The organism is Nocardia anaemiae NBRC 100462 (assembly GCF_001612725.1).
In the GTDB taxonomy this organism is placed as follows: Bacteria; Actinomycetota; Actinomycetes; order Mycobacteriales; family Mycobacteriaceae; genus Nocardia; species Nocardia anaemiae.
This window is the reverse complement of record NZ_BDAZ01000068.1, coordinates 1-86,524: the sequence shown is the minus strand read 5'-3', so window position 1 is coordinate 86,524 and position 86,524 is coordinate 1. Positions and strand designations below refer to the sequence as shown.

Genomic DNA, 86,524 nt, shown 5'->3' with positions numbered 1-86,524 from the left:
CACCGCATCCCACAACCGCGCCAGTTCCGGGAAACGGTCGCGGACCTGCACCAGATCCGGCGCGGCAGCCGGGCTCAGCACAGACATCAGCGGCGTCGATTCGGATAGATTGCGCACCAACATCATTCGAATGCAGCATTTTTCGATCCGCCAGATCGCCTGCCAGCCGTCCACCTCGGTGCGATGCTCGCTCATCCGGGGCCGACTACCCGTGGCCACCGCCGTCCGCGCCAGGGATCGTTAGTTCGTTGAGTTTGTCCAGCACCTCACGCAGGGTTCGCAACGTCGGCCCACCGCCCACATGCACCTGGCTGTCGAGCGGTGGGAACTCGAGCCTCCTCGCGGCGGCACGCTCACGCGGCGTCAACGACTGTGGCGCAAGTCGACCCGCATCGACCAGCGTGTAATACGCCGCCGCCTTCCACACGCACCGCCCGATCCGGCAGGCGCGATGCGTGCGCATCTGCTCGTGCGCCAACTCGATATCGGCCTGTCCGCAAACCCTCGGCGGCGTGACGATCGTGTCCTCGCGCATCAGGCCGCCCCCGTCTCAATCGCTGGGTGCGCGGCCCGCGCCCAGGTCGTTGCGGGACAGACGGTTTCGAGATCGAAGTCCTCACAGACCCGCGCCGGTTGATCATCGACCTGCGCCAGGTCGTAGACCACGATCGCGGCCACACCGAGCCCGGCCGCGATGCCGAGGGCGTACCCGATCGGATCGGCAGTGTCCTGCGGCGGCCGAATCGTATACACGTACTGATAGCCCAGTAGCCCGGCGTGCTGCATCACTGCGCTCGCATGCCGTGGTGCGGCGAGCCCGGACACGTCACCGCGCACGAATCCGACAGCTTTCGGCGTGTCGAATCGCCCGGTATCTCGTTCTGCCACTTGCTTGTTCATCATCGCTCCGCCCCTTCGGTCGATGGATTATGGTGGGTGGCGGCCGAGCAGGTCTCGTGCCTCATCAGTTCTCATCTCGAGCGCCGCCCACAGCACAGCACCAGCAACTGCTCGCGGCCAGCCGAAACGAGAACTCGAATGCGATTGCTCCAAAGCGCCAGAACGGAACTCGGTTCCGTGATGAAGACAGGCCCAGTTTCCGATCCGATATGACTCGATTCCAGGAGACCCCCGTGACCAGCACCGAAGAGGATGGCCCATCGTCAACCCTGCCGCGCCGCCAGCTCGGACGGTTCCTTCGTGATCGACGCGAAGCAACCGGATTCACCATCGCCGAGGCCGCCAAATTGGTCGACCTATCGCGAGCCGTGCTGCAGCGCATCGAGACCGGACAGATCCAGAAGGTCCAGCGGCAGGATGTGCAGGCGCTGTGCGAGGTGTACGACGTCGGACGCGAAGATACCCGCGCCGCAGTCGATCTCGCGACCCAAGCCCGAGCCAAGAGCTGGTATCACGTTTACGGCGGTCTTTTCAGCACCGCGTTCAGCATGTATGTCGGGCTCGAAGCGGCAGCACGGCGACTCACCACCTACCATGAGCAAACGATTCCCGGCCTGCTCCAGACCAGCGACTATGCACGAGCGATCATCGCCGCGTTCCCCGGATTCACCAGCCCCGATGACGTCGACCGGCGCGTCGAACATCGAATGAAACGACAAGCCCTCGTCACTCGTAGAACGAATCCAGTCCACCTGAACGTTCTGCTACACGTTTCGGTGCTGTACCGGGTGATCGGCAGCCCGAGAATCATGGCCGCTCAGCTGAGGCACCTCGCCGAGATGTCGAAGCGGCCCAACATCACCTTGCGAATACAGCCGTACAGCGCAGGGCTGACGTGGGGAATACCTCGTGGCTCGTTCATCATCCTCGAGTTCGACCGAACCGCGACAGGGGAACCCGTCGAACCCACCGTGGTATTCATAGAAGGCGGAGCTGCTCAGGACGTGTACCTCGAAAAGCCCGACGAAGTTCGGCACTATGTCGAGCTTGCTACAGCCATCGAGGACACCTGTCTAGGCGAGGTAGAAAGCAGAAGCCTGCTGCGGCAGGTGGCGAAGGAGCACGAGCGTGGTGAACGTTGACCTATCCAGGGTGACCTGGTTCAAGAGCAGCTACAGCGAAAGCGCCGCGCAATGCGTCGAGGTGGCCTGGCTCGCCGAAGGCAGAGTCGGCGTCCGCGACTCGAAAAACCCAACCGGCCCAGCACTGGTATTCGCCCCCGGCGAGTGGGATGCCTTCGCAGCGGACGTACGGTGCGGTGAATTCACCCACCCCACCCCGTAACAGCCCCCCGACCACAGCCAACGGCCTCAGTCCACCCGTAATGGACTGAGGCCGTTGCAATTTCATGACGGCACATCCAAATACCCAGGTCCACCCCGGAGCGACTGCCGCTCCGCCGCAACACAAAGCCCATCCCACGCGAATGCACTGGTGGCGGGGCCTTCTCGCTTGGGTTCACCCTTGTCCGCGATCACTTGCTCCCACCAGGGGCGATTGGAGGTCGCTCTCAACGGAATCACGACCTCGTCGAACCCGGAGCACCACTGCCGACGCGCTCGCTGTCCTCCGATGGAATATCAAGTGCCGCCAACAGTCCGCGCTTCTTGTACTTGGATCGAAGCATCCGTCCGATCATGTCGGCCGGTGACAACCAGGAAATGACGGCCCCGTGTTCCTGGTTTTCGAGTAGCCGTGGAACGAGATCTGCCGCAATGGTTTCGGGTAGGTCGGCGAAGGCTGAGTAGAGTTCGCGTCTGCGGGGGGAGGCCGCGCGGTATTGGTCGGCCAGCATGTCGCTGACGACGATGCCGGGAATGATGGTGCCTACGCAAATCGGACCGCCTGCGACCTCGTTGATCATCGAGCGGGTGAAATAGCGGATGGCCTGCTTGGTGGCGCCGTAGACCGCCATGCCGTTGCGCTTCATGCCGTTACTTCCGAAGCCTTCGGTGTTGAAGATCTGGCCGGGTGTCTGCTGCTTTCGCATTCCGGCTAGCGCGACGACGCAGCCGTTCATGGTGCCGGTGAGATTCGCCGCTACGACGTCGGCTATCTCCGTCGCTGTCAGTTCGGCCAGAGGTGCGGGGTGTCGGCCGAGTCCGGCATTGTTGATCCACAGGTCGACGCGGCCGAAAGCGGCTGTGGCGGTAGCGAATAGGCACTCGACGTCCTCGATTCGGCTGACATCGGCCGCAAAACCCGCGACGCTTGCGTTCGGGTGTGTCGAGCGCAGCGTCTCGATGCATTCGCCGACCGCGGTTTCGGTTCGCCCCGACACCACGACCGCGCAGCCCGCCGCGAGAAACGCATCGGCCAAAGCGAATCCGAGACCGCGGGTACTTCCGGTGACAACGACGCAATGCTTGTCCATGCGCGTTCCTCTCGCGTTGGTTGTGTTCCGGGAGCGCTGGATCGAAATAGTGGTGGTCTACCACTACTTTATGCACAGCGAGATATGGTGGTCAACCACCACCAAGTCTTGGGACGCGGCTACGGTGAGAAACATGAGTCAGCAACCGACCGGCTCCGACGAGAACCCCAGCAACGCCGAGCTGGTCCAAGCCCTCCAGCAGGCGGTGGGGCTGGTGCGCACCCACTTCGCCGCAGCCACAGCCCAGGCGGGCGTGACGCCGGTGCAAGCGAAGGTGCTGCGCGAACTCGCCGACCCCCTCACCCTCAAGGAGCTGTCGGCACGATTGGGCGCGGACCTGTCCAACACTTCGGGAACCGTCGACCGTCTGGAGTCTCAGGGCCTACTTCGCAAGCAGCCGCACCAAACCGATCGGCGAGCACGTCTGCTCACCTTGACCGCCACCGGCAAGCACATCCGGCAAACACTGGAAGACCTCGCCTTCAGCACCGTGCCCCCACTCGACGTACTCAGCCCACGCCAGCGTCACGACCTGAACACGCTGCTGCGACTGATCACCTCGACACCGACCACACCCGCAGATACCGAATCACCGTAGCGAACAACGATCACCCGCCCATCGACTCACGCTGCGTGGTCAAACCAAACCCCCTGTGGCGGAGGCAAAGTGGAATGCGGCTTCCGCTGTGGAACAATCGCGGCGGCTCTGCCCGCCACAGCGCTCCCACCCGGCATCACTCCCGCACTAGGCACCAAAATTGGTCGATACCAACATCTTCCGCGCGAATTGGTGTCCAATTCCATTGACCAACGGTGTTGCAGATGACCGGTGTAACCAGTCAGGAGTGCCCTCGTGCCAAGTGAAATCGATTCGGCTGTCTTCCCATATCTGGATGCGGACTTGGACCGCGTCCGTGACGTTCTCGGACCCGTACGGTTCCAGGGCAGGCCGGAACTGACCGCCCTCACCGACGAAGGGCCTGACACCTCTCGCCGCCTGGTCCGGCCCACGTTGACGTTGCTGTCGTACTACCTGCTCACCGATCCCGCGGCTCCGGCCGACAACCGGGCGGTGCGCGCGGCGGCTGCGGTGGAGTTGCTGCACCTGGGCTCGCTCTACCACGACGACATCGTCGATCACGCCTATGAGCGTCGCCGCCGCCCCAGTGCCAACGCGGTGTGGGGGTCGCATCTCGCGGTGCTTGGTGGAGACTCCGCGCTATTCGCGGGCATGCGCATGCTGGCCGAACTCGGCGGGCGGGAAGCGCTCGCGGGGGCGAGCACAGGTGAGCAGATGTGCGCGGGCATGGTCATCGAGGCCGCCGACCAGTATGTGGCCTCCCGCAGTGAGCAGTCCTACCTGGACGCGAGCGACGGCAAGACCGCGGCGCTGCTCTCGCTGGCCTGCCGGGTAGGCGCGATTGCGGTCGGCCGACCCGACGATCAAGTAGAGGCACTGGCCCGATTCGGCCGATATCTCGGACTGGCCTACCAGCTGCGTGATGACATCCTCGATTTGACCTCGACCGCCGAAGAGATGGGCAAACCCGTCAACACGGATCTGCCCGAGGGCATCTACACCCTGCCCGTGATCCGCGCGGCGGCCCGTGACCGAGGCCTCGCCCGACTGCTGCGTGCCGGAATGACGGGGGAGGAAGCCGCCCGTGCCCGTGAGCTCGTCATCGCCTCCGGCGCCGTGGAGGAAGCACAAGCGGTGGCCGACGAATTCATCGATCAGGCCGCCGGACAGCTCGACGGGTTGGCCGTCGACCCACGCGCGGCCCACGCGATGACCGCCTATGCCCGGTCCGTACTCGACCGGCGAACTCCGCTGCCCGCAGTTTCCGTACCCGCGACGCAGGGACCCCGGGGCCGCCGGAAGGAGTTCCCGCCGCACGTTATGTCATGGGTGCGGAATTGGTTGGTGGACACCGGACTTGCCGCCTCCGAGGCCGAGTTGAACCACCGCCGGTGGGCAGGAGCATTCGGGCTCCTGGCAGCCGTGACACCAGCCGTCGCTCCAACGGACGCGGCCCGTGAACAGACCGCGGTCGGCTTGGGCATGCTCTGTCTTCTGTGGGACGACCTGTTCGAGGATCCGCAGCTGAGGGAGCCGGAAGCCATCACCGCCCTGAGGCGCGGCTTGGTGGCAACACTGCGCCAGGACCCGGAGAAGCCGTGGCGGCCCGGCGCGCTCCCGACGGCCTGGGCGAGTTTGTGGCCGCGCCTGCGTGCGGGCCGCAGCGCCCGCTGGCAAGAACAGTTCCTCGACAACCTCCAGGAATGGTTCGAAGCCGCCGAACGCGAAACGCACCATCGCCTCAGCGGCTACATCCCCCCGACAGCCGACTATCTGCCGCTGCGGAGATCGACCAGTGGGTTCGACGTCGCGATCGCCTTATTGGAGGTGTACCACGACCTCGAACTGCCGCCGACACTGCGCAGCCATCCCGTGTTCCGCCGTCTTGAGGAACTCGCCTTCTTTGTGGCGTTCGTGGAGAACGACCTGGTGGGAGTCGATCAGGACGAGGCCGACCAAGTCCCGTACAACCTGGTCCGGGCCATCCGTCACGAGACCGGCTGCAGCCGCAGTGAAGCCGTCGAGCAGGTGCAGCGTCAGCTGACGGAGCACCGCGCGCAGCTCGACGCGGTGATCCGCTACATCCCCGTGCTGCTGCGCATCCTTCCCGGCCTGTCCGGTCTGAGGAAGAAGTACGCGGGGATCTACGAAAGCGTGACGAACATGGCGCTGTCGGTGCCGCAAAGCGATCGGCATACGCAAACCTCCGCTTCCGCAGGGCCGGAGCCGGACTTGGAACGCTTGCGTCGTGAGGTCTACTACCCGGCTGCCGACCCGGTTCGCACCGCCTCCTGAGCCCTGCGCCGCCGCGGTTCCCGCGCGACCCACCGTGAGGTGCCCGCGCGGGAACACCGGTCAGTGCTCGGCTGGCTGCCCGGGGGTCCTGATCAGCATCGTGGGTCCCAGAGCCGAGCGGGTGCGCAGATGGAATGCGACCAGCCCGACGAGGGCACTCGCGGCGAACCAGGCCAGTTGCACGCCGAACCCGAGCAATGGCGTGGTATCGGAGAAACCGGCCGCGGTCGAAGCCTGCATTGCCCCGTAGGAGGGCAGCCAGCGCACCAGATCGCTGTCCGCCCCGGCGCTGGCGATCGGGTTCTGCAGGGCCATATCGACGCAGCTGATCATCGCGATGGCGAACATGCCCTCCACCTCGCGGCGCAGCAGCGCGCCGAGCGCGACACCCAACGCACCGTAGGTCATCGCCGCGCCGAAAAGCGCCGCGGCGAACAGGACAGGCTGCCTAGGCGACCAGTAGCAGCAGATGATCGCGGTGGCATACGCGCAGACAACCACGGACGCCACCACCAGGCAGGCAATCTTCGCCAGTCCCAGCGCGACCCGGGGAAACCCGGCCATCGACAGTCGCCGATCGAATGCGCCACTGCTGAAGGTCGCCGCGAACATCATGAACCCGACGATCAGTGAGACCGCCATCAGGGCAACGCTGATCTGGGCGAGCTCATTGCCGTTGGCGCGCAATACGAGACCGGTATCCCGGAGCCGGAACGGTATTTCGACGCCGGTGACGGCCACGCCCACAAGAGTGATCAATATGGGGACGAAGGCGGCCACCAACACCATGGCGAACCGGTTACGTGCGTGCTCGATGAGGCCGTAGCGCGTGGCGATCAGAAACAGTCGAAAACCGTTGCTCATCAAGCCTTCTCCTGTCTGTCCTGTAGGACCCCGTCGTGCAACCGCCACACCTGATCCAGCTTGTCGGTGTCGTGGGCCAGATGCGAGACGACCAGAACCGACCGACCGCTGTCACGGAACTCCGTGACCAGATCCCAGAAACGCAGATACGTTTCCCAATCGAATCCCTGATATGGCTCGTCGAGCAGGAGAACCTGCGGGTCGTGCATCACCGCCAACGTCAGGTTGAGCTTCTGCCGGGTGCCGCCGCTCAGCGTCGCGACCCGCTCATCGATGTACTCGGAGAACCGGAGGATCTCCATGGTCTGCTCGGCTCGCCGCAGATCGGGAACGGCATAAGCCGCGGCGAAGAAGTCGAGGTGCTGGCGAACAGTGAAGGCGTCGTTCAGCACTACCTGTTGCGGGCAGTACCCGAACCGCCCGTGGTGCCGGATCGTTCCCCGGTCCGGTCGCAGCCCTCCGGAAAGGACCTGCAACAGCGTCGACTTCCCCACCCCGTTCTCACCGACGATGCCCACCAACGTCCCCGCGGGCAGCACGAAGTCGATCCCACGCAGCACCGACCGCCTGCCGTATGAGTGGTGGACGTTCTCCACTTCCATCATCGCCCCTTGGTTGCCGCGGACGCAGTGGCCGAAGCCGAATCGGCGGCTGGGTAGCGATAGACCTCGCGGCGCAGGCGTTCCAACTCCGACGCTGTGGAGGGCGAGGGTTTGGTGTAGCGATCGGCGGTAGGCACCGCGTACGCCACGTTCGTTGCGTTCTCGAAGAGAGACAGGTACTCCTTCCTTCGCCCGGAGAGGCCAGGAAGTACGCGGAACAGCGCGGGCAGGTAGCGGCTCACCGCGTCGATCCGGGCGCGTTTCTCGTTCACCTCGCGCCGCACCTGCTCGATGGCTTCACCGCGGGTGCAGCCGGTCTCGTGACGGATGATCCGGACCAGGTTGTAGGGGATATGGTCGGCTTCGTCCCGATCCAGCGACACCAGATCGTTCTCCGCCATGGCCACCCACCAGACAAGTTCCTCGAGTCGACGGATCACTGGGTGGTTCCGCAGTCTCGGCGGCACTTCCCAGTCCTGGTGCACCTCGATCAAGGCGACAGCGATGGCGAACCCACCGGTCGAGTTCCGCAGCGGTAGCCAGTCGGCAGTGGCAGGGATGTAGCGGTTGATGCGATGGTGCGCTTCCCGTTCGCAGGCGTCGAACCACTCCTCGACGCTGTCGAGGAACCGCTGCTGCCACTCGACAGTGCGGCCCTCGCGCAGACGCGGCCACACACTCGACCACGCCGTCGCGATCGCGCCCGGGCTCCCTGCCTGCTGCCGATCCTGGCGCAGCACAGCCACCAACCCATCCCGCAGTGCGGTGACCGCTTCAGGGTCCTGCAGCTGCGGATCATCGAACAAGTCATCCCACACCACCATCAGCGCGGTCATGCCAACGAAGACCTGTTCCCGAGCCGCGTCCGCCGGGGCCACGAGCTGCGCCGGGAACCGGACCGCCCCTGACCACCGGTGGTGGTGATCGAACTCGGCCGGGGATCCGACCAGGCCGGTGTCGACCATCCAGTTCCTCAGCCATGACATGGCCTGCGGAGAGACCACCGCACCCTCGTTGTGGGGTGGCTGCGTCGAGGACTCGGACACCGTCGGGCGCGAGGTTCGCCGATCCAATACCGACCGGGCATAACCGGTCAGCGCGTGCCGAGCACGAGGACCGACGGACAGCCCGGCAAGCTGATCCTCAGCCCGGTCCAGGAAATCCTCGGCGACCGCCCGCGCCTCGTCGACGGCACCCGATGCGAGCACGAGCTCACGAGCACGGGCGGCGTCCTCGCGCGTCATTGCCCTGCCCAGCAGACGGGCAAGATCCCGGTCGCGGGCAGCCGCGCGGATCACGGGCAAGGTGTAGATGCCCTCGAACAGATCCTGATTGACCGGCTTGCCCATCTCCTCGGCGGTCGAGGTCACATCGAGGACGTCGTCCCACAACTGGTAAGCCAGCCCGAAATATCGACCGAACTCGGCCAACGCTTCCACTTGCTCGTCCGAACAGCCTGCCTGCATCGCGCCCAACTGGCACGCCAACGACAACAACGCCGCCGTCTTGCCGCCGATCGACTCCAGGTAGGACTGCTCGGTGCGGGAGGCCACACGCTGGTCGGCGGCCTCGATCACCATGCCCGCACACATCTGCTCACTCGCGATCGTCGCCGCGCGAACTTCGCGCTGGCCGAGTTCGAGCAGCATGCGCGTGCCCGAGGTCGTCACGCAGTCCCCGGCCAGTACGGCCATGTGCGAACCCCACACCGCGTTGGTGCTGGGGCGGCCGCGGCGCTGGTCGGCGTGATCGATGACATCGTCGTGATACAGCGACCCCAGATGCACCAACTCCACCCCGGCAGCGGCGCGCACCGCCCGATCGTCGGCGGGGTTCGCGGGGTCGGTGAGCAGGTAGTACGACAGCAATGTCAACGTCGGACGCACCATCCGACGAGACGTGTCCGGCCCCTCGTCAGTGAGTGCGGTCAGCTCGGGGCGGCCGCGAAACTGTATGGGCCCGAGAACGTCACGGACACGGTCCAGGTCCGCATCCAGGTGCGGGAAGACAGCGGAATCGATCTCACGGGGCATGCGCGCTCTCCTGACTGGCGGTATCGGCCATCTACACCATTGCTGCAGTTGAAATTTGACACCATAGCGCGCGAAAATTGTTGCTATCAGCCCAGTTTGACGCCACATTTAATGGTCCCTTAGCGGTCCGTCTCGGCATCAGGGGCTTCGCATTTCGGTCGCGAGACACGATCAGGATGTCCAAGGGACGACGTGGTCGGCATCTCGATCCCTGCCCCGTGCTGCGCCTGGTTCCAGTCGATGAAGCGAAACTCGTTCCAATGCAGATCGTTACAGCCTTCGGAGGTGTCCGTGTGCTTCCGCACGCGGCGGACGGTTTCCCCGCTGGCAACGCTGGCACGGCCTATTCGCGATATATCCGTTCGCTGATTCCGTCGATCTCGTTCAGGATCTGTCGCAGGAAAGGCCGGGGCGGCTGCTCGGGTGTCTCGGGGGCGGCGAGCATGGCTTCCACGATCGGGGCAATGGCGGGGGCGCTGTCCACGGCCAGTCGGACCAGACCGAGTTCGGCGCACCGGGAAAGCGCCGGAGTCAGGCAGGCGGTCGCTTGATCGATGCGTCCGACGACGGAAAGGCAACCGCCATAAAGCAATTGAGCCTGCAGGAGAGCACGGGGGCGGGGCTGGGTGCGGATTTCGGCGACCATCTGCTCGGCGGCAGCGGCGCAGCGCTCAGCGGCGGCCGGTGACCGTTGGGCGAGTAGGAGACGGATCGCCGACTCGTGGGTGAGTTCGGCGGTGACCGCAAGTGGGTGGTTCGGTTGCCGCTGGTACGCGGGCAGGTGCTCGAGCGTCTGCCGGTCCTCCTCGGTGATCGGCAGACCCAGTCGGACTCGCTCGTTCACGATGCGGGCGGTCAACCGTGGCAGGCTGATGTGCTCCGCGACCGTTTGCCCCTCGTCCAACCGTCTCCGTGCGGCATCGAGGTCGCCGCGCATTGCTGTCAGCCTGGCACCGGTCCCGTAGGTGGCGACCAGGAATTCCATCGCACCGGCCGCGACGCCGGGACTGGATGCCAGCAGCTCGGCGGCTTCGGCGTATTGCCCTTTCTGGTAGAGCAATTCGCCGAGCAGACCGCTGGCCATCCGGGTCGCGTGGGATTGGCTGCCGGTATTGCGGGCCTCGGTGAGCGCGGAGCGGAACAGCGCCTCGGCTTCGGCGATATCGAGTTGTTCGGCGGCGGCTTCGCCAGCGATGCAGGCGCCGTACACCACGCCGGCCGGGCCGTTGATGCGGGTCCGGTAGGGCTCGGCCCAGGCGTGCCAGCGGCGGGCACCGGCAAAGTCGAAACGATAGTAGGCGGCCGCTTCCGCGGTGGTGGCCGCGACGCTGGCGAAGAACGGTCGAACCGGCTGCTGCAGCCATGCCACGGCGGCATCCGGGAAATCCTTGAACCGGTCCGTCACAAGGTATTCCGCGGCTCGCGTCACATCGGCCTGGATGCGCAGATCCGCGGTCTCGGGATCGTCCGGTGCGGCGGTGGCCAGTGCCGCGTCCACGCGATCCAGCGCGGTCCGGGTGGCCGCGGGGCGCTGCAGCGAGATGTTGGCCCAGGCCACCGACAGTTGCAGCCGTGGATCGGCAACGGTGATCTCGGCGGGCAGCTTCTTCACCAGCCCCAGGAAGGTGGCCATGCGGGAATCTTCGATCAGCGTGTCGGCGTGTGCTTGCACCAGTTGTTTCGCCCGCTCGGCGGCACCGGCCGCGAGTGCGTGATCCACGGCTTCGGTGACCATTTCGTGCTCGGTGAACCAGGTCGACGCGGTCAGGTGGAGCTGTTCGAGCAAGCCTGGATGCTGCCGGATCAGCCTGCGGCGCAAGAAGTCCGCGAAGAGCGCGTGATAGCGGAACCACCGCAGCTCGTCATCGATGGCGCGCAGGAACAGGTCTCGGCGCCGCACCTCCTCGAGCTGTTCCTGCCCGGACCGCACTCCGGTCAACGCCTCCGCGAGATCCCCGCAGATGGTGTCGGTGACCGCGGTCCGCATGACGAAGTCGAGCATCGGCGGTTCGAGCGCGCCGACGACATTCTCCATCAGGTATTCGCCGATGGCGTAGTGCTGGCCCGTGATCTGGTCCAGGTAGGCCCCCGGATCCTCCTTGCCGCGCAGCGACAGCGAGGCGAGCTGCAGCGCCGCCACCCAGCCCTCCGTGGACTCGCGCAGCCGGTCGACGTCGGCGTTCGACAGGTGCAATCGCTTCACACCGACCAGGAAATCCGTCGTCTCCCCGGAATCGAAACGCAATGCGGTCTCGTCGATTTCCACCAGTTCGTCCTGAACGCCCATGCGCCCCAACGGAAGTCCGGTGCGAGTGCGGCTGGTGACAATCAATCGCAGGTGGTCGGATCCATTGTCGAGCAGGAACTCCATCGCGGCGAGGGTCGCCGGACTGGTCACCTGATGCCAGTCGTCGATCACGACGGCAACAGGCTCCGCACTGTCGTCGATCTCGTTGATCAGGGCCGTCATCACCTGCTGCGCCGCGCTGGCGGAACGCTCCTCGAGAATCTGCGTCAGCTCGATCGCCAGCGTCGGGCGAACCTGCCGAATCGCCTCGACCAAGTGACTCAGGAACCACACGACATTGTTGTCGTCCTCCGCGATCGCCAACCAGGCGGCCCGGACGCCGTCCACTTCGAGGGCGTGCGCCCACTGCGCGGCCAGACTGCTCTTGCCGAAACCGGCCGGGCCATGAATGAGGACCAGCCGCCTGGATTGTCCCTCCCGCAAGATCTCCAGCAACCGCGGGCGATCGACCAACCTGCGCAGCGTCGTCGGTGGACGGAACCGGGTCGTCGGGGCCGATTGCGGCCGCGACGCGGTCGCGGTGCTCGACGTGCTCGACGGGATCGGCCCACTGCCCGCGACCGATCCGGTTTCGACGGCTCCGTCGTGTTCCGGGGCAGGCATCGTGTCCACCGGCAGCCCGCAGGAGAACTGCACGGTGCGCATCCGCTCGCCGAACTCTCGGGCGGTGGCGGGCCGGTCGGCGGGGTCGGTGGCCATCGCGGCTTCCAGGACCGCGCACACCATTGCCGGTACACCGGCGGAACGCAGGTCGGGGACGGGTTCAGAGGTGATGCGCACGAACTGCGCCACCATCGACTCCCCCGCCTGGCGCTCGAACGCGGCATGGCCGGTGAGCGCCGTGAACAGCGTCGCGCCGAGCCCGTAGATATCGGAGCGAACCGACGGAGGATCGCCGCGTATCACCTCCGGAGCCGTGTAGGCCGGGGTGCCCGCGACGATGCCCGCCGCTGTCTCGAACGCGCCGCCGACGCGCGCGATACCGAAGTCCGCCAGCTGCGGTTCACCGTAGTCACTGATCAGCACGTTGGCGGGATTCACGTCGCGATGGATGACGCCACAAGCGTGCGCGGTCGCCAGTGCGCCCGCCAGCTTCACGCCAACGGCCAGCACCTCCTGCCACGACAACGGTCCGTCCGTGCGAATCCGTGCGTCGAGTGAACCCCTGGGATGGAAGGGCATCACGATGAACGGCCGTCCGGTCGCGGTGACGTCGGTCGTCAGTACCTGGACGATATTGGGATGGGTCGAGAACTTCCCCAGCGCACGTTGTTCGCGCAGGAAGCGGGTGCGGTCTTCATCCTCGACCGTGGAGCCGAGCACCTTGACTGCCACGTCCCGATCGAGTGCGGAGTCGGTGCACCGGTACACGATGCCGAATGCGCCGCGGCCGATCTCTTGGGCGTCGGCAAACCCGGCCGCAGCCAGTTCCGCTGCGAGGCCGAAAGTCAGGTCGCGTTGCGTCCCCTCGGCACTACCTTCGGACACCGACCGCTCAGCCGATCATCGGCGCAGACTTCCCGGAAATCCGCGCGTTCACGGCGGGCTGCCACCCTGACCGCTCCACGAGCGACTCATGTACTCACCTCTCGAGGCGAAAACCAGCTGGTCCCGACAGGTCGATCATAAGCGGCCGGATAGCCGCGGCGCGACGAGGTAGCCCGAGTCCGTCCCGAAGCGGGCGGGGGCGGATTATCTTGGGATTCATGCCTACTATGCCGGATCGGATACCGGCCGAGGGTGCCCATGACGCGTTGATCGGGCACCTCGAGGCCCATATGGTCGCCATGACGTTTGTCGATAATGCCGGGATAACCAGGGTGAAGGCGGTGCCGAAGGGGCGGTTGGCCCAGGCCGCGAGATTCGGGATCGGGGTTTCGCCCTGTTTCGAGACGTTCACCTTCGATGATCTGATGTCGGTCGGGAGGTATCTCGGCGGGCCCGATGGTGATCTGCGGCTGATTCCCGATCTGTCGCGATTGACCGAACTCGCCTGCCAGCCGGGGTGGGCATGGGCGCCTGCCGATAAGTTCAGCCAGGACGGCAGCCGCTTCGTCGGATGTCAGCGCGCCTTCGCGACCCGGCAGGCGCAGGCGGCCGAGCATGCCGGGCTACGGCTGTCGATGGCATTCGAGACGGAGTGGTCGGTCGGGCGCGGGGATATCGAAAACGATTTCGTCCCAGTGGTATACGGGCCCGCCTACAGCATGATCCGGTTGAGCCAGGTGGGTGAGTACGCCAGTGATCTCGTCGCGGCCTTGGAGCGTCAGGAGGTCGCCGTCGATCAGTTCCACCCGGAATACGCACTGTCGCAACTGGAATTGTCGGTCGCGCCCAACGATCCGGTCGCGGCCGCCGATGACGCGATCCTGGTCCGGCACACCATCCGGCAGGTGAGCGCGCAATACGGTTGGCGTGCACTGCTGGCTCCCTGTATCGAGCCCGGTGGCGCGGGTTCCGGTGCGCACCTGCATTTTTCGCTGCACGACGACGAAGGGCCGCTGTTGGCCCAAGGCGAGGGCCCCTATGGCATGCGCCGCACCGGCGAGGCATTCCTGGCCGGTGTGCTGCGGGAACTGCCCGCACTGGTCGCGGTCGGCGCGGGCAATCCGGCGAGCTTCCTGCGGCTGCAACCGTCGCGATGGGCCGGGGTCTGGCAGTGCTGGGGACGGGAGACGCGGGAGGCGGCGCTGCGCTTCATCACCGGCGTGCAGGGCACCCAGGACTGGGCGGCCAATGCCGAGGTCAAATGTTTCGACGCGACCGGCAACCCGTATCTGATCGTCGGCACGGTCATTGCCGCCGGACTCGCCGGTGTCGCCGAAGAACTGCGACTGCCCGCCGACATCACCGGTGACCCAATGGGATTCGATGCCGAGCAACTCATGCTGTCGGGTGTGCGGCGGTTGCCGACCAGTTCGATGGAGGCCGCCGACGCACTCGCCGACTCCAAGGTGCTCGTCGAGGCACTCGGCGTCGAACTGCACGATGCGCTGCTCACCGTGCGCCGCGCCGAGGCCGAACGCTATCGTGACATCAGCCCGGCCAAGGTGGTCGAGATGACCCGCTGGCGGTTCTAGCGTGCTCACCGATGGTGTCGCGCTAACCGATCACCATTGTCACGGCGTTGTCGCCGGGGATCTGGACCGCCCTGGCTTCGAGCGACTGCTCGGCGAGGGGCAATGCGGCAGCTTCGATTCGGCGATCGGTCTGGCGGTAAGGCGTTGGTGCGCACCGGTTCTCGACCTGGAACCGCATGCCGAGCCGGAGCGGTATCTGGCCCGCAGGGCCGAGCTCGGCTGGCGCGCAGCGGCCACCCGACTGCTGCACGCCTCCGGCACCACCCGATGGTTTCTCGATACCGGATTGGGCGGTGACCGAGCGGAATTCGCCGCGCTCGCACCTGGCGAGGTGCGTGAGATCGTCCGGCTCGAACAGGTAGCCGAACAGGTGATCACCGAAGTCAGCACCGCGACAATGCCTTTCGAGGATATCGAAACCACCTTGCGCAGTCGGGCCCGAAATGCCGTCGGGCTCAAGACGATCGTGGCCTACCGCTATGGTCTGAACTTCCCGATCACCGATACGCTGCCGTCGACGATCATCCACGAACTGCGCCTCACCGATCCGGCGACACTCGGCTGGCTGGTCGGACTCGGCGCCCGCATCGGCGCGGAATTAGGCCTGCCGCTGCAGTTCCACACCGGATTCGGCGACACCGATCTGCGGCTGCAACAGGCCGATCCATTACTGCTCACCGACTTCCTGCACTTCACCGCGGACTCCGGCCTATCGGTCATGCTGCTGCACTGCTGGCCCTTCCACCGCAATGCCGCCTACCTCGCGCACGCCTTCCACCACGTGCACCTGGACCTCGGCCTGACGATTCCCTATGTGGGGCATCGAGCCGAGGCGGTACTGGCGGAAGCGCTCGAACTCGCGCCGTTCCGATCGATGCTCTACTCCTCCGACGGCTACGGACTCCCCGAGCTGCACTACCTCGGCGCACTGCTGTGGCGGCGCGGTCTCGGCCGACTACTGGACGAATGGATCGCCGACCACACCATTACCCTCGCTGATGCCGAAGGGCTCGTCATCGCGATCGCCCGTGGAAACGCCGTGCGCACCTACCCGCCATCGGTTCCGGCTGCTCGCCGAAGGCAGTGATACGGCGGCCGAACGCGGCGGCGGCAACGACCATTCGACTACGCTCGACGGCGCTAACGCGCAGCGGCGATGGCGGCGTCCAGGCCGTTGGACAGCTGGCTGGAGTCGAGCTTCTTGCCGTTGACGAAGACGGTCGGGGTGGCGTTGACGTCGCCGTTGAGGACCCGGTCGGTCTTGTCACGGACATAGCTGTCGTATGTGCGATCGGTAATGCACTGGGCGACCGACGGGTCGGTGTAGCCCGCGTTCTTGGCGATCTCGACCAGTTTACTGTCGGGCAGACCACTGCCGCCCTCGGCGGGCTGCTGTTCGAACATCGCGGCGAACCAGCCCTGATATTTCGAATGGTCTTGTCCGGCAACACAATACGAGGCGTTCGCGGCGCGCGAGGAGTACTGGGTGCTGGACGCGCGGTCCAAGAATGAGATCACGTCGTACTCGATGATCGCGGTGCCGTTCTTGGCGGCGTCTTCCAGAGTCTTGGCGTTGCGTTTCTCGAATTGTTTACATGCGGGGCACTGCAGGTCCGCGACCACCCGAACGACGACCTTCGCATTCGCATCGCCGACGCGCACCGCACCGGCCGCGGTCACGCCCGCCGGGGTCGCCTCGGAACTGGCGGCCATCGCGACACCCGAGACGACGTTGCTCTTCTGCACCACGACTACGCCGACCACGCCGACCACAACGAATATCAGTGCGGCGACCACCACCAGAACGACGACTGCGCTGTTGCTGGACCGCGCCGCCGACGGTGGACCCGACCATCCACCCTGAGGGATGCTCACCGCTTCACCACTCTTTCGCTCGCCGAACTTTCCGCCCCGCACGATAGCGGTTGTAGAACACAGTGCGCTCGTCCGGTGATGACCCATCGATAATCAAGTGCGCATGGACCTGCGGGTATCTAGCGTTGATGGGGAACAGACCGAAACGAGAAAGGACGCTTCCCATGTTTCCCGTCGAGCTGCGCGGCACCAGGGCGCAGACGCTCATGTGGGCCGACGAGCACGAAATCGAGCAGGCCGCGCTGCGGCAGCTGCGGAATATCGCGCAACTGCCATGGGTCCACGGCGTCCGCGTCATGCCCGACGTGCACCTCGGCAAGGGTGCGACGGTCGGCTCGGTGATCGCGATGCGCGATGCGGTCGCGCCCGCGGCTGTCGGGGTGGATATCGGCTGCGGCATGGAGAGCGTGCAGACCGACCTCACCGCCGCCGACCTGCCGGACAATCTGCATTCGATGCGCTCGCGGATCGAGGCGGCGGTGCCGGTGGGGTTCCAGGCGCACAAGGACGCGGTCGATGTCGCGAAGCTGGGCGCGCAGTTCGCCGCCTCACACGGCGAACTGGCCCGGCATGTCCGCGGCTGGGGGCGGTTCTGGTCCGAATTCGGTGCACTGCATCCGGGCGTGCAGGCGCTGGAATCGAAGGCGCACAAGCAGATCGGCTCGCTCGGCTCCGGCAACCACTTCATCGAAATCTGCCTGGACGAGCACGATTCGGTGTGGATCCTGCTGCACTCCGGTAGCCGCAATATCGGCAAGGAACTCGCCGAACGGCATATAACCGTCGCGCGCGCACTCCCACACAACCAGGACCTACCCGATCGCGATCTGGCCGTATTCCTTTCCGGCACACCGGAAATGGAAGCCTACCGGCGCGATCTCACCTGGGCGCAGGAATACGCCGCACGCAACCGCACGGTCATGCTGTCACTGGTATGCGGTGCGGTGCGCGCGGAATTCGCCGGACGCGAAGTACATTTCGACGAGCCGATCAGTTGCCACCATAATTATGTGGCGGAGGAGGAGATCGACGGCGTGCCGATGCTGGTGACCCGTAAGGGTGCCGTCCGGGCGGGCGCTGGCGATATGGCGCTGATTCCGGGTTCGATGGGTACGCGCTCATATGTAGTGCGCGGCAAGGGGAATCCGGCCTCGTTCCAGTCGGCATCGCACGGTGCGGGTCGGCGGATGAGCCGCAACGCCGCGAAGCGGCAGTTCACCGTCGCGGATCTGATCGCGCAGACCGAGGGCGTGGAATCGCGCAAGGATGCGGGTGTGGTCGACGAGATCCCGGCCGCGTACAAGGACATCGACGAGGTCATCGCGGCACAAAGCGATCTGGTCGATATCGTCGCGACGCTGCATCAGGTGCTGTGCGTGAAAGGGTGATATGACAGCCGAATTGCGGTAGGCACAACCGCAATTCGGCCCGAAAGCGCTCAGCGATATCCGGAATATGTGTTGCCGGTGAGACGCGGCCAGTAGCGGGGGCCTCGACTCGGCAGGCCGAATTGCGGTGCGCACCATCGCAATTCGGCCTGGGCGCTTCAGTTGCGCCGCAACGTCCCCGCCACGCCCGCACCGAGCAGCAGCACACCGAGGATGAAGGGGAAACCGCTGGTCACCCAGGTGATCAGTGCTTGGCGCATCTCATCGGATAACAGCGGTAGGTCGTCATGAATGATTCGCCAGGTGTCATCCGGGAACAGGAAATACACGAAGCCCGGCACCACACCCCAGACCAGTCCGGCCAGCACCGTCCCGGCCGGTGAGTACGCGGCAAGCGCGGCGACCAGCAGTAGCAACAGTGCGCCACCGACGATCTGGAACGTCGATCCGGCCCGGTTCGCCGCGGATCCGAGAATGACCCACTGCCGGGTATCCATCGCCGCGTGCGCGGCGAGTCCGATCCCGACCGGTGTCACTACCAGGCCGGTCAATATGCCGAAAACGGTCCGCCCGAATCCACCGGTACTGCGGAATTGGGCACCGGGTGGAGACCAACCCGGGGGCGGCTCGTAATTCGTCATCGCTACCTCCTGCGCGGTCCCACGGTGCGGAGCAATCGTCTCACCCGATTGCCGGTTGCCCGGCGATATTTCGCCTTTTTCGCCGAGGTGCCCGCGAGCGTGACCGGGCCGCTGTACCTCGCTGACGCTGCACTTGCCCGCGGCTATCACAGGCATTCCGTCTCGAAGTCGAACGTTTCGTCGCGAATCCGCGAGGCGCTGCGCGGTAGCGCTCGGGACCTTCCATCCGCCGAACCCTTCGGCGAACGACCCTGCACGGCCGTCGCCATCGATGTCGGTGGCATCAGGCACGATGGAGCGCATGACCACCGCGGCCGGTACTTCAGCGATCGACCTCACCGCACCCGACCTGCGGGAACGGGCCGAGGAGTTGCTGCGCGACCTCGCCGGACCGCAGGCCGCACTGCGCGAGGACCAGTGGACGGCGATCGAGGCGCTGATCGTGCAGCGACGCAGGGCACTGGTGGTGCAGCGCACCGGCTGGGGTAAGTCGGCGGTGTATTTCATCGCGGCCAAGCTGCTGCGGCGGGCGGGGCGCGGGCCGACGGTGATCGTGTCGCCACTGCTGGCGCTTATGCGCAACCAGGTGGCGGCCGCCGAACGGGCGGGCGTTATCGCGGCGACGATCAACTCCGGCAATGTCACCGAATGGGATGAGATCCACGATCGGGTGGCCGCGGGTGCGGTGGATGTGCTGCTGGTCAGCCCGGAGCGGCTGAACAATCCGGACTTCCGCGACCAGGTTTTGCCCAAACTCGCCGCCGACGCCGGACTCGTCGTTATCGACGAGGCGCACTGCGTCTCGGACTGGGGTCACGACTTCCGCCCCGATTACCGCCGCATCCGCACCCTGATCGCCGATCTCGGTTCCGATGTGCCGGTGCTGGCCACCACCGCGACCGCCAACGATCGGGTGGTCACCGATGTCGCCACCCAGATCGGCACGGACACGCTAGTGCTACGCGGCACCCTGGATCGCGAATCGCTGCACCTGTCGGTGGTGCGCTTCGACGATGCGGTCGAGCGCACCGCATGGCTCAGCGGTCACCTCGACGAGCTGACCGGCTCCGGCATCGTCTACACCCTCACCGTCGCCGCCGCGCACGATCTCGCCGACGTGCTGAATTCGCATGGACACAATGTCGCCGCCTACACCGGGCAGACCGACACCGCCGAACGCGAGGCCTTGGAGGCGGCGCTGCTGAACAACGAGGTGAAGGCGCTCATCGCGACCTCGGCGCTGGGCATGGGCTTCGACAAACCCGATCTGGGTTTCGTGGTGCACGTCGGCGCACCGTCCTCCCCCATCGCCTACTACCAGCAGGTGGGTCGTGCGGGTCGCGGTACCGATCGCGCCGAGGTGGTGCTGCTGCCCGGTCCAGAGGACACCAGGATCTGGAGTTACTTTGCCTCCGTTGCCTTTCCGCGCGAACACATCGTGCGCTCGGTACTGGACGCACTGGATTTCGACCGAGCCACCTCGACCGTCGCGCTCGAGCCCTTGGTGGAGCTGAACCGCTCGCGACTGGAAATGGTGCTCAAGGTGCTCGATGTGGACGGTGCGGTGCGGCGGGTCCGCGGCGGCTGGATCGCCACCGGACAGCCGTGGGTCTATGACACCGAGCGCTATGCCCGTCTCGCCGCGGCCCGCGAGGTGGAACAGCAGGCCATGATCGACTATCAGCGCACCAGCGGCTGCCGGATGCAATTCCTGCGCCGCCAGCTCGACGATCCCGGCTTACCCGCGCTCGATGCCGACGCACCCGGTTGCGGTCGCTGCGACAACTGCACGGGCACCCGCCTCGATACCACCATCGACGCCTCCGCCATCGCCGCGACCCGCGCTCGACTCGACCGCCCCGGCCTCGATCTCGCTCCGCGCAAGCAGTGGCCCACCGGAATGGCCAAACTCGGAATTCCGTTGTCCGGCAAGATCACCAACGGCGCGGAGACCGGACGTGCGCTCGGTCGGCTCACCGATCTCGGCTGGGGTCAGCGCCTGCGCGCACTGCTGGACGCGCCCGACGATCCGGTTCCCGATGCGGTTTTCGACGCCTGCATCGCGGTGCTGCGCGAATGGAATTGGGCGACGCGCCCCACCGCGGTGATGGCCCTCGAATCACACCGCTATCCGGTGCTCACCGCCACGCTCGCCGCCCGCCTCGCCGAGGTCGGCCGTCTGCGTGACCTCGGCACCTTGCAACTGCGTCCGGACCGGCCGCCGGTTTCCGCCGCGAACTCGGCGCACCGGGTGGCCGGTCTGTTCGATTCCTGGCTGGTCCCCGATCTCGGTTCGGTGGATGGTCCGGTCCTGCTGGTCGACGCGCTCTCCGATACCGGCTGGACGCTGACTGTGGCCGCGCACGCGCTGCGCAACGCGGGTGCACCAGCGGTTTTGCCCTTCGTACTCGCCACCCAGACCTAGCCGGACTCTCGGGAAACCTCGGTCCGCGTTTGCCGATCAGCAACTAACAAACTGGCAAATATTTGGCTAACTAATGTTTCGGACCGGGAATTGTCGGTCACGATAGGCCTATGTACTCGAACCTGCCCGCAAAACGGCTGCTCGAGGAGGTCAAAGCGCGGTACGGCTCGGCCGAGGCATTCTTCGAATCCTTGGACAACCTGCGCGTCGACCCGATGGCCGATACCACCGAGCTACCACCCATGCCGGAGCTGCGCAAGCCCGACTGAGCCTGCGCGGATGGTTACCGGACGCGCCCTACTGACGTGCGTCCGGTAGTCGAAGCGTGGGCGGGTCCGGCTCGATCCGTTTGGTATCGCTGAGCCGGTCGTCCGGCGGTATCGGCCTGCGCGGCTCGCGAACGCCCGCGGCGCCGCCACCGGCCTCGCCCGGACCACGGCCACCGCCCGCGGGCACCCCGCCCCGACCGAACAGTCGACGAATCGCTCGCATCAGTTTGGTCATCATCTGGCCAGTGTGCGCCCGTTCGCCCCGGATGGCATCGGTGTTCACAACCGGCGAAGCCACGGGTCAGCGGGTGGCGGCGAGCAGTTCGATGATCTCGGCGGTGCTGCCGGTTTCGCCGAGGCGCGGGAAGAGCGGCTTGCGGGCGGTGGACCCAGCGAGCCGTTATCGTCGGACAGGTGGCCAGTAAGTCAGCGTCGCCCGCTGTCGAACTCGACGTCGGCGACCGCACCGTCCGCATCTCCAACCCGGACCGGATCTACTTCCCGGAGTCCGGTGCGACCAAGCTCGACCTGGTGCAGTACTACCTGAGCGTCGGCGACGGCATCGTCCGCGCGCTGCGGGACCGGCCGTGCATGCTGCATCGGTTCCCCAAGGGGCTCGCGGGCGACAAGGTGCATCAGAAGCGGCTGCCCGCTGGCGCGCCGGACTGGATTCCCACGGTGCGCGTGTTCTTTCCGCGCTACAGCCGACATGCGGACGAACTCTGCGTGGCCGAGCTGGCCGAGGTCATCTGGGCGGTGCAGATGTCCACGGTCGAATTCCATCCGTGGAACTCGCGCCGCGACGACACCGAGCGACCGGACGAATGGCGCATCGACCTCGACCCGATGCCGGATTGCCCGTGGTCGCGGGTGCAGCGAGTCGCGGGCGTCGCGCGGGAAGTGCTCGACGAGTTGGGTGCGGTCGGCTGGCCGAAAACCTCTGGCGGCAAGGGCATGCACATCTATGTGCGCATCGCGCCGGAGTGGGGCTTCACCGAGGTGCGCCGGGCGGCACTGGCCTTCGCGCAGGAGGTCGAGCGCCGCGCACCCGACGATGTGACCACTACCTGGTGGCGCAAGGACCGCGATCCGAAAATGCTGTTCGTCGACTACAACCAGAACGCCCGCGACCACACCATCGCCGCCGCCTATTCGGTCCGTGGCGTCCCGGAGGCGACGGTCTCCACGCCCATCCGCTGGGATGAGATACCCGAGATCGACCCGCGCGATTTCACCATGAAAACGGTCCCCGCCCGTTTCGCCGAATTCGGCGATCTGCACGAGGGCATCGACGAAGCGGTGTTCCGCATCGACCAACTGCTGGAATGGGCCGACCGCGACAATCTGGACGTCGATCTCGACGAGGACTGACCGCCCGCACACCGCCCGCACCTGGAGTATGGGCTGTGTGCGAGTTCGGGGTGCGCGGAGCGGGCGGGCACCAGGTGTTACGGTTCGCTAAGGAGTCAGCCGCAGGCGCCGTGCCAGTGGTTTTGCCCGCGACAGGAGGTCGTTATGAGCGCCGCGGAGGTTCCGGTTCCGGTCGCGATCGGCCCGTCGACGCCCGCGCCGACACTACTGCGCAAGGCCGTCGTCGAGGGTGGTGCGACCGTCGCGGATCTGGCGCAGGCCAGGGCCTTGATCTGGGCGGGCGGGCCCGGCGAATTCCCGGACGAATTGCCAGCGTCCATCGAATGGGTGCAACTGCCAGCGGCCGGTGTCGAGGACTGGTTCACCGCGGGCATTCTCGCTCGGCATCCGAATATTCGATTCACTTCCGCCGCAGGCGCTTTCGCGGCGAGTGTGGCCGAACACGCGCTGATGCTGCTGCTCGCCGGAGTGCGTTATCTGCCGGAGCATCTGCGGGCGGGCAGTTGGCGACAGCACGATTTCTTCCCGCATGTCGGCACATTGCACGGTAAGACGGTGACCATTGTCGGTGCGGGCGGGATCGGACGCGCCCTGATTCCCATGCTCGTCCCGCTCGGCGCGCACATCATCGCCGTCAACCGCTCCGGTCGCCAGGTGACCGGTCCTGGAATCCCGGATACCGTCGAGACCCTTCCGGCCGAACATCTCGCCCGCATCTGGCCGCGCACCGATCACGTGGTGATCGCCGCGCCCGCGACGCCCGAGACCAAACACCTGGTCGGAGCCGAGGAACTGGCCCGATTGAAGCCGTCGTCCTGGGTGATCAATGTGGCGCGCGGCAGCCTCATCGATACCGACGCGCTGGTGGGCGCACTGGCCTCCGGCGCGATCGGCGGCGCCGGTCTCGATGTCACCGATCCCGAACCGCTGCCGGACGGCCACCCGCTCTGGGTGCTGCCGAATGCCATTGTCACACCGCATGATTCGAATCCCCCGCAGCTGCGCCTCGCGGCTTTCGCGGACCATGTCGGCGCGAATGTGCAGCGCTTCACCACCGGACGCGCTCTGCTCGCGCCGATCGATACCGAACGAGGTTACTGACCCACCCGGAACCGGTCCCTGATGATCGACGACCACCCGGCGCTGCTGCACCGCGGGGCAAGTTCTATGAGCACCGGCGTCTCGATCCACCGCGGAGCAGCGGCTAACCAGGCCCGCACCGTAAAAGCCTCTTTTGAATGTGCCATTGACAACTGGCACATTCATGCCTGACGCTTAGCTCATGACAAGGTCAACGAGGACCTCGGTCCCCGACGTTCCGACGGTGCCATCGGCACGGTCCAGACTCGCTGCCGCGGCGTGCGAGATCGGGCTGCGGCCGCTGAACAACGCGGTACCCCTGAACGCACCGGGAGTGTGGTTCGCACGCAAACTGATCGCGACGATCATGGCCACAGCCGGTCCGACGCCGCGTGGCATATCCGTCGTTCAGGTCAGGTCCGGAACTGTCCGCGGCGAATGGGTCCGCGCGCCGGGCGTGGATTTCGGACAGCGCGCCATCTACTACATCCACGGCAGCGGCTATGTCCTCTGCTCCGCTCGTACCCACCGCGGCCTGGCCGCACAGCTGTCGAGCAAGACCGGCCTGCCGGTCTTCCTCACCGACTACCGGCTCGCGCCGGAGCATCGGTTTCCGGCCGCCGCCGATGATGTCGAGGCCGGATACCGCTGGCTGCTCGACCGCGGTTACGCGGCGCAAGACCTGGTGATCGCCTGCGATTCGGCGGGTGGGCATCTCGCGCTGGATCTGCTGATCGAGAACAACCGCCGAGTCCGGCCGCAGCCCGCCGCCGTCGCGATGTTCTCGCCGCTGATCGATCTCACCTTCGGCTTGGCCGCCGAACAGGAACGGCGGCAACGGGATCCGGTGATCTCGGCCCGCGCGGCCAGCCGACTCCCCCACGCTTATACCCGCGACCTGCCCGCCGACGCACCGCGCCTGCGGTTGCAAATTCCACCGGGTATGGCGATACCGCCGCTGCTGATCCAGGCGGGCGGCGCGGAAATGCTCAGTGCCGATGCCCGACACCTGCACGCGATGGTGCGTGCTGCGGGCGGCGACTGCGCACTCGAAATCTGGCCGGGCCAGGTGCACGTCTTCCAGGCACTGCCGCTGCTGGTTCCGGAGGCGGACAAGGCGTTGGATCGGGCCGCCGAATTCCTGCGTGCCGCACTGATTTCCCGGACCGTCACGAAGAAGGTGAGCTGAGATGTTCGGACTGGAAATACTCATTCCGATCGGCATCCGACCGCGTCGCAGCCATGGCGCCCGCGCGGTGGTCACCGGGGCGGGCAGCGGTATTGGGCGGGCCTTCGCGGTCGAGATAGCCGAGCGCGGTGGGCAGGTGATCTGCGCCGATATCGATGAATCCCGCGCCGATGAGACCGTCGCTCTCATCGAGCGCAACCATCCCGGTGCGGCGCACGCGTTCCGCTGCGATGTTTCGCGTCGCGAGGAAGTGGAAGTCCTTGCGCGCTTTGCCGAATCGCTGTTCGAACGCCCGGTCACGCTGGTGGTCAACAACGCCGGTGTCGGCATCGGTGGAAAGCGGGTCGGCGAAATCGGTTTCGACGACTGGGAGTGGGCGCTCGGTATCAATCTGTGGGGTGTGGTGCACGGATGCGAGATCTTCGCACCGCAACTGCGCGCCGCCTCCCGTGGCGGGATCATCAATGTCGCATCGGCGGCCGCGTTCGCCGCCGCGCCATCGATGGCGGTCTACAACGCGTCCAAGGCCGCGGTGCTGTCGCTTTCGGAGACCATGGCCGCCGAGATGAGCGGCACCGGAGTCGCGGTCACCGTGCTGTGCCCGACCTTCGTCAAGACGAATGTGGCGCGCGACGGCCGCATTACCGCGCAATCGGCCCGATTGGCCGACACCCTCATGCGCCTGACCGGCTTCTCCCCCGACAGCGTCGCACGCACCACCCTCGACGCGCACGACCGCGGCCAGCTGTATGTGCTGCCGCAACTGGACGCGCACCTCATCTGGCGGCTCAAGCGCTACTTCCCCGCCCCGTACACCTATGCCCTCGGTCTCCTGGACCGACTACTGCCACAGGAGAACTCGACCACCACCGACCGCTCCTCGGTCTCCGATAAGACGGGAGTCTGATCATGGCCAACGCTATGGACTTCGACGATATGCTCCGCAAGATCAAGGATCGGCAGTGGGCGCTGGCCGATATCGACTGGGACGCCCCGGGCGCGGAAACGATTTCGCCCGAACTGCACGCCAAACTCAAACCGTTCATGGCCGATCTGATGTGGATCGAGAATGTCGGCGCGCGCGGCTTCGCCGCCATGGCGAAGAAGGCGCCGACCGAAACCCTGCGCGAGATCTACCGCTACTTCCATGCCGAGGAGCAGAAGCACGCCAATGCCGAACTCGCGCTGATGCGGCGCTGGGGCATGCTCGACGGCGACGAGATTCCGCAGCCGAATGTCAATGTCAAGCTGGTCATCGACTTCCTGGACCAATACTCCGACGATATGTCGCTGTCATTCCTCGGCACGGTGATTCCGATGCTGGAGGTGGCGCTGGACGGTGCGCTGATCAAGTTCATCATGGACGAGATCGAGGATCCGATCTGCCAGGAGGCCTTCAAGAAGATCAATGCCGACGAATCCCGGCATCTGGCAGTCGATTTCGCGGTGATGGATCTGCTCGGCCACGCGCAGATGCGCAAGCTGCTCATCGATCTGGTCGGCGGGTGGGCCAAGCCTACGTTCATCATCGGCGTGCTGAGCTATGTGCCGCTGCTGAACAAGATGCGCGACAACATCGTCGAAATGGGCGTCGACGAGGAGAAGCTGTACGCCGCGCTGAAGCGCTACGCGAATGTCGGCGAGCGCAGTGAATTCGCGCGCAGACTGCCGATGTATCAGATCGTGAAGATGCACGGCGGCTGGGTGATCAACCGCGGCCACCCCTACCACCTGCTGGCCGACGCACTGGTCAAGATCACCGCACGGGTGCCGAAGCGGCTGCTGCGCCCGCAGCCGACCTGGTCCAAAGAACTCACCTACGAGCCCGCGGCATGACGAAGGAAGCCATGCATACCCTGGATGTCGCCATTATCGGCGGCGGATTCGCCGGTATCGGCGCCGCGATTCGCCTGAAGCAAAAGGGAATCGGCGATTTCGCGATCTTCGAACGCGGCACCGCGATCGGTGGGACCTGGCGCGACAATACCTATCCCGGTGCGGCGTGCGATATCCCGTCGCGGCTGTACTCCTACAGTTTCGCGCCGAACCCGAATTGGTCGCACACCTACTCGGGCAGTAGCGAAATCCTCGGCTATATCGAGTCGATGGCCGCGAAGTTCGGACTGCACAAGCACTTCCGCTTCGGCCACAACGTCACGCGGATCGCGTTCGATGAGGACGCCGGGATCTGGAACATCAGTATCGAAGGCCGCGCGGAGGCCGTCCGCGCCAGAACGGTGGTGTTGGCCTCCGGACCGCTGGCCAATGCGAGTCTGCCGAATATCCCCGGTATCGAGGACTACCGGGGACACAAGATCCACAGTGCCCGTTGGGATCACGACTACGACTTCACCGGTAAGAAGGTCGCGGTCGTCGGCACCGGAGCCAGCGCGGTGCAGATCATTCCGGAGCTGGTGGATAAGGCGGCCTCGGTCAAGGTGTTCCAGCGGACGCCGGGATGGGTACTGCCCCGGGTCAATCGGCGCACCACGCCACTGACCAAGCAGCTCTACCGCCTGGTACCCGCGGCCGAATCGCTCTCGCGCCTGGCCTGGTTCTACGGACACGAATCCGTCGCGCTCGGCGTGGTCTGGAATACCCCGCTGACCAGGGTGGTCGAATTGGTCGGGCGGGCTCAGCTGCGCAGGCAGGTCAAGGATCCGTGGCTGCGCCGCCAGCTCACCCCAGATTTCCGGGCCGGATGCAAGCGCCTGCTGATGACCGACGATTACTATCCGGCGCTGCAGCGCGAGAATTGCAAACTGATCACCTGGCCGATCGCCCGCATCGCCGAACACGGCATTCGCACCGCGGAAGGTATTGAGCACCAAGCCGATTGCATCGTCTTCGCCACCGGATTCGATGTCTCCAAGACCGGCACGCCCATCCCGGTCGTCGGCCGTGACGGGCGGGTACTCGCCGAGGAGTGGCGCCACGGCGCCTATGCCTACAAGAGCATCGCGGTATCCGGGTACCCGAATCTGTTCTTCACCTTCGGACCGAATTCGGGACCGGGACACAATTCGGCGCTGGTGTACATGGAGGCCCAGATCGATTATCTGGTGAGCGCGATCGGCACCATCCTGGACCGGAACCTGCGCATGCTCGACGTGCGCATGGACCGCCAGGAACGCTACAACGCGGCGATCCAGCGGCGGCTCGGCGCCACCACCTGGAATTCCGGTTGCCGCAGTTGGTATCTCACCGAGGACGGGTTCAATGCGACCATGTATCCGGGTTTCGCCACCCAGTACGTGGGCCAGCTGCGGTCGGTGAACCTCGATGACTATCACGTCGTACCCGCCGCGCGCACGACGAAGTCGCGGATCACGGCGGTTTCCTAGGTGACGGTCACCGGCGGCCGGGACGTTAGACTCGCCTCGACCTATTCCGGCCGCCGATGCAGCAGGCCCTAGTCGCTATGGGAGGTGATATCGGTGCCGGAGTACCGGATCGATGATCTCGCCCGCACCGCGGGCACCACGAGCCGGAATGTGCGCGCTTACCAGGAACGCGGACTACTACCGCCCCCGGTCGGCAAGGACGGGCGCGCCAGCATCTACGACGATTCGCATCTGGAGCGACTGCGCCTCATCGACGCGCTGCTGCAGCGCGGCTTCACCACCGCCCATATCGCCGATTTCATCACCAGCTGGGAGACCGGCAAGGACCTCACCGAGGTGCTCGGCCTGCAGCACGCGGTGACGGCCAGCTGGGCCAAGGACGAAACCTTCGAGGTGCCCCGCGAACTGATCGGGACCATCCTCGGCACCGATACCGATGAACTCGTCGACCGGCTCGCGGAGATGAAGCTGGTGCGGCTCGAGGGCGATACCGTCGCCTTCACCGATACCGCACTGCTCACCTCATTCGCCGAATTGCACGAATACGGCCTGGAACTGCGCACCCTCATCGAGATCTACGCCAAGGTCGCCGACCGCATCGATGACATCACCCACATCATGATCACGGCCGCCAAACAGCACATCGTCGACGAACACGGGCCCGGCTGGCTGCCCGAAACCAGCAGCGAAATCGCCGACACCACAACGATGCTCAACAAAATGCGCGAACTGGCCGTCGCCTCGGTGCACGCCACCCTTGCCCGGTCGCTCGATGTCACGCTGCGGCGCGAGTTGGGCGATTACCTCGCCACCGCCGCGGAGCGCGAACGCGGACGTACCGGTTCATTGCCCGACGCGCCTTGACCGCCAGCGAAATTCGCTGGGGTGCGCGTTGGTTTCGGGGGTTCACGCCGCCGATTGTCCGAGCTCGGGCCGACCGAGCGTTTCGGCTCGGCAGGCTCGGTGCTCCGGGCACAGATAGGCAAATCCGGGCCGGATGAAGGCCGGGTCGAGTCGCTGTGCGAACGTCAAGTTTTCGCGACGCCAGCAGTCGCCGCATACCACTGTGTTCATGTGGCACCTCATTCCGCTCACGGGACGTGTCACCAAGAATTCCCAATTCCAGCGAAATCAACGCCATGTGCGCCCATGGCAACACAACCGTTACCTCGGCCCCGCGCCGTAGGAACTTGCGATCGCGCACGGCAGTGTCGAAACTGGATCGGTCGAAGTCTCGCGAGTGCAGGAGCCGATATGGCCGTCACAGCTGTTCGTCGTATTTCGTCCGGGGTAGCGGCTTTGGCCGCAGTGGTCGCGTGGGGAGGCGGATCGCTGCTGGCATCCGGTGCCGCCGTGGGCGCACCGGGGGATGTCACCACCACGGTGACGCTATCCGGGTCGGCGGCCACCGGATGCACGGCGCAGGTGAAGGCGACGGTGGCCGGGAGTTCGGCGCTCGGACTCGGGAATTACATTCCGCCGGTAGAGTTCTGGGATGACACCACATTCCTCGGCAGTGTCACACCAACGGTGAACAAGGCGACGCCGTCCAACGGTGTCTCGTTGACCGCCCAGGTCGATTGGAAGCCAACCACCACTGGCAATCACACGCTGCGGGCGAAGTATGTGGGCGGCAATTACACGCCGGAGTCGGAAGGCTCGGTCGGGGTGCGCGTCGGTACGGGCGTCGATCTCGGATCGGCGTGCCTGCCGACCGGCTGAAATCGGCGTCGCGCTTACGTCAGCGTGATCGCCTGCACGATCAGCACCAAGTACAGCGTCAGGATGAACAGGACCGCCGGGAGCACCGGATAGTCCGGCTTGCTGCCGCGCACGAACTTCACCGCGCCCCAGATGGGAAGCAGTAAGAGCACCAACGGAATCCAGGCGATCACGGCCCGCGCCGATGGGTACGTCCACGGTTGGACGAGGGCGATGTCGGTGGCGGCGGCGATGGCGGCGCACAGCAGTCCGAACGCGGTGCTGCCCATCGCACCGAGGGCGTTGGAGTAGAAGTGCTCGTCGGTGCGTGGTGTGCGAGAAGTCTTGCGGGCGAATTCGAATTGCAGGAACGCGCCCGCGAAGATCAGGGCGGCGACCGCGGTCTTCCAGGTGGCGCGAGCCTCGCCGGTATCGGCGGCGGACAGCACGATATAGGCGGTGACCAGGAGTTGAACCGGATATGTGACGGCCAGGTTCGCCAGGATATCGGTTCGGATGGTCGCCGATAGTCGCTCGAGACCCCATAGCGCCAGGCCGTAGCCGAGGACCGCGGCGATCATGAGCGCGGAGACCACCGAAAGCGTCAGGCTGGCGGCGATCGCACCGATGGCGATGACGGCCATGGCGGCACGCAGTTCGGCGGCGGAGATCGCACCGGTGACCAAGGGGCGGTCCGGGTTGTGCACCCGGTCGTAGTCGAGGTCCTTCTGTTCGTCGACCATGCGCAGATACAGCAGGACGAAAGCGACGACGACAATGCGCAAAACCGTGGACCCGGTCGGATGCCAGGACGAATCCGGTTGTGACACAAGCGCTGCGGTGCCCTCCAGGGCCAGCACCCACAGCACGCCATACAGGACGTAGTGCGGTTTGTACATGACCGCGGTGAAGCGCCCGATGCGGACGACGGAATCGAGGACACCCGAGGACGACGTGCCAGCGACCTCGCTCATGCCCGCGCCCTGCTCGGCTCCGGCGTGCGCGGTGACCGGATTCGCTCACTCATGCCTCGGTCCACCGATCCCACATGGTCACCTCCGCGGCAGGCGTGCGCCGAAGGCCCGGCCCCCGAGTGCCGGGCAGCAGCCGCGCGACCGGCAGCATGGCGACCTGAGTGACCTGCTCGAACGGAATCCCGAGCAGGTCGGCGATATCGCGCTCATAGGCCAGGTGCGCGGTGGTCATCGTGGAGCCGAGCCCACGTTCGTGCAGCGCGAGCATGAAGTTCCAGACCGCCGGATAGATCGAGCCGTAGAAGCTGGCGAGCAGCAGCGGGGACGCGTTCGCGGGCGGGCGACCGAGCGAGCACACGATGACCAGCGCGGGCACCTCGTGCAGATGCGCCGCGAGGTGCTGACCGGAGGCCAGGTCACCGAGTTGATCCGGCCGAGGTGTGCGCGCGGAAAGGTACGCGGCGAAACCCTTTCGGTAGTACTCGGCGATCTGCTGTTTGGTCGCCGGATCCTCGACGATCAGGAAGCGCCACGGCTGACGGTTGGTGCCGCTGGGCGCGTGCACCGCGATATCCAGACAGTCCAGCAGATCCTGTCGCGCGACCGGACGGGTCAGGTCGAGGCGGCGCCGGAAGGCGCGGGTGGTGGTCAGCAGGTCGATGCCCGAGAACTCCTCGCCCATCAGACTCCTTCGGTATCGGCCTCGGAAACCAGAGCGTCCTCGGCGAATTCGAGGTCGATCTGGGCGGCGACAGCATCGGCCTGGTGGATCTCGCAGTGGATGACGGTATTGCCCGCTCCTTCGTCGGTGATCTCCGCAGTGCATTCGGCGGGTAGGTCCAGCTCGACGAATCGGTCGAAAGTACTTGCCACACATTCGAGTTGGGGCAGATCGCGCACGACCATCGACAGTGCGGTCTGACGGCAGGCCTCGATGAGCAGACTGCCGGGCACATGGTCGAGCTGGTGATCGAACAGAAAGGGATGGCCGAGATCGGGTACGAGCCGGGCCCGTGCGATCGCGCCGTCGCGCACCGGCGGGCCGATCACCACATTGCGCCAGTTCTCCCGGCCCACCGCGGCGGGTGCGGCGCGTTCGGTGAGTGCCGAGGCGCCGCGAAAAGGGCCGAGCCCCAGGCTGTCCCGAAATCCGCTGCGCAGCGCCGACCACTGCCGTGCGGTCACCCAGGAGAAGGAGCCGTCCACCGTCAGCATCGGCTCGCCGTCGGATTCGATCTCGAGCACCATATCCAGGCCCTGCAGCACGCCAGCGCGCTGGTGCCGCTGCGGAACGCGCACGTGCATCACCAGATCGGCGGGCGCGGTGCGCACCTCCCATGCGGCGGTGTCGGATCCGGTGCCGTTGAAAGTGCGCACCACGAAGGCCATTTCGTTCGGCACTCCGTAGAACTTGTGCGTCAATGCGATGGCGGCCTGCCGGGCCGCCTCCATCACGACAAGTGGATCGTGGCGCACCGCGAGTGATCCGGCGTGATCGCCGTAATACGCGTGCATCCTGGGTAGTTGAGCTCCGGCGACGAAGGTGTGCTCGCCCAAGGCGTCCAATGAGGTGACGAACACCTCGGAAACCGCGCATCGGTGTGCGAGTTCCCGGGAGATGGTGCGGGTATGGCTTGCCGTCTGTACGGCGGCCGCTTCAGTGGTCACGTTCGACCCTCCAACCATTGTTCGGCGGACACCGGCCGCAACGTCTGCGACGCGGTGCCGTTCCGCATGGGAAGTACATAGGACCCGAGTACGATCGCCGACCACGGATCGAGCTCTCGGCCCTCGGCCCAGGCCAGATACAGCAACTGCGCGCAGTCCGCATCCGAGGCCGGATCGAAGCCGGGTGGGGCCGTCCTACCGCCCCGTGCCGAATCGTGTAGCACCCGGTCGAGCGCGTCCGCCCGATCGAAGCTGCGCGCGGGTGTGCGCGCATAGAGTTCTGCGGCGATCGCGACCGCGTCCGCCGTGCGGTCCGCACCGGTGCAGGCCTGTGCGATCACCGCCGCCCGCCGCCATTCGTCCAGGTAGATGGCGAGTTCCCGCAGTACGTCGGCGGGATCGTCGGGCGAATGCACCAGGTTCAACAGGTAATTGTGGCGGCCGAGCAGATACCGCAGCTCACCGGGGCGGCGCTTGCGTGGATCGGTCGCGCCCTTCGCCTCGGTGAGCCGCACCGGTACGGGCAGTTCACCGTCGGGTCCGTGCACAACGAGCACGAGCACATCCGAGATGCCGACCAGCAGATCGGCCAGGCGGCGGCGTTCGGTTGAGGCGATATTCCATGCGAAGTACCACAGTGCGCGGGCCAGATGCCGGTCCACCGGGATACGGAACGCGCCGACGACCCGAAAGCAGTTGTCGGCCAACCAGTTCAGTGTCGGTTCGACCGAACGCGCGACGATCGCGTCCGGCTTGAGCAGCAGTAGCGAATGCTCCCTGGCGAATTTCGCCGCATCGACGCCGAGACGGTCGAGTTGGTCCACCGATTCCTGGACATAGGTGTCGGCGACGTAGGCATCGACCTTCTGCGGTGATGGCGTCAGCGCGCTCAGCAGTTCCCGCAGCGACTCCGGCGTTATCGCACTCATGGGGCGGCTCCGTCGAAGTCGTTGCTGGCCAGGATGTCCGCTATCGAGGGCAGCGGCATGCCCAGATAGCCCGATTCCAGGCAGTAGTCCAGCAGTACCCGCAGGTACTCCTTGCCGCTCGGCGGTGACGGCTTGCCGAGCAGCACATCGGCGTGGGCGGTGTCGAATACCAGCCGCCGCCGGAAATAGCTGGTGTAGAGCGAACCGATGCGGCGGTAGTACTCGCGCTCGATCGGCTCGAGATCGTCCTCGGCGAAGGTCGCCTCCGGCACGAAGGTGGCGACCTCGAAGGACGGATATTCGGCGAGCACATCGGAGACCTCGCGCAGCGAAAGGGTGTCGCGGCCGAGCGCGTGCAACGTGCGATTCCGCGCGGAATCGAAATCCAGTACGGCCGCGGCGATTACATCGGCGACATGGTCGACCGGCGCGAGCGAGAGCGTCGCGTCGTAGCGGCCGGGCAGTGCCCGCAACTTGCCCTCGACCATGAGTTTCACCACGGTGTAGAGGTTCTTGTACTCCCGGATCGTGCCGGTGTCGCTGGCTCCGGTCACGATGCCGGGGCGCACGACCGCCCACGACAGGCCCCGCTCCCCGGCCGCCCGCACCAGCTTTTCGGCGCGAAACTTGCTGTCCTCGTAGCCATTTCCGAAGGTTTGATCGGCATCGAGTTCGTCCTCGGCGATGGTGCCGCCGCGCATACCGCACACATATGCGGTGCTGACATGCACCAGCGGCACCTCCCACTCGAGTGCTTGCGCGATGGCATTCGCGGTGCCGACCACATTGAATTCCTCGTAGTCGGCCGCCGACGCATCGAATGCCGTGGTGGCCGCGCAGTGCACGATGACACCGACCCGCTCGGCCAGATCCTCGGTATCGCGCGCCGAGAGACCCAATCCGGGCAGCCGCACGTCTCCCGCGACGGCGGTACCCGCCTCGATCAGCGTGCCGTCATTGCGCACAATGGTCGAATTACTGTGCAGCACAGCGGCAACCGGCCGACTCGCGGCCGCGAGCCTGGCCACGACCTCGGCGCCGACCAGTCCGGCCGCACCGGTCACCAGCACGGTATCGCCGGAGTTCACCGCGGCACCTCGCCGGTCGCCAGACTGCCGGACACCAGGGCGATCACCGCGTCCACCCGGCGCACACCCACCAGCTCCTCCGGGCGGTAGCGCGGCAGGTCGAACGCGCGCTCCAGGACCACGGTGAGTTCCATCAGACGCAGTGAATCGAAGCCGAGATCCTCGACGAGACGGTGCTCGTCGGACAATTCGGCGGGCGGTTCCGGCGCCATGGCCAGGACGATCCGGCGCACCTTGTCGGCAGTCGTAGTGCCAGCCACCGCCGTCATGACGACTCTCCTTCCCGCAGATGCGGTTGTTGGCCACCGGAAGTCAGCAGGTCGCGGGCCTCGTCCAGGGGCAGGTCGGTATTCAGATACCCGGCGATGCGCAGCCAGTCGTAACCGATCGCCAGCGTGCGCCGCCACTGCTCACGCGAATCGAAGGAGGCCGGGAATCCCGTTGTCGTCTCCGCCCCCGCCGCGACCCATCGGACCAGTGTGACGAAATCGTCCAGCACCGCGAGACCCGCGAGAGTATCTCCGCCCGTTCCGATTATCTCCGAGAAGCGGACCCGCCGCGCGGATTCCAGCTGCGTCAGCAGATCGTCACGACGTGGGGCATGGTTGGGCAACAGCCGACGCAAGGTTTGTGTGGGCGCGACATCGGCGGGCAGCGGGTGAATCCCGAAGGCGGACAACAGGACACGGATCGACATGGCGATGAGCCGGTGAGCGGCGATATCGGCGACCGCACCCTGGGAGTTCTTGACCGCACCCGCAAGGTCTTCCCTGGCGTTCTCCAGGACGACATTCGACCATACCAGATTCAGCGCGCATTCGGTGAATCTGATTGCGGGCAGCGGTGACAGCGTCGCGATCGCATCGTCGCGGGTGGCACCGGTCAGGCCGAGGGCGGGCGCGGCCGCGAAGGGCACCGGGGTGTACGGCTTGACCGGCTTGCACATGGCCAGCGCGGGTTCGATGAGTTCGCCTCCGCGCCATTGCAATCCGACCAGACCGAGGCCGAGGAATTCGAGCAGATCCGCGGCGATGTCATGGTCGGCGCGGCCGAGGACATCGCGCAGCGAATGCCGGAACACCACCGAACGCCAGGCACGGGCCGCGCTGTCGGAGAGTGCGAAGACATCGCGGTCGTCGCGGATGACGTGGATGCGTCCGCCGATAGTCCAGGTGGTGACCGCTGACCGGCGGGCGAACAGGATCTGGTGCGGATCATCGGCGATCTCCGGGACGCCGAGCGCCGCCGCCAGCTGCCAAACCTGGTCCCACGCGAGTGCGGTCGACTCGGTGAGGTCGTGGTAGCGATCGATGAGCGCGTCGGTTCCGATGCGGTCGAGTTGGTGCGGCAGCCACTTGGTTTCCAGGTAGCTTTCGCCCTTGCGGGCCGCCCAGCCCTTCATTGCCTGGAGCAGACCGTCGCGTGCCCAATCGGCGGACTCGACCTCGGCGTGCAGGGCCCGCAGCGCGACCGCGTATCGCAGCGCCTGCGTCGCGCGCCGGGTCCACCAGTCGGCCACCAACGCGGTGAACCGCGAATGCGGCAGCAGCGCACGCAATTCCGCGACCTTCGGCGCCCCCGGCCTGACCACGGTCGCGCGCAGAAATCGCTGACACCGATTGAGCAGATCCTCGTCGATCTGGTCCGAACCACTCGCCGCCAGCTCCAACTGATTGCGCAGCTGTGCCTCGGACCTGGTTCGCACCTCGACGCGCCGACCATCGATGAACAGCACCGTCGGCAGTGTCGGCAACTCCTCGTCACCGGGTACGACAACCAGGAAATCGATATCGGATCCGGCATTGCCGAAGCCCTCCGCCAGCGAGCCCTCGAACAACACGGTCGAATCGCGCGGCACGGCAACGCTTTCCAATGCGCGATCGAGCAACTGACGTACTCGTTCGGCAGGCAGGGCAGGCTCGGGCACATCGTCGGCGGCCGGGCGGTCGGTCCGCGCTTCCGATCCGATGGCGCCATCGACCTCGTGCACCACCGCGCCCGCCAACGCACCGTCCGCGAACAACCGCCACATATGCCGACGCCGGGGTTTACCGCTCGAGGTGCGGCGGATGATGCCGCGCGGGCCGGTCACAATGGTCACCGTCTGCGCGGGCCCGAGTTCGCCGCGAATGATCTTGCGCGCCTCGGCAATCCACTCGCCCGGCGCCGATTCGGCGAACAGCGCGACGCCCTGGGCACCGGCTTCGGTGATCGCGACGGCGGCGAGCTTACCCTTGGTGATGCCGGTTTCCTGGGCCACCCGGGATTCGATGTCCTCCATGAACACCGACCGGCCACGGACCTTGAGGCTCGAACCCATCCGGCCGAGTACGAAAACCTCACCGTTGTGCAGGAATCCGGCATCGCCGGTGAACAGCACTCGCTCGACGATCCGCGTCGACGAACCGGTGCTGGGTTCGCCGGAGTAACCCAGCGCGACCGAATCTCCGACCACGATCATCTCACCGAGGGTGTCGTCCGGCAGCTCCCGGCCGTCTTCGTCGACCACCCGCACGGTCGATTCGGGCGTCGAGTAGCCGAGTCCGGTGATCCACCCGGACCCATCGACCCGGTGGGTATCGTCGAGCGATTCCTCGGCCAGAATCGTAATCGGTTGGCCGAAGCGCAGATTCGGATTGTCCAGGCGCAGCGCGGTGATGGGCCGGTTGCGCGCCGAAGAGGTCACCATCAGCGTTGCCTCGGCCAGACCGTAGGCGAGGGTGTATGCCTCGGTCGAAAAGCCTTGTCTGCCAGCGAGTCCCGCGAAGGACTGGAGATCGGCCACCTCGACGGGTTCGGAACCGACGGCCAGCGTGCGCCAGCCCGACAGATCCAGATCCGCGATCTCCTCCGGCGCGACACGATGGGCCACATAGCCGAGCGCGAAGGACGGCGAAGGCGTGTGCTGTGCGTGCGACATGGCCCGCAGCCAGCGCACCGGATCGCGGACGAACTGATCCGGGCGCATCAGATACAAGTCGCCCTGATTGGTCACGGTGGTGAGGAATGCGCCGACCAGGCCCATATCGTGATAGAGCGGCAGCCAGGAGACCATGGTCTCGCCGTGCCGCCAGTCGATCAGCGACGAGATCATCGCGATGTTGTTGGCCAGGTTGTGCCAGCTGACCCGCACGCCGCGCGGCGTTCCGGTGGATCCGGAGGTGAATTGCAGCAGCGCGCATTCGTCGGGCTCGCCGAATTCGCGTTCCACCGGCGCGGGACCCAGATTCGCGGCGTCGATCACCAGCGGCTCATCGGCGCGTCCCGCCGCCACGGCGGCTTGGCGCACAAACTGCTCGAACTCGGTCGAGGTCACCACCAATCGCGGCCGCGCCTGCTCCAGGATGGCCGCGATATGAGCGATGATCTGGTCGAGGTCGCCGAACATCGGCGGCGCCACCGGGGTGAAGACTCCACCACAGGCCCATACCGCGTAAAACGCTGCGGCACAGGGAAATCCGGTCGGCATGATCACACAGGCGCCGTCGCCGCTGCCCATTCCGTTTTCGCGCATGCGTGCCGCGATCGACCAGGCCAGCTCGGCGAGTTCGTGGTAGCTGCGGTATTCCCAGCCGTCGGCCTCGTCGGCGAGGTGGATCCCGGCGTCGCGCGCCGGGTCGGCCAGCCAATTACGCACTGCGCCAACGTCTTTATCCGGCTTCATCGCGCAGATCTCCTCCCGACAGCACAGTCACGGTACCGTTCGTGCCGTCGACCCGTATTCCCATACCAGAACGTATCTTTTTGGTCAGGTCCTTGACTTGGACCACCGTCGGCACTCCCAACTCCCGCGCCACGATCGCGACATGGGTGAGGGGACTGCCGCGCTCGATCACCAGCGCCGATGCCGAGGGCAGCGCGGCCACCCAACCGGGATCGGTGCGGTATGCCACCAGAATGCCGCCCGCCACGTCGCGTGGCTCGTCGACGACCACCGCGGTGCCCTCGACGATCCCGGATGCCGACGGCGTGCCGGGTAGCACGGTGCCGACGGTCGCGGCCGGGGTGTCGGTGACCGGTACCCAGCCCTGACGTGCGAGTTCCGCGCGCCCGAAGGTCGGCCCCGAGGTGACGAAACGGGCGGGGGCGACCAACTCGGCGTCCCTGGCGCGCTGGGCTTTCCGTGCGGCGACCAGGTCACGCAGGCCGTCGGTATCGGCGCCCTCGTAGCAGCCGCGCAGCTCTTGGACGGTCAGGGCGAAGACATCGTCGAATTCGTCGATGACGTCGCGCGCGACCAGATCTCGGCCCATGACCCGGATCATTCGCTTGACCATGCCGAAGGCCCTGGTGCGGCAGAACCGCAGCCGCTCCCGATGCGCGGCGCACCGATTCACCTTGCCGCGCAGGCGTTCATAGATTCGCCGCCGGAAGCCGCGCAGATTAGCGTCGAGGTATTCGTCGGCCTCCGCACCGCGGCTGTGCTGTGCCGCCTCGCCGACCCGGCCGATCGCGCTGCGCAGCATGATGAACAGGCTCGCGGGATCCTCGCGCAGGTCCGGGGTTTCCAGCTTGAGCTCGTCGAGACTGCGATAGCCGTAGCGATCGATGTACTCCTCGATCCGGCCGAGGAATTCGGTGCGGTCACCGATGGCGTGGTAAATCTGTTCCGGCGCGGTCGAATTGATCAACGACGCCAGCTCGGGATCACGGCGAACGAACTGAGCGAGCTCGGTCATGGCGCGTGCCGGTTCGGCGGATTCGACATCAGCGCCGGGGCCGACGACGGCATACAGGAACCACTCCGGCGCCTTCGGCAACAGCAGTTTGGTCAGCAGATACATCAGACCGGTGCAGGTCAACAGGATCGCGTCCAGGACCATCAGCGGACCCCAGCGCTCGACCAGATCCCGGTCGACCTTGCGATAGGCCGCGTAGGCCTGTTCGCCGGTGAGCGTCGAGTAGTCGAGTGCGTCGTATTCGTCGTAGACGCGGTAGAAGTCGGTCATGAAGCGCTCGACCATCTCGTCGATGCCGAACAGCCGTCGGACATAGGTCACCGTGGTGATCCCACGCGACCGCAGCCGGGCCAGCGGCGTGCGGAAGGTGAACGGGCGCAAGGTTTTCGCGATCTCGTCGGGCAGTGGTTCATCGACGCCGAGCGCGGCCTCCAATACCTTCCGGTTCAACGGGTACCCGGGTGCGATGCCCACCATCCGGTACCAGTGCAGCAGGTTGTAGTAGACCCGGCCGTGAAAGTAGCCGAGTAGCACCGGAGTCCAGCGATCGGTCTGACGCAGTTGCGGGTCGGGCACCCGCAGCGATTTCGCGTAACCGTGGTACACGCGGCCGTAGATATCGGCGGCGGTCGTATAGGTCAGCGGGGAGGTGATACCGCTGAAACTCTCGATGATGTTGGAGTTGTCCCAGATTCGCTCCTCACCGTCGGTGAGCACCTCACCGGCGCCGCGCAGTACCGCGCCGCGGGCCGCGCCGTCGGTGACCGCCGTGGTGATCGGTCGCGACTGCAGGAACCAGAGACCGTCGGCATCGATGGCCCACTCGATGTCCTGTGGCGCACCGAAATCGGACTCCAGCTTGCGTCCCCACTCCACCAATTCGGCCAGTTCGGCATCGGTGAGCACGGCGCTCTCGCGGCGCTGCGGCTCGACCTCCAGCACCGCGCAGCCCTGTTCGCCCGCGGGCGCATAGCTGCGATCCTTGTCTCCCACAGTCGTTTCCAGCACGGTGCCGGAGGATTTGTCGACCACGACCGAATCGGCGTCCACCGCACCCGACACCAGTCCCTCGCCGAGTCCGTACACCGCACTGACGACCAATTCGTCTGCGGCACCACTGATCGGGTTCGCGGTGAACATCACCCCGCTGGCACGTGCGTCGATAAGACGTTGCAGGACAACAGCTATGGTGTCGGCGCGCCGCTGACCGTGTGCGAAGGCGTAGCGGATGGACCGCTCCGAGAAGGCCGAGGCCCAGCAGTCGCGCACCCGCGCCGCGACCGCGTCGATGCCGTTCACATTGAGGAACGAATCGAACTGGCCCGCATAGGACTGGCCGGGACCGTCCTCGACGACCGCCGACGAACGAACCGCGATCGCACCCGTGCCGAGACGGCCGTACGCGTCGGCGATCAGCTCGAGGATCGACTGCGGCAGTGGCGCATCGACGATCGCGGCGCGTAGTTCCGCACCGGCGGCCAGCGCCGAATCCAGGTTGTCCGACGATGTGACATTCAACACGATAGTCGCCAAATCGGCGTCCGTGGTGGTCTCGATAAGGAACCGGTTGAAGACGTCGGTGCCGAGCACCGCCCAGTCCGGGACACGGAAGCCACCATTGTGCAAGGTGTACAAACCACGCGCTTTACCCCCGCCTAGCGCGGCAAATGCCGCCGAATCGGTCCACGGTCCGAGTACCTGCAAAGCTTCTCTCCCATCGCCCCCTGTTCACCGCACCGGAGCAGGCGCTCCAGCACCACAAGGCAGCGCAAACCGAGGGGGTTGTCTGGATATATCCGAGATTCGCTGTCGACGTTAGCCCGCAAACCTTGGGTACTGCTTGGCAAAGACTTGGTTCGAACGCCTCGAGGCACCAGTAAGCTCGCGATGACGATCGTGGGTTGTAAGGAGTGATTCGGCGTGGGTTGGACCTTCACCCCGGACGAGTTCGCCCATATCTGGCGCGAAACCGAAGTGGATCGTCACCCCTATCCGCTGCGCATTCTCGAGACGCCGCGAACCGAGACCGAAGCCGACAAATTGCGCGCCCAGCTGGACGAGCGACTACCGCCGCGCAGCGATCCGGACCTATCGGCGTGCCTGCGGATCATGGCCGCACCGCACACCAGGATCGTGGCGATCGGCGGCGGGCACAGCCCCGGCACCGAAATCCGGCTACTGGCCTGTGCGATCTACGACCGCGCCGTGCTCGCCGTCCAGGAACCCGGCTCCGGACCGGATTTCGGTGGGCGCGTGCGACTTTCGATCGGACTCAGTACCAAGCTCGGCGCTCGGATCGCGGCGTTGCTGCCCGCGGTCCCGGCCGGACACGAACCGGCGCGAGCGGCATCCGCCGATGCGATCCGCGACAACGAGACGGTGGTCGTCGCGCAGCGAGCGGTGCCGTCGATCCGGCGGCTGCTGCTCAAGCCGCACACCGCCGAGGGGCACATCCGCATCGAGGGGCGGCTGGACCAGCCCTCGCCGCAGCCGCCGATCCACTACACCTGGATCGATGTCAAGGGCGACGGGCGCTATCTGATCAAGGCAGGCGACACCGTGCACATCGTGCCCGCCTCGGCCGAACAACTCGCGGCCCAGCTGCAGAAACGTATTCCCGCGCAGGCCCGATAAGCCGTAACCGACCGGAACTATTTCATCCGGAGGCATGGCCAACGGTTAGTCTGAGGCGGACCGACCGATCCCCGGGGGTGTGGTGCATGACGATCGAGAGCAGCCGAGCCGATATTGCCCGCTTCAAACAGCAGGCGCAGGCGGGCACCGTCAAGTTCGACCCGGACGCGGCGCGACGTTGCGCCGAAATGTATGACAATCAAGCCGACCGGCTCATCTATCTACGCCAACGCCTCGAATCGGCGGGCGAGCTGGACGGCTTCGGCGGATTCGTCTCCGCACAGCAATTACAAGCCGGATTCGCGCACAAAGCCCGCGACGCCGCCACCCTGCTCGACCACTACATCGAAGCCGCCTACCGCATGAAGGAGGCCTTCCTGATCAGCGGCGGACTATTCGAGGAGGCCGACGCCGCGAACGCCGCGGCACTGCGGGCAATCGAAACGCGGGTACCACGATGAGCGGCGGTGATTCCGCGCACGGTAGCTGTCGGATGCCCGACGGGCTCGCGCAAATCAGGTCACAGTGCGCCGTGCGGATGGCGGGAGCGAGCGTCAGTGAGGCGCTGCGATGAGTGGTAATGATCCCGATTACATCAGCTCGATGGAGCATTTCGAGTCGATGAAGCATGAGGAGATCTACGCCAAGACCCAGCAGATCGACGCGGCGCAGATCCTCAACGCATCGGTCACGTGGCTGGAAGTCGCAGGGACGCTGGCCAGTTCGTTTCCGCTGACCCGGGCTGGCTCGGATCGGGTGATGAATTCGATGGCCTGGGAGGGCGCCGCCGCCGAAGCCGCATACGCGAGTGCCCGCAGCTACGCAGACTCCGTCGATGAACTCGCCGCGATCATGGGACAGGTCGGCACCCGCCTCGGCGCGGTGGCCGCGGCCGCCGAAGCCGTGAAGATCGCCGTTGTCCCACCCGGCAATTCGGGCCCGATCGGCACCATCGCCCGACTGCTCGAAGCCGCCCACGTGATCAATGCGCAAATGGCGGAAGAGGCGCTGCGCCAAGAAGCCATCCTGGCCATGAACATGATCTACAAACCCGCCTACCAAATGGCAGGCACCGCCGTCCCCGCCCTCCCCACACCCCCCGCTTTACCCGGCACGCCACCATCGGCACCCAGTCGGTCCGGCGCGCAGGCCCCCCAAACCTCGCCGTCCACACCGGAATCCCAAGTACCAGGGCCGACACCCACACCTTCTACCTCGGAGTCCGAAGCACCACAACCAACTCCGGCACCGACCACATCGGAACCGACGCCCGCTCCCTCTACGCCGGAATCCTCAGCACCACAACAAACTCCGGACCCGACAACACCAACACCCACCACTCCGCCCCCGGGAACTCCGAACGCCCAGCCACCACAACCACCTCCGGCACCCAGCACGCCCGAGCCAGCACCCGCTCCGCCCACGCCGGAATCCCCAGCGCCACAACAAACTCCGGACCCGACGACACCGGCACCCACCACTCCAGCCCCCGGAACCCCGGACTCTCAGGCACCCCAGCCCGCGCCCGCACCCAACACCCCAGAACCGGCACCACTCCCGGCCACGCCGGAATCCCCAGCGCCACAACAAACTCCGGACCCGACGACACCGGCACCCATAACGCCAGCCCCTGGAGCCCCGGAGTCCCAGCTACCGCAACCCGCCCCAACACCGGGTACGCCGGATTCCCAGGCACCACAGCCCGCCCCGGCTCCATCCCCTCAGCCTGCGCCCGCCCCTGCACCATCTATTCCGGAATCTCCAGCGCCGCAACCAAGCCCAGCGCCACCGACGCCGGAATCCCAGGCGCCACAGCCCACTCCGCCCCCACAGCCGCAGCCCGCCCCGCCTCCACAACCCGCGCCGACACCAGAACCATCAACCCAACAAGCACCCCCGCCCTCAACGCAGGAGCACCAGTCCCCGGCTCCAGCACCCCCATCCCAACAGGCACCCCCACCCGCGCCCCCGGTCCCCGTACCGTCGCAACCATCCCCTGCTCTCCCCGACCCCGGCGGCCAACCCGGCATCACCGGCCCCATCCCCGACCAAACCGGCCCCTCCCAACCGCCGCCGACCTCCAACCAACCCGGCGTCATCCCAACCCCTTGACGGTGAGACATTGACCGAGGCAGTCGTCATGGCATTGCGCGAAAAGCTCGCGCGAAACCGCTCGCGCCCGTTGGGTACCGCTGCGCGCCGAACTCGCGACCATTCGGCGACGATGCGCAGCCCTGCCGGTGATCGATCAGCGCAGCCCGGACGAGATCATCGGCTGCGACGAGCACGGCGTGCCGACCTGATGGTCATCGACAACTGCGGGCGGCTGCTTCCTACGCGTTATCGAAGGTAAGCGGCACCCCACTGCAACGGCGTCCCCCGCACCATCGCTGCCGCCCAGTGGCGAATCGTCGGAGAGCCCTCGGAATCCCTAAACCTTGACCAGGTCGTCGGCGTGGATCACCGGGCGTTGCATGGTGTCCGGGAGTTCGGTGGTCGAGCGCCCGAGCATGCCGGAGAGTTCGGTGCTGTCGTATTCCACTACACCGCGGGCGACTATGCGGTTGTCGGGGGCGATGAGGTCGACTACGTCGCCGCCGTGGAAGCGGCCGCGGACGCCGGTGATGCCCGCGGCGAGCAGGGAGCGGCGGCGCTGGGCCACGGCTTGGACGGCGCCTTCATCGATGAGGATGGCGCCGCGACTGTCGGCGGCGTGGCGGACCCAGAACTTGCGGGCAGAGAGCCGGACCGGGCGGGCGGCGAAGGCGGTGCCGACGGTGCCCGCGCTGAGCGCGACATCGGCTTCGGTGGCGGCGGCCAGCAGGACGGGCACGCCCGCATCCGCGGCCAACCGAGCCGCGGACAGTTTGGAGGCCATGCCGCCGGTGCCGAGTGCGCCGCCGCTGCCCGCGATGACGCCGTCGAGATCGGCGCTGCTGCGGACCTCGGGGATGAAGTTGGCGGCGCCCTTGCGCGGGTCGCCGTCGTAGAGGCCCTCGACATCGGAGAGCAGCACCAGCGCGTCGGCGCCGACCAGATGCGCGACCAGTGCGGCGAGGCGGTCGTTATCGCCGAAGCGAATCTCTTCGGTTGCGACGGTATCGTTTTCGTTCACCACGGCAACCGCACCGAGCGAGCGCAACCGGTCCAGGGTGCGCTGGGCATTGCGATGATGTTCGCGACGCGAGAAGTCGTCGGCGCTCAACAGCACCTGCCCGACCGTGCGCCCGAACCGTGCGAACGAGGTGCCCCAGGCATGCGCCAACGCCAACTGACCGACACTGGCGGCAGCCTGCTTGGTTGCCAGATCCCTTGGGCGACTTGTCAATCCGAGCGGCGCGATACCGGCGCCGATCGCACCCGATGACACAACGACCACATCGGACCCGGCCCGCATCCGGGCCTCCACCGCATCGGCGAGCCGATCCAATCGCGTCGTATCCAGCCCACCCTTAAGGCTGGTCAGCGCCGAAGACCCGATCTTCACCACCACACTGCGCGCCGAAGCGATCGCCGTCCTGGCCTCACTAAGCCCGGACTGCGACATCACCTCGGCCATCCCCGAACTCACCTGCATCGCAACCGAACTCCCTGTACCGCAACACAACCCACCGATTCGATCGGCTCAGGCGAACCGAACCGCCGCGCTCGCCGACACGCCGTGCCAGCCCCCGGCGCACACCACAAGCCCGCGGCGTCCACGTTATTCCTCGTCGTCCTTGACCAGACCACGGCGCACTCGGGAGGCGTGTTTGCGTTCGGCGGCGCTGATCCGGTCGTTCTGCTCCAGGCGGATATCGGTGCCGCGACCGGTGGGCACCATATCGATGCCCGCGGAGATCTGCGGCTCCCAATCGAAGGTGACATCGCCGATGGTGACCGGCGCGCCGGGCTCGGCGCCCTGCTTCACCAGTTCCTCTTCGACGCCGAGGCGGGCCAGGCGGTCGGCGAGGTAGCCGACGGCTTCGTCGTTGTCGAACTGGGTCTGGTGCACCCAGCGCTCCGGCTGCGGCCCGCGCACGATGAAGCCGCCCGGCTGCTCGGGATCGGCGATCACGCTGAAGCCGGTCTCGTTCACCGCGATCGGGCGGATCACCGGACGCTTCGGCGCGGCCTTCGGATGCGCGATCCGGTACTGCTCGACCATCTCGGCGAGCGCAAAGGTCAAGGGGCGCAGGCCCGCTCGGCTCACTGCCGAGATCTCGAAGACCGGCCAGCCACGTGCGGTGAATTCGGGCGTGACCATCTCCGCCAACTCGGCGGCATCGGGCACATCGACCTTGTTCAGGATCACCACGCGCGGCCGATCGGCCAGATCGCCGAGTCCGGTATCGGCATCCAGAGCCGGTTTATAGGCGGCGAGTTCGGCCTCGAGCGCATCGACATCGGAGACCGGATCGCGTCCCGGCTCCAGCGTCGCGCAGTCCACGACATGCGCCAGCACCGCGCAGCGCTCCAGATGCCGCAGGAAATCCAGCCCGAGCCCACGCCCCTCGCTCGCACCGGGAATCAGACCGGGCACATCGGCGATGGTGAAGGTGGTGTCCCCGCTGGAGACCACACCGAGATTGGGCACCAGTGTGGTGAACGGATAGTCCGCGATCTTCGGCTTCGCCGCCGAAAGCACCGACACCAGCGAGGACTTACCCGCCGACGGGTACCCGACGAGGCCCACATCGGCAACGGACTTCAGCTCGAGGACGAGATCGCCCTCCTCACCGTCCTCACCGAGCAGCGCGAAACCGGGCGCCTTGCGCGCCTTGGAGGCCAGCGCGGCATTACCGAGCCCGCCCCGTCCGCCACGGGCCACGATGAATTTATTGCCCGAACCGACCAGATCGACGACCACCTTGCCATCGTCGTCCAGCACCACGGTGCCGTCGGGCACCTTCAGCACCAGATCGGTGCCCTGCTTGCCGTCGCGGTTGCTGCCCTCGCCCGGCTTGCCGTTGCTCGCCTTGGCGTGCGGGTGGAAATGGAAGTCCAGCAGCGTATGCACGTTCGGATCGACCTCGAGGATCACATCCCCGCCGCGCCCGCCATTGCCGCCGTCAGGTCCGCCGAGCGGCATGAACTTCTCGCGGCGCACGGAGGCGCAGCCGTGACCACCCTTGCCCGCACGCACGTGCAATACGACACGGTCGATGAATTTGGACATGTCCGAATCATCCTCCTCGGTGGTCAGAGATGGGGGAACGCGATCTTTCGAGAACGCGAAAAGCGGGCCAGGGAATGCACCCTGACCCGCTCAGCTGTATCCGGAGTGGCTTAAGGCGCTCAGGCCTCGACCGGCTCCTGGACGACGATGTTGACGGTCTTGCGGCCACGCTTGGTGCCGAACTCGACCTTGCCCGCCGCGAGGGCGAACAGGGTGTCGTCGCCACCACGGCCGACGAGCACACCGGGGTGGAAGTGCGTGCCACGCTGGCGAACCAGGATCTCGCCCGCCGAAACGGTCTGGCCACCGAAACGCTTGACGCCGAGTCGCTGGGCATTCGAGTCGCGGCCGTTGCGCGAGCTGGATGCACCCTTCTTATGTGCCATTTCTGAACTCCTGTGAAGTAATTCGAGAAAGCGCGGAGGCTTACTTGATGCCGGTGACCTTGAGGACCGTCAGCGGCTGACGGTGACCCTGACGCTTGTGGTAGCCGGTCTTGTTCTTGAACTTGTGGATGCGGATCTTCGGGCCCTTGGTGTGCTCGACGACCTCGGCGGCCACCGAAACCTTGGCCAGCTTGTCCGCATCGGTGGTCAGCTCGGCGCCGTTCACCACGAGAACCGGGGCCAGCGCCACGGACGAACCCGGCGCACCCTCGATCTTCTCGACCTTCACCAGGTCACCGACCGCGACCTTGTACTGCTTTCCGCCGGTCTTGACGATCGCGTACGTTGCCATCGGTCGGCTGCCCTTCTTCCTGTAATGCGCGCGGCTCGCGCTCGCGCGGCTGCGTGCTCCCGCCCGGATGACTCCGGCTGGAAACCACAGCACTCTGGTCTGGTAGTCATCGCCGCCTCAGCAACCTGGTGGCTCTCGGCTTCGAGCCGAGTCACAAACACAGCGCAGGTAAGCGCTGTCGCGGGGCAGCGACTGTCCAAGATTACAGGACGGGTAGCACCCCGACCAAACCGGTGCCCGCGAAAGGCAGGACCCCCGTCGCGGAATGCGGCGGGGGTCCCGGGTTTTCGGATCGTGGCGATCAGTTCGCGTCGTCCACCGGCGGTCCGGCGGGACGACCGACGGCCCGGCGGCGTGGCTTGCGCGTGGGCACCACGACCGGCACGTCCGCCGTGTAGTCCACCACGGGCCCCGCAGTCCCCTGTTCCGTCGTCGGCAGCACGAAGACCGCACCGGTGCTGTCGGCGGCCGGTGCGGCCGCCGAACGCGCGACGCGACGTCTGCGGCCGGTCGGACGGGGCGCGGATTCGGACACACCGTTGGCCGACGCCGCGACCTGCTCTGCCGCGGGCTCGGCGGGTTCATCCGCCACGGACGTCGAAACCGCGGCCTCGACCTCTTCGGGTGCGGGCTCGACGGCCTCTTCGGCCAGCCCTTCCGCCGCCACGGCTTCTTCGGTTACGGCTTCCGCGACTTCCTCGGCGACCGCCTCCGCGACCTCGTCGGCGACCGCCGCAACGGAGTCGGAGACCACGATCTCTTCGACCGCAGCCTCATCGCTCGCCCCGACGACATCGGCAACGTCTTCGACATCCTCCGCGGGCGCCGTCTCCTCCGACTGATGCGCCGCCATCGCCAACGCCACCGGATGAGCCCGCTTGACCGCGATCTCCGCCTCGTCTTCGACAGCGTGCGCGGTGCCATTGCCGGCAGCGGCGGGTGCACTCGCAGCCGCGCCCTTGTCCCGGCCGCGCCGCCGCCGCGACCCGGTCTCCCGGCCGCCGCGAGCACCGTCCTCGGCACCCGTCAGCTCCACGGGGTAGGTGTGCACGAGGATGCCGCGACCATGGCAGTGCTCACAGGTCGTCGAGAACGCCTCGACCAGGCCGGTACCCAGCTTCTTGCGGGTCATCTGCACCAGGCCGAGCGAGGTCACCTCGGATACCTGGTGACGGGTGCGGTCGCGGCCCAATGCCTCGGTCAGCCTGCGCAGCACCAGATCCCGGTTCGATTCCAGCACCATGTCGATGAAGTCGACGACGATCATGCCGCCGATATCGCGCAGCCGCATCTGGCGCACGATCTCCTCGGCCGCCTCCAGATTGTTCCTGGTGACCGTCTCTTCCAGATTGCTGCCGCCCGCACCGGTGAATTTGCCGGTATTGACGTCGATGACGGTCATCGCCTCGGTCCGGTCGATCACCAGGGTGCCGCCCGAGGGCAGCCACACCTTGCGATCGAGCGCCTTGGCGAGCTGCTCATCGATCCGATAGGCCTCGAAGACATCGACGCCGTTGTTCTCGTGCCGGGCGACCCGGGCGAGCATGTCCGGCGCGACCGTGCGGATGTAGTTCTCGACGGTGCTCCAGGACCGCTCACCCTCGATGACCAGTTTGGAGAAGTCCTCGTTGAACAGGTCGCGAATGACCTTGACCAACAGATCCGGCTCTTCGTACAGCGTCTTGGGCGCGCCGTTGTCCTTGACCTCGGCGGCCTTCTCGATGGTGCGCCAGGTCGCCTGCAGCCGCTCGACATCGCGCGCCAGTTCGGTCTCGCTGACCCCCTCCGACGCGGTGCGGATGATCACCCCGGCATCGGCGGGCACGATATCGCGCAGGATCTCCTTGAGCCGCTTGCGCTCGGTATCGGGCAGCTTGCGGCTGATACCGGTGGACGAACCGCCCGGCACGTACACCAGGAAGCGTCCGGCCAGGCTGATCTGGGTGGTCAGCCGGGCGCCCTTGTGCCCGACCGGATCCTTGGAGACCTGCACCAGCACCTGATCGCCCGGCTTGAGCGCCTGCTCGATCTTGCGCTCCTTACCGCCGAGACCGGCGGCCTCCCAGTTCACCTCACCGGCGTAGAGCACACCGTTGCGGCCGCGGCCGATATCGACGAAGGCCGCCTCCATCGAGGGCAGCACATTCTGCACCTTGCCGAGATAGACATTGCCGACCATCGACGCCGAACCGGTATTGGTGACGAAGTGCTCGACCAGGATGTTGTCCTCGAGCACCGCGACCTGGGTCGCGGTCGGATGATCCGAAAGACTCTTCTCGCGCACCACCATGACCCGGTCCACCGCCTCGCGGCGGGCCAGGAACTCCGACTCGGTCAGGATCGGCGGGCGACGGCGACCGGCCTCGCGACCGTCACGCCGACGCTGCCGCTTGGCCTCGAGCCGGGTGGAGCCGGTGATGCCCTGCACCTCGTCGACGGTGGCGCGACCGCGGCTCTTATTGCGCGGCTCACGCTCGTGCACGACGGTATTCGGCGGATCGTCCTCGGAGACGCCCTCGCTATCGGCGCCCTCTCCCGCCACCTTGCGACGACGACGGCGACGGCGACGGCGGCTCGAACCCTCCGGCACGCCGGATTCGTCATCCTCGGTCTCGGTGTCGTCGCTGGGCTCGGCTTCGGCCTCGCTCTTGGCGGCGGCTTGCTCGTCCTCGTCGGTGGCTTCGGTGTCGTCACCATCGGATTCGGCGTCGGCCTGCTGCTCGCCCCGGCCCCGGCCCCGACCGCGGCGGCCACGCCGACGGCGACGCGGCTGATCGGCCTCGCCCTGCTGTTCGGTCGACTCGTCCTCGGTGGTCTCGGGCTCTTCCTCGACGGTTTCGACCGCGGCTTCCGCAGCGCGAGCGCTGTCGCGCTCGGCACGACGGCTTTCGCGCTCTTCCCGACGCCGCCGACGCGCCTCTTCGGCGGCCGTTGCGTCCGGCGGCAGGAACAGCGGTGCGGCGACCGAGGCCGGGGCCTCGAAGACGACCGGCGTCGCGACATGCGGCTCCTGCGGAACCGAATGGGTGAACAGCTGCACCGACGGCTGATGCGCCGCTGGCTGCTCCGCCGATGGCAGCAGCGATCCGGACTGGTCGATCGGCTGGTCCGGCGCGGAGAAGATGGGGCCCGGCTCGGGCTCCGGCGGCACCGGCTCGGCGGCGACCGGTTCTTGCCCGGCGGCCTCGGGAGCCTCCGGCTCGACGGCCTCGGACTCCACTGTGCCGAGCGCATCGCGGACAGATTCCGCTACCGCTCGATCGACATTCGATTGCGCACTACGTGCGTCGGCACCCAACTCGGCGAGCTTGGCCAGGATGCGTTTGCTGGTTACTCCCAGCCGCTTGGCAAGCGCGTGAACTCGGATTCGCTCCGGCAATTGTTCGGCATCCTGTGATGTTGTTGTCAGCGGCTCTTGATCGGCCACGAAGTCTCCTCGGGTCCCCGGGCGCGTCCCTCCTGGCAGGAGTGACGCGGCCGACGCGGGGGCACTGTCCGTTCACCTCACGCGGTTGGCGCAAGGTCAAGTGGTCTCGCCCCGCATGCCCGGTTAACACCTTTTTTTGTTCGTCGTCGGGCTAACTGGTCACGCGGCGCCTGGCTGTTGGCTGAACTCCACGGCGCGAGCGCTCATCCAGCGTGCCGACGCGAACCTCCGACCCCAGCAACGGGCCAGCTGTTCGTAGCAGCGATGATCGGCATCGAACCGCGGTGTCATCCGGTTACCGTCCGGCACCGATCGTCCGCGTACCTGCGCGAACAGTCGATGTCGTCAGCAACCACTGCCAGTATCCCACACCGTGCGGCGACGGCTCGCCATCGCCGCACTCTCAGGGCCTTACCTCAGGCCGGGAACTCGGGAAACCAGAGCCCGATTTCCCGCTTGGCGGATTCCGGCGAATCGGAGCCGTGCACCAGGTTCTCCTGGGTCTCCAGTGCGAAGTCGCCGCGAATGCTGCCGGGGACGGCCTTCTCGACCGGATCGGTGCCGCCGGCGATCTGACGGAATGCCGCGATGGCGCGCGGACCCTCCAGGACGGCCGCGACGACCGGGCCGGAGGTGATGAACTCGATCAAGGACCCGAAGAACGGCTTCTCGGCATGTTCGGCGTAGTGGCCGCGCGCCAACTCGTCGGATACCTGCTTCAGCTCCAGGGCGGCGATCTTCAGGCCCTTGCGCTCGATCCGGGCCAGCACCTCACCGACGAGGCCACGGGCCACACCGTCCGGCTTGATGAGTACCAACGTCTGCTCAGTCACGGCGCTCAGCCTAATAGGCGGTACCCCCGGTTACCGAACCGGCGGCTAGGAAGAGCCCTCGATGCGCTGACTCGGCAGCAGGCCGAGTTCCATCCGGCGTTTGACGTCGGCGCGCAGCACCAGGATGAAGCCCCAGACCACGGCGAAGAAAACGCCCATGACGCCGATGGACAGGTGCACGAAGACGCCGAGGATCAGCAGGACCTGCAGGCCCAGATTGAACGGGATGGCCCATGGGCGGCGTTGCATCCCGGCGCCGAGGATCATCACCAGCGCGAGGACGACGAGGTAGCTGCCGGAGAACCAGCCGATACCGCCACCGACGGACCCGACGACGGGCAGTGCGAGCAGCACGGTGATCGCCTCGAGAATCAGCGTGCCCGCCATGACGCCGCGCAGACCCTTCCACGGGTCGGTGGCGGGCGGGGGGACCTGCGGCTCGCCGTCGGCCCGGTCGGGCTCGGCGGCGTCGCCGGTTGGATCGGTCACGCTGTCTCCTTCTCGGCATGGCACATGATTCGCGCACTGCGTTCGCTCATGCCGGTTCCTTCCCGAACAGGGCGCGCGCCGCACCGGCGGTGACCACGGATCCGGTCACCACGACGCCCGCACCGGAAACCATCTCCGCATCGCCGACCTCCTCGGCAATGGCGATGGCCGATTCCAGCGCGTCCGGCAGGGTCTCGGCGGTGACCACCCGCTCGTCACCGAAGCGCTGCACGGCGAGGTCGGCGAGGCGTTCGATATCCATGGCCCGCGGCGAACCATTGTTGGTGACGACGATCTCGTCGAACACCGGCTCCAGTGCGTCCAGCATGCCCGCCACGTCCTTATCGCCGAGCACCGCGACGACACCGACCAGCTTGCGGAAGTCGAATTCCTCGGTCAGTGTGGCGGCCAGCGCCCGCGCGCCCGCCGGATTGTGCGCGGCGTCGATGAAGATGGTCGGGGCATTGCGCATGCGCTCCATCCGCCCCGGGCTGGTGACGCTCGCGAAACCGGCACGCACCGCCTCGATATCGAGCTGCCGATCCGCACCCGCGCCGAAGAACGCCTCGACCGCGGCCAGCGCGAGCACCGCATTGTGGGCCTGGTGCTCACCGTGCAGCGGCAGGAAGATCTCGTCGTAAACCCCGCCGAGGCCCTGCAATTCGAGCTGCTGGCCGCCGACCGCGATCTGGCGGGCCAGCACCCGGAACTCCGAGCCCTCGCGCGCCACCGCGGCGTCGACCTCCACGGCCCGGCGCAGCAGCACATCCATGGCCTCGGGTTCCTGCTGGGCGATGATGGCGACGGTATCGCGCGGTACCAGGCTGTCCGGGGCACGCTTGATGATCCCGGCCTTCTCGCCCGCGATGGATGCGAGATCGTCGCCGAGGAAATCGGTGTGGTCCAGACCGATCGGGGTGATCACAGCGACCTGTCCGTCGATGACATTGGTCGCGTCCCAGCGACCGCCCATACCGGTCTCGACCACCGCGACATCCACCGGCGCCTCCGCGAAGGCGGCGTAGGCCATGCCGGTGAGCACCTCGAACTTGCTCATGGCCGGACCGTCGGCGGACGCGGACTGCTTATCGATCATTTCGATATAGGGCAGCAGTTCGCGGTAGGTCTCCACGTACTTGGCCGGGGTGATCGGCATGTTATCGATGCTGATCCGCTCGGTTGCCAGCTGCAGATGCGGGCTGGTGATCCGACCGGTGCGCCGGTGCAGGGCGGTCAGCAGCGCATCGATCATCCGGGACACCGAGGTCTTGCCATTGGTGCCCGCGATGTGGATGGCCGGATAGCTCTGCTGGGGTGAGCCGAGCAGATCCATCAGCGTCGCGATGCGCGACAGCGACGGCTCGATCTTGGTCTCCGGCCAGCGCCGATCCAATTCCGCCTCGACCAGCGCCATTTCGGCGAGGTCTACCGGGGACGGCCCGGAGCCGAGCCGCCGCTTCGGCTGCTCGTCGTCGCCGTACTGTGGCTCCGGTTCGGAGTTCACTTGCCGCTCAATTCCGCGAGCCGGGCGCCGATGCGCGCGACCTCGGCCTCGGCGACATCGCGACGTCCCTTGATCTTGTCGACTACCTGATCCGGCGCCTTGGCCAGGAATGCCTCGTTACCGAGTTTTGCTGTGGTGGTTGCCAATTCCTTCTCGGCCGCGGCGAGGTCCTTCTCCAGGCGGCGGCGTTCGGCATCCAGGTCCACCGCGCCGGAGGTGTCGAGCTCGACCGTCACGGTGGACCCGCTCAGGCGCACCTCGACCGAGGCGGTCGCGGCGAATTCAGCGCCGGGCTCGGTTAGCCGGGCCAGGTTGGTCACCGAATCGTGCAGTTCGGTGAGACCCGCGGTGTCCAGGCCGATCAGCTTGGCCGCCACCTTCTGCTTATCGGCCAGCCCCTGATCGCTGCGGAAGCGACGGATCTCGGTGATCAAGCGCTGCGCATCCGAAATACGTTGCGCGGCGGTCACATCCGTAACCACACCGGTGGCCTTCGGCCAGGTGGCGACGACGACGGACTCACCGCCGGTCAGCGCCCGCCACAGCGATTCGGTCACGAACGGAATGACCGGATGCAGCAATCGCAGCACCGCATCGAGCACATTGCCGAGCACGATGCTGGTCGACTCGGCGCGCGAACCACCGGCGGCGAACTGCACCTTGGACAACTCCAGGTACCAGTCGCACAGTTCGTCCCAGGCGAAGTGATACAGCGCCTCGCAGGCCTTGCCGAATTCGTAGGCGTCGAAGGCCGAATCCACCTCGGCGCGAACCTCTTCGAGCCGATCGATGATCCAGCGATCGGCATCGGTGAGTTCGCGGCGATCGGGCAGCGCGCCCGACTGCGCACCGTTCATGAGTGCGAACTTGGTGGCGTTGAACAGCTTGGTCACGAAGCTGCGTGAGGCGAGGGCATGCGGTTCACCGACCGAGAGGTCACCACCGGGCTGCGCGCCGCGCGCCAGGGTGAACCGCAGCGCGTCCGCGCCGTAGGAGTTGATCCAGTCCAGTGGGTCGATGCCGTTGCCGCGCGATTTGGACATCTTCTTGCCGTACTGATCGCGAATCAGGCCGTGCAGGAACACATCCTTGAACGGCACCTGCTTCGCGCCGCCCTTGCCCGCGGTGAGCACATGATCGTCGGAGACGAAGGTGCCGAACATCATCATCCTGGCCACCCAGAAGAACAGGATGTCGTAGCCGGTGACGAGAACGCTTGTCGGATAGAACTTCTGGAGTTCCTCGGTGGAATCGGGCCAGCCCATGGTGGAGAAGGGCCACAGGCCGGAGGAGAACCAGGTATCGAGCACATCCGGGTCCTGCACCCAGCCCTCGGGGGCGGTCTCGTCCGGACCGACGCAGACCACTTCGCCGTCGGGGCCGTACCAGATCGGGATGCGGTGGCCCCACCACAGCTGGCGCGAGATGCACCAGTCGTGCATATTGTCGACCCATTCGAACCAGCGCGGCTCCTGGCTGGTCGGGTGAATCACGGTGTCGCCGTTGCGAACCGCGTCACCGGCGGCCTTGGCCAGCGACTCCACCTTGACCCACCACTGCATCGAAAGGCGCGGTTCGATCGCCTCGCCGCTGCGCTCGGAATGTCCGACGCTGTGCAGATACGGCCGCTTCTCGGCGGCGATCCGGCCCTCGGCGGCGAGCCGCTCGCGCACCTTGACCCGCGCCTCGAACCGGTCCATACCGTCGAATTCGGTTCCGGTGCCGGTAATCCGGGCGCGCTCGTCCATGATGCTCGGCATGGGCAGGTTGTGCCGCAGGCCCATCTCGAAGTCGTTGGGGTCGTGCGCGGGGGTGATCTTCACCGCGCCGGTACCGAATTCGGGATCGACGTAGTCGTCGGCGATGATCGGGATCTGGCGTCCGGTGATCGGATGCTCGAGGGTGCTGCCGATCAGATCCTTGTAGCGCGGATCCTCCGGATGCACCGCCACCGCGGTATCGCCGAGCATGGTCTCCACCCGGGTGGTGGCCACGATCACATGCGGCTCATCGTCGTTCAGCGAGCCGTAGCGCAGCGAAACCAGCTCACCCTCGACATCCTCGAATTTGACCTCGATATCGGAGATGGCGGTGCGCAGTTCCGGCGACCAGTTGACCAGGCGCTCGGCCCGGTAGATCAGGCCCGCGTCGTAGAGGCGCTTGAAGATGGTCTGCACGGCTCGGGAGAGCCCGTCGTCCATGGTGAAGCGGTCGCGGCTCCAGTCGACGCCGTCGCCGAGCGCGCGCATCTGCCACTGGATCTGTCCACCGGATTCGCGCTTCCAGTCCCAGACCTTGTCGATGAACAGTTCGCGGCCGAAGTCTTCCTTGGTCTTGCCGTCGACCGCGAGCTGCTTCTCCACGATGGTCTGGGTGGCGATGCCCGCGTGGTCCATGCCCGGCAGCCACAACACCTCATAACCCTGCATGCGCTTGCGGCGGGAGAGGGTGTCCATCAGGGTGTGGTCGAGCGCGTGGCCCATGTGCAGGCTGCCGGTGACGTTCGGCGGGGGCAGCACGATCGAGTAACCGGGCTTGTCGCTGCTGGGATCGGCGGCGAAGTAACCAGCCGCTACCCAGCGCTCGTACATCTCGGCCTCCACCTCGCTGGGAACCCAGCTCTTGGGGAGGGCATCGGCACGATTACGCGGGTTGTCAGGGGCTGTGCTGGTCACCCCGGCATTCTAGTGGGGCGCCCGCTGAGCTCATAAAAGGGCCGGGAGATAAAACCGGCGGAGTCTTCGGTGGATGAGGGACACCGAAGACTCCGCCTACACCCGGAGAGCTTACCGCCGAAACCGGGCCGGGCTCCGAATCCACAACTAATTCTCAGCTTCTTGACGAGTTCATTACGCGGCTGCCGCAACGGCACCTGACTCCCGCCCCGATGGCGGGTCCGCCGCCCTGCCAGAATCAGGGTTTTCCCTGTTGCCGAATCGAATCGGGCTAGGGAGCCTGGAAGAGGTGAACCCTCCGCTTGATTCGCCTTATCCCGGTTCGCAACCGCGACTACCCGATATCCCGGTCGTAACACCGGATTCCGTGCACGATCTCCGCGGACGCACGATCGAGGAATTGCGATATCCAGCGAGGACGGCGCTGCTCGTGGCCGGAATCCCGGGGGCGGGCAAGAGTACCGCGCTGCGAATGTTCTTCGGCGCGCAAGCCGATGCCGAGCAGCCGCCGCTGGGTCCCGCGGGCTCGGTGGTGGTGGATTCGCATCATTCGCGAAATCGGTGGCGGCGCAGGCTCGGTCGACTCCCGTATCCGTTGTGGCGGCCGGTGGTGCACATCGCGCATTACGCCGGAATCCGGGCCGCACTGCGCGACGGCACCGGCCCGGTGGTGATCCATGACTGCGCTACCTTCGGATGGGCCAGACGAATGATCGCCCGCTGGGCCAGGCGCTACGGCCGGGAGCTGCACGTGATCCTGCTCGATGTGCCCGCCGGTGTCGCACGCGCCGGTCAGCACGCACGCGGACGTCGGATCAATCCGATCTCCTTCACCCTGCATTGCCGACGCTGGGATCGCCTCATGCGCGCCGTCGACTCCGGCCATCCACCGCCGCCCGAGCCCATGTCCACGGTCGTAGTCGACCGAACCACCATCGACCGCCTAGGCCGGGTCAGTTTCGTGGCTTGACGAGCAGCGATCAGGGGACCAGCACGGTAAGCGCGCCGGGGACCGCGCGCAGCGTGACGGGGAGAGCGCCCGCGGGTTCGCCGTCGGCGGTGGCCGGAGCGCCGGGAGCCGTCAGGGTCACCTGGGCGACCCGATACTGCTTGGATTCCGGGTGATCGATTCGCCTGCCCGCCGACAGGGCGGGCAGCAGGCGCAGCATATCCAGGCGCGAAACCGCGCCTACGACAGTCAGATCCAGTAGCCCGTCGTCCATTACCGCGTCCGGGCAGACCAGCATGCCGCCGCCATAGGTGCGCGTGTTGCCGATGGCCACCATGACGGCGTCGGTCTCGATGACGGTGTCGGCGTCGGGATTGTCGAGTGCACCGGGAACGACGCCGGACAGCTCGATTCGGTACGGCACGGTGAAGCGGCCGGAGATCTCGGCCAGTGCCGCGAAGGTGTAGCGCAGCGGGCCCTTGGGCCAGCGCATATCGTTGGCGCGCAAGGTGACTCGCGCATCGAATCCGGTACCGGTGACAGTGGCGAACCACTTGGGTGCGAATCCGGGCAACGGCGATTCGATGCGGCCGAGATCGATGGTGCGGGTGCGGCCGCCGAGGATCAGGTCCGCGGCCGCGACGGGATCGTCGGTGGGCACACCGATTTCGCGCGCGAGATCATTGCCGGTGCCCGCGGGTATCAGGCCGAGCGGAACACCGGTCTGCGCGATGGCTTCCAGCACGACATTCATCAATCCGTCGCCGCCGATGCAGACCACCGCGTCCGGCGCGGCACTACCGGTGATCGAATCCCGCACCTGGCGTATGGATTCGGCGGCCGACGGTGCGCGGACCTCGGTGACCTCGACGCCCTTTTCGGTGAACCGCGCCAGCGCGGCCGCGGCCACCTCGTGCCCTCGGCCGACACCGGACTGCGGGTTGGTCACCACGGTGATCCGCCGCACCGCCTCTGTCACGGGACGAGCTTTCCGGGGTTGAGGATGCCCGCGGGGTCCAATTCCCGCTTCACCGCGCGCAGTACGCGCACGCCCAGATCGCCGATTTCGTCCGGAATCCAGGGTCGGTGGTCGGTGCCGACCGCATGATGGTGGGTGATGGTGCCGCCCGCGGCCACGATCGCGTCACCGACTGCGCGTTTCGCGATGTGCCACTGTGCGATCGGATCGTCCAACTGTTTGGCGATAACGGTGAAGTACAGCGACGCCCCCGTCGGATAGGTGTGCGAGATGTGGCACATGACCAGCGGCGGGGTGCCCTGCGCGGTGAGCGAATCGGTCAGTGCCGCAGTCGCCTTCGCCTTGAGCGCGGTCAGGTTCGACCAGGTCGTCGCGGTTTCCAGGGTTTCGCACAGCACACCGAGATCGAGCAGCGCATCGCGCATATAGGGTGCGGCGAAACGCCCGTGCTCCCATTCCTGGGCAGGGGCCCGCCCCAGCGCAGTCCCGCCCGCGTCCGCGAGTAATTCGCCCGCTTCGGCGCTGCGGCCCGCGACATGCGCCGCGGCACCTTCGAAGGTGGTGATGGCCAGACAACCGGCCACCGGCTCACCGCCGATATCAGCGGAGCGCGCCAGATTCACGCCGGTCTCGACTTCGTCGGATAACCGCAGCACCGTTGGCACGGCACCCGCCTGCACCACCGAACGCAATGCGGCGGCGCCGGTTTCGAAGTCCGGAAAAGACCAGGCCTGGTAACCGACGGTCTCCGGGACAGCGTGCACCCGCAGCGTGACCTCGGTGATCACGCCGAGGGCGCCTTCCGATCCGACGAACAATTCACGCAGGTCCGGGCCCGCGGCCGAGGCGGGTGCGCGGCCGAGTTCCAGGGTGCCGCTGGGCGTTGCGATCTTGAGGTGCTGGACCATGTCGTCGAAGCGTCCGTAGCCAGCCGATGCCTGACCAGAGGATCGGGTTGCCGCGAAACCACCGATGCTGGCGAATTCGAAGCTCTGCGGGAAGTGACCGAGCGAAAATCCATGAGCGGCAAGAATTTCCTCGGCCTCGGGGCCGGTGAGTCCCGCGCCGAGGGTGACGGTGCCACTGATGGGATCGATCTCCGAAATACCGTCCAAGCGGCGCAGATCGAGCGCGATGACGGTATCGAAGCGCCCGCGGACCGGATCGACACCGCCCACCACGCTGGTACCGCCACCGAAGGGGACGACCGCGATGGCGTTCTCGGCGCAGTAACCGAGCACCGCGAGCACCTGCTCGTGATCGGCGGGGAAAACGACGGCATCGGGGGCGTCCTGCGGACCATCGGCGCGACGGCGCAGCAGGTCGGGGGTGCTTTTGCCACCCGCGTGCAGCAGACGATCGTGGTGGTCGACCGAAATGCTGCCCACGCCGACCACCGCGACCAACCCGTCCCGTTGAGTCGGCGTCAGCGCCGACTCGCGTAGCGGCACATCGCCCTCATCGCGGCGCGCCACCGGGTCACCGGACACCCCGAAGACCTGCGTCAACAGGTTCCGCACCGAAGCCGAAAGCGGCTTGTGTCCGGCGGGGATGCCCCAGGCGTCCCAAACCATACTCGCCGCATACGTCGGCTCGCCCGGGTTTGCGGCGTGCGCACCGGTCGCGGCGGACCCGATTTCGTCGGCGTGCTCTTGCGTCTCGACCATGCGTTACAGTTTGACATAGACTGTCAAGCAGTAACGACCAGGCTTCCATTTCCCGGCACTTCGGTGCCGCCGACACCCGGTGGTGATACCCGATGACCTCCGCAGCGTCCGTCCCCGATGACGAGCTCTCGGCCACCGATCTCGCGATCCTCGACGCGGCAAGGGCCTGCGTCGAGGAGTTCGGGGTGCGCCGCACCACACTGACCGAAGTCGCCCGCCGCGCCGGTGTCAGCAGGCCGACCGTGTACCGCCGCTGGCCCGATACCGGATCGCTGGTCGCTGAGCTGCTGGTGCGCGAACTGCGCGCGATCATCGCCGACACCATGCCCGCCGCGGGCAATGCGCGCACCCGGCTGGTCGCGGGGGTGGTCGCGGGTGCGGCGACGATTCGGTCGAATCCGTTGTTCGGCAAGATCTTCCGCACCGATACCGATCTGATGCTCACCTACGTTTTCGGCCGCCTCGGCCGCAACCAGCGCGCACTGATCGAGCTGTTCAGTGCGGGCATCCGAGCGGGCCACCGGGACGGCACGATTCGCGCGGGCGAGCCGGAACAGATGGCGACCATGCTGCTGCTCATCGCCCAGTCGGCGGTGCAGTCGGCCGGTACGGTCGCGCCGCTGCTGGCCGGGGCCGCGCTGGATGCCGAATTGGGTCGCGCGATCGACGGCTATCTGGCTCCCCTGGAGAAGCCGCAATGACAAAGCCCGACCGGAACGACCGATTACCTCGGCGAGCTTCGCCACCGAAAGGGATTGTGATGACTGCGAATTCGGCTGACGTCCACGGGAATTCCGCGCTCGATGCCGCACGCCGCAACCGTGAACTGCAGCTGCTCGGAGACGGCGTCGACATCGATGTGCTGGTCATCGGCGGCGGCGTGACCGGAGCCGGTGCGGCGCTCGATGCCGCGGCACGCGGACTGCGGACCGTGCTGGTGGAGCGCCACGATCTGGCATTCGGCACGAGCCGGTGGAGTTCGAAGCTGGTGCACGGCGGACTCCGATATCTCGCCAGCGGGCAGGTCGGCATCGCCCACGAAAGCGCGGTCGAACGGGGGATTCTGCTCACCACCACCGCACCGCATCTCGTCCGCCCGCTGCCACAGCTGGTGCCGCTGCTCCCGGAAGTCGGTATCGCACAACGGACTTTGATCCGCGCGGGCTTCGTCGCCGGGGATGTACTGCGCCGCAGCGCGGGCACTTCCCCTGCGACACTGCCGCGTTCGCGTCGGGTCGCCACCGCCGAGGCGCTGCGGTTGGCGCCGACCGTGCGTCGCGACGGATTGCGTGGCGGCTTGCAGTCGTGGGATGGGCAGCTCGTGGACGATGCGCGACTGGTGGTAGCGCTGGCTCGCACTGCGGCAGCACACGGCGCGACGATCCTCACTCGCGTGGAAGCCCTTGATGTGGCCGGAGATTCGGCAACCCTGCGCGATACCTTGACCGGTGCCGCCATGACCGTCCGGACCCGCACGGTCATCAATGCCACCGGCGTCTGGGCCGATCAGGTCGACCCGAGCATCGAACTGCGCCCGAGTCGCGGCACCCATCTCGTTTTCGATGCCGAATCATTCGACGGACTGACCGCTTCGCTGACCGTCCCGGTACCCGACAGCACCAGCCGCTTCGTCTTCGCCTTCCCCGCCGCGCACGGCCGGGTCTATCTCGGGCTCACCGATGAGGATGCCCCCGGCCCGGTTCCCGATGAGCCGAAGCCCACCGACGCCGAAATCGATTTCCTCCTCGACACCATCAATACCGCACTCCGAGAGCCATTGACCCGCAAGGATATTCGCGGCACCTACGCCGGACTGCGCCCACTGCTGCGGACCGCCGACAACAGCACCGCCGATATCTCCCGCCAGCACGCGGTCCTGCACTCCCCAACCGGCGTCATCACCATTGTCGGCGGCAAACTCACCACCTACCGCCAGATGGCCGAGGACGCCGTCGATGCGGCGATCGCGCGCGGCAACCTGACCGCTGGGCCGTGCCGAACCAAGCGACTTCCGTTGGTGGGCGCGGTCTCCGGTGCCGCACGCGACCGCATCAACGCTGCGACCGTGCTGGTAGAGCGCTACGGCAGCGAGTCCGCGTCCGTACTCGAACCGGCCGACCGGAATCCCGGCCTCGCCGAGCCGGTCGCGCCCGGAATCGACGTCATCGCAGCCGAATTCGCCTTCGCGATCACTCACGAAGGCGCCCTCGACATCGACGACCTGCTGGACCGCCGCACCCGGATCGGCCTCGTCCCCGAGGACCGTGCGGCGGCTGTGCCCGCGGCAGAGGCCGCCTTCGCACGGCAGCCTTAGCTCAGTCCAGCTGCCAGGCGTCGAGTTCGGCGCGCATGGCGGCGCGCGGCCAGAGATCGAGGCCGTGCGCCGCCTCGGCGGCCCGGATTTCGCGTAATTCCGCGGTCTCCTCGGCCGGCGTCAGAAAGCGGAAACCGAGGCGTTCGTAATACGGGCCGTTCCAGGCCACATCGATGAAGGTGGTCAGCGTGATCGCCTGCATGCCTCGGGCTCTCGCCCAGCGCACGGCATGGTCGATGAGTCGTTTGCCGATCCGCTTGCCCGCGTGGTCCGGATCCACCGAGACCTGCTCGATATGGGCATTACCGTCGACGATTCCGAGGATCAGATAGCCGATCGGGCGGCCCGCGTCATCGGGATAGATCCAGGCGCGGCCCCCGCGCTGGAATTCCCGGAGCGTATCCAGTGACGGGGGATCGTCATCGGCGACGGCAATCATGCCGATGTCGGCGAATGGTTTGCCCGCCACGCGCTCGATATCTTGCAGTATCGGCAGGTCGTCCTCGACCGCCGGTCGAATCATCCGCATGGACGATTCTCCCACGGCATTCATTCGACCGGAGTCGCCAGGATGCCGTTCACCAGCGCCCGCAGCGCCCAGCGTGACCGATCGTCGCCGTCGCCCGCCAGCATTTGTTCGCGCATCGCCACCAGCGTCGGGTACCGATCCGCGGGTAGTTCGGCGAAGTGTCGGGCGACCTCGGCGAGGTAGTCCTGCTCGATGGTGTCCTTGGTGTTGTACGCGCTCTGCTCCACGGCCTGCGCGGATATGTGCAGGTAGATCAGATCGACGGCCCAGGAATTGGTCTGCGGGTCCACGCCGCCCTCGGCGAGCAGGGCCAGCAGCCGCTCGACGATCAGCAGCGCGTTCGGGCTCGTCGGGATCGAGCCGAGCGCCACCAGCGCGAGTCCCTCGTGTTTGGACATCGCGTGCACGGTCGCCTCGACCAAGCTCGCGAGGCGGTCGCGCCAGTTTCCGCCGGTCGGCTCGGGCACCGTGCCGAGCACCTGGTCGAGCATGGCGGCCATCAGATCGTCGCGGTTGGCGACGTAGACGTAGAGCGAGGCCGCACCGGTATCGAGGTCCTGCGCGACGCGGCGCATGGTGAGGGCGGCCAAACCGTCCCGATCGAGGATGCGCAGGCCCGTCTCGACGATGACGTCACGGCTGAGAGGTGCTTTCGCGGGACGGGCCCGGCGGCTGACGGGTGCGGCGCTCATACTCGGAGCATACGCCCTGACGAACGTTGTTTGACACGAACAGCGTTCGCCGCATACGGTTCGCCCGAACAACGTTCGTAACGATCGCAGTTCCGTCAACCAAGGGTTCTCATGATTCTCATCACCGGAGGCCGCGGCGCGGTCGCCAGCAATCTCTTGTCCCTGCTGCGCGCGGACGGCCACGCCGTCCGCGTGGGCTCCGGCCGCCCCGCGCAACTTCCCGCGGGAGTGCCCGCCGTCGCCTGCGACCTGCGGAATCCGGACACCTTCGCCGCCGCACTCGACGGCATCACTTCGGTGTTCCTGTACGCGGAGCCCGAGTACATCGCGGAATTCGCCTCCGCCGCAACCGAAGCCGGGGTCGGCCACATCGTGCTGCTGTCCTCGTCCGCGGTGCTCGATCCGGATGCGATTGCCAATCCGGTCGCGAAATCCCACCTGGACGCCGAGCTCGGACTCGCCGACGCACCGATGACCGTCTCCGTGCTGCGTCCCGGCGCCTTCGCGAGCAATGCCCGCGGCTGGTCGTCCGCTATCAAGGCCGACCGTCCGGTCAGCCTGCCCTACCCGAATGCCTACACCGATCCGATCCACGAACTCGACGTCGCCGAATGCGCCCATGCGCTACTCACGAAACCGGACCACCGTGGTGGTGTCTACACCCTCACCGGTCCGCAGACCTTGCCGTTCACCGCGCAGATCGACCTGATCACCAAGGTCACCGGCCGCACCGCGACCATCGCCCACGTCACCCCCGAGGCGTGGAAACAGCAGATGGCCGAATTCATCCCCGCCCACTACGCCGACGGGCTGCTCGACTATTGGCGCCGCTGCGACGGCGTCCCGACGCCGATCACCGACACGGTCACCACGCTCACCGGCCACCCAGCCCGGTCCTTCACCACCTGGCTCGAAGACCACGCATCCGAGTTCACCGGCTGACCTCGATAGGGCAGGGTCATCGCGCAGTGGTGCACGCCACCTCGTCGGGCAACGCCGATGAGAATCACTGCGTGTACGCGCTCGCGGTTCGCCGACGGCCGGTTTCGGGCGCTGGGCACGCTCTATGCTGGACGCCGGTAGTGGTCCGGGAAGGAGGCGCGAGTGCGGAATGACGCGTCGACGGTGGGGATTGCGCCGGGCGATGGTCTGATCGCACGCTTCGGTGCGGTTGTCGTCTATCTCGCGCGCGAAACCCCTTCCACGGACCGGATACTCGGTGCGATCGAGGCCGCCGCCGATGCACGCCATCCCGGAGCGGCGATCGCGCAACGGCTGGCCGCGGTGGTTTTCGGCGGCAATTCCGAACCACCGCCGTTCGGCGTTATCGCGCCGACCGCCGACGGCACCGTCATTTTGCTGCGCGGCCAGGTCAGCGCGGAGCTTCAAGGCGCGGAAGGAACCCGGCGCCTCTCCGGAGCCCGCGCGTTCACCTGGGTAGACGAAATTGTGCGAGAACCGGTGCGCCGGATCATGGTCGGCGCGGACTCCGCCTTCCCGATCCACGAACTCCCGCGCACCGACCTGCGCGCAGGAATCGTCCCCGGCAGCGGCTTCATCCTGCGCATAGCCGCCCGCCGCACCGGAAAATCCGCGCCCACCCGAACCCGCACCACCGGCACCCCCTCCCCCGCCGAACCGCCACCCACCGCACCCGCCGGATTGGAAGCCCTCCACGAGCCGACCGCAAAACCCGAGGCCACCCCGACCGGCCAACATGTCGGCTCGCCCCAACCGGCCGGATCGGGGCAGCCGCACACCACCCGCTCCGCGGAATCAGCGCGGAATTCCGATCGGTCAGACGACCCTGATCGGTCCGCCGAGGGGACGCGCGCCGCGGTATCAGCGCACCGGTCCTTACAACGATCCGCCGCCGAATACGACGAACTCACCGAAAAGGCCGGTTCTACCGGCCCGATGTACTCCGGCCGGTCCCCGCAGCAATCCATTGCCGACTCCACAGCACATGACGAACCGAACGAAAAGGCCGGACCCGGTCCCACGGGATCGACGGGCGCTGCCCGACCGGGCGCAGCATCATCGGAGGCGCGACGGAGTGGTTCGGCGCCGTCCGGTGGATCCGGTCAGGCCGATGCGCCGGAGGAGATCGGTACTCAGGCCATGTCCGCCCGGGAACGGGAGGAGGCCGCCGGGACGCGGGCGGGAGCGGCAGCGCGGCCGGAACCGATTGCACTGCACAAGATTCCGGCGTTGCAGGGGGTGCGGCCGCGGCCCCTGCGTCCGGTCGGCGGCGCGAACAATCAGGAGAACTCCGGGGCGCGGCAGCCGGTCGGCGCGCTAGTTCTCGCGGATGGCTCCGCGTTTCCGCTGGACCGGCCGTACGTCGTCGGCCGCAGCCCGATGATCGACGAGACGGTTCGTGCCGCCACTGCCACGCCACTCGCGGTGCCGCGCGATCGCCACGTCTCGCGGGTGCACGCCTACGTTTCGGTCGACCACGGCAAGGTCTATGTCCGCGATGCCGCAACCCCCGCAGGCACTTTCATCGCCGCCCCCGGCGCCGACGAATGGACCCGCATCGGCACCACCCCCACCGAACTGCACCCCGGCTGGAGCCTCCGCATAGGCCAACGCATCCTCACCTACCGCGCCAACGACCGCCTCGAACACCCCACCGAGGCCACCAGCAAGCGCCGCCGCCCATCGTGAAGTAACGGCCTGCGACATCGCGGTGATTCACCGGCGAGAACCGATACCGGCGAGCCCCACCGCAGACGGTCAGAACCGTATGGGTCGCGAATATCGAGCCGAAACCAAGCGTCACCGATGTGACGCCGCGCAGAACGGGCGACCCAGCTCCCGCAGACAGCAACCTGTGCTCACAAGACGAACCGCGGCGCGCACCGCCTGCGGCCGGGATAGGAGTTTCGCGGAGGAGCACACCGTTCCCGGTCCGTCAACTAACATCACGACGTGTGCGCCGGATGACGGTGCGGCGCTTGCCGATTCGTCGCGCGCCCAGTGCGGCGGCGACGCCAGCCCCCGCGGCCAGTACGGCGGTGACGGATAAGGTGGTGAGGGTGGGTGCAGTATTGCGGAGAATCCAGGCCGCACCCGAGACTGCGGCGGCGAGGACGGCAGAGCTCGCGGAAAGGCCGATGATATTGGCAAAGCCGCCGTGGCCGCGGCGCAAGGTGCGGGTATTGGACTCGAGGTAGGCGACGGCGAACAGGGCCAGTACCACGACCGCGGCCGCAGCTGCGGTACGGGTCGGGTGTTGGGTTGTGCGGAATTCGATTCGCTGCGTGGCGATTTCGGTTCCGCTGCGCAGGAGGGTGAGTTCGCCGTCGAGGTTACCGGCCAGCACATGCGAGTTGACCGGATCGGGCAGGGTGGCCACACCACCGGGCTGCAACGGCACCGGATCCCCACCCAGCCGCACACCGAATACCTCCACGGTAAGCGCGGCCGAGTCGACATCGATTCCGTTGACCTGCAATCGAATCGGCTCCGCCAGATCGACCTCGATCGGCTTCGGCCCCGTCGGATCGACACCGGCGATGGTGACGGTCCCCGGCAATAGATCCCCTCCGGTGGTCGGCGCACCCAATCCGACCACCGCAATCGCACAGGCAGCCACCGCGAGCAACGCACCGATCCCGAACATCGGCCACGGCGAGGCAAATGTGACGACATCGCGGATCGGCACCAGATCCCGACGATCGACATCAGTCAACCGAACTCCGTTGTCCTGCACCACATTTACCGGCCGCACACGAGCCATCGGAGGTCGGATGGATGCCGATCCGGACGGATCCGACGAAGCGGGTGGCACCGAAGCGGGCAGCCCGGATCGTTGCGGTGTGGCACCGGTCGGTGGCAGGGTCGGATCGGCGGTTACCGGCGTCCGAGATCCGAAGCCCGGGATAGGCACCCCTGTCCGCTGTGTGACAGCAGCCCGCCCAAGCCCGCCCTGCGCTCTCGGCGGCTGCACACCGGATCGCCCGGCGGCACGACTGCTTCCGGTCGCGGCCGCGACGATGGTGTCCGCACCGATGACCGGAATCCCCACGGGCATAAGCCAATCGCCGCCCCAGCAGGAGGCGGCGAGTTCGGCCAGGGCGATCCCGAAGAGTTCGGCGGTATCGAAGCGATCGGCGGGATCGGTTGCCAGGCCACGCATCACCACGTCGGCGATCGGCTCCGGCACGCTCGGTGCGACGTCTGTGAGCGGTATGGGGTGACCGAAAGCGTGTGCGAAAAGCGTTGCCAGATGGTCGTCATTCGGCGGAAACGGCAGTACCCCGGACAGCAGCTGATAGAGCATGGTCGCCAGCGCGTAAACATCGGTGGCAGGCGAAAGCTGCTGTCCGCGTGCCTGTTCCGGTGCGATATAGGACGGAGTACCGACGATCTCACCCGTCCTGGTCACCAATGTCTCATCGCCACCGACGATTTTGGCGATTCCGAAATCGGTCAGCTTTATCGCACCGCCGGTGCCGAACATGAGGTTCGACGGCTTGACATCGCGGTGCAGAATCTTGTGGCGGTGCGCTGCTTCCAGACCCGCGGCACCGGCCAACCCGACCGCGACCGCGGTAGCCGCGTCGAATCCCTCGGTCGCGAACCGAGTGCCGACGGTCCCGCCGGGCAGATACTCCATGACCAACAGGCACAGATCATCGGCTTCGATGTAGTCGAAAACTCGCACCACATGCGGATGATCAATTGCCGCGAGCAACCGAGCCTCGGCGACGAACCGACGCCGCACCTGCTCGTCGTCGGCGAACTGCGGCGGAATCTGTTTGATGGCGACCGGCCGCCCCAACCGGCGGTGCGTACCCGCGAGCACCACACCGCATCCACCCCTGCCGACCTGCGCACCGATGTCATATGCGGGCAGCACGGTCCGCAATCGGCCGGTATCAGATATCAAGATGTCGCCCCATCCGCCAAACGCACGGTTTCCACATCGGCGGTTTCGTCGATCTCCTCGGTCGGCGCAGGATCCTCGAATTCCGGTGTCGGCGAACAATACCCGAGTAGAAAGCCGACCGCCGCAGACACACCGGCAACCGCGAGCCACAATCCGGTGTCCGGAACCCACCACCGCAACACCGACGCGGTGAACCCGAATGTCAATCCGATGCCGATTCCCGGCGCGAGTAACCGCAACCCGCGCTGCCACCGGTTGGTTGACAGCCGATGCCGGGCGACTGCCAGCGCCGCATCGGCAATGGCGAGCATGGTCAGCACCGCCAGCGCTATCCCGAACAGCCCGTAGACCGAATACAACGAGCCGCGCACATCGGTGTCCAGCGGTATCGAGGCGAGCTGCGTGCCGTCCTCGCCGATCACCGCCAAGTCCGCGACGATCAGTCCGGTCGCCTGCCCCTCGAGTCCGGTCAGGTCGAGCCGATACTTCAGTGCCTCGGATCTTCCTGGTGCGATGGTCAATTCGACGGCGGTCGAATACGAGAAGAAGGTCAATCCGAGCACATGCCCGGCCAAGTCCACCCGGCGTATGCGCAGCGCCCCATCGCTGTTGTTGGTCAACGCGATAGCCACCCGAATGGTGCTGTTCGGTTGCAGCCGTAGCGGTTCGGCGGCGGAGGTGTCGACGATATCGCGGTCGTCGATGGTCGCCGACATGTCGACACCCTGCGGTTTCGCCGCGACCGGCGCCGCGAACAGCCCGACGAGCACGAGCGCGAACACACTGGGCAGCAGGATAATTCGCGTCGCCGCCGAGACGCGGGCTCGCATCATGGTTCCCTCCGCGCGGGTAGGTGTGAGACGAGCCGATGCCCGTAGAACCAGGCACCGATCAACAAGAAGAACAGAATCACCGTCAATGTCGAAGTAGCGGAACTGATCCGGCTGACCAGCACCACATCCAGTGGCGCGGTGAGTGTGCGACCGCAGCGTGCCGTCACCTCGTACCGCCCGACATCTATCGATGCCAAGGCCAGCGGTGCCCGGAAGCCGCCGTCGGCTCCCGCGACGGTATTGCCCACCGGCGTATCCCCGACCAGCAAGCTGACCTGCGACTGCGGATCGCATCCCGATCCGGCCGCGGTGACATCGCCACCGGGCCCGATCGCCGTTGGATTGAGCTCGAGCGTGGCGGGGTGCGGCGCGATCGGAGGTGCGGCAGCCGTAGGCGGCGGTTCTCCGGGGCGAACCGTCGGCACAACCACCTGTGGCTGCCTATTCGACGGATACTGCGGCGGCCGTGGATCCGGTGGCGCCTGCTGCTGCGGGGGCACCGTAGTGGACGAATCCGCGGGCGGATCCCGCGTGATCGGCTGCTGTGGGTTAGGCGTGATCGGCTGCGGCGGCGAGGTGATGGTGATCGGCGGCAGCACAATATCGGGCAGCCGCGGTTGGTCCGGACTGGAAGTCGTTCCGGCGCACCCATCCGAGGACCGTCCGGCGCACGGATCAGGCGCCCGACTCGTCGTCGTCTGTGTCCCGGTTCCATCACGGGTCCCGGTACCGTCGCTGGTCCCTGTCCCGTCACGCGTCCCGGTACCGTCGCTGGTCCCGGTCCCATCACGCGTCCCGGAACCATCACGGGTCCCGCCGCCGTCCGAATTGGCATCCGGCACTGGCGTGCTGGACTGCGCCGCGGACCCATCCCGCGTTCCTGACCCGTGATGCCCAGGCGCGGGCGACGGCGAAACCACCGATGAAGTCGGCTCTCCCGATGCCGGAACCCCGAAGGCCCTGCCGAACCCAACCGGCACCACCGCGACCAACAGCGCGGCCGCACAGAAAATCCCGCACAGAACACCGGATTTCACACGCCGAGACGCCGCGTGCCGACGCTCCCCGCCTGCACGCGTCGGAATTGCCGCCAGCGTCCCCATCGCCCATGCCTCAGATCAGCGATTTGATCAGTAGATATGGTAAGCCAGCACCCGCCGACGCCGCGCCTTCTCGCGCAGCTCCAACTCGACGAAAACCGCTGGCTACCAGGTAGCGTGACGGTATACCCCGACAGCGCACATACCCGGTCGAACCAGCCACGGATGCATACGACCCGAACCGGGCGGTACTCGTACAACCGCGACGCGCGAGCACCCGGGATCAGACAAAGGGTGGGTTCGCGACAAAATTCGCGGAGAGAGGACAATGTCCACCATGCACCGCAACGGGCCGACCCAGGACATCGACGAGTCCGAACTGACCGTGACCCCGCCGAAGGAGCAGGCCGCGGGTGTGACGGCTGTGGCAGTCGCGCTCAAACGCGGGGTGGAGGAGATGGGAGTGCTGCGCACCGCGCGCACCCTGGCCCGCGTCAACCAGGTGGACGGCTTCGACTGCCCCGGCTGCGCCTGGCCGGAGCCGACGGGGCACCGCCGACCGGCCGAGTTCTGTGAGAACGGTGCCAAGGCCGTCGCCGAGGAGGCGACGCTGCGCACCGTCACCCCCGAATTCTTCGCGCGGCATTCGATCGAGGAATTGGCGAGCAAATCCGGTTACTGGCTCGGCCAGCAGGGCCGCCTGACCCATCCGATGGTGCTGCGCCCGGGCGCGACCCATTACGCGCCCATCGAATGGGACGACGCCTACCGGCTAATAGTCGATCACCTGCGCGCGCTGAACTCTCCCGACGAGGCCTTGTTCTACACCTCGGGCCGCACCGCCAACGAGACCGCATTCCTCTATCAATTGCTGGTCCGCAGCTTCGGCACGAACAATCTGCCGGACTGTTCGAATATGTGCCACGAATCCTCCGGCGCCGCGCTGACCGGTTCGATCGGCATCGGCAAGGGTTCGGTCTCGATCGACGACTTCGGCAAGGCTGATCTGATCATTGTCGCGGGCCAGAATCCGGGCACCAACCATCCGCGCATGCTCAGTGCGCTGGCGAGCGCGAAGGCCAACGGCGCCAAGGTCATCGCGGTCAACCCGCTGCCGGAGACCGGACTGCTCGGCTTCCGCGACCCTCAGACGGTCAAGGGTTTCACCAGCGGTGTCGCCATTGCCGACGACTTCCTGCAGATCCGGCTCGGCGGCGATATGGCGCTGTTCCAGGGTCTTGGCAAACTGCTGTTCGAGGCCGAGGACCGCGCGCCGGGCACAGTGGTCGACCGCGAGTTCGTCGACGCGCATTGCGCGGGCTTCACCGAATACGAAAAGAACACGCGCGCGGTCGATCTCGGCACGGTGCGCGAGGCAACCGGGCTCAGCGACGACGATCTGCACCGCACCGCGACACTTTTGGCCGAATCGAAGAACATCATCATCTGCTGGGCAATGGGCCTCACCCAGCAACGCCACGGCGTCGCCACCATCGAGGAGGCGACCAACCTGCTATTGCTGCGCGGCATGATCGGCAAGCCCGGCGCGGGGGTATGCCCGGTGCGCGGCCACTCCAACGTGCAGGGCGACCGCACCATGGGCATCTGGGAGAAGATGCCCGACACCTTCCTCGATGCACTCGACCGCGAATTCGGCATCACCAGCCCGCGTAAACACGGCTATGACACCGTCGATGCCATCCGCGCCATGCGCGCGGGCACGGCGCGGGTGTTCTTCGGCATGGGCGGCAATTTCGTCTCCGCCACCCCTGATACCGGAGTGACCGAGGCCGCGCTGCGCAGTTGCGCGCTGACCGTGCAGGTCTCCACCAAACTCAACCGCAGCCACGTCGTGCACGGCGCGACCGCACTCATCCTGCCCACCCTGGGCCGCACCGATCTCGACCTACAGAACGGCACGAAACAACAAGTGTCGGTGGAAGATTCGATGTCGATGGTGCATCTGTCCACCGGTCGGCTGAAGCCGGTCAGCGAGCACCTGCGCAGTGAGGTCGCCATCGTCTGCGAACTCGCGCAGGCGCTGTTCGGCGCCGATCATCCGGTGCCATGGGCGCACTATCGGCAGGACTACGACAAGATCCGCGATGCGATCGCCCGTGTCGTGCCCGGCTGCGATGACTACAACAATCGGGTGCGCGACCGCAACGGCTTCGTACTGCCGCATCCGCCGCGTGACTCCCGCGAATTCCGCACCGCCACCGGCAAGGCCAATTTCGCGGTGAACGAACTGACCTGGGTACCGGTCCCCGAGGGCCGGTTGATCCTGCAGACCCTGCGCAGCCACGACCAGTACAACACCACCATCTACGGCCTGGACGACCGTTACCGCGGTGTGCACGGCGGCCGCAAGGTGATCCTGATGCATATCGACGACATCACCGAATTCGGTTTCGTGGACGGCGATCTGGTGGATCTGATCTCCGAATGGACCGACGGCACCGAACGCAAGGTGACCGGCTTCCGCATTGTCGAATACTCGACCCCGCGCGGTAATGCCGCCGCCTACTATCCCGAGACCAATCCCCTGGTTCCGCTGGACCATGTTGCGGCACGGTCGAATACACCGGTATCCAAGGCCGTGACCATCCGGTTGGAGCCGCATGTCCATGTGGGGCAGCCATCGTGAGCAGAGTGACCGCGCGCCGCAAGACGCGCCGCATTTCGCCCAACGGCGTGATCGAACGCCCGGATACCGTTGCGGTGGAAGAACCCTTGGAGCTGCGCCTCGACGGGCAATCGCTCACCGTCACCATGCGCACCCCGGGCAGCGATATCGAGCTGGTGCACGGATTCCTGCTCGGCGAGGGCATCATTCGAGCCGCCGAGGATGTGGTGAGCGCCCGCTACTGCGCTGGCACCGACGAGAACGGGCAGAACACCTACAACGTCCTCGATGTCCAGCTGCGCACCCCGATCCCGGTGCACGGCCGCAACTTCCTCACCACCGGCGCATGCGGCCTCTGCGGTAAGACCGCGCTCGACGAGGTCCGCACCCGCACCAGGTTCCCGCTGCCGACCACCTCGATCACCGTCGACACCGAAACCCTGTCCGCCATGCCGGACCAATTGCGCACCCGCCAAACGGTTTTCGACGCCACCGGCGGACTGCACGCCGCGGGATTGTTCACCACCGACGGCACCGCACTCGCCGTGCGCGAGGATATCGGCCGACACAACGCCGTCGACAAGGTACTCGGCTGGGCCGTGCTCGAAAATCGCATCCCCGCAAACGATCTCGTGCTCATCGTGAGCGGCCGGGCCTCCTTCGAACTGGTCCAGAAGGCCGTGATGGCGGGCATCCCGATGCTCGGCGCCGTCTCGGCCCCCAGCTCGTTGGCCATCGATCTGGCCGCCGAATCGGGCCTCACCCTGGTCGGCTTCCTGCGCGGGGACACCATGAACATCTATTCCCGCTCCGACCGACTGACCATCACCGACGAGGTCGCCGCCTATTGATCGTGACCCGAGGTCCGACTTACGGTTGCAGCACCAGATCCCTGGTTCGGCGATGAACGGAGAGACCGATGCGGATCACGGTAGACGGCAAATCCGGCGGGCTACGCGTGCGGATGCGGTTCGAACAGCAGCGCAATCGCTGGCTCGCCGTACGAATCGTATTGGGGGTTTTGGCATTTCAGGGCGCGGTCGTCGGATTGTGGGCGGTCTTCGCGCCGCACTCCTGGTACACCAGCTTCCCGGGTTTCGGCATGCGGTGGATCTCCGCGGACGGCCCGTTCAACCACCATCTCGCCTCCGATGTCGGCTCGTTCTTCCTGGCGCTGACCGCGGTGACAGTGGCCGCGCTATTCCTCGGCGGCAGCGCGCTCGCCCAGGTCGCTGGTCTCGGCTGGCTGGTATTCGGCGTGCCACACCTGATCTATCACGCCTTCCACAAACCCGCCGAGATGGGCGGGGCCAGCTTCACGCTCAGCGCTATCGGTGCGGCACTGATCGTCGCCCTCGGCCTGGCCCTGATCTTGGTCACGCCGCGCGGACCGCAGATGCGCGATCCCGACCCGATCACCTTCCACTTCCCCCGCCGTCGGACCACGCGCTAGAGCGCCGAAACAGTAACGCCCCACAGCGATGCTGTGGGGCGTTGTCCGTGCGAAGTGGGGGCGTTCAGGCGGCGTGCCACCCGCCGACCGCGGTCAAATGGTCGAGGGCCCGCACAACGGCCGGTGCACACAGGTGCCCATCGTCCGGCCCGAGCCACGCCATCTCGGCGATCTCGGCCGCCGGAGCCGGTGTGCCGTGACCGGGTGCACGGAAGCAGTGCATCTCGACCAGCGTTCCGGGACGCCCGTGGGCGGGGGCCGTAATGGTCACCACGGGCGTGATCCGGTGCGCCTCCAATTCGACGCCGACTTCCTCGCGAACCTCCCGAACGAGCGCTCCCGCCAGGGTTTCTCCGGGTTCGGGCTTGCCGCCCGGCAGATAGAAGGCGTCACGTCCCTCGGTCCGGACCGCGAGCAAGCGGCCGTTCTCGACGCACAGCCACGCCACCGACGTGAGCATTCGTTCCCCGATCATGATCCGGCTGACCCTTTCGAGCGACCTACAAGCAATCGCCACGGACGACGTATCAGTCCTTCAGCGCTTCGAGCAACGCCGCACGCTGGCGGGCGCCGAGGCCACCGATGCGGCGGTCCTCGGGGATTTCCGCCTGGTCCATCAGCTTGGCCGCCTTGACCGGTCCGACACCGGGCAGCGCCTTGATCACGGCAGCGACCTTGGTCTTCTTGACCAGGTCGTCGCTGTCCGCCTTCTTCAACAGGTCGGCGACCGAAACCTTACCGGCCTTCACCTTGCCGATCAGTTCGGAGCGCGCCTTGCGGACCGCAGCCGCCTTGGCCAACGCCTCAGTGCGCTGTTCCGCGGTCATGGTAGGCAGTGCCATGTCTCCTCCGCTTTCACTCGTCACTCGAACATCTGGTTGACCGGACCGAGTAAACAGCACGATGAGCACCACACAAGCTCGACACACCGGGTTCGAACAGCGAGAAATAGCGACAAGTTTTCCGTGGCTGTGGGGCGGTAACACATCGAGGACGAATGCCGACACCAAAAGCAGACGCACAAGTGCGGGACAGAAGGTTCAACGGCGAACCAGGGAGTCAATGGCGATTCCGAGTCCGGGCGCGATCGGGCGGCACAGCGATGTGACAAGCGGTCGTCACCGTATCCCGAAGCACTAGCGCGCCAACAAGATAGCCGAGGGGGCTACGATCGGCCCGTTCGGCGCGCAATTCAGTTCGACGAGTGCTGGCGCGGGGGGCCATCTGCGCCAGCACGTCTGCCCCGCCCAGCGGGATTCCATGCCACGCGATCAACGGACACTGCTACGCTCCGAATTAGAACACGTTTCAATTCGTGAGAGGTTTCCATGGCAGCCAAGATCCGCGATGTGATCGAGCAGTACGTCAAGCTGGTCGGTTCCGGCCCGACCGAGGCAATCGTCGACCTCTACACACCAGATGCCGTGGTAGAGGATCCGATCGGCACCGAACCCAAGCGCGGCCATGACGCCATTCGCGAGTTCTACGAGGTACTCGGAAACCTCGATCGGGAAACGCGGCTGCACGCCGATTCGGTTCGGATCGCGGGCAACCACGCCGCCTTCATGTTCACCCTCGTCACCAAGTTCGGCGACCAGCGCTTCACGCTCTCGCCCATCGATGCGATGGATTTCGACGACGAGGGCAAAATCGTCGCCATGCGCGCCTACTGGAGCCAGGACGATATGCGCAACGAAGCGTCCTGAGGCCAGTACAGACCGCGGGTGCGGCAGCCGAATTCGGCTGCCGCACCCGGGTTTTCGGATGTCAGGCGCTCGCGCGAGCCAACTCGGGCGGCTTCGGCCGCGCGACCGCGGCCAGGCTCGGAATGACATCGAAGACCGCGGCATGCCCCGCGACCTCGAGTAGCCGATCCACGCAGCGCGGGCCCGTGATCAACTGGAGTCGACGGCCGCTGTGGCCGAACCAGGATCGGGCCTCCATCAAAACCCGCAGGCCAGCGACGCCGAAGAACGTCACCTGCGATAGGTCGATAACGACCACCGCGCCCGCCGTCGGCAGCGCCTCTAGTAGAGACTGCCGAAAGGCGTCGGCCGCCAGGTAATCCATTTCGCCGCCGACGGCACACAGGGTGACCGAATCCACCGGCGGTGACACCACTACACACAGACGATAGGCGGACCGTGGCGGTCCGGATCCGTCCGCGGCAGCAATGCGTTGATCTGAGGAAACTAGAACTGTCGACATGGGGACCTCGGTCCGTCGAATCCGCCGGGCAGAAACCTTGTCGGCGGGCACTTTTCGCCCCGATCATCCAGGACCAGGACTGGGCTGGTTACTCAACCGTGCCCTAGGAGTACCCAAATCGGCGGGCCGATACACATCGAGTGGGCCAGAGAAATCTCCGGCCCACTCGTGACGTGTACGTAGTGCGCTACTACGCTGACTTCTCCCGACGCTCGGCGCGCTGGGCCTTGCGCGGCACGATGGTCGGCAGCACATTGTCGTTGACGGTGTCGGCGTTCACGACCACCTTGGCGACGTCGTCGCGGCTGGGGATGTCGAACATCGCCAGCTGCAGGACCTCTTCCATGATGGCGCGCAGACCGCGGGCTCCGGTGCCGCGCAGGATCGCCTGATCGGCGATCGCCTCCAGCGCGTCATCGGTGAATTCCAGGTCGACGCCGTCCATCTCGAACAGCCGCACGTACTGCTTCACCAGTGCGTTCTTCGGCTCGGAGAGGATCTTGACCAACGAATCCTTGTCCAGGTTCGTCACCGAGGCGACGACCGGGAGGCGGCCGATGAATTCCGGGATCAGACCGAATTTGATCAGATCCTCCGGCATCACCTCGGCGAAGTGGTCATCGGTATCGATTTCGGCCTTGGAGCGCACCTCGGCGCCGAAGCCGATGCCGCGGTGTCCGGTGCGATCGGAGATGATCTTCTCCAGTCCGGCGAAGGCACCCGCGACGATGAAAAGCACGTTGGTGGTATCGATCTGGATGAATTCCTGGTGCGGATGCTTGCGCCCGCCCTGCGGGGGCACACTCGCCTGCGTGCCCTCCAGGATCTTCAGCAGCGCCTGCTGCACGCCCTCACCGGACACATCGCGGGTGATCGATGGGTTCTCGCTCTTGCGGGCGATCTTGTCGACCTCATCGATGTAGATGATGCCGGTCTCGGCTCGCTTGACGTCGTAGTCCGCGGCCTGGATCAGCTTCAGCAGGATGTTCTCCACATCCTCACCGACATATCCGGCCTCGGTCAGCGCCGTCGCGTCGGCGATGGCGAACGGGACGTTGAGCATCTTGGCCAGCGTCTGCGCCAGGTAGGTCTTGCCGCAGCCGGTGGGGCCGAGCATGAGGATATTGGACTTGGCCAGTTCGACGGTCTCGCCACGGCCGTCGCGCCCCTTGTCGCCCGCCTGGATGCGCTTGTAGTGGTTGTAGACGGCCACCGCGAGGGTGCGCTTGGCGGTGTCCTGCCCGATCACGTAGTTCTCCAGGAAGTCCCGGATTTCGGCGGGCTTGGGCAGCTCATCGAGTTTGACCTCGCTGGACTCGGCCAGCTCTTCCTCGATGATCTCGTTGCATAGATCGATGCACTCGTCGCAGATGTACACCCCTGGTCCCGCAATGAGCTTCTTGACCTGCTTCTGGCTCTTTCCGCAGAACGAGCACTTCAGCAGATCGCCGCCATCTCCGATGCGCGCCATCTCGTGGGTCCCTACTTCCTTGTCCGCGTGCAACCGTCTATCCAGGTTGCCAGCAATCCGCCACCCTCGGGTGTAATCACGAACACCTCGAGCGATTCCGACGGTTCGAGCACTGCCGTCAACCGGGAGCAAAGGTCCCTAGGTCGACCGTACCCGGTGTGCGCGACGGAGGTCGACAACTCGAGCATGTTTCTCACGGGGGTTGTCCGAGTTCTTACCACTATGGAACACGTTCCACCCCGATCGACGGCCATCCGACACGCCTGGCCGCCCGCCTCGGAAACCCTTCCACCCGATACCCTTCCGGCCGGTCGGCTTTCCTGAAGCAGTCCGGCCGGGGCACATGCCGAGCGGCATGCGGCCCGGCCGGATTTTCCTGACATAGAGCAACTTACGAGCGATCAGCGCGCGACATCCGGCGCGGCGGCCTTACTTCTGGGCGCTGAGCTTGCGGTAGTCGAAGACCGTGTCGATGATCCCGTACTCCCTGGCCTCCTCGGCCGTCAGAATCTTGTCGCGGTCGGTGTCCTTGCGGATGGTGTCCGCATCCTTACCGGTGTGGCGCGCCAACGTGGTCTCCATCAGACGACGCATGCGCTCGATCTCTGCGGCCTGGATCTCCAGGTCCGAAACCTGCCCCTGGATGCCACCCTCCAGCGACGGCTGGTGGATCAGCACGCGGGCGTTGGGCAGGCAGGCGCGCTTGCCGGGGGTACCGGCGGCGAGCAGCACGGCCGCGGCGGAAGCGGCCTGGCCCAGGCAGACGGTGGCCACATCGGCACGCACGTACTGCATGGTGTCGTAGATCGCCATCAGCGAGGTGAACGAACCACCGGGCGAGTTGATGTACATGGTGATGTCGCGATCGGGATCCAGCGACTCCAGCACCAGCAGCTGCGCCATGATGTCGTTCGCCGAAGCGTCGTCGACCTGCACGCCGAGGAAGATGATGCGCTCCTCGAACAGCTTGTTGTACGGGTTGGACTCCTTGACACCGAAGCTCGAGTGCTCGATGAACGAGGGCAGGATGTAGCGCGACTGCGGGCTCGCCGGGGCGGTGCCGCCGAGACCGGCGCGCGGGTCGAACAGATTGGCCATCTTCGTCTCCAAAGTCTGGGTGGTTGAGCGAGTCTCAGCCGCCGCGGCGACTGCTTATCGTCGCTCGAATGGATCGGCTTACTTCTTCGCGCCGTTGGCCTGGTTCGCGTGGCTGATCACATGATCGATGAAGCCGTAATCCAGGGCGTCCTTCGCCGTGAACCAGCGGTCGCGGTCGGCGTCGGCGGTCACCTGTTCGACGCTCTTACCGGTGTGCAGCGCCTGCAGCTCGTTCAGTTCCCGCTTGGTGTGGGCGAACTGTTCGGCCATGATCGCGATATCGGCAGCGGAACCACCGATGCCCGCCGACGGCTGGTGCATCATGATGCGCGCATGCGGCAGGGCGTACCGCTTGCCCTTGGTGCCCGCGGTGAGCAGGAACTGGCCCATCGATGCGGCCAGGCCCATGCCGTAGGTGGCGATATCGCACTCGGCGAACTGCATCGTGTCGTAGATGGCCATACCCGCGGTGACCGAACCGCCGGGCGAGTTGATGTAGAGCGAGATGTCCCTGGTCGGGTCCTCGGCCGACAGCAGCAGGATCTGCGCGCACAGCTTGTTGGCGATGTCGTCGTCGACCTGAGTGCCGAGGAAGATGATGCGCTCACGCAGCAGGCGCTCGTATACCGAATCACTGAGGTTGAGACCAGCAGTGGGGGAACTCATGACGACCCCTGCCTTGTTCATTGTCACGGATACCTGCCTTCTCTTCTCACCGGCTCTGATTGCCACACAGCCATCACTGGTTCGCTGTCACAAACATTAACGAAGCCGGGCGGCACCGAACTCCCGGTACCGCCCGTCTTCGCTTAGAGCGCAACCTCGCTAGCGCTCGGCCGCACTCTGCGCGAGGGCGCGCTGTGTCTTCGGTTCACCCGCGACGCTCGCTCACAGCGCAATCACCCAACCACATGTCAGCCGATCACACTGTCCTTCCATGGAATTATTCGGCGCTCGCGGCGGCGGTCTCTTCGGTGCCTTCGGAGTCGGAACCCTCAGGGCCGCCGAACATTTCGGCGGTGTCCACGGCATTGCCGTCGGAGTCGGTGACCTTCACCTTGCCGACCACACCGGCCAGCGCCTTACCGCGACGCACGTCGGCGAAGACCGCGCCGAGCTGGCCCGCCTGCTGCACCTGCTGGATGAACTGCTCGGGCGAAAGGCCGTAGCGCTGCGCCTGGAACAGGATCCGCTCGGTGAGCTCTTCCTGGCCGACCTGGGTGTTGTCCGCCTCGGCGATCGCATCCAGCAGCAGCTGGGTCTTCACTGACTTCTCGGCGGACTCCTTGGTGTCCTTGTCGAATTCCTCGCGGCTCGAGCCCTGGGACTCGAGCGCCTCGGCCAGCTTGGCCTCGTCGTGGTCGAAGCCGTGCACGGCATCGTGCAGCACGGCGTCGATCTCGGCCTGCACGACCGCCTCCGGCAGCGGCACCTCGACCTGCTCGAGCAGGGCCTCGAGCACCTTGTCGCGGATCTGACCGGCCTGCTCGACCTTCTTGACCCGCTCGACCCGGTTGCGCAGGTCTTCCTTCAGCTCGTCGAGGGTGTCGAATTCGCTGGCCAGCTGGGCGAAGTCGTCATCGGCCTCGGGCAGTTCGCGCTCCTTGACCGAGCGCACGGTGACGGTGATGACCGCCTCCTTGCCCGCGTGCTCCCCGGCGACCAGCGTCGAGGTGAACTCCTTGGACTCGTCGACCGAAAGGCCGATGAGCGCCTCGTCCAGGCCCTCGATCAGCTGGCCGGAGCCGACCTCGTGGGACAGGCCGGTGGTGGCCGCCTCGGGCACGTCCTCGCCGTCCACGGTGGCCGAGAGGTCGATGGAGACGAAGTCGCCGTCCTGGACCGGCCGCTCGACACCGGTCAGGGTGCCGAAGCGCTGGCGCAGCGACTGCAGCTGCTCCTCGATGTCCTCGTCACCGATGGTGAACGAGTCGACGGTCACCTCGATGTCGTCGTAGGCGGGCAGGGCGATCTCCGGGCGCACGTCGACCTCGGCCGTGAACGCCAGCTCCTGGCCGTCCTCGATCTTGGTGATCTCGATCTCGGGCTGGCCGATGACCTTGACCTCGGAGGTGGTGACGGCCTCGCTGTAGCGGCCGGGCAGCACATCGTTGACGACCTGCTCGAGGATCGCGCCGCGGCCCAGGCGGGCCTCGATGAGCTTGGCCGGGGCCTTGCCCGGACGGAAGCCGGGGATGCGAACCTGGTTCGCCAGCGCCTTGTAGGCCTTGTCGAAGTCCGGCTTCAGCTCCTCGAAAGGCACCTCGACGTTGATCCGGACCCGTGTCGGGCTCAGCTGCTCGACGGTGCTCTTCACGGACATGCTCCTTGTTCGTTGGTTCTGGTCGACTTACTCGAGGCCGACTTGCTGGGGGTTATCACGAGCAAAATCGCCGCACGGCTCAATGTGCGTATCTCGACCAGGTTAGTTGACCCGTCGCGGCGGGCTGCAGGCAGCACCGTCGCGGCGCGATTACTTGCCGACAGCGACCGCGTCGGTGACGAAGACCAGCGTTTCATTGGGCTTGATGCCGTTGCCGCCCGCGCCGTAACCGAGGTTCGGCGGGATGATCAGCAGCCGCCGCGCGCCCGCTTGCACGCCGACCAGACCCTGCTCCCAACCCGGAATGACCTGTCCGGCACCGAGAGTCAGCTGGAAGGGCTTGCCGCGGTCGAAGGAGCTGTCCAGCTTCTTCTTATCCGACCAGGTGATCAGCGTGTAATTCATGGTGAGCGGCTGACCGGCGACCGCGCCGGGCCCGGTGCCGGGAACCAGATCCTTGACTACGAGCTGGGTCGGCGGGGTGCAGGTGTCCGGGATGGTGATCTTCGGCGTCGCGCCGAAGCCGCCGACCACCACGATGTCGTCGGCGGTGCATTCGGCGCCGGTGTTCTGCGCGGGCAGCTGACCGAAGGTGGGCTGCGCCGATGCCGCGGCGGCAGATGACGTGGCGGCGGAGGTGGCGGTCGAGCCCTTGTCATCGTCCGAGCCACAGGCGGCCAGCGCGAATGTCGCGGCGGCGATGGTGCCGATACCGATGATCCTGCGCAGTGTTTGCATGCGGCGGACCATAATCCATCGCGACTCGACTCGGCCCAGCCGGGTAATGCGACGACAGATGGCACCGGATCACGTGCCATCCGGCACCAGACGGACCCACCACCGGCGCGGGACCGTGAGAACCGATTCGGCGGGCCCGGCCTGGGTAGGCTGACGGTGAATTCTCCATCCGGCGTTATCGATCGACGTCGGCAACCGTGCAGGACCCGGTGACAGGCGGTCCCTCCAGGTGCCGCTTGCGATGCCCGAGTGTGAGGAGAGTCGACGCATGACCCAGCTGGCCAGTGTCGGGGGCGATACCTCGGCCGACAATGTCGAAAGCAGTGGCGGTGCGACCGTCGCCCCGCAGCCGTATCGGCTCGCGGATGCGCCGGGCCCGCTCGATCGCGCGGAATTGGCATCGCTCGACGCGTGGTGGCGGGCCGCGAACTATCTGGCGGTGGGCCAGATCTATCTGATGAGCAATCCGCTGCTGCGCGAACCGCTGCGGGCCGAACACATCAAACCGCGGCTGCTCGGACATTTCGGCACCGTGCCCGGTCTGAATCTGGCCTGGGTGCACGCCAATCGGGCGATTCGACAGCGCGATCTCGACGCGGTCTTCGTGGCCGGGCCCGGGCATGGGGGGCCGGGGCCGAACGCCTGCGCGTGGCTGGAGGGGACCTACTCCGAGTTGTACAGCCATGTTCCACAGGACGAGACCGGGATGGGCGCACTGTTCGCACAGTTCTCCTTCCCGGGCGGGGTACCGAGTCACTGCGCTCCCGAGACGCCGGGTTCCTTCCACGAGGGCGGTGAGCTCGGCTATTCGCTGCTGCACGCATTCGGGGCTGCGTTGGACAATCCGGATCTGACAGTGTTCTGCGTGGTCGGCGACGGTGAGGCGGAGACCGGGCCGCTGGCAAGCAGCTGGCACGCGAATAAGTTCCTCAATCCGGTGCGTGACGGCGCGGTGCTGCCGATTCTCGCGTTGAATGAGTACAAGATCGCCAATCCGACCATCCTGGCGCGAATTCCGGAATCCGAACTGTCGATGCTGATGCGCGGGTACGGCTACGAGCCGATCATCGTCGCGGGCAGCGATCCCGCGGCCGTGCACCAGGAGATGGCCACTGCCGTGGACACCGCGCTGGATCGCATCGCGGAGATCCAGCGGGCCGCACGCGCGGGGACCGATGGGGTGCGCCCGAGTTGGCCGATGATCGTGCTGCGCACGCCGAAGGGGTGGACCTGCCCGCCGGTGGTCGACGGCGATCCGGTCGAGGGCACCTTCCGAGCACATCAGGTGCCATTGGCGGCCGCGCGTACCGATGACCAGCACCGGGCGGTGCTCGAACAGTGGTTGCGGTCCTATCAGCCGGAGCAGCTCTTCGATGAGTCGGGTAAGCCGGTAGCGGCGCTGCTCGACCTGGTGCCCGATGGCGATCGGCGGATGAGCGCGAATCCGATTGCCAATGGGGGCACGCTCGTTCGGGATTTGCGGCTGCCCGATTGGCGGTCCTATGGCGTCGAGGTCCGCGCGCCGGGAGCGACTCAGCATGAGGCGACCCGGGTACTCGGCGCCTGGCTGCGCGATGTCACCGTGCGCAATCCGGACAACTTCCTGACCTTCGCACCCGACGAATTGGCCAGCAATCGGCTGCAGGACATTCTGCAGGTCACCGGACGTGACTGGCAGGCCGAGATCGGCGAATTCGATGTGGATCTCGACCGCGCCGGACGGGTGATCGAGGTGCTTTCCGAGCATATGTGCCAGGGGCTGCTCGAGGGTTATCTGCTGACCGGCGGGCACGGCGTTTTCACCTGCTACGAGGCATTCATCCACATCATCGATGCGATGTTCAATCAGCACGCCAAATGGCTGGACGCCAGTGCGGCGGTACCGTGGCGGCGACCCATCGCCAGCCTGAATTACCTTCTGTCGTCCCATGTTTGGCGACAAGACCACAATGGCTTCACCCATCAGGATCCGGGATTCCTCGATGTGGTACTGAACAAGAAGCCATCGATCGTGCGGGTATATCTGCCGCCGGACGCGAATACGCTGCTGTCGACCTACGATCACTGCCTGCGTTCGCGGCATTACGTCAATGTGGTGGTCGCCGGGAAACAGCCTCAGGCGGATTGGCTTTCGGTTTCCGATGCCGCGGTGCACTGCGCACGCGGTGCCGGGATCTGGGGTTGGGCCGGGCAGAACGACGATCCGGGTACCACCCCCGATGTCGTGCTCGCCTGTGCCGGGGATGTGCCGACGCTGGAAACGCTTGCGGCGGCGGCGATCCTGCGTGCACGTCTGCCGGAACTGCGTCTGCGGGTGGTGAATGTGGTCGACCTGATGCGTCTGCAGCCATCCGACGAACATCCACACGGCCTTTCCGACAGTGAGTTCGACTCGCTGTTCACCCGGGACCGTCCGGTGATCTTCGCATTCCACGGGTACCCGTGGTTGATCCACCGACTCACCTACCGGCGCACCAACCACGGTGAGCTGCATGTCCGTGGATACAAGGAAAAGGGCACCACCACAACACCTTTCGATATGGTGATGCTCAACGACCTGGACCGGTACCACCTGGTCATGGACGTGATCGACCGGGTGCCTATCTTGCGGGAAAAGGCAGCGGGGCTGCGGCAGGAGATGGTCGACGCGCGGTGGAATGCCCGCGCCTGGACTCGGGAACACGGCGAAGATATTCCGGCGGTCGCGAACTGGACCTGGCCGAACCTCAGTCTCTGAGAGGGCCCGCGAAACTTCCTTGCGTGCGGTGTGCGGCTCGGCGACGATCGCAAGATGCTGTTGACGATCACCTGCACACCGCCGGAGGGCGCGGGTTGGCCCGCGACCGATCTGGGCTTCTTGCTGCACAAGAACCCGGACCGGGTGCAGGCGTTCGACCAGTCCTACGGCACCGCGCATGTGGTGTATCCGGAGGCCAGTGCGGCACGCTGTACGGTGGCGCTGCTTTTGGAGGTGGATCCGATCCGGTTGGTGCGCGGACGCTCGCGCGGCACACCGGATTTCAGTCTCGGACAGTATGTCAACGATCGGCCGTATGCGGCGTCGTCGCTGCTGTCGGTGGCACTCGGCGCGGTATTCCGCACCGCACTGCACGGACGTTCCGACCAGCGGCCCGAATTGGCACAGACCGCGCTGCCGTTGCGGATCGCGTTGCCCGCGGTGGCGTGCAAGGGCGGCGCGGACGCGGCCGAGCGGATCTTCGCACCGCTGGGCTGGACCGTGATCGCCGAACCGCTCCCCCTCGATCCGGCCTTTCCGGAGTGGGGCGATTCGCACTACGTGCGGCTCGAACTCGCCGGAACAATCCGCCTTGCCGATGCCCTCGCGCACCTGTATGTCCTGCTACCGGTGCTCGACGGGGCCAAGCACTACTGGGTGGCCGCCGACGAGGTCGACAAGCTCATTCGCGCGGGCGCCGGGTGGTTGGCCGAGCATCCGGAACGGGGTTGGATCACGCGACGCTACCTGGCGCGACGTCATTCGCTGGTGCGTACCGCGCTGGCTCGGCTAGCT

Annotated in this window: 73 protein-coding genes and 1 pseudogene; 31 read left to right on the top strand and 43 right to left on the bottom strand. The window is 66.3% G+C overall.

Annotated elements, in window-relative coordinates:
• Positions 1 to 205 precede the first annotated feature (205 nt).
• On the bottom strand, positions 206 to 535 hold the full coding sequence (locus tag NA5_RS32190) for a hypothetical protein (protein WP_062992781.1): 330 nt from the start codon (positions 533 to 535) through the stop codon (positions 206 to 208).
• Complete coding sequence (locus NA5_RS32185) at positions 535 to 900, bottom strand: hypothetical protein (RefSeq protein WP_218020204.1); 366 nt, start codon at positions 898 to 900, stop codon at positions 535 to 537. The genes NA5_RS32190 and NA5_RS32185 overlap by 1 nt, the downstream gene beginning before the upstream one ends.
• Positions 901 to 929: 29 nt before the next feature.
• Between NA5_RS32185 and NA5_RS32180 the strand changes: the two genes are divergently transcribed.
• Both NA5_RS32180 and NA5_RS32175 read left to right on the top strand, forming a co-directional pair.
• Positions 930 to 2,042, top strand: a complete 1,113-nt coding sequence (locus tag NA5_RS32180) for a helix-turn-helix domain-containing protein (RefSeq protein WP_084484587.1) — start codon at positions 930 to 932, stop codon at positions 2,040 to 2,042.
• Positions 2,032 to 2,244 (top strand): DUF397 domain-containing protein, encoded by a 213-nt coding sequence (locus NA5_RS32175; RefSeq protein ID WP_062992796.1) that lies wholly within the window; start codon positions 2,032 to 2,034, stop codon positions 2,242 to 2,244. The genes NA5_RS32180 and NA5_RS32175 overlap by 11 nt, the downstream gene beginning before the upstream one ends.
• Before the next feature lie 235 nt (positions 2,245 to 2,479).
• On the opposite strand, the gene NA5_RS32170 is transcribed toward NA5_RS32175, so the two are convergent.
• Positions 2,480 to 3,334, bottom strand: coding sequence for an SDR family NAD(P)-dependent oxidoreductase (locus NA5_RS32170; RefSeq protein WP_062992778.1), 855 nt, complete (start codon positions 3,332 to 3,334; stop codon positions 2,480 to 2,482).
• Between the two features lie 133 nt (positions 3,335 to 3,467).
• Between NA5_RS32170 and NA5_RS41485 the strand changes: the two genes are divergently transcribed.
• Positions 3,468 to 3,932 (top strand): MarR family winged helix-turn-helix transcriptional regulator, encoded by a 465-nt coding sequence (locus NA5_RS41485; RefSeq protein ID WP_169811393.1) that lies wholly within the window; start codon positions 3,468 to 3,470, stop codon positions 3,930 to 3,932.
• A gap of 255 nt (positions 3,933 to 4,187) precedes the next feature.
• Positions 4,188 to 6,209: a polyprenyl synthetase family protein gene (locus NA5_RS32160; protein WP_218020203.1), complete on the top strand. Its 2,022-nt coding sequence runs from the start codon at positions 4,188 to 4,190 to the stop codon at positions 6,207 to 6,209.
• A gap of 60 nt (positions 6,210 to 6,269) precedes the next feature.
• Here NA5_RS32160 and NA5_RS32155 read toward each other — a convergent pair whose 3' ends face one another.
• From NA5_RS32155 to NA5_RS32140, 4 genes are all read right to left on the bottom strand, one after another.
• On the bottom strand, positions 6,270 to 7,073 hold the full coding sequence (locus NA5_RS32155; protein WP_062992776.1) for an ABC transporter permease: 804 nt from the start codon (positions 7,071 to 7,073) through the stop codon (positions 6,270 to 6,272).
• On the bottom strand, positions 7,073 to 7,675 hold the full coding sequence (locus NA5_RS32150; RefSeq protein ID WP_062992794.1) for an ABC transporter ATP-binding protein: 603 nt from the start codon (positions 7,673 to 7,675) through the stop codon (positions 7,073 to 7,075). Before NA5_RS32150 ends, NA5_RS32155 begins: the two co-directional genes overlap by 1 nt.
• Complete coding sequence (locus NA5_RS32145) at positions 7,675 to 9,816, bottom strand: polyprenyl synthetase family protein (protein WP_218020202.1); 2,142 nt, start codon at positions 9,814 to 9,816, stop codon at positions 7,675 to 7,677. The genes NA5_RS32150 and NA5_RS32145 overlap by 1 nt, the downstream gene beginning before the upstream one ends.
• A gap of 235 nt (positions 9,817 to 10,051) precedes the next feature.
• Positions 10,052 to 13,504, bottom strand: coding sequence for a serine/threonine-protein kinase (locus NA5_RS32140; RefSeq protein ID WP_062992774.1), 3,453 nt, complete (start codon positions 13,502 to 13,504; stop codon positions 10,052 to 10,054).
• 218 nt (positions 13,505 to 13,722) lie between these two features.
• Here NA5_RS32140 and NA5_RS32135 point away from each other — a divergent pair, with 218 nt between their 5' ends.
• Complete coding sequence (locus NA5_RS32135) at positions 13,723 to 15,096, top strand: type I glutamate--ammonia ligase (RefSeq protein WP_062992773.1); 1,374 nt, start codon at positions 13,723 to 13,725, stop codon at positions 15,094 to 15,096.
• A 1-nt stretch (position 15,097) separates the two neighbouring features.
• The gene (locus NA5_RS32130) at positions 15,098 to 16,183 is read left to right on the top strand and encodes an amidohydrolase family protein (protein WP_062992772.1); all 1,086 of its coding nucleotides are present in this window, start codon (positions 15,098 to 15,100) and stop codon (positions 16,181 to 16,183) included.
• A 53-nt stretch (positions 16,184 to 16,236) separates the two neighbouring features.
• Here NA5_RS32130 and NA5_RS32125 read toward each other — a convergent pair whose 3' ends face one another.
• Positions 16,237 to 16,971: a DsbA family protein gene (locus NA5_RS32125; RefSeq protein WP_062992771.1), complete on the bottom strand. Its 735-nt coding sequence runs from the start codon at positions 16,969 to 16,971 to the stop codon at positions 16,237 to 16,239.
• Between the two features lie 164 nt (positions 16,972 to 17,135).
• Between NA5_RS32125 and NA5_RS32120 the strand changes: the two genes are divergently transcribed.
• Positions 17,136 to 18,359: an RtcB family protein gene (locus NA5_RS32120; RefSeq protein ID WP_062992770.1), complete on the top strand. Its 1,224-nt coding sequence runs from the start codon at positions 17,136 to 17,138 to the stop codon at positions 18,357 to 18,359.
• Between the two features lie 158 nt (positions 18,360 to 18,517).
• Here the strand turns inward: NA5_RS32120 and NA5_RS32115 are convergent, their stop codons facing one another.
• Entirely contained in the window at positions 18,518 to 19,000 is a 483-nt protein-coding gene (locus tag NA5_RS32115; protein WP_062992793.1) for a hypothetical protein, read from the bottom strand.
• A gap of 301 nt (positions 19,001 to 19,301) precedes the next feature.
• Between NA5_RS32115 and NA5_RS32110 the strand changes: the two genes are divergently transcribed.
• Positions 19,302 to 21,425 (top strand): RecQ family ATP-dependent DNA helicase, encoded by a 2,124-nt coding sequence (locus NA5_RS32110; RefSeq protein WP_062992792.1) that lies wholly within the window; start codon positions 19,302 to 19,304, stop codon positions 21,423 to 21,425.
• 110 nt (positions 21,426 to 21,535) lie between these two features.
• A complete protein-coding gene (locus NA5_RS40865; RefSeq protein WP_157110753.1) occupies positions 21,536 to 21,694 on the top strand; it encodes a hypothetical protein in 159 nt (52 codons plus the stop codon).
• A 28-nt stretch (positions 21,695 to 21,722) separates the two neighbouring features.
• On the opposite strand, the gene NA5_RS32105 is transcribed toward NA5_RS40865, so the two are convergent.
• A complete protein-coding gene (locus tag NA5_RS32105) occupies positions 21,723 to 21,932 on the bottom strand; it encodes a hypothetical protein (RefSeq protein ID WP_157110752.1) in 210 nt (69 codons plus the stop codon).
• A 176-nt stretch (positions 21,933 to 22,108) separates the two neighbouring features.
• On the opposite strand from NA5_RS32105, the gene ligD reads away from it, so the two are divergent.
• From ligD to NA5_RS32065, 8 genes are all read left to right on the top strand, one after another.
• On the top strand, positions 22,109 to 23,065 hold the full coding sequence (gene ligD, locus NA5_RS32100) for a non-homologous end-joining DNA ligase (RefSeq protein WP_062992768.1): 957 nt from the start codon (positions 22,109 to 22,111) through the stop codon (positions 23,063 to 23,065).
• A gap of 144 nt (positions 23,066 to 23,209) precedes the next feature.
• On the top strand, positions 23,210 to 24,166 hold the full coding sequence (locus NA5_RS32095) for a D-isomer specific 2-hydroxyacid dehydrogenase family protein (RefSeq protein ID WP_062992767.1): 957 nt from the start codon (positions 23,210 to 23,212) through the stop codon (positions 24,164 to 24,166).
• Between the two features lie 181 nt (positions 24,167 to 24,347).
• Positions 24,348 to 25,334 carry an alpha/beta hydrolase gene (locus tag NA5_RS32090; protein WP_062992766.1) on the top strand — a complete coding sequence of 329 codons (987 nt, stop codon included), beginning with the start codon at positions 24,348 to 24,350 and terminating at the stop codon, positions 25,332 to 25,334.
• A gap of 1 nt (position 25,335) precedes the next feature.
• Entirely contained in the window at positions 25,336 to 26,241 is a 906-nt protein-coding gene (locus NA5_RS32085; protein ID WP_062992765.1) for an SDR family NAD(P)-dependent oxidoreductase, read from the top strand.
• A gap of 2 nt (positions 26,242 to 26,243) precedes the next feature.
• Positions 26,244 to 27,170, top strand: coding sequence for a hypothetical protein (locus NA5_RS40860; RefSeq protein ID WP_062992764.1), 927 nt, complete (start codon positions 26,244 to 26,246; stop codon positions 27,168 to 27,170).
• Entirely contained in the window at positions 27,167 to 28,678 is a 1,512-nt protein-coding gene (locus tag NA5_RS32075; RefSeq protein ID WP_062992763.1) for a flavin-containing monooxygenase, read from the top strand. Before NA5_RS40860 ends, NA5_RS32075 begins: the two co-directional genes overlap by 4 nt.
• Before the next feature lie 93 nt (positions 28,679 to 28,771).
• A complete protein-coding gene (locus NA5_RS32070; protein WP_062992791.1) occupies positions 28,772 to 29,542 on the top strand; it encodes a MerR family transcriptional regulator in 771 nt (256 codons plus the stop codon).
• Positions 29,543 to 29,932: 390 nt separating this feature from the next.
• Positions 29,933 to 30,400, top strand: coding sequence for a hypothetical protein (locus tag NA5_RS32065; RefSeq protein WP_157110751.1), 468 nt, complete (start codon positions 29,933 to 29,935; stop codon positions 30,398 to 30,400).
• Positions 30,401 to 30,414: 14 nt separating this feature from the next.
• Here the strand turns inward: NA5_RS32065 and NA5_RS32060 are convergent, their stop codons facing one another.
• From NA5_RS32060 to NA5_RS32025, 8 genes are read right to left on the bottom strand one after another with little or no spacing between them, the layout of a single operon-like run.
• Complete coding sequence (locus tag NA5_RS32060) at positions 30,415 to 31,353, bottom strand: hypothetical protein (protein ID WP_062992761.1); 939 nt, start codon at positions 31,351 to 31,353, stop codon at positions 30,415 to 30,417.
• 49 nt (positions 31,354 to 31,402) lie between these two features.
• Positions 31,403 to 32,035 carry a nitroreductase family protein gene (locus tag NA5_RS32055; protein WP_062992760.1) on the bottom strand — a complete coding sequence of 211 codons (633 nt, stop codon included), beginning with the start codon at positions 32,033 to 32,035 and terminating at the stop codon, positions 31,403 to 31,405.
• Positions 32,035 to 33,021, bottom strand: a complete 987-nt coding sequence (locus tag NA5_RS32050) for a ScbA/BarX family gamma-butyrolactone biosynthesis protein (RefSeq protein ID WP_062992759.1) — start codon at positions 33,019 to 33,021, stop codon at positions 32,035 to 32,037. The genes NA5_RS32055 and NA5_RS32050 overlap by 1 nt, the downstream gene beginning before the upstream one ends.
• Positions 33,018 to 33,950, bottom strand: a complete 933-nt coding sequence (locus tag NA5_RS32045) for a nucleoside-diphosphate kinase (RefSeq protein ID WP_062992758.1) — start codon at positions 33,948 to 33,950, stop codon at positions 33,018 to 33,020. The genes NA5_RS32050 and NA5_RS32045 overlap by 4 nt, the downstream gene beginning before the upstream one ends.
• Positions 33,947 to 35,038 carry an SDR family oxidoreductase gene (locus NA5_RS32040; RefSeq protein ID WP_062992757.1) on the bottom strand — a complete coding sequence of 364 codons (1,092 nt, stop codon included), beginning with the start codon at positions 35,036 to 35,038 and terminating at the stop codon, positions 33,947 to 33,949. Before NA5_RS32040 ends, NA5_RS32045 begins: the two co-directional genes overlap by 4 nt.
• Positions 35,035 to 35,307 carry an acyl carrier protein gene (locus NA5_RS32035; protein ID WP_062992756.1) on the bottom strand — a complete coding sequence of 91 codons (273 nt, stop codon included), beginning with the start codon at positions 35,305 to 35,307 and terminating at the stop codon, positions 35,035 to 35,037. The genes NA5_RS32040 and NA5_RS32035 overlap by 4 nt, the downstream gene beginning before the upstream one ends.
• Positions 35,304 to 38,702 carry an AMP-binding protein gene (locus tag NA5_RS32030; RefSeq protein ID WP_062992755.1) on the bottom strand — a complete coding sequence of 1,133 codons (3,399 nt, stop codon included), beginning with the start codon at positions 38,700 to 38,702 and terminating at the stop codon, positions 35,304 to 35,306. Before NA5_RS32030 ends, NA5_RS32035 begins: the two co-directional genes overlap by 4 nt.
• Positions 38,689 to 41,421 carry a phosphoenolpyruvate synthase gene (locus NA5_RS32025; RefSeq protein WP_062992754.1) on the bottom strand — a complete coding sequence of 911 codons (2,733 nt, stop codon included), beginning with the start codon at positions 41,419 to 41,421 and terminating at the stop codon, positions 38,689 to 38,691. Before NA5_RS32025 ends, NA5_RS32030 begins: the two co-directional genes overlap by 14 nt.
• A gap of 216 nt (positions 41,422 to 41,637) precedes the next feature.
• Here NA5_RS32025 and NA5_RS32020 point away from each other — a divergent pair, with 216 nt between their 5' ends.
• Both NA5_RS32020 and NA5_RS32015 read left to right on the top strand, forming a co-directional pair.
• Positions 41,638 to 42,351 (top strand): ESX secretion-associated protein EspG, encoded by a 714-nt coding sequence (locus NA5_RS32020; RefSeq protein WP_062992753.1) that lies wholly within the window; start codon positions 41,638 to 41,640, stop codon positions 42,349 to 42,351.
• A gap of 86 nt (positions 42,352 to 42,437) precedes the next feature.
• The gene (locus NA5_RS32015) at positions 42,438 to 42,812 is read left to right on the top strand and encodes a hypothetical protein (RefSeq protein ID WP_062992752.1); all 375 of its coding nucleotides are present in this window, start codon (positions 42,438 to 42,440) and stop codon (positions 42,810 to 42,812) included.
• Between the two features lie 818 nt (positions 42,813 to 43,630).
• On the opposite strand, the gene NA5_RS40855 is transcribed toward NA5_RS32015, so the two are convergent.
• Positions 43,631 to 43,825: a hypothetical protein gene (locus tag NA5_RS40855; RefSeq protein WP_157110750.1), complete on the bottom strand. Its 195-nt coding sequence runs from the start codon at positions 43,823 to 43,825 to the stop codon at positions 43,631 to 43,633.
• Between the two features lie 666 nt (positions 43,826 to 44,491).
• On the opposite strand from NA5_RS40855, the pseudogene NA5_RS41480 reads away from it, so the two are divergent.
• A pseudogene (locus tag NA5_RS41480) lies at positions 44,492 to 44,654 on the top strand (type II toxin-antitoxin system VapB family antitoxin).
• A 128-nt stretch (positions 44,655 to 44,782) separates the two neighbouring features.
• Here the strand turns inward: NA5_RS41480 and proB are convergent.
• From proB to NA5_RS31960, 9 genes are all read right to left on the bottom strand, one after another.
• Positions 44,783 to 45,898 (bottom strand): glutamate 5-kinase, encoded by a 1,116-nt coding sequence (gene proB / locus NA5_RS32000; RefSeq protein ID WP_174555297.1) that lies wholly within the window; start codon positions 45,896 to 45,898, stop codon positions 44,783 to 44,785.
• A gap of 156 nt (positions 45,899 to 46,054) precedes the next feature.
• Positions 46,055 to 47,509: a GTPase ObgE gene (gene obgE / locus NA5_RS31995; protein ID WP_062992748.1), complete on the bottom strand. Its 1,455-nt coding sequence runs from the start codon at positions 47,507 to 47,509 to the stop codon at positions 46,055 to 46,057.
• A 119-nt stretch (positions 47,510 to 47,628) separates the two neighbouring features.
• Positions 47,629 to 47,895, bottom strand: coding sequence for a 50S ribosomal protein L27 (gene rpmA / locus NA5_RS31990; protein WP_062992747.1), 267 nt, complete (start codon positions 47,893 to 47,895; stop codon positions 47,629 to 47,631).
• Positions 47,896 to 47,935: 40 nt separating this feature from the next.
• Complete coding sequence (gene rplU, locus NA5_RS31985; protein ID WP_040687720.1) at positions 47,936 to 48,247, bottom strand: 50S ribosomal protein L21; 312 nt, start codon at positions 48,245 to 48,247, stop codon at positions 47,936 to 47,938.
• A gap of 301 nt (positions 48,248 to 48,548) precedes the next feature.
• Positions 48,549 to 51,674: a translation initiation factor IF-2 N-terminal domain-containing protein gene (locus NA5_RS31980; protein ID WP_062992746.1), complete on the bottom strand. Its 3,126-nt coding sequence runs from the start codon at positions 51,672 to 51,674 to the stop codon at positions 48,549 to 48,551.
• Between the two features lie 416 nt (positions 51,675 to 52,090).
• Positions 52,091 to 52,507: a nucleoside-diphosphate kinase gene (gene ndk, locus NA5_RS31975; RefSeq protein WP_062992745.1), complete on the bottom strand. Its 417-nt coding sequence runs from the start codon at positions 52,505 to 52,507 to the stop codon at positions 52,091 to 52,093.
• 45 nt (positions 52,508 to 52,552) lie between these two features.
• Positions 52,553 to 52,894 carry a DUF4233 domain-containing protein gene (locus NA5_RS31970; protein ID WP_084484590.1) on the bottom strand — a complete coding sequence of 114 codons (342 nt, stop codon included), beginning with the start codon at positions 52,892 to 52,894 and terminating at the stop codon, positions 52,553 to 52,555.
• 148 nt (positions 52,895 to 53,042) lie between these two features.
• Positions 53,043 to 54,500, bottom strand: a complete 1,458-nt coding sequence (gene folC / locus NA5_RS31965) for a bifunctional tetrahydrofolate synthase/dihydrofolate synthase (protein ID WP_443093753.1) — start codon at positions 54,498 to 54,500, stop codon at positions 53,043 to 53,045.
• Positions 54,497 to 57,175 (bottom strand): valine--tRNA ligase, encoded by a 2,679-nt coding sequence (locus tag NA5_RS31960; protein WP_062992743.1) that lies wholly within the window; start codon positions 57,173 to 57,175, stop codon positions 54,497 to 54,499. Before NA5_RS31960 ends, folC begins: the two co-directional genes overlap by 4 nt.
• A 289-nt stretch (positions 57,176 to 57,464) precedes the next feature.
• Here NA5_RS31960 and NA5_RS31955 point away from each other — a divergent pair, with 289 nt between their 5' ends.
• Positions 57,465 to 58,145 carry an AAA family ATPase gene (locus tag NA5_RS31955; protein ID WP_245672491.1) on the top strand — a complete coding sequence of 227 codons (681 nt, stop codon included), beginning with the start codon at positions 57,465 to 57,467 and terminating at the stop codon, positions 58,143 to 58,145.
• A 10-nt stretch (positions 58,146 to 58,155) separates the two neighbouring features.
• Here the strand turns inward: NA5_RS31955 and NA5_RS31950 are convergent, their stop codons facing one another.
• Positions 58,156 to 59,103: a YegS/Rv2252/BmrU family lipid kinase gene (locus tag NA5_RS31950; protein WP_062992742.1), complete on the bottom strand. Its 948-nt coding sequence runs from the start codon at positions 59,101 to 59,103 to the stop codon at positions 58,156 to 58,158.
• A complete protein-coding gene (locus tag NA5_RS31945) occupies positions 59,100 to 60,677 on the bottom strand; it encodes an FAD-binding oxidoreductase (RefSeq protein WP_062992788.1) in 1,578 nt (525 codons plus the stop codon). Before NA5_RS31945 ends, NA5_RS31950 begins: the two co-directional genes overlap by 4 nt.
• 185 nt (positions 60,678 to 60,862) lie before the next feature.
• Here NA5_RS31945 and NA5_RS31940 point away from each other — a divergent pair, with 185 nt between their 5' ends.
• Positions 60,863 to 61,471 (top strand): TetR/AcrR family transcriptional regulator, encoded by a 609-nt coding sequence (locus NA5_RS31940; RefSeq protein WP_062992741.1) that lies wholly within the window; start codon positions 60,863 to 60,865, stop codon positions 61,469 to 61,471.
• Positions 61,472 to 61,530: 59 nt separating this feature from the next.
• Positions 61,531 to 63,084, top strand: a complete 1,554-nt coding sequence (locus NA5_RS31935; protein ID WP_062992740.1) for a glycerol-3-phosphate dehydrogenase/oxidase — start codon at positions 61,531 to 61,533, stop codon at positions 63,082 to 63,084.
• 1 nt (position 63,085) lies between these two features.
• Here NA5_RS31935 and NA5_RS31930 read toward each other — a convergent pair whose 3' ends face one another.
• Complete coding sequence (locus NA5_RS31930; RefSeq protein WP_245672490.1) at positions 63,086 to 63,613, bottom strand: GNAT family N-acetyltransferase; 528 nt, start codon at positions 63,611 to 63,613, stop codon at positions 63,086 to 63,088.
• A gap of 20 nt (positions 63,614 to 63,633) precedes the next feature.
• Positions 63,634 to 64,305 carry a TetR/AcrR family transcriptional regulator gene (locus NA5_RS31925; RefSeq protein ID WP_062992739.1) on the bottom strand — a complete coding sequence of 224 codons (672 nt, stop codon included), beginning with the start codon at positions 64,303 to 64,305 and terminating at the stop codon, positions 63,634 to 63,636.
• Positions 64,306 to 64,416: 111 nt separating this feature from the next.
• Between NA5_RS31925 and NA5_RS31920 the strand changes: the two genes are divergently transcribed.
• Positions 64,417 to 65,247, top strand: coding sequence for an SDR family oxidoreductase (locus tag NA5_RS31920; RefSeq protein ID WP_062992738.1), 831 nt, complete (start codon positions 64,417 to 64,419; stop codon positions 65,245 to 65,247).
• Between the two features lie 162 nt (positions 65,248 to 65,409).
• Positions 65,410 to 66,975: an FHA domain-containing protein gene (locus NA5_RS31915; RefSeq protein WP_157110749.1), complete on the top strand. Its 1,566-nt coding sequence runs from the start codon at positions 65,410 to 65,412 to the stop codon at positions 66,973 to 66,975.
• A 247-nt stretch (positions 66,976 to 67,222) separates the two neighbouring features.
• On the opposite strand, the gene NA5_RS31910 is transcribed toward NA5_RS31915, so the two are convergent.
• From NA5_RS31910 to NA5_RS39755, 3 genes are read right to left on the bottom strand one after another with little or no spacing between them, the layout of a single operon-like run.
• Positions 67,223 to 69,202: a serine/threonine-protein kinase gene (locus NA5_RS31910; RefSeq protein WP_062992736.1), complete on the bottom strand. Its 1,980-nt coding sequence runs from the start codon at positions 69,200 to 69,202 to the stop codon at positions 67,223 to 67,225.
• The gene (locus NA5_RS31905; RefSeq protein ID WP_157110748.1) at positions 69,199 to 70,035 is read right to left on the bottom strand and encodes a hypothetical protein; all 837 of its coding nucleotides are present in this window, start codon (positions 70,033 to 70,035) and stop codon (positions 69,199 to 69,201) included. The genes NA5_RS31910 and NA5_RS31905 overlap by 4 nt, the downstream gene beginning before the upstream one ends.
• Positions 70,032 to 70,634 (bottom strand): hypothetical protein, encoded by a 603-nt coding sequence (locus NA5_RS39755; RefSeq protein WP_062992735.1) that lies wholly within the window; start codon positions 70,632 to 70,634, stop codon positions 70,032 to 70,034. Before NA5_RS39755 ends, NA5_RS31905 begins: the two co-directional genes overlap by 4 nt.
• Before the next feature lie 778 nt (positions 70,635 to 71,412).
• On the opposite strand from NA5_RS39755, the gene NA5_RS31895 reads away from it, so the two are divergent.
• The 3 genes from NA5_RS31895 to NA5_RS31885 all read left to right on the top strand — a co-directional run bounded on the left by NA5_RS31895 (position 71,413) and on the right by NA5_RS31885 (position 75,154).
• Positions 71,413 to 73,722, top strand: coding sequence for an FdhF/YdeP family oxidoreductase (locus NA5_RS31895; RefSeq protein ID WP_062992785.1), 2,310 nt, complete (start codon positions 71,413 to 71,415; stop codon positions 73,720 to 73,722).
• Entirely contained in the window at positions 73,719 to 74,552 is an 834-nt protein-coding gene (gene fdhD, locus NA5_RS31890; protein WP_062992734.1) for a formate dehydrogenase accessory sulfurtransferase FdhD, read from the top strand. The genes NA5_RS31895 and fdhD overlap by 4 nt, the downstream gene beginning before the upstream one ends.
• A gap of 68 nt (positions 74,553 to 74,620) precedes the next feature.
• A complete protein-coding gene (locus tag NA5_RS31885) occupies positions 74,621 to 75,154 on the top strand; it encodes a hypothetical protein (protein ID WP_062992733.1) in 534 nt (177 codons plus the stop codon).
• A 64-nt stretch (positions 75,155 to 75,218) separates the two neighbouring features.
• Here the strand turns inward: NA5_RS31885 and NA5_RS31880 are convergent, their stop codons facing one another.
• Entirely contained in the window at positions 75,219 to 75,629 is a 411-nt protein-coding gene (locus NA5_RS31880) for an NUDIX hydrolase (protein WP_062992732.1), read from the bottom strand.
• 52 nt (positions 75,630 to 75,681) lie between these two features.
• The gene (gene mihF, locus NA5_RS31875) at positions 75,682 to 75,996 is read right to left on the bottom strand and encodes an integration host factor, actinobacterial type (RefSeq protein ID WP_040687687.1); all 315 of its coding nucleotides are present in this window, start codon (positions 75,994 to 75,996) and stop codon (positions 75,682 to 75,684) included.
• A 486-nt stretch (positions 75,997 to 76,482) separates the two neighbouring features.
• Here mihF and NA5_RS31870 point away from each other — a divergent pair, with 486 nt between their 5' ends.
• Positions 76,483 to 76,860, top strand: coding sequence for a nuclear transport factor 2 family protein (locus NA5_RS31870; RefSeq protein WP_062992731.1), 378 nt, complete (start codon positions 76,483 to 76,485; stop codon positions 76,858 to 76,860).
• A 61-nt stretch (positions 76,861 to 76,921) separates the two neighbouring features.
• On the opposite strand, the gene NA5_RS31865 is transcribed toward NA5_RS31870, so the two are convergent.
• From NA5_RS31865 to NA5_RS31840, 6 genes are all read right to left on the bottom strand, one after another.
• A complete protein-coding gene (locus NA5_RS31865) occupies positions 76,922 to 77,260 on the bottom strand; it encodes an STAS domain-containing protein (protein ID WP_245672489.1) in 339 nt (112 codons plus the stop codon).
• Between the two features lie 292 nt (positions 77,261 to 77,552).
• Positions 77,553 to 78,833 (bottom strand): ATP-dependent Clp protease ATP-binding subunit ClpX, encoded by a 1,281-nt coding sequence (gene clpX, locus NA5_RS31860; RefSeq protein ID WP_062992730.1) that lies wholly within the window; start codon positions 78,831 to 78,833, stop codon positions 77,553 to 77,555.
• A 429-nt stretch (positions 78,834 to 79,262) separates the two neighbouring features.
• The gene (locus NA5_RS31855) at positions 79,263 to 79,931 is read right to left on the bottom strand and encodes an ATP-dependent Clp protease proteolytic subunit (protein ID WP_062992729.1); all 669 of its coding nucleotides are present in this window, start codon (positions 79,929 to 79,931) and stop codon (positions 79,263 to 79,265) included.
• Positions 79,932 to 80,009: 78 nt separating this feature from the next.
• Positions 80,010 to 80,597 carry an ATP-dependent Clp protease proteolytic subunit gene (locus tag NA5_RS31850; RefSeq protein ID WP_062992728.1) on the bottom strand — a complete coding sequence of 196 codons (588 nt, stop codon included), beginning with the start codon at positions 80,595 to 80,597 and terminating at the stop codon, positions 80,010 to 80,012.
• A gap of 277 nt (positions 80,598 to 80,874) precedes the next feature.
• Positions 80,875 to 82,248 (bottom strand): trigger factor, encoded by a 1,374-nt coding sequence (gene tig, locus NA5_RS31845; protein WP_062992783.1) that lies wholly within the window; start codon positions 82,246 to 82,248, stop codon positions 80,875 to 80,877.
• A 156-nt stretch (positions 82,249 to 82,404) separates the two neighbouring features.
• Entirely contained in the window at positions 82,405 to 82,992 is a 588-nt protein-coding gene (locus NA5_RS31840; RefSeq protein ID WP_062992782.1) for an FKBP-type peptidyl-prolyl cis-trans isomerase, read from the bottom strand.
• Between the two features lie 268 nt (positions 82,993 to 83,260).
• On the opposite strand from NA5_RS31840, the gene NA5_RS31835 reads away from it, so the two are divergent.
• Both NA5_RS31835 and NA5_RS31830 read left to right on the top strand, forming a co-directional pair.
• Positions 83,261 to 85,729, top strand: coding sequence for a phosphoketolase family protein (locus NA5_RS31835; RefSeq protein ID WP_062992727.1), 2,469 nt, complete (start codon positions 83,261 to 83,263; stop codon positions 85,727 to 85,729).
• Positions 85,730 to 85,783: 54 nt separating this feature from the next.
• Positions 85,784 to 86,524: 3' terminal RNA ribose 2'-O-methyltransferase Hen1 (locus NA5_RS31830; protein WP_063813723.1), on the top strand; the 741-nt coding region annotated here is incomplete at its 3' end.

Excerpts from the sequence above, each read along its gene's own strand:
- NA5_RS32190 (WP_062992781.1), bottom strand. The coding sequence starts at position 535 with ATGCGCGAGGACACGATCGTCACGCCGCCGAGGGTTTGCGGACAGGCC.
- NA5_RS32185 (WP_218020204.1), bottom strand. The coding sequence starts at position 900 with ATGAACAAGCAAGTGGCAGAACGAGATACCGGGCGATTCGACACGCCG.
- NA5_RS32180 (WP_084484587.1), top strand. The coding sequence starts at position 930 with ATGGTGGGTGGCGGCCGAGCAGGTCTCGTGCCTCATCAGTTCTCATCT.
- NA5_RS32170 (WP_062992778.1), bottom strand. The coding sequence starts at position 3,334 with ATGGACAAGCATTGCGTCGTTGTCACCGGAAGTACCCGCGGTCTCGGA.
- NA5_RS41485 (WP_169811393.1), top strand. The coding sequence starts at position 3,468 with ATGAGTCAGCAACCGACCGGCTCCGACGAGAACCCCAGCAACGCCGAG.
- NA5_RS32155 (WP_062992776.1), bottom strand. The coding sequence starts at position 7,073 with ATGAGCAACGGTTTTCGACTGTTTCTGATCGCCACGCGCTACGGCCTC.
- NA5_RS32150 (WP_062992794.1), bottom strand. The coding sequence starts at position 7,675 with ATGGAAGTGGAGAACGTCCACCACTCATACGGCAGGCGGTCGGTGCTG.
- NA5_RS32145 (WP_218020202.1), bottom strand. The coding sequence starts at position 9,816 with ATGTGGCGTCAAACTGGGCTGATAGCAACAATTTTCGCGCGCTATGGT.
- NA5_RS32135 (WP_062992773.1), top strand. The coding sequence starts at position 13,723 with ATGCCTACTATGCCGGATCGGATACCGGCCGAGGGTGCCCATGACGCG.
- NA5_RS32120 (WP_062992770.1), top strand. The coding sequence starts at position 17,136 with ATGTTTCCCGTCGAGCTGCGCGGCACCAGGGCGCAGACGCTCATGTGG.
- NA5_RS32115 (WP_062992793.1), bottom strand. The coding sequence starts at position 19,000 with ATGACGAATTACGAGCCGCCCCCGGGTTGGTCTCCACCCGGTGCCCAA.
- NA5_RS32110 (WP_062992792.1), top strand. The coding sequence starts at position 19,302 with ATGACCACCGCGGCCGGTACTTCAGCGATCGACCTCACCGCACCCGAC.
- NA5_RS40865 (WP_157110753.1), top strand. The coding sequence starts at position 21,536 with ATGTACTCGAACCTGCCCGCAAAACGGCTGCTCGAGGAGGTCAAAGCG.
- NA5_RS32105 (WP_157110752.1), bottom strand. The coding sequence starts at position 21,932 with ATGATGACCAAACTGATGCGAGCGATTCGTCGACTGTTCGGTCGGGGC.
- NA5_RS32095 (WP_062992767.1), top strand. The coding sequence starts at position 23,210 with ATGAGCGCCGCGGAGGTTCCGGTTCCGGTCGCGATCGGCCCGTCGACG.
- NA5_RS32090 (WP_062992766.1), top strand. The coding sequence starts at position 24,348 with ATGACAAGGTCAACGAGGACCTCGGTCCCCGACGTTCCGACGGTGCCA.
- NA5_RS32085 (WP_062992765.1), top strand. The coding sequence starts at position 25,336 with ATGTTCGGACTGGAAATACTCATTCCGATCGGCATCCGACCGCGTCGC.
- NA5_RS40860 (WP_062992764.1), top strand. The coding sequence starts at position 26,244 with ATGGCCAACGCTATGGACTTCGACGATATGCTCCGCAAGATCAAGGAT.
- NA5_RS32075 (WP_062992763.1), top strand. The coding sequence starts at position 27,167 with ATGACGAAGGAAGCCATGCATACCCTGGATGTCGCCATTATCGGCGGC.
- NA5_RS32065 (WP_157110751.1), top strand. The coding sequence starts at position 29,933 with ATGGCCGTCACAGCTGTTCGTCGTATTTCGTCCGGGGTAGCGGCTTTG.
- NA5_RS32060 (WP_062992761.1), bottom strand. The coding sequence starts at position 31,353 with ATGAGCGAGGTCGCTGGCACGTCGTCCTCGGGTGTCCTCGATTCCGTC.
- NA5_RS32055 (WP_062992760.1), bottom strand. The coding sequence starts at position 32,035 with ATGGGCGAGGAGTTCTCGGGCATCGACCTGCTGACCACCACCCGCGCC.
- NA5_RS32045 (WP_062992758.1), bottom strand. The coding sequence starts at position 33,950 with ATGAGTGCGATAACGCCGGAGTCGCTGCGGGAACTGCTGAGCGCGCTG.
- NA5_RS32035 (WP_062992756.1), bottom strand. The coding sequence starts at position 35,307 with ATGACGGCGGTGGCTGGCACTACGACTGCCGACAAGGTGCGCCGGATC.
- NA5_RS32030 (WP_062992755.1), bottom strand. The coding sequence starts at position 38,702 with ATGAAGCCGGATAAAGACGTTGGCGCAGTGCGTAATTGGCTGGCCGAC.
- NA5_RS32015 (WP_062992752.1), top strand. The coding sequence starts at position 42,438 with ATGACGATCGAGAGCAGCCGAGCCGATATTGCCCGCTTCAAACAGCAG.
- proB (WP_174555297.1), bottom strand. The coding sequence starts at position 45,898 with ATGTCGCAGTCCGGGCTTAGTGAGGCCAGGACGGCGATCGCTTCGGCG.
- obgE (WP_062992748.1), bottom strand. The coding sequence starts at position 47,509 with ATGTCCAAATTCATCGACCGTGTCGTATTGCACGTGCGTGCGGGCAAG.
- rpmA (WP_062992747.1), bottom strand. The coding sequence starts at position 47,895 with ATGGCACATAAGAAGGGTGCATCCAGCTCGCGCAACGGCCGCGACTCG.
- rplU (WP_040687720.1), bottom strand. The coding sequence starts at position 48,247 with ATGGCAACGTACGCGATCGTCAAGACCGGCGGAAAGCAGTACAAGGTC.
- NA5_RS31970 (WP_084484590.1), bottom strand. The coding sequence starts at position 52,894 with ATGGCGGGCACGCTGATTCTCGAGGCGATCACCGTGCTGCTCGCACTG.
- NA5_RS31945 (WP_062992788.1), bottom strand. The coding sequence starts at position 60,677 with ATGGTTTGGGACGCCTGGGGCATCCCCGCCGGACACAAGCCGCTTTCG.
- NA5_RS31940 (WP_062992741.1), top strand. The coding sequence starts at position 60,863 with ATGACCTCCGCAGCGTCCGTCCCCGATGACGAGCTCTCGGCCACCGAT.
- NA5_RS31935 (WP_062992740.1), top strand. The coding sequence starts at position 61,531 with ATGACTGCGAATTCGGCTGACGTCCACGGGAATTCCGCGCTCGATGCC.
- NA5_RS31930 (WP_245672490.1), bottom strand. The coding sequence starts at position 63,613 with ATGCGGATGATTCGACCGGCGGTCGAGGACGACCTGCCGATACTGCAA.
- NA5_RS31925 (WP_062992739.1), bottom strand. The coding sequence starts at position 64,305 with ATGAGCGCCGCACCCGTCAGCCGCCGGGCCCGTCCCGCGAAAGCACCT.
- NA5_RS31920 (WP_062992738.1), top strand. The coding sequence starts at position 64,417 with ATGATTCTCATCACCGGAGGCCGCGGCGCGGTCGCCAGCAATCTCTTG.
- NA5_RS31905 (WP_157110748.1), bottom strand. The coding sequence starts at position 70,035 with ATGATGCGAGCCCGCGTCTCGGCGGCGACGCGAATTATCCTGCTGCCC.
- NA5_RS31895 (WP_062992785.1), top strand. The coding sequence starts at position 71,413 with ATGCACCGCAACGGGCCGACCCAGGACATCGACGAGTCCGAACTGACC.
- NA5_RS31885 (WP_062992733.1), top strand. The coding sequence starts at position 74,621 with ATGCGGATCACGGTAGACGGCAAATCCGGCGGGCTACGCGTGCGGATG.
- NA5_RS31880 (WP_062992732.1), bottom strand. The coding sequence starts at position 75,629 with ATGATCGGGGAACGAATGCTCACGTCGGTGGCGTGGCTGTGCGTCGAG.
- mihF (WP_040687687.1), bottom strand. The coding sequence starts at position 75,996 with ATGGCACTGCCTACCATGACCGCGGAACAGCGCACTGAGGCGTTGGCC.
- NA5_RS31870 (WP_062992731.1), top strand. The coding sequence starts at position 76,483 with ATGGCAGCCAAGATCCGCGATGTGATCGAGCAGTACGTCAAGCTGGTC.
- clpX (WP_062992730.1), bottom strand. The coding sequence starts at position 78,833 with ATGGCGCGCATCGGAGATGGCGGCGATCTGCTGAAGTGCTCGTTCTGC.
- NA5_RS31855 (WP_062992729.1), bottom strand. The coding sequence starts at position 79,931 with ATGGCCAATCTGTTCGACCCGCGCGCCGGTCTCGGCGGCACCGCCCCG.
- NA5_RS31850 (WP_062992728.1), bottom strand. The coding sequence starts at position 80,597 with ATGAGTTCCCCCACTGCTGGTCTCAACCTCAGTGATTCGGTATACGAG.
- NA5_RS31840 (WP_062992782.1), bottom strand. The coding sequence starts at position 82,992 with ATGCAAACACTGCGCAGGATCATCGGTATCGGCACCATCGCCGCCGCG.
- NA5_RS31835 (WP_062992727.1), top strand. The coding sequence starts at position 83,261 with ATGACCCAGCTGGCCAGTGTCGGGGGCGATACCTCGGCCGACAATGTC.